Here is an 84,486-nt window from a genome sequence, read left to right as displayed (position 1 = left end):
GTGGTGCCAACCAGCAGGCGGGTAAAGGGGATAAGCGCGATCAGGAGCACGACAAATGGCAGCGCGCGTCCGGTATTCACCAGCGTGTTCAGCAGGAGAGAGATGGCGCGATTGGGCAGAATACCTCGTGGACGGGTCAGAAACAGCAGGACACCCACCGGCAATCCGATAGCGACGGTAAAAAGCGCTGCCAGCAGCACCATATAGAGCGTTTCGCCCGTGGCATTCAGCAGCAGTTCCTGAAAACGATCGCGGGTCATGCTACGCATCGGGTAAGAGCCTCCCGCTGATATTTTTCGATAAACGCCCTGTCCGTCTCGCCATCCTTCAGCAGCATCGTGCGGAGACGACCCTCTTCGCGTCCCATGATCTGGCTGAGGGTGCCGCTTTCCACCAGCTGCCCCTTCTCCAGCAGCGCGGCACCGTCACAGATACGCTTCACGACCGCCATCTCATGCGTGATCAGGACGATGGTGATATTCAGCTGCTGCTGAATATCTGCCAGCAGATCAAGAATGGAGAGGGTAGTTTCCGGGTCCAGTGCGCTGGTCGCCTCATCGCACAGCAGATAGCGGGGACGGGCCGCCAGCGCGCGGGCGATGCCGACGCGCTGTTTCTGTCCCCCGGAGAGCTGTGATGGCCATGCCGTTGCAAAGGCTGTCAGTCCCACCAGATCCAGCAGCGAAGTCACGCGGGCGTGGCGTTCGGCCCTGGGTATCCCGGCAATCTCCAGCGCCAGGTCAATATTGCCCCGCACGTTGCGGGAATGAAGCAGATTGAAGTGCTGAAAGATCATCCCCATCTGCTGCCGTTGCTGACGGAGCTGCGCCAGACTCAGTCGGGAGATATCTTCACCATCGATCTCAATCAGGCCGCTGGAGGGACTCTCCAGCCGGTTCAGGCAGCGCAGCAGTGTGCTTTTACCCGCCCCGCTTCGCCCCAGTATGCCGAAGATCGACCCTTCACTGATGGTGAGAGAGATATCGTCTAACGCTGGCGCGGATGCACCAGCATACTGTTTGCTGAGGTGACGGATATTAATCATGCTGATTATCCGCGACCGGAATCACGGAGCCCTGGTAGTTTTTCCGGATAAATGCGGCCACCTGCGGCGAACGCAGATCCTTTGCCAGCTGCACGACACGGGGATCTTTTTCCAGTGCCGGGGTGGTGACCAGCAGGTTGGCATACGGGTTATGCGCAGCGGACTCCAGACCCAGCGCATCTTTGGCCGGATTCAGCCCCGCTTCCAGCGCATAGTTGCCGTTGATGATCGCGGCATCAACATCATCCAGCGAGCGTGGCAACTGAGGCGATTCAATCTCGATGATTTTGATTTTCTTCGGGTTTTCGCTGATATCTTTCGGCGTCACCAGCGTGGAGCCCGCCTCACCCTGCGCCCGGAGTTTAATGACCCCTTTATCCTGTAACAGCCACAGCGCACGGCTCAGGTTGGTGGTGTTGTTGGGTACCGCAATGCTGGCACCCTCTGGCAACGCCGCCAGCGACTTCACTTTGCGCGAGTAGATCCCCAGTGGCTCAATGTGCACACTGGCGACGACGGCAAAGGTCTTACCCAGCGCCTTTTCCTGATCTTTCAGGTAGGGCAGATGCTGGAAGTAGTTCGCATCCACATCCCCGGAGGCGAGCAGTTCATTGGCGTTTACCCCACCGCTCAGCTCCACGATCCTGATGTCGAGTTTGGGATCCAGCGTTTTAACGTACTCCAGAATTTCGGCATGTGGCACCGGATCCGCAGCCACGCGCAGCGGCGCAGCCTGCAGACTTTGAGCAATCAGCAGTGAAAGACCGGCCAGAGCCAGAACGCGCTTTTTAATCATCATCATTTATCTCTTATGGTTTTAGTGGGAGGTGTGTTCAGGATAAAAACGCTCTGCAACTTCCGGATGCGAACGCAGCCGGCCTTTGAGGTAATTCCAGCCGACTTCACGCAGCAGCGGGTTGAGCGGATCGCTGGCCGGTCCCTGAGCCAGTTCGGCCAGCTGCGGGGGCAGCGGATAGATCGGCACAACGGCATCGAGCTGCGCACCGAGGAAAAAGGCGATGGAGAGGCGTTCGCGGCTTTGCGGGGGCGATACCACCCGATGAACGGTTGCGCGCAGATAGCCATTGGTCGCCAGCTCCAGCAGCTCGCCAATGTTCACCACAAACGCGCCCGGTTTGGGTAAGGCGTCGATCCAGTTGTCCGGCGTCACTTCCACCTGAAGACCCGGCTGATCGTCCTGCAGCAGCATCGTCAGGAAGCCGGAATCTTTGTGCGCGCCGACGCCCTGGCGGGATTCGCCCTCGCTACGGCCGGGGTAGCGGATAAGCTTGATATGTTCGTTGGGATAGTCGCCATAGAGATTGTCAAAGGCGTTGCGCGGCAGATGGAGCGCTTCGGCAAAGGCGCGCAGCAGCTCCAGCGCAACGGCGGTCATCTGCTGCTGCCAGCGGGTGACGACGGTCTGCAGTTCCGGCAGGGCTTCAGGCCACTGATTGGGGCCCTGCATCCGTTGCCAGGTGGGCGCGTCGGCGGTAAAGGGCAGCGCTTCGCGTTCAGCACCAATGTCAAACTGCTCGCGAAAATCGGGCTGGCTGCGGGTTATCTCCACGCCGGCCAGGTTATAACCGCGAAAATGAGGCGAATTGGCCATCCTGACGGCGCTTTTGTCTGCCTGTGGCAGAGCAAAAAACTGGCGTGCGACCTGCTGAACCTCATCGGATAACGCGCGGTCAATCCCGTGGTTGATCAGATAGAAGAAACCCACCTCACGCGCCGCCTGGCTGAGTTTCTCGCGTGACTGTTGCTGCTGCTGTTGATCTCCCGATAACAGTGCGAAATCAATAACCGGTAATTCTGCTGATGTTAACGCGCCCATGTTTAACACTCTGTTGGTCTGGAATAGCAGTACACTGCCACTGCATTTATGCGTTAACTACCAACTAATCCTGCTATGGATATGCGGCGAACGGAAATATCGCGCTACACCGCAGTCAAATGATCTGCAGATTACTCTGGTTGCCGGATGAGACATTCTGGCGGGCGTCAGGCTTGCCGACGCCTGTTGGCAGGAATCATCCTGCGCCGGATGTTACGAAATGTTTATGGCCGTAAGCAGAGATGAATAAGATTACTATGCTGACTTTGTCAGTAAAAGTAGTTATTTCCGCTGAAAACTTGCAATACCTTACAATTGTGGTCTAAGGTTTGCCCCTGCGGTTAATTGCCGCTTCACTTAAAACTTATTCGGCTTCTTATAGCTTTCATTTCCACGGTTTCTTCTGACCCTTATTTTCGGCTGCGAAAGCTATAAGACTCCTTCATTCAGCAGTTGAGGAGTTTATGGACACCAGAAACAGATCGTCTGACCATGCAAAGAAACATTTCTGGAACAGGAAGCAAAAAGAGCTGACTGTTGATGACATTACCGTGATCGATAACGACATGCTGAAGCGTGCCGTTGGCGCAGCCGCGTTAGGTAATGCGATGGAATGGTTCGACTTCGGCGTTTACAGCTACCTCGCCGTCATCATCGGCAAGGTCTTCTTCCCGGACGCCAACAACGCCGTGCAGCTGATCGCCACCTTTGGTACGTTCGCAGCGGCCTTCCTGGTCCGTCCGATTGGCGGCCTGGTGTTTGGCCCGCTGGGTGACCGCATCGGCCGACAGAAAGTGCTGGCGATGACGATGATCATGATGTCGATCGGCACATTCTGTATCGGCCTGATCCCGGCCTATTCCTCCATTGGCATCATGGCACCGATCCTGCTGCTGGTGGCGCGTCTGATCCAGGGCTTTTCGACCGGTGGTGAGTATGGCGGCGCAGCGACCTTTATTGCGGAGTACTCTACCGATAAACGCCGTGGCTTCATGGGCAGCTTCCTGGAGTTCGGCACCATTGGTGGTTACCTGCTGGGTGCCAGCCTGGTGACGGTGATGACCACCCTGATGTCAAACGAGGCGATGATGTCCTGGGGCTGGCGCGTGCCCTTCTTTATCGCCGCGCCGCTGGGTCTGTTTGGTCTCTATGTGCGACTGAAGCTGGAAGAGACTCCGGCCTTCCAGCAGCACATGGAAAAACAGGAGGCGCTGGAGCAGAGCAAACCGCGCCTGACCCTGATGCAGATGCTGAGCAAATACCGTGCGCCGATGCTGAAATGTATCGGTCTGGTGCTGCTGTTTAACGTCTCTAACTACATGCTGACCTCCTATATGCCTAGTTATCTGACCGGCGTACTGGGTCTGCCTGAACTGAGTGGCCTGCTGCTGGTGATGGTGGCAATGTTTGTGATGATGCCGCTGACGCTGCTGTGGGGCCGCTGGACGGACCGCATCGGGCGTCGGCCGGTGATTGGCTTTGGTGCGGTGGGTCTGATCCTGCTCGCGATTCCGAGCTTTATGCTGATCGGTTCCGGTAACATGTGGGCAGTATTCGGCGGCCTGCTGATTCTGGGCGTGCTGCACACCTGCTTCAGCGGCACCATGCCTTCAACGCTGCCTGCGCTGTTTACGACCGATATCCGTTACAGTGCGCTGGCCATTGGCTTTAACCTGTCGGTCTCCCTGTTTGGCGGAACCACCCCGCTGATTACGGCGTGGCTGGTCGATACCAGTAAAAACACCATGATGCCGGCCTACTACATGATGGGTGCGGGCATCATCGGTCTGCTGACTATTCTGACCGTCCGTGAAACCGCCCGGCAGCCGCTGACCGGTTCATCGCCAGCGGTGGCGACCAAAGCGGAAGCGCATCGCCTGATTGATAAGCTGCGTAAGCGCTCAAAACCTTCAGCGCCCGCCGCGCATTAAGCCTGAAAACACCCTGCTCTGCAGGGTGTTTTTTTATCTATCGTTCCTTTCTTCCTTCAGTCATTACTGAACCGGCCGACCGTACTGGCCGCGCCCAGCGCATGCCCCTTCAGCTGTGCAATCAGTTCCGCCTGGGTTAACCCCGCTTTTAACTGGCCCGGCGGTAAGTCGGTGGCGATCAGCACAAAGTTATAGTGGTGCAGACCGCTACCCGCTGGCGGACAGGGGCCATAATAGTGTGTGGTTCCCGGCGTATTCTTTCCGCCGGTATACCCATTCCCCTTCGTCAGAGCGCCCTGAGCAAACGATGAACGCGTGGGGGCAATGTTGTAAGCCACCATGTGGGTGACGCCAAGCCCCCTGGCCCCCACCGGATCGGTCATCAGCAGCGCCAGACTGCGGGTACCCGCCGGAATAGCCGACCAGTTGAGTTCAGGAGAGACATTCTCCCCGGTACAGGAAGGATTACTTTTATTGGCACCGGCAAACTTTTTGTCCAGCAGCGCATTGTCGCTGAAGTCCCGGGATTGCAACGTAAAAACGGATGCCGCCAGCGTGGTCATGGGTAGAACGGCCAGCGCCGCCGCGCAGAGTAATTTTTTCAACCGTCACTCCTTATCAGATAGCACCTGAGAAAATTGTCCCGCTACATTTTGTCATTGCCTGCTTACTCTGACGGCTGCGCGACAGAGGCCGCACAGCAGCGTCAGCATTTTCACTTCGCCTTTTTCAGGGCCGCAAAGACGCGTGCGACCGCGACGGCCCCCGGATCGGGCACGCCATTGAGGTTTGTGCTGTTCAGATAGGAGGAGCGACCCGCTTTTGCGGTTCCCATGGTGGCCGTCGCCTCACTGCCCTGCTGCGCCGCTTCTGCTGCCGCCTCCAGTGACTGACCCGCCACCAGCGCCTCAATGGCCGGTTGCAGTGCATCGATCAGTGTCCGGTCGCCCGGCTTTGCCCCGCCATACTCCTTCATCTTCTCCAGCCCCTGCTGCAGGGCGACAGGCAGGGTATCGCCCTCCGCCAGTTGCTGAGCGGCAGCGGTAAAAAAGATCGCCATCAGCACGCCGCTGGAGCCACCCATCACCGTCGCCAGCCGCTCTCCCGTTACCGCGAGCAGCTCGGGAAGAGCATTCAGTGGCAGCTGATTATCATCACATTCGCGCTGGATCTGACGCGCGCCCGCGGCAAAGGTCGAACCGGTATCACCGTCCCCGACCTGCGCATCCAGCCGGTTCAGCTCACTTTCGCAGGCCATCAGGGTTTCACAGATAGTGTTCACGTAGGCGGCAACCTGGGGGTTTGCAGAGGGCTGGACCGGGTGGGCTGAAGCCGGAGTGGCGGCACTTACCGGTTCCAGTGGGGCGATTCTCACCGGGGTTAACCAGCCGGTGACCTCAACCGGCGCGCAGAGGGCCTCTTCGAAGAGGGGAGTCAGCCTCATGCAGGTCACGGAAAACCCTTTCATGTCCAGTGCGGTCATCAGCGGCGCAGGCCCCATCAGATAGTTACTGCCCCGGCTGAGCGGTGACGCAATCAGGTCCCGCGTCACCAGACTCATCTCCAGCGCGGACATACCGCCCAGATTATTCACCAGCAGCGCGCAGGGTTCCTCATTCTCCGGCATCACCTTCTCCAGCAGCTGCTGAACAATCTGCTGACTGTTCTGGCTCTGCATCACCTCAACACCCGGTTCTCCGTGAATGCCCAGTCCCATTTCGACACTGCCTTCCGGCACCCGCTGGCTGACCGGCTCATCCGGCAGATGGCAGCCGGAGAGCGCCACGCCCATCGACGCGATGGCCTGGCTGGCCGCCTGCGCGGCCGCGGTGACCGCCGCCAGGTCATCACCCCGTGCGGCGACGAAGCCCGCCACCTTGTGCACCAGCAGGGTACCGGCCAACCCGCGCGGCTGAGGATTCTCCGGCAGGGCCACATCATCACCGACAATCACCATGTTGACGCGGTATCCCGCCTTACGCGCCTTCTCTGCCGCCAGGCCAAAGTTAAGCCGATCGCCGGTGTAATTTTTTACAATCAGCAGGCATCCGGCTTCCCCGGTAAGATTGACGATGGCGTGATACACCGCGTCTACGCTGGGTGAAGCAAAGAGATCGCCACAAACGGCGGCCGTCAGCATCCCTTTACCGATAAATCCGACATGCGCCGGTTCATGTCCGGCTCCCCCGCCGGAGATCAGCGCCACCTGCTGTTTCTGCCAGTCCCGACGCATGACAATGCGGATTCGCGGCGCGACCTGTAGCCGCACCAGATTGCGCCACGGGCTGGCGTAAATCATGCCATCTAACGCGCTGTCGACGAGGTCGTCCTTGTTATTCAGTACAAATCGGGTCATCTCTTCATTCCTCATGGGCGTACGAAGGGGGGATTAAACAAGTGTTGCACATAACCACCAGACGGGGAGAAATCCACTGCGAAACCCGGCGTATCAGCCCGTCTCGTTCAGCGCCCGGCGCGGCATCTGGCAAAGGCATCGCGCCATTACGGACTAATTTATTGATTTCTATCAAATATTTTTATCCGAAACTGAGAGGTTCTGCGCAGAACCCTGATAGGGAATGGCGGAAGTTAGAGCGCATTCACAAACAGAGGATGTTTTTATGACTCAACGTATGATTCTGAATGAAACGGCCTTGTTTGGTGCCGGCGCATTACGCCATCTGCCGGAAGAGGTAGAGCGTCGTGGAATGCGCAAAGCCCTGATTGTTACTGACCGTGCGCTGGTGGCAGCCGGTGCGCTGAAGCGGGTGACCGATCGGCTGGCCAGCCACCAGCTTGCCTGGGCGGTGTACGATGAGGTGGTGCCCAATCCCACCATTCGGGTGGTGCAGCAGGGCGTGGCGGCCTTCAGGGCATCGGGGGCAGACTATCTGATAGCGATCGGGGGCGGTTCACCTCAGGATACCAGCAAGGCGATCGGTATGATTATCAACAATCCCGAATTTGAAGATGTGCGCAGCCTGGAGGGCGTGGCCCCCACCCGCCATCCCTGCGTTCCGATTATCGCTATCCCGACCACCGCAGGCACCGCCGCTGAAGTCACCATCAACTACGTTATTACCGATGAAGAGAAACGCCGTAAGTTTGTCTGTGTCGATCCGCATGCCATTCCGAAAGTCGCGATTGTTGATGCGGAAATGATGGCGAGCATGCCCGCCTCACTGAAAGCCGCAACCGGCATTGATGCGCTGACCCATGCGATTGAGGGCTATATCACGCGTGGCGCCTGGACGCTGACCGATATGCTGCATCTCAAAGCCATTGAGATTATCAGCCGGTCACTGCGCAAGTCGGTGGCGGGGGATCCCGACGCGGTGGAGCAGATGGCGCTGGGACAGTATGTCGCCGGGATGGGTTTCTCCAGTGTCGGACTCGGGCTGGTTCATGGCATGGCCCATCCGCTGGGCGCCTTTTATGATGTGCCACACGGCATTGCTAACGCCATTCTGCTGCCGCAGGTGATGGCGTGGAATGCCGCCTGGACCGGCGAAAAGTATCGCGACATTGCGCGCGCAATGGGCGTGAAGCAGGTCGACACCCTCTCGCTGGAGCAGGCGCGGGAGGCCGCGGTTGATGCCGTTCGTCAGCTCTGTCGGGATGTGGGCATCCCGCGTTCCTTACGTGAAGTGGGTTTGCAGCAGGCCGATATCCCGGCCCTGGCGCAGGCCGCGCTGGATGATGTCTGTACCGGTGGCAATCCGCGCACGCCCGATCTTGAGGCGGTGATGGCGCTCTACCGTCAGAGTTAACGCGCGCCAGCTTATCCGCCGCTGACGTCAGGCCCGCTCACGCCAGCGGGCTTTTTTATCGCGCTGGATCTGTCGCGATTCGCCACGGCGGATAAAGCCAGTCAGCGCGGTGACGGCCGGGGTTTTCTCGATTTTCTGATGCCCGTTTCAGCCTGAAATCGCCCGCGAGTTTTCTGCAGGTTCCGGTGCATGAGCCACCTGACCGGATGATTTCTTTAGATGCTAAACCCTGAGTCACTTGATCTGGATCACAAAAATCCGCATCATGCGCAGCGAAAACCTTTACGATGCTGCGGAGATATTGATGACACTGTACCAGGGTATGCTGATTTTTTATGCCGTTGTTGCACTGTTCGCTACGCTGATCACCTTCTTCATCGCCAAAGATAAGCTCAGCATTAAACTGCTCAGCGCCTTTCTGGTGGGTGCCACCTGGCCGATGAGTTTTCCCGTCGCACTGATGTTCGCGCTGTTTTAATTGACATTTTCGCCTTACCGACCACACTCAGATTAGACGTCACTGACCCGCTCTGCGCCGATCGCTGATGTCGGCTTGCTCATCACTCATATAAGGAGCGGATATGCGCGTAATCAGTGTGGCGATTCTGATTTCCCTTCTCAGTGCCTGCAGCGGACCCTGGGGCGCCGAAAAACCGGTCCCGGCGGCAGAAACCCGTCAGCAGACCTGCCAGCCTGGCACCAATCCCAGCCAGAATGACTGCGGTCACTTTCCCGAACCGGAATTTCACTGACACACCCGCACACTGTGTTACGGGATCGCATTTGCGCTATTTCATCGCATAACAAGGCTTTACACGCCGATGGCCGGTCAGTAAAGTAGCGCCCAGACATCATTTCTGATGCGTAAGCGTTAACGTTAACCAACGCCCCCGCAGCGCTGCTGCCTGTGATGATCCCTGCCATGAAGCCTCTGCAACTCAGTGTTAAACCTTATGCTGCGCTCTCCGGCGCCTCATTTTTTTTATTTGTGCTGCTGCTGACCGCGGCCAACCTTCGCGCACCGGTGACTGTGGTCGGCCCGGTTCTGCAGGATATTCGTCAGACCTTTGGACTGAGCGCCGGTGAAGCGGGTCTGTTCAACTTTATTCCCCTGATGCTCTTTGCCCTGCTTGCGCCACCAGCCGCCTGGCTCGGCAATCGTATCGGGCTCGAACGCAGCCTGTGGGGCGCACTCTGCTTGATGACCGCGGGTTCCCTGTTGCGCTGGCTGCCTGTGGAGGCGGCGTTATGGGGCGGGACCCTGCTGCTCAGCGCCGGGATTGCTGCCGCCAACGTCCTGCTGCCTCCGCTGATCAAACGCGATTTCACCGCCCATACCGCCCGCTATATCGGGCTTTACGCCGCCACCATGTCGATTACTGCCAGCCTGGCCTCCGGGATTGCCGTTCCGCTGAGCCAGCTTTCCTCCGCAGGCTGGCGACTGTCGCTGGTGGTCTGGGCGATCCCAGGGCTGATTGCGCTGCTGGCCTGGCTGCCACTGCTACGCCAGCGTCCGTTAAAGCAGGCATCCGGCGAGACGACAGTTCTCCATCGCCATCCGTGGCGCTCGGCAGGCGGCTGGCAGATTGCCCTATTTATGGCGCTGCAGTCGCTGGCGTTTTATACCCTGATCGACTGGTTTACGCTGTTCGCCCAGGACCAGGGTTTCAGTCAGGCCGCGGCGGGCTGGCTGTTGTTCTGGTATCAGGCCATCGCGATTGTCGCCAATCTTGGCTGCATGATGGCGCTGAAGCGGGTGAAGGATGCCCGCCTCACCGCCTTCATCGCCTCGTCGGCTATCTTTCTGGGCATGCTGGGGCTACTGCTTAACCCGCTGTGGGCGGCGATCTGGCTGACACTTGCCGGTCTGGGCGCAGGCGCCTCACTGGTGCTCTGCCTCTCCCTCTTTAATCTGCGGGCCAGCAATCATCGTCAGGCTTCACAGCTCTCCGGTATGGCCCAGTGCGTCGGCTATGCGCTGGCCGCGCTCGGTCCTTTGTTGTTTGGCGTGCTCCATGAGCAGAGCGGAAACTGGACGATCCCCTTCAGCGTACTGGTGCTGCTGAGCCTGCTTCAGATGCTGCTGGCCCCCCTGGCCGCACAGTCAAAACCCATCAGCTGAACGTGCGGCCATGCCGCCATCGGCCCTTAACAATATGATCTGCCGGTCGCCGATGCACAGCATCAGCGTCCGGCGGGAAGCGACAGGAGAAGCGAGTGTGTCTGAACTGAATAATGCGCTGTTGCAGGCGATCCTGGATGAGGTGCGTCCGCTGGTTCATCAGGGAAAAGTGGCGGACTATATCCCCGCGCTGGCCGATGTGGCCGCAGACCGGCTGGCTATCGCTGTCTGCCTGCCTGACGGCACCCTCTTTCAGGCGGGCGATGCCCAAACGCGCTTTTCGATTCAGTCGATCTCTAAAGCGCTGTCGCTGACCGTGGCGCTGACCCGCTATGACGATAGCGAAATCTGGCAGCGGGTCGGAAAAGAGCCGTCGGGTCAGCCTTTTAATTCGCTGGTGCAGCTCGAACTGGAACAGGGTAAACCGCGTAATCCCTTTATTAATGCGGGTGCCCTGGTGATCTGCGACCTGCTGGAAACCCGGCTGACCGCGCCGCGTCAGCGTATGCTGGAGATTGTCCGGCAGCTGAGTCAGCAGCCCGACATCAACTATGACCGCCACGTTGCCCGCTCCGAGTTTGAACACTCGGCCCGCAACGCGGCGATTGCCTGGCTGATGAAGTCGTTCGGAAATTTCGATAACGACGTGACCAGCGTGATGCAGACCTATTTTCACTACTGCTCACTGTCAATGAGCTGCGTTGAACTGGCACGTACGTTTATCTATCTGGCGAATCAGGGCCGGACGCTGGATGGCAGCCAGATGATTACCGCGCGTCAGGCGCGCCAGATTAACGCGCTGATGATCACCAGCGGGATGTACGATGGCGCGGGCGAATTTGCCTGGCGGGTCGGCATGCCGGCAAAGTCAGGGGTAGGTGGCGGGATCATTGCCATTATTCCCGGTGAGATGAGCATCGCCGTCTGGTCACCCGGACTCGATGGCGCGGGCAATTCCCTGGCGGGCACGGCGGTGCTGGAGTTACTGACGGAAAAGCTGGGCCGCTCTATTTTCTGACCCTGGACCCGACGAAGTAGAATAGTCGTCTGTGCAAGGCGGTTTGATGATGAACAGGCACGACGACTCCGGACGCCGGGGAGTGGGATCATAGTCTGCATAACAGACTGAGAGCATGTCTCAGTCTGTTTGACGGATATCCGCCAGTTCCGCTTCGCTCAGCCCGGTCATTTGCAGAATGGTATGGCGGTCCATACCGCTTTGCAGCATTGCGCGGGCGATCTTAAATGTTGCTGCACGTTCACCTTTTACCATACCGAGCCGGATACCCTGCTCAATGCCTATTTGTTCCAGCTGTTGTGCAATCGTCATAAGTGAATCCCCATGCTGCGGCACGCGCCGTGCCAGTTCCTGTACAAAGGCTTTCGCGTCCGCCGTTTCGCCAGCCTGCAACAGATAGTTTACCAGTGATACTACTTGCGATGAAGAGTGATAACCTGCCAGCAAAACAGTAGCCAGCCTTTCCATGACCTCAGCCGCATCCCGTTGATGGATATGCTTCTGTAGCAGGGTCAGAGCAGCCATGCTGCGGTGCTGCATAATTTCGTCATCAGGTATAACTGTGACGTCAACCAATGGAAAGCCTGATGATAAAGCCTTCCCGCCAGTACCGGATCGTCAAACTCATCCAGCCACCGGTTAGAATAGGGATAGGGGCTACGTTTACCGGTATAAAACAGCACCGGTATCACCAGCGGTAACCGCTTATGTCCATTCTCCAGATGGCGCTGCATCGCTGCAACGGCATAACGAAGTAACCGAAACGCCATGTGTTTGTCGGGTGCAGACTGATGCTCAATCAGAACATGGACAAATCCCTCACCTGAAGTCGTTTTCAGACTGTAAAGCACGTCGCTGAAATATTGCCTGAGATCCTTTTCCACGAACGACCCTGATTCGAGCTTCAGCGTGTCGGGATCACAGATCTCCCGCAGGTCTGGCGGCAGGTGCAGCGCCATAAAATCTCTGGCAATTTCAGGCTGCGTCAGAAACTGCCGGAATGTTGCATCATGAGGCGCAGGCGTGCCGTTCTTCTTTTTCATCGTGCCATCTTGGCTCTGTTCATGATCCCCCTTAACCTGGTCCACCTGCTTTTTGTTTCGCGGTAATGAATCAGGCTATGACTGGAATATCACTCCAGACAAGGCAGGTAAAACGACACGCTTTAAATTTACGAGGTGGCCCGCTTTTCAGGGCAGAAAGCCTCATGCGCTGCCCATGCCGAAACTGCCGAAGATGCCCCCACTCAGACCGGGTTCAGCTCACCACGTAAATCGGCTCGCCCTGAAGAGAGGCGGCGATATTTTTCATCACGCCCTTCACCAGATTCTCTGCGCCGCTGCGGCTTGCCCAGGCAATGTGCGGCGTCAGCAGCAGACCCGGCAGATCCGCCAGCAGCGGATTATCGGCAGCAGGCGGTTCGCTACTCAGCACATCCAGCGCCGCTCCGCCGATAACGCCCTGCGCCAGGGCAGCCGCCAGATCGGCTTCATTGATTAATCCGCCACGCGCGGTGTTGATCAGCAGCGCCTGCGGTTTCATCTTAGCCAGCGCCTCACGGTCAATCATCTGTCGGGTCTGATCGCTTAACGGACAGTGCAGTGAAATCACATCGCTGGTGGCCAGCATCTGCTCAAAGCTGACATAGCCGTCACGCACTGTCTGACTCCCTTTGCGCTCGGCGAACTGGACCTGCATCCCCAGCGCCTGCGCCAGCCGCCCCACCGCCTGACCGATTTCGCCCCGGCCCGCGATACCCAGCATAGCCCCGCCGATATCCTGAATCGGCCGACGATGCAGACAGAAGTGTTGCGCCTGCGGCCAGTCCCGGCGGGTGGTGCTGGCATAGTCAAATAACTGCCGGCGCAGCGCGAAAAGGGCTGCAATCACCGCCTCGGAGACGCTCTGCGTGGAGTAGCCGGGCACATTGCTGACGGTGATCCCGCGCTCGCGACAGGCGTCGAGATCGATACAGTCATAGCCGGTTGCGGCAACACAGATAAAGCGCAGATCCGGCAGTTGCCTGAGTGTAGCGGCGCGTAACGGAACTTTATTGGTGATCGCGATAGTCGCCCCCTGCAGGGCAGACACGATCTCATCAACCGGCGTGTGTGTGCGGATCTCCCACTCACCCTGTAGCTGTTCGATCGGCAGTGGGATCGGCAGCGTATCGCCATCCAGCATAACTATTTTCATTATCTGTCCTTAATTGCTCAGAGTGTCATCCACAGGCTCAGCCGTGATGTTACCTGTATGTGTTCAGTGGGTAACAACTAAGTTAAATGAAGCTGAAATTAAAGTGAATATGTTCAAAGAGTGCGAATTTCTTTGTTTCAGCAGCCACTTTATTTAACCCTTTTATTCCCTTCGCGTTACACTGCCGCCCGGAAATTTGTCCCATTGTGCCTGTGTAAATGATGCCGAAATGCTTATTCAGACAACGACTCACAGCCGGTATTGCGATACTGGCCGTGCTGCTGTTGTTTGTTGCACCGATGGTCTCTAAAAACCTTGCGGCAGATCATGCCAGGATGCAGCACGTCAGCATGAGCGCAGAGATGCCGATGATGCATCATCACGGCGAGATGTCCATGATGGACCCTGTGATGATGTCCGATGCAGGCTTTGCCTGCGGATACTGTGATTTACTGGTGCATGTGCCCCTGATGCTCTGGAACTTTGTCCCGTTCATCTGGTGGATGTGCCTCATCAGTCGCGCCCCGCCGCCCCGTGCGGTCACGCCGCTCCGGCGGCGGCGAACGCTGCGCCTTCATCGCCCCCGGGCACCGCCCTGTTACGCATCACACTGACACCATAACATTTCGATTGCGTGACAACGTCACCCGATCGCCCCTGTCTTTTGAAAAGTGTGGAATGCTATGTCCTCTTATCAGGAAACATCCCCTGCACCACGCGGCACGCTGTTCAATCTGCTACGCCGCCTGCATTTTTATATTGGTCTGTTTATTGCGCCGTTCATTTTCATCGCGGCCCTCACCGGAACGCTCTACGTTCTGACTCCGCAGCTGGAACAGGCGATCTATCACAATGCCCTGACGACCCGTGCGCAGGGCGAGCCGCAGCCGCTCTCCGCGCAGGTTGCCGCTGCACGTGCCTGGGCAGGCCAGTCAGCGCACATCTACGCCGTGCGTCCCGCGCCGGGTCCCGCGGATACGACGCGGGTGCAGTTCACTGCCGCTGATGCGGGTCCCTCTGAGTCACGCTCGGTGTTTATCGATCCCTATACCCTGCAGGTCAGGGGAGATATGACCGTATATGGCACCAGCGGCGTGCTGCCGCTGCGCATGTGGCTGGATCAGCTGCATCGTGGCTTGTTACTGGGCGATTTCGGCCGTAACTACAGTGAACTGGCCGCGTCCTGGCTCTGGGTCGCCGCGCTGGGCGGGCTCATCCTGTGGGCCGGTACCCGCCCTCCCCGTACCCGAAAGCACGTCCGCAGCGGGTTTGCTGCCTTGCGTCACTGGCACGTCACGCTGGGACTGCTGCTGGCTCTGGGCCTGATCTTCTTTTCGGTGACCGGGCTGACCTGGTCGCAGTGGGCGGGCAGCAACATTGAAAAGATGCGCAGCGACCTGAACTGGAAAACGCCGCAGGTGAAAACCGCGCTGAACGGTGACGCCCCGGCTGAATCTGCCGATCCCCACGCAGAGCATCGCGGCGCAATGGAAGGGATGACCATGTCGGGCATGACGATGCCCGCTAAGACTCCCGCGCGGGTCATTCCTAATCAGCCGGATGCCCGCTGGGATCAGGCCCTGTCTGCCGCCCGTCAGGCAGGACTGAAGGCGGCAAAACTCGAACTGCGCCAGCCCAAAAACGCCGGACAGGCATGGACGGTTTCGGAGATTGACCGCAGCTGGCCAAGTCAGGTGGATGCCGTTTCACTTAATCCGGCCGACTTTACCGTGGTCGACAAAGTGGCGTTCGCCAGCTTCCCGCTGGTGGCAAAACTGACCCGCTGGGGCGTCGATGCGCACATGGGTGTGCTGTTCGGCCTGCCTAATCAGCTGATTCTGGCCCTCTTTGGCTTCGGACTCTGCACGATGATTGTGCTGGGCTACCGCATGTGGTGGATCCGTCGTCCGGCGGTTCCGCAGATTAACCCCTCACAGACGCTGTTAACCGCCTGGCTGGCGCTGCCACGCTATGCGCAGGGCACCAGCCTGATTGTGATGCTGGCGCTCGGTTATGCCCTGCCGGTCATGGGCATCAGCCTGCTGCTGTTTCTGCTGCTGGATATTCAGCGCTGGCGCAGCGCCCGGCGTCGCAGCCAGGCACGCACCGAGATTGCACCCGACAAGCAATCGCCGCTGGCGATCGTGCAGTCCCGCTTCGCCGTGAAGCGCAAAGAGATGCGCTATTTTCTGCGCAGCGTGACGGTTCTGGCGCTGATTGTGATTTCGGTGATGGCGAATGCGATGATAGGCGGCGTGATTGATCAGTATCAGATCCCCTTCAGCCACTGGTCGCTGACGATGTATATCACTCAGGCGATGATGATTCTGCTCTACTCGACGGTCTTTACCGGACTGCTGTCGATTCCACTCTGGTATTTCTTCCTGGGTGAAAGCGATGAGCAGGGCAAATAGGCTGCCGCCTCCGCTGGCAGTCTCTCCTTCAACATAACTGACGAAGCCGGGCAAATTTCCCGGCTTTTCATTCTCTCACTAAAGGCTATGATCGTTGTCACTGACCCTTCTGTTTAAAGGCAAATCATGAACATCCTGCGTGCTAATCCTGAACAGCTGTTTGAGTACGGCCCCTTTACCGTCCGCCGTCAGCGACCTGGCGAGGCGCTAAGCCCGCTGGTCAGCGTTGATCTGATGTCGCTGAAACTGGATGCCCGGATCCCGATGCAGCAGCACTGGAATGAAGAGGTTTTTACCTATCTGTGGCGGGGATCGATGCAGCATCAGGACAGTAACGGCGAGCGGACCCAGCTTTCGGCTAAGCGGGTGATGGTGGTCAATGCGGGTGACGGCGTTCAGTACGAAGAGTCGGTGCCTCTGTTTGAAGCGGAACTGTTACAGGCGGTTATCCGTCCCGCCCAGCCCGGGGGTGAAGCGATGACCCAGGTGCTGGAGCGCGATCAGGGCATTATGAGTAATGGCTGGACCGAACTGGCCGGGCCGGAGGAGTCAGACGCCCCGCTGGAACTGCGTCAGGCAGCTTATATCTATGACACCCTGCTGGAGCGCAACCATACGCTGGACGTGCCCGCCCTGCCGGGCTTTGTGGCTTATCTCGTCGTGCTGGAAGGCAGCATTCGTATCGGCGAGGCGCGACTGGTTCGGGGTGATGCGGTCAGCGGGCTGGCGGCCGGGAGTGAAATCACGGGTGACCGGGATGCCAATCTGGTCTGCTTCCTGATCAAGCCCGATAACGCTGTATAAAAAACGCGCTGCCTTTCCCGGTGAGGTCGCGGGCAGCGCCACGCTCCAATTAAAAGCGCCGCGCGGGACGATTCCCGTGCGGCGATCTTTGTCCTTACTCCCGGTTACGGGGCTGCTTCGCCTGAACCCGTTTATAAACGTGGTCAAACTGACGCACATCGTCGAGTAACCAGTGGCGCTGCGTCAGCGGCGCATCATCCAGTGCCTGCGGCAGCGGCACCCCATCCAGTGAACCCCGACAGCAAAAGGCGCGCGCCAGGGTCGGCGTGGCAATACCAATGTAACGGGCAAATTCGGGCAACGTCATCAGTGCAGCACTCATCTTCCACCTCCGGCAATTAACTTTCCTCTGCATTCTCAGGCTAAATCTTTACTGCTTTTATTGATCTGAAACATGGATGTGGTACTAATCTTCTGCCTGCTGATGAGAAAGCTCGCCTCGCCCACCGCAAACCGAGAAAGAAGTGAGGAACCTGTGCGCCATTATGGATTGATGATAGCCCTGCTGTTTTCCGGCGTTGCTTCCGCCCACACCCTGACACCCGGCAAGCCGGTTCCGCCGGTCTTTGTGGCCGATAAAGGCGAAATGGTGCTGAATCAGGGCGATGTCGGCTACCAGCGCTGGAACAGTCAGGCGCTGACCGGCAAAGTGCGGCTGGTGATCCATGTCGCGGGCCGTCTTTCAGCCAAAGAGCAGAGTGCTGCCCTGATTGAGGCCGTTCAGCAGGCCAGTCTGCCGCGCGACCGCTTTCAGACCACCACCATCGTGAATACCGACGACGCCCTGCCCGGCAGCGCCATTTTTGTGGTGCGCAGCATCGCCTCCAGCAAAAAAGCCGCTCCCTGGCAGCAGTTCATCATCGACAGCAGCGGCGTGACGGCGCATAGCTGGCATCTTCAGCCAGAAAGCGCAGCCGTCGTGGTCGTTGATCAGCAAGGTATTGTGCGCTTCGCTAAAGATGGCGCATTATCTGCTGACAACGTCGCCAGCGTGATGAAACAGCTACGGGCATTGCTGGGCTGATAACCGCTTAGTTTTCACCCGGCTGACGCCGCAAATCGCGGAATGCTCCTGAATTTCCCGACATTTTTTATTACCGTAAGCTACGCTTAGTTGTAATGGATTTACCCGCCGTTCTTTGAAAACCTGCCCACTATGCCGGGGCAGCCGGGGACGATGATTGAAGATGGCATCGAATCATTTCGACCTGCTGTGACTTCCTCTGTAGATAAGGACAGCCCTGATGACGGTCTGCGCAGAAAAACACGTCAATGTCATACACAGCGATGCAGCGATTCTGTTGAACGATATTGAGCAACGGCTCGATCAGCTTTTACCGGTTGACAGTGAACGTGACCTGGTCGGCGCGGCAATGCGCGACGGCGCGCTGGCGCCTGGAAAACGGATTCGTCCGCTGCTGCTGCTGCTGACCGCGCGCGATCTGGGGTGCAATGCCAGCGCTGCCGGTCTGCTTGACCTCGCCTGCGCGGTTGAGATGGTGCACGCCGCTTCGCTGATCCTGGACGATATGCCCTGCATGGATGATGCGCAGCTGCGGCGCGGACGCCCCACCATCCACTGTCAGTATGGTGAACATGTCGCCATCCTCGCTGCCGTGGCCCTGCTGAGTAAGGCCTTTGGTCTGGTCGCCGTGGCAGAGGGCTTAACCGCCAGCGCCAGAACGGACGCGGTTGCAGAGCTGTCTCAGGCGGTTGGGATGCAGGGGCTGGTGCAGGGGCAGTTCAAGGATCTCTCGGAGGGAGATAAACCCCGCAGCGCCGACGCCATTCTGATGACCAATCACTTCAAAACCAGCACCCTGTTCTGCGCCTCCATGCAGATGGCCTCTATCGTCGCGGAAGCCCCCAAAGAAGCCCGCGAACAGCTGCACCGCTTTTCGCTGAATCTCGGTCAGGCGTTTCAGCTGCTGGACGATCTCACTGACGGTATGAGTGACACCGGTAAAGATGCCCATCAGGATGAGGGAAAATCGACGCTGGTGAACCTTCTCGGCGCAAAAGCGGTCGAATCGCAACTGCGCGACCATCTGCGCTGCGCCGGAGAACACCTGCTCTCCGCCTGCCGCGATGGTTACGCCACCCATCATTTTGTTCAGGCCTGGTTTGAGAAAAAACTCGCTGCCGTCAGTTAAGGATGCTGCATGAGCCACTTTGCGGTTATTGCACCGCCCTTCTATAGCCATGTGCAGGCGCTTCAGCATCTCAGCCAGGCCCTGATAGCACGCGGACACCGTATCACCTTTATTCAGCAGACGGACGTCAGCGCACTGCTCACCGACCGCCGCATCGGCTTTTTTCCGCTAGGCTTAACCTCGCATCCTGCCGGAAGTCTGGCGCATACCCTGCAGCTGGCTGCACACCCCCTTGGCCCGTCGATGCTGAAACTGATCAGTGAGATGGCGCGCAGCAGTGATATGCTCTGTCGCGAACTGCCGGTGGTGCTGAATACGCTGGCAGTGGATGGCGTGATTGTCGATCAGATGGAGCCGGCCGGCGCGCTGGCCGCTGAAGCACTCGATCTGCCTTATGTTTCGGTGGCCTGTGCCCTGCCGCTTAACCGTGAAGCGGATTTCCCGCTGGCAGTGATGCCGTTTGACTATGGCACCAGCGACCAGGCGCGCGAACGTTATCGTGCCAGTGAAAAAATCTACGACTGGCTGATGCGCCGCCACGACAGGGTAATCGCCCGTAACGCCCATGCAATGGGGCTGTCACCGCGGGAAAAGCTGCACCACTGTTTTTCTCCGCTGGCACAGATCAGCCAGCTGATCCCGGCGCTGGATTTTCCCCGTCAGGCGCTGCCCGACCATTTTCATGCTGTTGGGCCGCTGCGCGCCCCGGACGCGCCCCAGGCCGCACAGCCGCGCTATTTTCCGCATGGCAACAGGCCGCGCATTTTTGCTTCCCTCGGCACCCTGCAGGGACACCGTTACGGCCTGTTTAAAACGATCGTCCGCGCCTGTCAGGAGATCGACGCGCAGTTACTGCTGGCCCATTGTGGCCGCCTGTCGCCGTTTCAGGCGGAGAAACTGGCGCAGGCCAGTCATGTTCAGGTTGTCGATTTTGCTGACCAGGCCGCCGCGCTGGCCCAGGCCGACCTGGCCATTACCCACGGCGGCATGAACACCGTGCTGGATGCGATTAACCATCTGACGCCACTGCTGACAATCCCGCTGGCCTTTGACCAGCCGGGCGTGGCCGCCAGGGTGGTCTGGCACGGTATCGGCCGCCGCGCCTCACGCTTTACTACCAGTCACGCCATGGCCCGCCAGCTTCAGACCTTACTGACGGATACGCACTATGCTGAGCAGATGAAGCCCCTGCGCGCCGCGCTTCGTCAGGCGGGTGGTGCCTCGCTGGCAGCGGATATCGTCGAGCAGGCGATGCTGACCCGCCAGCCTGTGCTGAACGGGAGTGCCTATGCCACGGTATGATCTGATCCTGGTGGGCGCGGGGCTGGCCAACGGGCTGATTGCGCTGCGCCTCCGCCAGCAGCGCCCGTCGCTGCGCATCCTGCTGATTGACGCGGAGAGTCAGCCTGGCGCCCATCACACCTGGTCTTTTCATGCAGACGACCTGACTGAAGCGCAGCACCGCTGGATCGCCCCGCTGGTGGTGCATCACTGGCCCGGTTATGAGGTGCGCTTTCCGCAGCGGCAGCGCCATCTGAACAGTGGCTATTTTTGTGTCACCGCAGAGCGCTTCGCTCAGGTCATGCGCGATCACTTTGCCGCTGACCTGCTGCTGAATACGCGTGTCGCAACGCTCGATTCACACTCGGTTACGCTGGACGATGGACGGGTAGTGGAAGCGGATGCCGTGATTGATGGCCGGGGCTACCAGCCCGATGGCGCGCTGCGCATGGGCTTCCAGTCGTTTGTCGGACAGGAGTGGCAGCTCGGTGCTCCACACGGGCTGACCGCGCCGATCATTATGGATGCCACGGTTGACCAGCAGGCCGGCTATCGCTTTGTCTACAGCCTGCCCTTTTCTACCGATACGCTGCTGATTGAAGACACCCATTATATCGACCGCGCCACGCTGGACGGTGAACGCGCCCGCCAGAATATTCGTGACTACGCGGCGCAGCAGGGCTGGCAGCTGGCCCGTTTGCTGCGCGAAGAGCAGGGTGCCCTGCCCATCACGCTGACAGGCGACGTTGACGCATTCTGGCAGAAGCGTGACCTGCCGTGCAGCGGCTTACGCGCCGGGCTGTTTCATCCCACCACCGGCTACTCACTGCCGCTGGCAGTGGCGCTGGCTGACCGGCTGGCGGAGATGCCCGTAATGACATCGGCCTCACTCAACGCCACTATCAGACAGGTGGCCTCCCAGGCCTGGCAGCAGCAGCGCTTCTTTCGCATGCTGAACCGGATGCTGTTTCTGGCGGGGCCGGCCGGACAGCGCTGGCTGGTGATGCAACGTTTTTATGGCCTTCCCGAAGGTCTGATCGCCCGTTTTTATGCGGGAAAACTTACTTTGCCTGATCGGCTGCGTATTTTAAGCGGCAAGCCCCCGGTCCCCGTACTGGCGGCGTTACAGGCTATCATGACTCCTCACCGTCAACAGGCGATGCAATGAACAGAACGACAGTAATTGGCGCAGGCTTTGGTGGTCTGGCGCTGGCGATTCGCCTTCAGGCGTCAGGCATTCCCACCCGACTGCTGGAGAAGCGCGATAAGCCAGGCGGCCGGGCGTATGTTTATCAGGACCAGGGCTACACCTTTGATGCCGGTCCGACGGTGATCACCGATCCCAGCGCGATTGAAGAGTTATTTACGCTGGCGGGCAAAAAGCTCGCTGACTATGTTGAGCTGCTGCCGGTCAGGCCCTTTTATCGTCTCTGCTGGGAGTCCGGCAGGGTCTTCAGTTATGACAACGATCAGCCCGAACTGGAAGCGCAGATCGCCGCCTTTAATCCGCGTGATGTCGAAGGCTATCGCCGTTTTCTGGCTTACTCCCGCGCCGTGTTCGCCGAAGGCTATCTGAAACTGGGCACCGTGCCGTTTCTCTCGTTCCGCGACATGCTGCGTGCCGCGCCGCAGCTGGCAAAACTGCAGGCCTGGCGCAGTGTTTACAGCAAGGTGGCAAGCTACATTGAGGATGAACACCTGCGTCAGGCGTTCTCCTTTCACTCGCTGCTGGTCGGCGGCAATCCCTTTGCCACCTCCTCCATCTACACGCTGATTCATGCGCTGGAACGTGAATGGGGGGTCTGGTTCCCGCGCGGCGGCACGGGCGCACTGGTGCAGGGCATGGTAAAACTGTTCGAGGATCTGGGCGGCGAAGTGGAACTGAATGCCAGCGTGGCCCGGCTGGAAACGCAGGAAAACCGGATTACGGCCGTCCATCTCGAAGATGGCCGGGTACTCCCGACCCGCGCCGTCGCCTCCAACGCAGACGTGGTTCACACCTACCATGATCTGCTGCGTCAGCATTCCCCTTCTGTGGCACAGGGAAAGACACTGCAGAACAAGCGCATGAGCAACTCCCTGTTTGTGCTCTATTTTGGCCTGAATCATCATCATGACCAGCTGGCTCACCACACCGTCTGCTTCGGCCCGCGCTATCGTGAACTGATCGATGAGATCTTCAATCGTGATGGCCTGGCCGAGGACTTCTCGCTCTACCTGCATGCCCCCTGTGTCACCGATCCCTCCCTGGCTCCGGAAGGCTGCGGCAGCTACTACGTGCTGGCCCCGGTGCCGCATCTCGGCACGGCTGATATCGACTGGGCGGTTGAAGGTCCGCGCCTGCGCGACCGTATTTTTGACTATCTGGAACAGCACTACATGCCGGGCCTGCGCAGTCAGCTGGTGACGCACCGCATCTTCACGCCGTTCGATTTCCGCGATGAGCTGAACGCCTATCAGGGCTCCGCCTTCTCGGTTGAACCCATCCTGACCCAGAGCGCCTGGTTCCGGCCACATAACCGCGACAAACACCTCAGTAACCTCTACCTGGTCGGCGCAGGCACGCATCCTGGCGCAGGCATTCCCGGCGTGGTGGGCTCGGCGAAAGCCACGGCAGGATTGATGCTGGAGGATCTGGCTTGAACAGTCCGTCACTGCTCGATCATGCTGTAGAAACCATGGAAGTGGGTTCAAAAAGTTTTGCCACGGCATCGAAACTGTTCGATACCAAAACCCGACGCAGTGTGCTGATGCTCTACGCCTGGTGCCGTCACTGTGATGATGTGATTGACGATCAGGTGCTGGGTTTCAGCAACGATACGCCGTCGCGGCTCTCCGCCGAACAGCGTCTGGCGCAGCTGGAGACAAAAACCCGCCAGGCTTATGCCGGGTTGCAGATGCATGAGCCCGCCTTTGCGGCCTTTCAGGAGGTGGCAATGGCGCACGATATTCTGCCTGACTACGCCTTTGCTCATCTGGCCGGTTTTGCGATGGATGTGCGTGAGACGCGCTATCAGACCCTGGACGACACGCTGCGCTACTGTTATCACGTGGCGGGCGTGGTCGGTCTGATGATGGCGCAGATCATGGGGGTGCGCGACAGGGCCACGCTGGATCGCGCCTGCGATCTCGGTCTGGCGTTTCAGCTGACCAACATTGCCCGCGACATCGTCGAAGATGCGACCGCTGACCGCTGCTATCTGCCTGAAGCGTGGCTGGCTGAAGAGGGGCTTACACGGGAAACTCTGGCCGCGCCACAGCATCGTCAGGCGCTGAGCCGCGTCGCCCTTCGCCTGGTTGAAACGGCGGAGCCCTACTATCACTCGGCCACGGCAGGTCTGCCAGGCCTGCCGCTGCGATCGGCATGGGCAATCGCAACCGCGAAGCAGGTCTATCGTAAAATCGGCATGAAGGTGATTCAGGCAGGGCCAGCGGCGTGGGATCAGCGCCTGTCCACCAGCACACCCGAGAAACTGGTCATGCTGATGGCGGCGTCAGGTCAGGCGGTTACTTCCCGGATGGCGCGTCCTGCTCCACGCCCCGCTCACCTCTGGCAGCGCCCCGTTTAACGCCGTGACGTTCACGCAGCGTCGCCTGCAGTTTTGACAGCGGTGGCGCATAGAGGAAGCCAAACGAGACACACCCCTCTTTTCCGCGCACCGCGTGATGCATCCGGTGCGCCATATAGAGCCGACGTAAGTAACCCCGACGCGGAACATAGCGGAAGGGCCAGCGCTGGTGAACCAGGCCGTCATGAACAATAAAGTAGAGCAGGCCATAGAGCGTCATCCCGGCACCGATCCACTGCAACGGCCAGACGCCCGTGCTGCCCAGCCAGATCAGTAAAATCGACAGGCCCGCGAACACCACCGCATAAAGATCGTTAACCTCGAACCAGCCCTTGTGCGGCTCATGATGCGACAGATGCCAGCCCCAGCCCCAGCCATGCATAATATATTTGTGCGCCAGCGCAGCCGTAATCTCCATGCCGATCACGGTGACCAGAACAATCAGGGCATTCCAAATCCACAACATAGCTTCTCCCGAACATGCATCCTGCAAAGTGGCGCAGAGGTTCAATTTTAACAGAGATTGGCCAAAACAGCCGGGCGGGTTTGGCGGGTTTTAACAATTACTGCAGATGATAAAGCGGATAACCCAGGTAGCCGGACCCGGAAGGGAAACCGGTCGCCATAACCGGTGAATCCGCGTCAGCGGCAACGGCTCAGTTATACACCAGATTAAAGGTGACGGTCCCGTCCGCTTTACCCGCCATCACCTGGCTGTCGGTCTGAATATATTGGGCGTTAAACGACATCGACTTCGCCTGATTGGGTGAAGAGACGGTAGTCAGCACCGGCAGCTGATCGGTCGGCACATTCAGCGGCACGCGCTGGCCTTCTGCGACCTGCAGACCCGGCCCATAGGTCAGGGCAATGCCCACCCCTGACGCGGCGTTACTCTGTGGTGTCAGGCTGATGGCATCCTTGTCGCCAGCGGTCGCCATGCCAAAAAAGCCCACTTTGACTGCGGCGCTGTGTTCGCACATCACCTGAATCCGGAAATTTTTTTCGCTTCCCGCCCGGCTGCCGATGCCGGTGAACTCCGCCTTACTCACTTTTCCCATCTCCACGTTAATCGCAGACTGGGATGTGACAACGGCACAGCTGCCATATTGCACCGTGAAGCTGGAGAGAAAGAGCTGCGGCCTGTCGTTGATCGGCTGGCTGCTGGCCGCACTGTTCCCCACCTTCAGGCTGGCATTACCGATGTTTACCTCACCGACATTCGCGGGTTGGTTGCCTGGATTCAGCGGTGAACGCTGCCCCGGAATTTTGTAAAACACCACATAGGACTGCAGTTTAATGTCGTGTGCCGCGTTGAACTGTGGACTGACCTGCGAGTTACAGATCGAACTGGTTTTGCCTTTGCCGGTGGTATCGAAAAAGCCGCTGTTGCAATATGAAGGCTCTTTAAATCCAATCGCGAATCCGATGCTCTCAACACCCGGTACGCGATAGATTGGCGTCGTGTGCCCTCCCGCAATTGAGGTCTGTAATCCCGACTCTTCAGCATTAATCTGAAACCCCATATCTTTCCAGGCATAGCCCTGCTCACCGCTGTTTTTATTGCAGGTAAAGGCATTAGTACTTTGCACGGGCATCTGCGCAGAGATGGGGGTGCCGTCAGCGGCGCCCGGCACATAATTGACGTTATGCACCTGCACGACCACCTGGCTCACCCCCTGACACGACTCCTGGGCCAGAGAGGGCCAGCAGACCAGTGCCGGGATGAGCAGCACGATCCCTTTAATGACACGCTGAACTGATTTCATCTGAAACTCCTGTGAATTACTGGCAAACCGCCGAGACCAGTCTGACCGGATTCGTGCCGCTGGCGTCAGACAGGCGGAACGGCGCGCGACAGCTTTTCTGTTTCCCCTCCTCCTGCCACTTCACTTCAACCGTCCCCTGAGCGGGCACACCACTCAGATAGAGTTCGCCCTTTTCTGCGACAATGCCGCTTGTGCGGCTCTGATTCCCCCCGGCATGGATTGCAATCTGCCCTGTGGCACCAAAAGGCGGGAAGGTATGCTGCCAGGTAAGCGTGAACAGCACCCGGTTCCCCACATGGGTCGCGTAGTCAGCCAGCACAATCGCCCCGCGGGTCGGGATAGTCGTTTGCCCATCCAGTTCCACGTCTACATTGTCGGGCAGCGTTTCAGTTTCCAGCTCGATGGCATTTTCATGATACGGCGAGAGTGAAGGCACAATTGCATAGCCGCGGCCGTCCGTGAACACATTGCTGCCGCTCTGGATGCCCACATTGGCGGTATCCGGGACCCGGACAATCGCGAAGGTATCCCCCAGCGGCTGGCTTAGCGTCACGCCGTGCGCATGGGCCACGATCCCGCCCGAGAGACCATAGCTGTACTGCGTACTGTGACGATCATGACCAACTCCGGCACTGACGCTGGCCTGACTGCCGCGATAGTCCAGCGAGCCGCTACTGTTCACGTTCTGCCCCTGACTGTCGAGGCCCTGCTGCAGGGTGTAGTGCAGGTTATTGTTCTGCAATGCACTGCCTGACAGGCCGACCTGCTGCGAGACATCCCCGCGATTGCTGGCATTCATGCTGTAACTGACCGAACTGTCCGGCAGTAAGGCACTCAGTGGAACCGAAATATTGAAGGAGATAGCGCGGTCAGCTTTCCGGGCCTGGGTCGAGTCGGTGTAAAACCAGGCCACGCCCCAGGAGATGGCTTTATAATTGCTGTAGAAACCCAGATGCAGGGTGCGATCGTTTCTGTTTGATCGCCAGTAGCGCTGCATATAGGCAGACGCACTGAGACTGCCAGCGTCACCGATACCCTGGGAGACGGCAATTTCTGAACGACTGCGCTTGTTATCGACAAAACTCGCCGGGCTGGTGAGCGCATTGGCTTCGCTGAATGCATAAAATCCGCTGGAGGAGTAGCGATAGCTGGCCATGCTGAAAGTGGTATTCGTGGAGGCAAAATTTTTCTGATACTGCGCGCGCACTGACTGGCCACTTCGGCTCAGCCCCTGCGGTAACCGGGTGCTGGCGAAGGTCACATCCATTCCCAGCGAGCCGAAATCATCCAGACTCTTGCCCAGCCCCGCCGCCACAGCATGATAGTTTTGCGCGAGCTGTACGCCACCAAAGGCGGTAAAGTCATGCGGCAGTCCGTAAAACAGCGTGGACTGGACAAATTCAGGTGAGCGCAGATTGTGACTGCCTGAATAGTGATAACGACCGCCGCTGACGCTATATTTCAGATGTCCCTGACGCAGCATATAAGGCACCGCAGAGTAAGGCTGGGTGAAGGTGCGCACCGAACCATCGCTTTCATGGATAGTGATATCAAGATCGCCGCTCTGAGCGGTGGGATAGAGATCTTTAATCTCGAAAGCACCCGGTGCGACCACGGTTTCATAAATCACATAACCCTGCTGACTCACCGTCACCCGCGCATTACTGTGGGCGATGCCATGGATCACCGGGGCAAAGCCGCGCTGACTTTCGGGAAGCATGGTGTCATCAGACATCATCTGCACCCCCCGGAACTGCACGCTGTCAAACACGTCACCCGAGGTGTAGGTATCACCGACCCGGAACTGGCTTTTCAGCGTCTTAAGATCCCTCTCCAGCCAGGTCGTCTGAGACTGCCAGTGACTGACCAGATCGTAACGCCAGCTGGACGTGTTACGCAGACGCCATGCGCCAAGATTAGCCCCGCTGCGCAGGCTCAGCAGCGTCGAGTTCCAGCGGTCATTCTGATTGCTGCCGCTGCTGCCAGAGAGGTTATAGTCCACGAAAGCCGCTGATACGCCCTCATCCCAGCTGGCGGGATCGACATAGTCACGATCTTTCATCTTCAGGGCAATCTGGGGAATGGAAAGGTTTAACTGCTGGTGCGCAAAATCAAAGTCACTTGAGGCATCGGGAATGTAATCGCCCAGCTCAGCAATCGCCTCATCTTTCTTCAGGTGGCTGAATGCAGAGAAACCCTCAACGTTTACCCCCATCGCGGAGAGATCGGCTACCGTCAGCTGTGGAATCAGCCCGTTTTTGCCCTCAACAAAAGAGACATTACGGCTATCGATCACTTTGTTGTTGAGCAACAGCGAGACATGATAGGTGCCGGGCTGCTGGCCGCCCTCACGGGCGAAATAGTGCAGATCGGCGGCCGTGTGTTGATCGGATGAAAACTCCAGCGCCGCCGGATTAAAGTAGTCGTCGGCGCGGGCAGCCCGCAACGGGCAGAACACCATCAGTATCACTCCCGGTACACCCGCCAGCCATGAAGAGGCATGCCACGTCTTTGCATATTTTCTCTTCTTTAACTGCGCGTGCTGCGTTACTTTCACGGTTAAGGCCCCGGCATCAGATCAGTAAAACCACAACAAAATCCATCAGCGTGTACGTTCTTCAGTAACGCCGCCATAGTCATTGATGGCAGACCAGCTCACCGGGCCGGCATGGCTGACCGTCCAGTGACGATCTTCACCCGGACCAATCATGCCGGGATCGTTGATCGCCTGATGATTCACGCTCAGCGTATAAAAGGAGACGAAATAGGGCGTCGGGTTATGCGCAATCAGCTGGTTGCCCTGCTGGCGAAACGCGATGTCCTGCCAGGCGTCAGCCGGATTTCCCGCCAGCCCTTTTGGCCGGAAAAAGAGTTTAAATTTCGATTTAATATTGACCTGCAGCTGATTGCTTTTATCGCGCGGTGTGGGTGAGATCGATTTGACATTCAGCCAGAAAACAGACTCCCGATCTTTCGGCATTGGCATGCCCAGATAATTAATCCTGAGCAGGTTCTCTTTATTGGCATCCAGCCGAAACAGCGGGGGCGTCACAATAAAAGGGACGCGGGTGTGATTATTTTTATCGGCATTCTCGATCCAGGATTCGATCAGATAGGGTGTCGTCTTATCCTGATTTGTTACCGACAGCGTGGCTTCCTTTTTTCCTTCAGCAAAAATAACCCGGGTCCCTCCCATCACCACACCTGCATGCGCCGCGAGATGAAGCAGACACGCCGAAATGAGCGAAATAATTCTTATTACCTTAATCATAGAGCGTTACGCCATTGAATTACGGAGGGAAAGCAGGGTTGCCCCTGCTATGAATCAGTTATAAACCATCACAAAATTTGATACGGCATTGGCCGCGCCCACATTAATAGCGGCACCGTCACTTTTATAATCAGCATAGAATTTTAAATCGGCGTGCCCCCCCGTGCTGGCTGCCACTACATCAACGTTTCTGGAGACGGCGCCGATAGCTACCTGAGTCTGACGGTCAGCTTCATAAAGTTTCACGCCGACACCGGACGCCCCGCCGCTGGCAACTTTAAGCAGGGTACTGTCGCCACTGTCTTTATCGCCATCGAAAAGCACCGCCACTTTTTTGACGGATGTCGGGCAGTCTGTGACTGAAATAGTGAACGGCGTTTCAGTGGTTTCCGTACGGCTTTCGAAATAGGATTTGGCCCATTTGCCTAAATCAATACTCTGCTTACTACTGGCGGTTGTCACGTTGCAGGATACATCGGTAATTTCACCGGTAAATTTAACTTCACCACCGGCTCCCTGCGTTCCCGCTGCCGTTCCCGGATTCGTATTAATAGGGGATGGGCCGTCAGTCGGGGTGGCGAATGCTGATCCGGAAATCATAAGGCCCGCCAGCGCCACTGGCAGAATACGTTTTCTGATATTCATCAACTGTTTCTCTTTTCAGAACATGCAAAGTGGCCGCAACCAACCACCTGATGGATAAATATGCACCAATAAGAATGCGCCAACATAATAACGCGCTGTTTATTATGTTGCGGGTATATTAATTAAACAAAGGTAGACGAAACTTAAACGAGCAGATTTATCCGGGGCTGAGATTTAATATTGAGGAGGTTAATTGAGCAGGATCAATTCCAGCAATCCCGACTTAAATAGTCGGAAAATAAACGACAGGATGTGATGAATAATATGATCACTTTAATTACCCATTATATTTTCAAAAAATATTTATGAATTCCAGAATGGGAATCTTTAAGCAGTCCATCGTTAAATCAGGTATGCGGTATGACCCGCAGCGACCTCTCTCCGGTTCAGGCGTCGCCCTTTCTGTTATGTTCACGGCTGACGCGCACCAGTCCGCTTCACTCAGGACAGGTCGTTATCCAGCGGCGCACGAAAAGCATGGCGGGCAGCCAGCATTAACTGGCTGGCAGTCACGGTGGCAGGCAAACGCCTCAGTATTTTGCAGGCCTGCCAGTAGCAGAGCACCATCACCTCATCCTCCTCTTTTTCCGCCCGTTCAAGCAGACGGGCGCGCAGTGACAGGACATCCAGGGTTTGCTGCTCATCCAGCATGTCCGCGATCGTCTGGTTAATAATGCGATAGAGTGTTTTCCAGGTGAGATCGGTATACAAATTTAGCCTCTTCTAACACGTATCCGCTTCCCGTGTATCCCCGACAGGGAAGTCACAGAAAGGATCTTCTCATTCAGGCGAATGAACGCTGCTGATTAACTATAGCGACTCGCCAGCGGCCGTCCAGAACCCGCGGCGAAGATTGCCAGAACGGATAATTCTAACGATTCAGAGCCCTGCCTGTCGCCTGTTACCTGCGGCTCCGCTTCTGATTGCCGATTTTTGTAACAATTGAGCCCCATTCTTAACTGGCTGCTGTGCCGCAGATTTGCCAGAGTAAAACGACTTCCCGTTACGTTTAAACTTAAGGAGTGGTTAATGAATCAGCACGCTGATGTTCTGGTCTGGGGTCAGGGTCCTGCGGTCTTCGAAGTCTTTCTGGAACCTACCTGTCCGTTTTCCGTTCGCGCTTTCAATAAATTCGACGCCTTACTGGCGCACGCAGGCGAAGAGAACATCACTCTGAAGATCCGTCTGCAATCCCAGCCGTGGCACCTCTATTCGGGTCTCATTGTGCGCTATATCCTCGCCGCGGCCTGCGAAAGTAAAACGGCCGCCAGACAGGTGATGCAGGCCGTTGCCGATCACCGCGAAGAGTTTGAATTTACCGACCACTGCACCGGTCCGAACCGCGATGCCACCCCGAATCAGATTCTGGAACGCCTGAAAACCTACAGTGGCGTCGACGCCATGGCGGCATTTGATCGGCCCGATTTGCAGAATGCCATCAAGTGGCACTGCAAATACGCCCGCCAGAATGGCATTCACGTCTCTCCTACCTTTATGGTTAACGGCCTGGTGCAGCCTGAGATTAGCAGCGGTGATGACATTGAGCAGTGGGCGAGCTTCCTGAAACGCTAGTTCGTCTCTCCTGAGTCACTGCTTTGCCTGACAGCGGCGCTTGTGCACAACATCGGCGGGCGAAACGGCTTATCCCGGAGATTCGCCTGTTTTCCTGCCGGAATGCCGGGTAAGCTGTTCGGCGACAAGCAGCCTGCTCCGCAAATAAACGCTGTTGCAGAGAGAACGGCTGCACACCTTTTCGGTGCCTCTGCAATGATGCAGGCACGCACCCACTTTCATAAGGATTTGCTGATGGCGATGACGCTGGAACAACTGCAGGAAAAATATCCGGATGCGATGGTCGATGCATTTGGTGATTCACCCGAGCTGGCGAACGCGTTAAGTACGCTGATTATTGCGGGTAAAAAAGTGGCCACCTGTGGGTCGGCAGCCAGCTGGCAGGATCAGGAAAAACTGCCCCAGCCGGGCGGTTACAGCATTGTTCTCAACGGTGAACAGCAGCCCGTCTGCGTGATCCGCACCACCGGGCTGTTCCTGACGCGCTTTGACCGTGTGACGCCGGAGATGGCGATGCTTGAAGGTGAAGGCGATCTCAGCCTCGACTACTGGCGTCAGGAACATCAGCGATACTTTCAGCGGGAAGGCTCTTTTCACCCTGAGATGGAGCTGATTTTCGAAACGTTCCAGCTGGTCGAGGTGATCTGAACCGGCAGTTACAGCGCCTTTGCCGCCATCAGCGCCAGACGCGTGACCCCGCGTGCGGCAAGATGTTCAGCCGCACGCGCGGCCCGCATTCCGCTGGCGCACACCAGGACCACGCGTCGATCGGCAGGCGGCTGCCAGCCGGCGATCTGCTCTGGCAGAATGCGCAACGCCCCTTCCGCCACGCTGACCGGCGCCTCTTCGGCGCTGCGCAACTCCACAATGCAGTCCTCACCAGTGAGCATGGCCAGGTCGATGAACGGCGTGCCCGGCGCCTCCGGTTCGGGGGCATCGTCAAAGCGGAACTGTCGCATATGCCACGAGGCCAGGTCGCAGTGGATCATACAACCCAGCGGTGAAGGCGTCAGTTTCAGCAATACCGTGAGCACCATCTGTGCCTGCATGGCCCCCAGCGTGGCCACCGCAGGCCCCATAACGCCCGCGGTGTTACAGTCAGCCGATGCAGTGGGCAAGTGCGGAAACAGCGCGCGATAGCCGGGCGCACCGCCGCAGAATCCGCCGACATAGCCTTTACGCCCCAGCACTGAGGCGCAGATCAGCGGCAGGCCGCGCGCATAACAGGCGTCCGAAAGCTGATAGGTAATGGCAAAGTTATCCGCCGCATCCACCACCACATCAATCTCCGCCAGCGCCTGCGGCAGCAGACTGGCGCTCAGTGACTGCGGATGCGCGTCGACTTCACACTCAGGGTTTCGCTGCGCCAGTGCCCGCTGCGCGCAGAGGGCTTTTGGCTGCCCGACATCGTCCACACCAAACAGCGTCTGCCGGTGAAGGTTGTGCAGTTCAACCCGATCGCCGTCGTAAAGACGAATGAACCCTACCCCGGCACCTGCCAGCAGGGGCAGCAGCGTGGCACTGAGACCGCCTGCGCCCACAATCAGCACCCGCGCCCTGCTCAGTCGCTGCTGCCCCGCCTCACCAATTTCCGGCAACATCGTCTGTCGCTGATAACGATCCATTGTCGCTCCTTAACTGAACTGTGCCAGACCAAACAGGGGCGTGGAGGCCGACGCCATATCGCGCTGCTCCATCAGCCCGGCCTGAAACGCCTCATGTCCCCCATGGATCGCGGCGGCAAAGGCACCGGCCATCCGGACCGGATCGCGAGCTTTTGCTACGGCCGTGTTGAGCAACACGCCATCAAAGCCCATCTCCATCGCCTGAGCCGCCTGGCCCGGCGCGCCGATCCCCGCATCAATAATCAGCGGAATATCCTTAAACCAGGCACGCATGGCGCGCAGCCCCTCGATATTGCGCAGTCCCTGGCCGGAGCCAATCGGTGCCCCCCAGGGCATCAGCACTTCACAGCCGGCTTCCAGCAGTTTTTCACCGACAATCAGATCTTCTGTGGTGTAGGGAAACACCTGAAATCCGTCAGCGCAGAGAATGCGGGCGGCTTCCACCAGGGCAAAGGGGTCGGGTTGCAGCGTGTCGGCATGACCAATCACCTCCAGCTTGATCCAGGGGGTATCAAACAGTTCACGCGCCATCTGCGCCGTGGTCACCGCCTCCTTTACCGAATGGCAGCCGGCCGTATTCGGCAGAATCCGTTTGTTGAGCTGTTGCAGCAGCGTGCGAAAGGCCGCGCCTTCCCGCCCCTCCCGTCGCAGGCTGACGGTAATGATCTCCGCGCCTGACGCGTCGATCGCCTGATGCAGAATCTCCGGCGAGGGGTAACCGGCGGTGCCGAGCAGAAAACGGGATGTTGGTGCAAACTGATAAAACATGATTAACCTCCCTGCATCGGGGATAGAATTTCCAGCTGATTCCCGGCCTCAAGTCGCTGGCTGGCGTAACGGGTGCGCGGCACAAACTCACCGTTCAGGGCGGTGGCGACGGTGCGCGGATCGATCTGCTGCTCCTGCATCAGCTCCGCCAGGGTCGTTGCGCCGGTTTCAATCGCGCGTCCGTTGAGTTCAATTCGCATGGGGTGTCTCCTGAGTCAGTCGCCGCATAAGGTTTTCAGCCATTATCGGGGCCAGTAAAAAGCCGTGTCGGTAGAGGCCGTTGAGCGAGAAGCGGCCATTTTCGTAGCGCACCTCCGGCAGATTCTGCCGGTAAGCAGGACGCAACCCGGTGCCGCTCTCGACGATACGCGCTTCAGCCAGCGCCGGATGCAGACTGTAAGCGGCGCTCAGCAGCTCCATCATCGCTTTCGCGCTAATCGGGCTGCTGTCATGGCTTTCGACCATGGTGGCACCCAGCATGAAGCGCCCATTGGCACGAGGCACCAGATAGCAGGGAAAGCGCGGATGGAGCAGCCGGACGGGACGGGAGAGGCAAATGTCGGGGGTATGGAGGATCACCATTTCGCCGCGCACGGCACGCAACGCGGGCTGCTGATCGGCGGCGTGGATGCCGCGACAGTCGATAATCTTTCCGCCGGGCTGACCGCTGTGAAACGGCACGCCCGCCTCTTTGAGCGTATCCTGCAGCTGCTGCAGCGCCCGACGCGGGTCGAGATGCGCTTCCCGGGCAAAAAAAAGGCCGCGAGCGAAGCGGTTTTCCAGCGCCGGCTCAACGTCGCCGGGGGCCACCCACTGATGCTGCTGCGTCATGCTGGCAAAGCGCGTCAGCTCACGGCTGTCACGCGGCGGTGCAACCACCAGCGTGCCCTGCTGCACCACGCCATCCACACGCTTTGCCCACCAGCCCGCGGCATGCTGGCCCCATTCGATCACCTCTGGCGGTGCACTTTCTGCCTCGCACCAGGGCGCGAGCATGCCGCCCGCCCAGTGCGAGGCTGCCCGGCAGTCAGGCTGAGTAATAATTTCGACAGCTTCTCCCCGTTCCGCCAGCAGGGTGGCGACACAGAGTCCGGCGACGCCGCTGCCCAGCACCGACCAGCGGCCCTGGCTGCCCGCCACAGAAGAAGAGAGATTCAGGATTGAGTGGGTCACATTCGCCTCGTTATCCGTTAACGAAGACCCGTGATACAGAGGGAATAGGCAGAAGCGACGCGAATGCGCTCCTGCGGCAAGTATCTGATGCGATACCCGTCTTCCTACGCCAGTATCAACTGGGTCAGGTTCTAAGGGTCGCTGAGCCGCGCGGGTGCGCTATCAGCCTCTCAGTCTCTCCGGCGAGACTCCCCTGACGGGTTTAGTTGTAAGTGAAGCGAACAGCTTCGTCAAGCAGTGTGCAGGGGCGCGACGCAGAAAGAGAGAGACAAGGAAAGATGTCGCTACCGGATCAGAGGCGCGCGGCGACGTCTATAGCAGCGCCTGCAGGGAGTGCGTCACCGCGTCGGTGACTTCCCGAATACGCGGTTCGGCGCGGCGATAGTAGGTCCATTTACCCACTTTGCTGGTTTCCACCAGTCCGGCACTCTGCAGGGCTTTCAGGCATAACGAAGTGGCGGGCTGCGATAAGCCCGCCTTGTCCTGGATGAGACTGGCACAGACGCCATACTGGTCGAAGGGATAGAGCTGGACATAGCCCGCAAACGCTTCGTCAGGGTTTTTGAGCCACATCAGCACGGCCATTCTGGTGGGATTGGCCAGTAACTTCAGGGCCTCTTCGGGTGACATGCCGCCTCACAAAACATCAGGATGGATAAACAGGGTAGTCAGTATACCCTTTCTCCGTTCCGCCATACAGGGAGGTGTGATCCACAGGATTCAGCGGATTGCCTGCTTTAATCCGCGCGGGCAGATCGGGGTTGGCGATAAAGGTGCGGCCAAAACCAAACAGGTCGCCCCACCCTTTATCCAGCATCCGCTGTGCTTTTTCGGCGGTGTAGCGACCTGAGTAGATAATGGGCGAGCGGAAGGTTTCCCGCAGCGCAATCCGGAAGCTCTCCGGCAGGTCAGGACTGTTATCCCAGTCCGCCTCGGCGATAGAGAGATAACCAATTTCCAGCTCATTGAGCAGCTGCGCAGCGCGGATATAAGTCGCATGCGGATCGCGTTCGACCAGGCCCAGATAGACGCGATCTTCGTCCGTGCTGCTGAAAAGCGGGGCAAACCGGACGCCGACACGATGACTGCCAAAGACCGAACTTACCGCTTCAACCACTTCACGCAGAAAACGCAGACGATTCTCAGGCGAGCCACCATATTCATCCGTACGGAAGTTGGTGTGCTCAGAAATAAACTGATTAATCAGATAGCCGTTGGCGGAGTGAAGCTCAACGCCATCGAACCCGGCCGCTTTGGCATTTTCCGCCGCCCGCCGGTAAAGCGCCACAATCTCTTTTACTTCCGCGTTCGTCAGTGCCCGCGGCTCGCTGGGCGCGGTTAACATTCCGGCACCCGGTCCGGTTTCAATAAAGACCCGGACGTTATCGGCGGCTATCGCTGACGGCGCAACCGGGGCCTCTTTTCCTGGCTGAAGTTCATTATGGGACACCCGCCCCACGTGCCAGAGCTGGCAGAAAAGAGTGGCACCTTCCTGATGCACTGCTTCGGTGACTTTTTTCCACCCCGCAATCTGCGCTTCACTGTGTATCCCTGGCGTCCATGCATAGCCCTGCCCGCGAGGCTCAATCTGGGTGCCTTCAGTGATCATCAGTCCGGCACCGGCGCGCTGGCGATAATATTCCACCATCATCGGACCGGGAACATTGCCCGGCTGCTCACTGCGGCAGCGGGTCAGCGGCGGCAGAACGATGCGGTTACGGAGCTGAAGGTCGCCCAGGCTCAGGGGGGTAAAAAGTGATGGCATGACAAAAAATCCTCTGGTGTTTGAAGAGGCGACATTATATTTACACATTTAAATTTGTAAATGTGTTTATGGGCTTTTTATTTTCCTGTCCCCGATTTCATCAGGTTATGAGAGGCTTATCGCCAGGCAATGAACCCGTGGGGTAAGATTGCTGTTCCGGATGCAGACGCAACCCCCCTCAGCGCGCATTTATCGGATTTAACAGGGAGCTATTTGTGAACAGGCTAATCTCGTCAGACGCGCTGGGACCACGCATTTGTATTCTCGGGCCTTCTAACAGCGGAAAATCCACGCTGGCTGAGGCCCTGTCACGCAAAACAGGTCTGCCTGTGGTGCACCTGGATCAGTTGCATCATATTCCAGGCAGTCAGTGGGTGCCCAGGGAGCCGGACGTGTTCCTTCGTTTACACGCTGAAGCAGTCAGTCAGGAGAGATGGATCATGGAAGGCAACTACACCAAGTGTATTGAAGCACGACTCGCCCGGGCCACCGGACTGATTCTTCTGGATGTCAGCGTGCCCTTAGCGCTGCTGCGCTATGTCCGGCGATGCTACTCCTCCACGCCGAGGATCGGAGGACTCAGGACTCGCAAAGAGCCGGTAAGCCTGGCGATGTTAAACTACATCATCCGCATCGCCCCTCAGAACCGGAAGCGGCACAGGCAGCTCTATGACTCGCTCACGCTGCCAAAACTGCTGCTCAGTTCTCCTCGCGCCATGAATCTCTGCGCGGAAGAGTGGGGACTTCAGCTAAAACACTCTGGAGCATAACCAGCCAACGGCCAGGAATGCGGACAGAAACCGTCAGAGAAACTATGGCGATTCATCAGCAAGTTTCAGATGGGTCAGCAGCGCCGTCAGCGACGGCACCGGTCCGGCATGGGTGGTTGCTGAGCGGGTCGTGTCCCAGGGCATCGCATCATCGGTGCAGAAGTCGCCGACACACTGCATATCCACCGCCTCATTGAGTAAACCCACCGGAATCCAGATATAAGGCCGGTCCCGCAGCGGGTTGGGCACGGTGGAGCCACAGCAGGTGCAGAAATCGTTGCGATAACCGCTGGCTTTTTGCCATGACGCCAGGTGATCTTCTCCGCCAGTCCAGCGGAACTCCCCCGCTTTCACCAGCGTCGCCAGGTTATAACCGGTTCCGCTCTGCTTTCTGCACAGCGAACAGTGACAACGGTAGTAAAGCGTGGGTGGCGCTGCCAGCTCAAAAACCACCGTTTCACACAAGCACGAGCCTTTCATTTCACCGCCTTGTTGATGTAATGAGAGAGGCCACCGCTGCGGATGCCCCCCTGATCGCAGTGACACCCTGGCGAAACCGTTGTTTGCATCAGCACAGGGTGTGCCATTTTCATGCAGAAGTCGCGAACGGCCATCCCCGACTTATTGGCGACTGAACACCAGTTTCAGCCCCGCCAGCGCAAAGCAGCAGGCTAACAGCGCCTCCAGTCCACGACGGATGCGGCGATAGAACGCGCTCATCACCGCCGTCGAGAAGAGCAGCGCATATCCACCGAACACCAGCAGACAGATCGTTGCACAGCCGGCGACGATCAGCGGTACCGTGGAGGCAGCCATATCGGGCTTCAGGGCAAAAGACATGATCGCCACCCAGGTGAGAATCGCCTTGGGATTGCCGACATGCATGAGTATTCCCTGGCGAAACAGTCTGCCCCAGGCGACCCGCTCAGTGCTGGCATCAATGCCTGTCGCTTCGGTGCGGCGCAGGGCCGATTTCCCTGCTTTATATGCCAGCCAGAGCAGATATAACCCGCCGCCAACCTTCAATACAATCAGCAACTTTGCGTAGGTGGCCAGCACCGTCAGCACGCCACAGGCGGCCAGTAGCGCCCAGATCATCGAGCCGCTCACCACACCTGCTGCCAGCGCCAGGGCGGCCCCCCTGCCCTTTTTCATCGCCGTTCCCATTATCGCCATATTGCTGGGACCCGGGCTGGCCGTGGCGACAAAGTAGGTGGTGAAAATCAGGAGTAATTCATGCGAAAGCGCCATAACTGCCTCTGAGATTGATTGTTATCAATCTGTTATATCGGTTGTGGCGAACATTTACCAGTGATGCTGTTGTCCGCCTGATGGGCGGAATCATTCAGCGGCGATAAAGATCAGGTCAGGATAGTCCGGGTGAAATCCGGCAGGTTGAGCGGTTTATATGCGCATTTGTCATCGCGCACGGGCGCAGTGCTGAAGAGGTTTAGCGGGAAATGAGACGGGTAAAAGCAGGATTAAGAGTCAGTCCGGCCGATCGCATTGTGAAAATGAAATCATTCGCCGGACTGAACGGGCTCAGGAAGCGCTTATTTGCCCAGAATTTCTCTGCGGACAATCTCTGCGCCTGCGCTTAATGCGTTGAGCTTGCCATTGGCAACATGACGCGGCAGCGGGATCATGCCGCAGTTGGTCGAAGGGTAGAGATTTCCGGCATCCACAAACTGCAACGCCTTGCGCAGCGTACTGGCGACCTCTTCCGGCGTCTCAATATTATGGGTTGCCACATCGATGGCGCCGACCATCACTTTTTTACCGCGAATCAACTCGATCAAATCCATCGGCACCCGCGAGTTCTGGCACTCCAGCGAGACGATATCGATCGATGAGCGCTGCAGTTTCGGGAAGACCTCTTCATACTGGCGCCACTCGGTTCCCAGCGTTTTCTTCCAGTCGGTGTTCGCTTTGATGCCATAGCCATAGCAGATATGCACGGCGGTTTCACACTTCAGCCCTTCGACAGCGCGCTCTAGTGCCGCAATGCCCCAGTCGTTGACTTCGTCGAAAAAGACGTTAAAAGCCGGCTCATCAAACTGAATAATATCCACGCCTGCGGCTTCCAGCTCTTTCGCTTCCTGGTTGAGGATTTTTGCAAATTCCCACGCCAGTTTTTCGCGACTTTTATAATGGTTGTCGAAGAGGGTATCGATCATGGTCATCGGCCCCGGCAGCGCCCATTTAATCGGACGATCGGTCAGCTTACGTAAAACCTTTGCATCTTCGACAAAGACCGGCTTCTGACGGGAGACTTCACCCACCACGGTCGGGACGCTGGCATCATAGCGATTGCGGATACGCACCACTTCGCGCTTTTCAAAATCCACGCCGCTGAGGTGTTCGATAAAGGTCGTGACGAAGTGCTGACGGGTTTGCTCACCATCACTGACGATATCGATCCCCGCCCGCACCTGATCGTCCAGGCAGAGACGCAGCGCATCTAATTTACCCGCCACTAACTCATCATCCTGCAGTTTCCAGGGTGACCAGAGCACCTCTGGCTGTGCAATCCAGGAGGGTTTTGGCAGGCTGCCAGCGGTGGATGTCGGTAATAAGGTTTTCATAGCAGGTGACCTTTTAATTTTAATTAAAGAACGGATTCAGCGGACCATTGCGCCAGCAGGGTCTGGTTAGGCTTAATGAAATGGGCCTCAGTAAATTTCCCCTGCTCAACAGCCAGCCGGCTGCGCTCTTCACGATCGTAAACAATCCGGGTTAAAGAGTAATCCTGATGCTGCAGCGTCGGCTGATAGCAGTGACCGGCAGCGGAATTCGCGTTATAGATTTCAGGGCGATAGATCTTCTGGAACGTTTCCATGGTGCTGATAGTGCCGATCAGCTCAAGGTCGGTGTAATCGCTGAGCAGATCCCCGTGGAAATAGAACGCCAGCGGCGCAACGCTGCCCTGCGGCATAAAGAAACGCACTTTCAGGCCCATTTTCCCGAAGTAGAAATCGGTCAGTGAGGGTGCATCCTGCTGATATTCAATGCCCAGAATGGGATGCTGATTGCCGGTGCGCACATAGGTGTTTTTGCTGGACACGCTCAGGCAGATAACCGGTGATTTGCTGAAATTCTCTTTATAGACCGCTGAGTTAACAAAGCTTTTAAAAATGTTGCCGTGCAGCTGGCCAAAATCCGCGGGCGTGCTGAATTCAGTCTGCCCTTTATTAAAATCTGCCAGCACCACGCTGAAATCATAATCGCGCACGTAGGATGAGAAATTATTTCCCACAATGCCTTCGCTGCGCTCACCGGTGTGATGATCCACGATATAGGTTTTTAAAATTTCGATAGCCGGAAACGCTTCGCCGTCAGCGCCACCCTGCAGATTCAGCTCCGCAGAAATGATCTCAAGTTCAACGGAATAGCGGTCAGCCTTTGGATTGTCCCAGTGCGCCAGCGAGTTAAAACGATTATCGATCATCACCAGGGCGTTGCGCAGATTTTCCTGACGCTTTTCGCCACGCGCTAAATTCGCAAAGTTCGTCGTCGCGCGCGTATTTTTTGAAGGGTTATAGTTTTCGTCGAAACGAATACGCTTGATGGTAAAGGCAAAATCGTTGTTCATCGCTATCGGGTATCCTGGTCGCTGATATGAATTGTTGCTGAGAGGGTTATGCAGCTTTGCTATCCCTTAACAAGCATTCATATTTCTCAAAGTTATTAACAATTCTTACTTTATGCCTCAACGGACGGGTGAAAAAAAGTGATTAAATTTCAACGAACATGAAGGAAATTCATGTTGAGACGGGAAAGCGGGGGATTTTTCACGATCGGGCGGGACATTCATTTACCCGCACCCGTGCGCGGGCCTGTCACCTTCGCACAGAACCCGGCGTTGCGGCAAATCTGCACGGGTGCCGGGCTTATCTCACCAGCGGTAACGTTACCGCTGGTGCGCTGCGCTAGATCTTATAAAAATCATCGCAGAAGGCTTTTCGTGCACCCGATTTCAGGGAAAGCCTGTGCGCCGCCTCTTTCATCAGTTTACCCAGACCGCCGTCGCGTTTCGCCTCTGTCAGGCGTGAAGCGGGCCCGGTCAGGGCCAGGGCCGCGAGCATATTGTCGCCCTCACCAAACACCGGAAGTGATAATGAGGCAATATGCGGATCGCGGATACCGGAGGTAAACAACGGAAGTTCCGGCTGAGTCTCAAACAGCGGTTCTCTGCGTCCCCAGCAGCGGAGCACCTTTCCGATGGCTGAATTGTCCAGCGGCAGAAACGTTCCGGGCAGACGCGTTTCCCGCAAGCCTTCTGACGGTTCCGCGCGGAACAGACAGAGTCGCTGATCCTTCTCGATGACATACCATGTGGCGCTTTCACCCGTGGCCGTCGCCAGGGCATGAAGCTCAGGCTGGACGATAGTGGCAAGATGAAAGGATTGTTCATAGAGCTTGCCCAGATAGAGCAGTCTCGGCCCCAGGGTATAAACCCCGTTGTCGCGCCGGATAACGTAATTCATGCGTTCCAGTGAGTTCATCAGGCGATAAACCGTCGTTTTGTGATACCCGGAAAGCTGGGCCAGCGCGGTCAGCGTGAGTGACTCCTCGCCAGGCCTGAAACAATCCAGTAGCGCCAGCGCTTTTTCTACGGCAATTACGCCTTCATTCCCCATTAGCAGGTTCTCCTGTTTGCGACGGCAGGCAGTTTACCCTGTAATTTGTGATTCACATCGTATTTACATCACAAATGAATGCTTAACACTGGTGTGATCCAAATTAACGTAGATATAGTAGTTTTATATTGTACAACAAAGTTGTACCTGGTAAAACGAAAGAGGATGATCTATGCCACATGCAGATAATACCTTCATCAATCGCGACATTACCCGTATCGCGCCAGAGCTCGTAAAACAGGCTGCTCAGTTTCAGGCCGCGATACTGGCAGATGTTGCCGGGCGACGCGGAACGCTGCACGGACGCGTAAAGCCGCTTTCCCATACCATGAAAGTTGCCGGTCCCGCTATCACCGTTGAAGTCAGACCGGGTGACAATCTCGCTATCCACGCCGCACTGGCTATTGCCCAGCCGGGCGATGTGATTGTGGTTGATGGCAAAGGCGACATCAGCTGCGCATTAATCGGCGAAATTATGTCTACTCAGGCGCAGGCTTCTGGCATTGCCGGGATTATTATCGATGGCGCGGTTCGTGATGCCGATGCACTGAGCACCAATGGCTTCCCGGTATTTGCAGCGGGCCTGAATCCCTGTGGCCCGACCAAATCGGTTGCGGGACGGGTTAACTTCCCTGTTTCAGTAGCAGGCGCAGCGATTCAGCCTGGCGATCTGGTGATTGGCGATATCGATGGCGTGGTTGTGCTGCCTCGTGAAGCCGTTCCGGCCCTGATCGAACTGGCGCAGAAAAAACTGGATTTCGAAACCAGCCGCATCGCCGCCATTCGCGATGGCGATCTCCGCGCGCCCTGGTTAGAGAAAGCGCTGCTTACGGCTGGCATGCTGGTTGACGGGGAGGTGCTGTAATGACGACCTCTTCTCCTGTCATTCTGGTCACCGCCAGCGATCTGGCACCGCAGGCAGTCAGCCTGCTCGACGATTTCACGATTGTGTATGCAGGCAAACAGCCGGGTGAAGAGACTCTGGTTCAACTCTGCCAGCAGCACAACCCGGTGGGGATCATCGTCCGCTATGGCAAGATTAACGCCCGCATCATGGACGCCGCGCCCGCTCTGCGCGTTATCTCCAAACACGGCAGTGGCATCGATGTCATCGATCAGAAAGCCGCCGCTGAGCGTCATATCAGTGTTCAGTCGGCCCCGGGTGCCAACGCGGCTGCCGTGTCAGAGCACGCCTGGGCGCTGATCCTGGCCTGCGCTAAATCGGTGATCCCCCTGGATCAACGCATGCGTCAGGGACACTGGGATAAATCGACCCACAAATCCGTGGAGCTGGAGGGCAGAACCCTCGGGCTGGTGGGTCTGGGGGCGATAGGGGGTCGCGTGGCCCGTATCGGCCGCGCTTTTGGCATGAACGTCCTGGCCTATGATCCCTATGCGCGCACTTTCCCGGATGAGTGTGTCTCCTCCTCGCTGGACGATCTGCTGCGTCAGTCAGATGTGGTTTCATTGCACTGCCCGCTGACAGAACAGACCCAAAAGATGATCAATGCAGAGTCGCTGGCGTTGTGTAAAAAAGGCGCCATTCTGGTGAATACGGCTCGCGGGGGACTGATCGATGATGAAGCCCTGATCGCGGCACTGAATGACGGCACGATCGCCTCGGCGGCGCTGGACAGCTTTGCCACAGAACCGCTGACCGCCCCGCATATCTGGCAGAATGTCGACAACGTGATTCTGTCGCCACACATTGGTGGCGTCAGTGATAGCTCCTACGTGAAGATGGGCACCGTGGCAGCCACAAACGTGCTGAACGTGCTGGCAGAACCGGTGAAAGACGAAAGTCCGGTTTCCTGATCGGCTTTTCCTGACCGGCTAAACAGGCGCCTGGGCCGTTTAGCCGGTTTTTTTATGCGTTCTCCCCTCTGCCTGCTGTCGGGCTATGCCCTTGCCGCTTTACCACCCTGTCCTCTGAAACTTTCCCTCTGCCCTCCCTGTGGCCTGCCACGCCCTGACAGGCGCGCTCAGCATTCAGATGCCACATCGCGCCATTCCAGCTTTAAACACCCGCAGATAGCGTCACCTGTCCCTGCAGGGCCAGAGTCATTGTCAGCACCTCCCATCTGGCTGAACCAGCGCTCCTTAAACCACTCTTCCTCCAGCCGAGGGTGAACCCCTGCATACAGCCGGCTTTCGTCAGATGGCATTCAGAGGGGATGACAGCCTGCCACAGGCTTACAGGAGCGCCGGGCGTGGCTCAGTGAGAAGATGGGCGAGTTAACATGGCTGTTGCGTGAGCGAGAGGGGTGTTGCACATAAAGAGATCGATCAGGTAAAAGAGGCGGCAGGAGGATGAGTGAAGGGAGAAGCCCGGAGACGCGGCGAGCAGCGTCTCCGGGCTGACAACGTTATTTACTGACGGGTGAAGCAGTATTCTCAACTTCAATGTTTAATTTTTTGGTACGTCCCATAACCAGCACGGCGATGCCGCCTACACTGCACAGCACAGCCAGTGGCAGCATTGCCAGGGTGTGACTGCCGGTGGCCTGATTGATGATGCCGTAAACGTTAACCATCAATCCTCCGCCAATCAGGTTTGCCATCGCCCCGATAGCAGCCAGACCCGCCGCAGCCGTCGTGGATGACATCCAGCCCGAAGCCAGCGCCCAGAAAGGCCCTTTCATTGAGTAAGCACCAATCAGCACCAGCGACAGAATCACGACGCTGCCGGTCAGCGTGTTGGTCAGGAATGCAGAGAGCAGACCACCTGCGATTAAAAACAGCGTCAGCGCGGTGTGCCAGCGACGTTCGCCGCTGCGGTCAGAGCTTCTGCCCCAGACAATCATCAGAACAGAAGCCAGACCGTAAGGGATCGCATTTACTAAACCGGTCGTGAAGTTGTCCAGACCGAAAGATTTCAGCAACTGCGGAGACCAGACGCTCAGCGTTGAACCTGCCGCCGAGGCACCTGCATAAATCAGCGCCATCACCCAGATATGTTTATGGCGCAGCAGCTTCCACAGGGAGATGTGACCAATCGCTTTTTTCTTCGCGTTTTCCGCTTCCAGCGTGGTATTCAGCCAGGCTTTCTGCTCCTGATTCAGCCAGCCGGCATCAGAGGGGCGGTTGCTCAGCATGAAGAAAGCGGCCACACCCAGCACCACGGCCGGAATGCCTTCCAGGATGAACAGCCAGTGCCAGCCGCGCATGCCCAGCCAGCCATCGAGTGACAGAATCAGCCCTGAGATAGGTGAGCCGATAAAGTTCGCGGCAGGGATAGCCACCATGAAGGTCGCGATGACGCGTGCACGGTATTTGCCGGGGATCCAGTAGGTCAGATAAAGAATGACGCCCGGGAAAAATCCTGCCTCAGCGGCACCCAGTAAGAAGCGCAGAACATAGAGCGTATTGGCGCTTTCGACGAAGGCCGTACAGACCGAGATGATGCCCCAGGAGACCATGATGCGCGAAATCCAGATCTTTGCACCAATCTTCTGCATCGCAAGGTTGCTGGGAACTTCAAACAGGAAGTAACCAACGAAAAACAGGCTGCTCGCCAGGCCAAACACCGCTTTCGACAACCCCAGATCTTCGTTCATCTGCAACGAAGCCATGCCTATGTTGCCGCGGTCAATAATGGCAATCAGATAACAGACAATCAGAAATGGCAAAATGCGCCAGACCACCTTTTTTACGGTCTGCTGCTCGATATCGGCAGAGAAAGTCGTGATGTGCTGTTTTTCAGACATGATGATCCTCACATTTTTGTCATCGTTTTGCGCATGATACGCAAAACGCATTGTTGTACTCTGTAAAACATTAATGTACTCAGTAAAACCATTATCACGATAAAAAAGCGTCTCCGCCGGAAGATGTAATCAGGTTGTGTTATTTGTCACAAAAAAGTATTCAGCACATCTGGTTTATGTGACGAGCAAGTCGTTACCAGGATAAAGAGCGGACAGATTTTTTGCGGGGCTTATGCGACGGGAGAGAGTAATGAGATCAAAGGCCGTCATCCAGGGATAATTTTTGCTTTTATACCGCTTATTCTGGATGGATCCGCCTGGTTTCATGACCCCTCATTCAGGACGGCTCTGCTGACTGGTCTGCTAACGCTATCCGCTTCCTTTATCGTGCTTCAGCCCGCGCTGGGTTTTGGCTTCGCGGCGTCGCGAACGCCCCGTCCCTGGCGAGCCCGACGGCTTAGCCTTCTTACGCATATAGCGTATGGATGCGGACTCTCAATCACAACCTTGCTGACTTATTAGCGTCGGATGGAGGCTCTGCCTAAAACGCGCTGCATTTGATGCCACTGCATTCTCCTGACCGAAAACGGCGAGTGACTTTTTAAGATTGCTGAAGAACAGAGCGCCCATTCATTCAATGATTCTCAGGGGAGCGGGTTGCGGATATATAACCGGAAGTTAAAGATTCTTTATTACCATTCCAGACGCAGCCAGAATCATAATGGATGCGGCCAGTCGAAAAAGGCGTCGTTGCGCTTTTTCACTGGCGAGCAGATGGCGTATTCTGAGCGCGGCAAGAATAAAAACTGCGCCAACGCTTAAAAGGACCAATACGGTCACGGGCACCAGCATTCCTCCCCATATTTTTAATGACACATTATCCAGAGAAATGACAAGAGGCAGTATCGCCAGATAGAAAGCGATAGTTTTGGGATTCCCAAGCGTTATGGTCAGCCCTGAAAACCAGGCTGTTGCCAGTTCTTTGTTTTTCGTTTTCTGTGCAATATTTATCGCCTCCGGCTCGCTGCACCAGAACTGCCATGCGAGCAGACATAAATAGAGTGAAGCAGCATAGTTAATCAGGGTGAAGATAGTGTCATTTGTCTGCCCAATCACCCCCAGACCGAATATCGCCAGTGTTAAATAGATCAAATCCCCCAGAATAAGTCCTGCCAGCATAGCAAAACCGGAAACCGCACCCCCACAGAAACTACGTGCAACCAACGCCGTCATTCCGGGGCCGGGGATGGCAGCAGCCAGACCGAGAGCTGCAACATAAGAAATTACCTGAGCGATTCCAGACATCGTCATTCCTGTTTTAATAAAAGAGAGAGGGACGGCGGATTAAAAGCGCCGCTAATTCATGTAGCAATAATCTTTAATGTTTTGGACACCACCAGAACGCTTCAGAGAAAAATAACGGAGCCAGGGAAATTAAAACTCTGACACCCGCTTTTAAATTGCATAACGTAAAGCAGACTCTTATGCAGGTCATAATGAGAAGAGTCAGGTTTAAAACCCTCTTTTTTTGCCTTGAGCCAGAAAATAAATTCAGGTGATTGAGAAAGAGAAGAGTATGCATGACCTCTGAACAGGATCTTATCCTGCCTTATCTCTCCTGAACGGTGAATCAATTATGCCGTAAACAAAGAGGAAAGAGTCACCTATCTCATTTACCCGGCGCAGGTTTTCAGGTAGAAATAACCACTTATTGATTACATTAAGAAAGGAATTTCCCTAAATGGCACTCAGCCCGACAGATGTGAAGATTCTGGAAGTTCTGCAGAACGATGCGCGCGTCACCAATCAGGAACTGGCGGAGAAGATCAACGTTTCAGCTTCTCCGTGCTGGCGCAAAGTGCGCAGGCTTGAAGAAGATGAAGTGATCAAGGGTTACCGCGCTGTTCTGGATCGCAAAAAGATTGGTCTGGGCGTGATGGTTTTCATTCGGGTAGTCATTGACAGCCACAGTGAAGCGCAGGCCAGAAAGTTTGAAGAGGAAGTCACGGCGCTTGAGGACGTTGTGGCCTGTTATAGCATCGGTGGGGATGCCGACTTCCTTCTGCAGGTTGTCGCATCGGATCTGGATTCCTATGCCGATTTTGCCATGTCAGTAGTGCGCAGATTGCCGGGAATCAAAGAGATGCAGAGTATGTTTGTCCTTAAAGAGATCAAACCACTCGTTACTTATCCTGTAAATAAAGCGTTTGTGCAAGGATGACTACGATAGCACCTTAGCAAAGCACACCGCCTCTTCCCGGTTTATGTAGGGCCCATAATTTGCGATGCGGTTATATCCGCTGTTCTGATAAAAACGGACAGCCTTATGGTTCACAGCACGGGTTTCGAGCCAGATTTCCGTGTATCCCCTTCCCAGCGCCGACTCTTCGAGGAAAGTCAGTAATGCCCTCCCGATCCCGGCGTCACTGCGGTCTGAATACATTCTCTTCAGTTCGGCAACCGTCTCTGTAAGCGGTCGGATAGCGCCGCAGCCTACAGCCACACCCTGATGATTTCTTGCCACCACCCAGAGCGCCCTATCCTCATCCATAGCAGCCATTGCAAAGTGTCGCCTGCCATCATCGCCGGTTATCGCCGCGAGCTCGGCTGAAAGCGCATTTATCAGCCGTTGCGACTCCGGGGCGCAGGGATCGGCTTTTTCTACCCTAATCATGCCAGCCTCCGTTTTTCTTTTAACCGTCAGAATAAAACGAAATCCGGTCAGCGACATCCCCCCTGGCACTCATGCACCGGATAAATAAGACTGGCCCCGTCTCACAATGCCCGGATGAGGGCTCGTCGCGCATTCACGGCTAAGCCTCTACTTCGCATCTATAATTCAGTGATTCATCACCCTGCGCCCTTTTTAATCGTGGCAGCGAGAGGTCGCGGTTCCGCCTCACGCAGAGTCTGGTGGCAAAAAAACAGCTGAGTGCCCCAGCCTCTTACGGCGCAGCTCCCGCTGAGTGACGCACAGAACAGAACGGCCGGTCACAACATAATTTGACTCTTTACTGAATAAGGAAGCCTCATGAATCTATCTCTCAAAAATCAGGTTGCGCTGGTGACCGGTGCCAGTTCAGGCCTCGGCTATGCCTGTGCAGAAGCCCTCGCAAAGGAAGAGGCCGCTGTGGTCATTAACTATCACAGTCAGGCCGAGCCTGCCGAAGAGCTGGCAGAAAAAATACGGGCCGGTGGCGGTCGTGCCATCGCAGTGAAAGGCGACGTGTCGAAAGAGGCGGATGTCGACAATCTCTTTGCGCAGACCCTTGCTGAGTTTGGCAGACTGGACATTCTGGTGGCTAACTCAGGCCTGCAGAAAGATGCCCCCTCAATCGATATGACACTGGAGGAGTGGAATACCGTTCTGGATGTAAACCTGACCGGGCAGTTTTTATGTGCGCGGGCTGCGCTGCGCCAGTTCCGCGATCAGGGACACAGTCCGGAGATCAGCAGAGCGGCAGGGAAGATTATTCATATGAGTTCGGTTCATCAGCTCATTCCCTGGGCCGGACACGTTAACTATGCCGCCTCCAAAGGCGGCGTAGACCTGCTGATGAAGACGCTGGCGCAGGAGGTGGGTGAGGCGCGTATCCGCGTTAACTCGGTTGCGCCTGGCGCTATCGCGACCGCCATTAATGAGGAGACCACCCAGGGTGAGGCGGGCAAAGCATTGTTAAAACTGATCCCCTATGGCCGCATCGGTGCGGCTGAAGATGTGGCGAATGCGGTAGTCTGGCTTGCCAGCGATCTTTCCGATTACGTTCATGGCACGACGCTCTTTATAGATGGTGGCATGAGTCTTTATCCCGGATTCCGCGACAACGGCTGATTCCTCTGCCTCGCGCAGAGGATCAGGGCGGCAGGTCTTATCCGCCCCCTGGCAGTGACCGGCGCCCGAAGCAGTGCATTCTCCGGGCGTTTGTCTCTGCTGTGGCTGCCGCTCAGCAGGTGATCCGCCCGCCGCGCCATGCGACAATCACGCCTTACACGGTTTTGTTCTGAGGTTTCCGACATGACGTCCTTTTATCAATTTACGGCCCCGCTTCTGAACGGTCAGACGGCCTCCATGGCAGACTACGCAGGCAGGACGGTACTGGTGGTCAACACCGCCAGCCGCTGTGGGTTCACACCGCAGTATGCTGGCCTGGAAACCCTTTATCGCAGATATGCCGATCAGGGACTGGTGATACTGGGTTTCCCCTGCAATCAGTTCGGCAGGCAGGAGCCCGGTAGTGCTGACGATATCGCACAGACCTGCCACATCAATTACGGCGTAAGTTTCCCGATGTTCGGCAAAGTGGAGGTCAACGGGGCCGCGGCACACCCGCTGTTTCGTTACCTGAAAGAGGCGTTACCCGGCATTCCGGGTGGCCGAATCAAGTGGAACTTCACGAAATTCCTGATTGGACCCGACGGCACACCGCTAAAGCGATTTGCCCCCATCACCGCCCCGGAGAAGATGGAGTCGGCCATTGTCGCTGCGTTGCCAGCGCGATGAGCGCGCCTTCTGAAAATTGAAGCCTGCCGACAGGCTTCTGCCCTGTTCTGAAGCGCAGCGATATCAAGCGCGCTACTGTCTGATAATGGTCTGAATAATCCACTCACGGAATATTTGCATCGACGGCGTCATTTTCCGGGCTCTTTGCCAGGTCAGCCAGTATCCGTCATTGCCGGAATAAATATCAAAAGGCCTGACGAGCAGCCCGCCTTTTATTTCCGGTTCAAACATAATTTCCGGTGCCAGCGCAACGCCCCCGGTAATCAATACGGCATCAATAATCAGACGCGATGAATCCAGAACAGGCCCGTTAATTCTGAAGGGGGGAATACCCGCCGCAGCAAACCAGTTCTCCCACTCTTCATGACGATAAGAGCGCAATAAATTTTCGCCCGTAATATCCTCAGGCCGGTTAAGTCTTTTCGCCGTATCTGGCCGGCATAATAGCGTCAGCGGAGCGTCAAAGAGCAGTTGATTATGTGATGCCGACCAGTTGCCAGAACCATATCTTATAGCAAAATCGACACCTTCTCCGGCGATGCTCACCACATTGTTATTGGTCTGAATACTCAGTTCGATAGCGGGATGGCGTTGCCGGAAATCGTCAATTTTCGGCAGAAGCCAGCCCAGCGCAAAGGTGCCGACACAGGAGAGCGTGAGCGCCTCCCTGACTTCTCCCCCTTCAAACTGACGATAGGCTTTCTCAATCCGATGAAAGGCATCAGAAATCTCAGAAAAGAGCAGTCGCGCCTCATCGGTCATTTCAAGACCACGCGAAAGCCTTCTGAATAATGTGGTTTCTAACCGCTCTTCAAGCAATCTGACCTGCTGGCTGACCGCCGCCTGCGAAACGAACAGTTCCATGCCTGCCCGGGTAAAGTTGAGATGGCGGGCAGAGGCTTCAAATGCACGCAGAGCGTTAAGCGGAATATCCCCTTTCACTATAGCCCCCAGAAAAAGTTATGACTGGCATCAATTTATACCGTTTTGACTCGCCGGAAAACTGATTTATTTTGGAGCCCGTAATTAAGGGGAACGATATTCAGTCACGGCCTTGTGACAATTCAGATTTAATTAATTTTTGTATAGGGAACGTTTAATAATGAATAAATTCAAAAATCGCCTGGCCGGAATAGTGTTATTCGCCGCAGCGGGATGTTCAGCGTCAGCACATGCGGCTTTCGATCAGCAATCCCTGAACAATCAGTTTGAGAAACTTGAACGTCAATCCGGAGGCCGGCTCGGCCTGGCCGTCATTGATACGTCTGATAGTGCGCAATATTCCTGGCGCGGCAACGAAAGATTTCCACTGTGCAGTACCAGTAAGGTGATGGCCGTTGCTGCGATATTAAAAAAGAGCGAAGGGTTAAAAAAAAATAAAAATGCTGATACTTTACTTAATAAGAAAATTCATATAAGTCAGCACGATATGGTGAATTACAATCCTGTCACCATGAAGCATATCGGTTCGGCAATGAGCCTCGCGGAGCTGAGCGCGGCGGCCCTGCAATACAGCGATAACGCGGCGATGAACAAGCTGCTGGCGTATCTGGGCGGCCCGCAGCATGCCACGCAGTTTGCGCGAACCCTTGGTGATACGACGTTCCGGCTGGACAGAAACGAGCCAGGCCTCAACACCGCGATTCCGGGTGATCCTCGCGATACCACTACCCCTTCAGCGATGGCAGCGAGTCTTAACAAACTTGTTTTAGGTTCTGCGCTTAAAGACGATCAGAAAGCCACACTGACAGCCTGGATGAAGGGCAATACCACGGGGGCAGCCAGTATTAAAGCGGGCCTTCCGGCAGACTGGATAGTGGCCGATAAAACCGGCAGTGGCGACTACGGCACCACCAATGACATCGCCGTTATCTGGCCGAAAAATCACGCCCCCCTCGTCCTGACCACCTACTTTACGCAGCACGATAAAAGCGCCGCCGCGCGTAAAGATGTGCTCACCAGCGCAGCCAGAGTGATTGCGGACGCTGTCCAGCAATAAAGACGGACAGGTTCAGAGCTGTTCTGTGAGCAAAACCGGCCCTGGCCGGCCGGTTTACCGGTTTCAGCACATGGCCGTCAGGCCGTCATGCCACCATCAATCACCAGTTCGCTGCCGCAGATGTAACGGCTTTCGTCCGAGACCAGGAACAGGGCCGCTGCAGCCACTTCATCCGGATCGCCCAGCCGCCCTGCCGGTATTCGCGCGCTCAGTGCCTGCCTTAGTTCATCGCTGGCCTGGTCGAACATCGGCGTATCCGTCGGGCCCGGACTGAGTGTGTTGACCCTGATACCGCGCGGTGCCAGTTCGCTGTTCCAGGTACGGGCATAAGCGCGAACAGCGGCCTTGCTGGCAGAATAGGTTCCATAACCCGGATTGGCGATTCCCCCCGCGATGGAACCGATCAGCAGAATGGCCCCTCCCTCCTCCATGAGCCTGACAGCATGCTGTACCGTCAGCACCATGGCACGAACGTTCAGACCAAAAATAAGGTCAATATGTTCTGCTGAGGTCTCATCCAGGTTTGCCGGTACAGCCACACCTGAAGCATTAACCAGGATATCGAGGCGACCGGCTCTGGCCTGAATCGTCCCGAACAAACGTGCGAGATCGCTGGCATCCGTCAGGTCACCCGCTATCGCTTCAGCCTGACCGCCGGTTAGCGTAACCGCCTCTGCCAGCTGAGCTTCGCGTCGGGCGGTTATAAAAACCCGTGCGCCTTCCTGCACAAAACGGCGAGCGATGGCAAGACCGATACCGCTGCTGCCACCGGTCACCAGAACCACTTTTCCACTCAGTTTCATCATTGCCACTCCGTAAAGAGGTTGAACGATGGATGATACATTTCGTATATTTAGTGTCAATTACGCACCTGATGTACACCAGATATCCTTGAGGAAACCGCATGGCCACCGATATCACCGCTCTGCTGGCAGAGATCAACAGTACCCGCCCGATCCTGGAACAGGTTGCCAACAAATGGTCGGTGTTAATCCTGACCGTGTTGTGCTCACAGCCGTCGCGATTTAATGCCATTAAGCGCAGGCTCGATCCCATTACCCACAAATCACTGACTGAGGCATTACGCCGTCTGGAGCGAAACGGACTCATAAGCCGGCACGTGATCGCCTCCTCACCTGTCGCGGTGGAGTATGCGATCACGCCTCTGGGCAGAACCCTGCAGGACCCGTTTGTCGCGCTGGTCAACTGGGCGAAGCAACATGGCGAAACCATGCAGCAGGCTCAGGAGGAGTATGATGAGCGTGAGCCGGGACAGCAGACGTGATCTTCAAGTGCGGGAGACAGGAGTGAGATGGCGCTAAGCGCAGCGGCCGACAGGATTTGTACAGCCAGTGATCACAGGGCTGCCTGCTCAAAAAACTGATAGGAGCTATCGCGGCGGGCTTTAGCCTGATACATCGCTTTGTCGGCGCGCTCGAACAGCATTTTCGCCGTTGCCGTTCCGAAGCGGGCCAGGCTGATGCCAATCGCTGCACCGATGCGCACGTCCATGTTATCGATGACGAAGGGGGCCTCAAGGCTGTCAATAATGCGCAGGGCGATGGCCGATGCCACCCCGCGATGACTGCACTTTGCGGCCACAATAAACTCATCGCCGCCCATCCGGGCCACCGAGTCGCCCGGGCGCATGCAGCGCTGCAGCCGTTCACCGACCTGCTGCAGTAAGGCATCCCCTGTCGCATGGCCCATGAGATCATTCACTGCCTTGAATCCATTGAGATCGATAAACATCACGGTGGTGAAAGCCGGATCCTCTGTCTCCGCCAGCATTCGGCCAATCTGCTCGTTAATCCAGGCGCGATTAGGCAGCCCGGTCAGCGGGTCGCGGGTCGCCAGCTCTTCGAGATTGCGCATCCTTTCCTTGTCACGCGTGATGTCACGCGAAACCAGCACGGCACCGATATTTTTGCCTGAAGAGGGATTGCTGACGCCACAGGCTTTAGTGCCCAGCGTGAGGTAGTGGCCGTCACGATGCCGTTTACGTACTTCAACCACATCCGGCAGCATTCCGCCGCTGAAGATATGTGCCAGCGCTGCCGAGGCAGATTCGCGATCGTCAGGATGCAGGAAATCGACCACCAACTGACCAACCACCTCTTCAGGTCTCCAGCCTATCATTTCGCTGTAGGAGGGCGAGATCGAGACGTATCTGCCATTCGCATCACAATGGGCAATCAGATCGGTACTGTTCTCGATCAGCAGGCGATATTCCGCCGCCGTGCGCACCGCATCCTCCAGCGCTTTACGCTGCGCAGTCACATCCAGTATGAAGCCGTTGTACTTCTGGTGGGAGGTGCCAGGCAGACTGTCCGGCAGGCCGGAAACCACGACGCGGCGTGTTTCACCGTCCAGACAGTGGATAGGCACTTCAAAGTAGAAAGGGGTCAGATATTCCAGCGCCGCGGTCAGCTGCAGCGCGATCTTTGCATCATCGTCAGCCTGCGCCAGTTCCAGCCAGGAACTCAGCGTCACCCCCTTCAGAGCAGGCATCAGGCCAGCCGGTGTTTCCTGACTGGCAACGCAGATACCCTGAGCGTCTGTAGACCAGACGGCAGTGAAAGAGGGTTTAATCATTAAGTTCATGGCGGCCGACTCCGATGTTGCTGACGATACTAAACAAGCTCAATACTCGTCGCTACAGACCTGATTATAACCGTAAATGTCCGTCTGACGCGGCAGGAGGCGACAGTCACTGGGTGAGCCTGAGGCGAAACCGGCCATCGCGCATGGCGGGCGCCCGGACCTGGCTGGCCGTTGTTTCTGAGGCCGCGATCCTTACAGGGATGTGCGCAGAACGTTTATGACAGGGTGCAGTCTCTGAGGTATCAGCTCCTGTTTATCGGCTCATCAGGCCGGAATCTTTAGCCCTGTCGCGTTAACTGCCCCACTTTCCGGCGCTTCATCTTTCCTTAAGAATACTCTTATAACATCCCTGCTCTGTTAGCTCATATTGGGCTTTTTCCGGAGCGTGACCCTATGCAAAATAACAACACAGCATCGCTTTCTCTGAGTAAAGTGCCTGCCGTAACCGCGGCATTCTGGTTAACCAAAATCGCGGCGACAACCCTGGGTGAAACCGGCGGCGATGCGGTAACCATGTCAATGAATCTGGGATATCTGACAGGAACGCTGATTTTCGCCATTATCTTTCTTGTCGCGGTGGTGGTGCAGATTAACCGTCCCGGTTTCAATAAATGGATTTACTGGTTTACCGTGGTGGCGACCACCACGGTGGGCACCACGCTGGCAGATTTTGCCGACCGCTCCCTGAATATTGGCTATCCGGGTGGCACTCTGCTGCTGATCACGCTGCTGACCCTCTCTCTGTTTCTCTGGAAAATAACCTGCGGCACGGTGGCGGTCAGTTCGGTGAACAATGGCGTCACTGAGACCTTCTACTGGGTGACCATCATGTTTTCCCAGACGCTGGGCACGGCATTAGGTGACTGGGCGGCAGACAGTGAAGGGCTGGGTTACGATGGCGGTATTCTGCTGTTTGCAGGTGCGCTGGCGCTTATCTGGGCGGCGAGTCGCTTTACCTCGCTTTCGCGCACTGCGCTATTCTGGGCGGCCTTTATCCTCACGCGGCCTCTGGGTGCAGTGGTGGGCGATTTTCTGGATAAACCGCTTGCCTCGGGCGGGCTCGCGTTGAGTCGCTACGGTGCCTCGCTGACGCTGGGCCTGATCATCATCGCGCTGCTGGTGCTGCTGCCCCAGCGCCCGGCCGCGAAAACCGCCACCGCGCATTAACCGCGCGAACGGGAAAACGGGCACACGCCAGCTTCAGTCCTTATCAGAGCCGCCTGCACCGGCGGCTTTTCTGGATTTGCCGTTAACAGGTGTACCTGCTCTGGCTACAGAATATGCCGGCTGGCTACTCAAGCCGGCTGGCGATGAGGCGCAGTTGTTCTGCTATCTGCTTTAAATCCCGCTGCTGCTGTCCGGCCATACCGGTCGAACTGCGCACCACCAGTTTAGCCGGCAGAATCGAGGAAGAACGCTGCTCATCCTGTTCGCTGGCCAGCAACAGCCTTGCAACCGCCTCTTTGCCCTGCAAATCGAGGTCCAGCGACACCGTAGTCAGCGCCGGATGAAAAAACGCACTTTCATAGGTGTCGTCATAACCAATCACAGAGATCTGGCCCGGCACCGCCACGCCGCGCTGATGCAGCGCGCTCAGCACACCCAGCGCCATCTGATCGTTGCCCACCAGCAGTGCGCTGAATCCGGGCGCTTCCCGCAGCAGCTGCAGTACACCGTTGTAACCACTCTGTGCGTCCCAGTTACCGTGGCTGATGCTGACGGGCTTCAGACGGTAACTCTCCAGCGTATCCAGCCAGCTTTTCAGACGCAGATTTGCTGAAACCGACTGCTCGGGTCCGGCCAGCAGGGCGAACTCGCGATGGCCCTGCTCATAGAGATATTTAACACTGGCACGGGTGCCGTCAGCCGGGTTAAACGAAACGTTAAACACCGCGCTGTAAGGATCGACATCCAGAAACAGACAAAGGATATCGTCATTCTCCTGCACGATTTGCTCAGCATCGTGGCTCTCCAGCGGGACGTTGATGATCACCTTGTCCACCCGCTGAGACTTCAGCTCATTGATGCAATCCTGGAGGCTTTGATTGACGTTCTCATCAATCATGGCAATCAGCACCTGGTAGTCAGCAGCATTAGCATAACGTTTAACCGCAGCGGCCACCTGCGAGGGGGCATGCAACGCCAGCGAGGTGGTCACCAGACCCAGCGTGGTGCTCTGCTTACCCACCAGTTGCTGTGCCAGCCTGTTAGGTACATAGCGCAGGGTTTCAATAGCGTGTTCCACCTTGCGCCGCGTTGATTCCGAAACGTTTGCCGACTTATTCAAAACCCGCGAAACCGTCTGATACGAGACGCCAGCGTGGCGGGCGACATCCTCTAAGGTGGCATTTTTTGATTTCATAATTCGCATCCCTGATGACCAATGGCGGAATGGTATCACAGCCGTGATGTCAGCCAGCCCACCGCTGTCACATTGCATGAATAAAAAGCAAAAGTAATACCTTCACATATTGAGATTTGGTGATCTGATTCACTAATCGTTACAAATAGCGCCGCTTTATTTGCAGTACCTCACACATTATCGCGATTTTATTTGTCACTCATCTGACAAAAAGCGTTTACTGCCGCTGTCATGTGAACGTATTACAAATAAAACTGAGGATAACATGGAAACAAGGTTACGTACTGCTGCCGTGGCGCTTGCTGCGGCCCTGACTTCCCCGACGCTCTATGCCGCTATCGATAACATTGATTTCCATGGCTATCTCCGTGGTGGGGTGGGCGTATCGCAGGATGGCGGTATTGAAGAGTATCAAAAGAACAAAGTCGGCCGTCTCGGCAACGAAGCGGATACTTACGGCGAGGTCGAACTGGGCAGTGAGGTTTACAAGAAGGATGATGTCAGTTTTTATGTCGACACCATGGTCAGTATGTTCTCCGACGGCTCAAATGATAACGAAACCACCTTCGGTGACGATGCTCAGTTTGGCCTGCGCCAGCTTAATCTGCAGATCAAAGGACTGGTGCCGGGTGACAAAGATGCCGTGATCTGGGGCGGTAAACGCTACTATCAGCGTCATGACCTGCACATTATTGATACAAAGTACTGGAATATCTCTGGTTCGGGTGCCGGTATCGAAAACTACACGCTGGGTCCGGGTGCTGTCTCTTTTGCCTGGATTCGCGGCGATGCCAATGATGTGGATTACCGCGTCGATGGCGACAACGACGTCAACATTAACTACCTGGATCTGCGCTATGCCGGCTGGAAACCCTGGAGTGGAGCCTGGACCGAGTTTGGTATTGATTACGCCATGCCAAACACCACCAACAAACAGAAGGAATATGGGGGTCTCTATGACGCGGATAATGGCGTCATGCTCACCAGTGAAATCAGCCAGGACATGTGGGGCGGCTACCAGAAACTGGTGTTCCAGTACGCCAATAAAGGTCTGGCGCAGAACATGATTTCGCAGGGCGGCGGCTGGTATGACATGTATAACGATACCCGCAACGCCAGCGGCTACCGCGTGATCAATACCGGTCTGCTGCCGGTCACCGACAAATTTTCCCTGAACCAGGTCTTTACCTGGGGATCAGCAGACGATATCACCGCCCAGACGAGTAAAACTACCCTGCTGTCGCTGGTGGGTCGCGGTCAGTATCAGTTTACGCAATATGTCCGCGGCATCGGCGAAGTGGGTAGCTTCTGGCAGAAAGATGAAAACAAAGTGGGCAGCGACTACAAAGCAGCAGGACAGAAATATACGCTGGCACTGGGTCTGGCAGCCGGTCCCGAATTTATGTCTCGTCCGGAACTGCGCCTGTTTGCCTCTTATCTGAATGACTTAGAAGATGGACACAGCTTTAAAGACAACACCAGTAATAACACCTGGAACTTCGGCGTACAGGTCGAAGCCTGGTGGTAACTGCGCCATCGTCTCCCTGGAGTCATTGTTAAGCTCTTATGCAGGGGCTTTATGGATAACCGGCGACGGTTATCCATTTTTTTGTTCCGGATTCAGACCAGTGCCTCATTCCGGCTGAAAGAAACGCTCTTCCAGCAACTGACGCAACGGGTCGGACTGCCTGCCAAAAATCGCATGGACTTCCTGTCCCAGAATGACCACACCAATTGCCCCTGCCTTCTGTAATCCAGCCGTATCCACCGCCTTCAGTGAGGTCACCTTCACCCGCAGCCGGGTTATACAGGCGTCCACCTGCTGAATATTGTCACGCCCGCCAAAGCACTCGACAAGCCGCTCGAGTAGCGCGTTGTCTATTTCAACCTCCTGTGCCGTAATCGGCTGCCGACTGAAATATTGCTTAAACGATTTCAGACTCACCATGTTGTTCTCCTTCAGAGGATAAAAAGGCGGGCTGCTGCCCGCCACTTACGACTGATACACGAAAACGAGCGGGCCATGCCGTGACTGCCCGCAGAAGATAGCCTTTTCCTGCCCTCGGCCTCTAAAAAACCAGCCCTGCATCAACAGCAAAAACCCCACTCTTCCTGCAGAGAATGCCATCTCTTAAAGTGATGGGGGCATAGGCCCCCTGAGCCTGTGCTCTCCCTACTCCAGCGGTCGGCTCAACACACGGCATCCCCACGCTGCCAGCATCAGCGATCCTGTCATGGGTGTGCCATCAATCAAATCGCTCAGCCCGGCAGGCAATAACACCTGCTGCGTCTGGCCAGTAAAGTTCTGCACAAACAGAAACGCCTGTTCACCATCGGTACGCCGCTGAACGACCACCCCAGGTGGCAGCTCAATCGGCAGTGCGCGCGGTAATTCCAGCTGCTTAATCAGCGCACCATAAAAATCCCGATGGAACGACAGATCATTACGCGACGCGATATACCATGCTTTACCCTGCCCCACCCGATTTACGGTCACCGCTGGCGTTCCGGCATAAAAATCACTCTCGTAACTGGCCAGCGCCGTCGCCCCTTCCAGATGAATATGTTCGCAAAGCTCGCGCGCCTGATAAGGTCCGCTCAGCCCCAGCTCATTGCCACGTATCCCGCGCACGCCGTTGAACTCCTCATCCGTCAGACTATCGATCTCTTCTGACCAGATGCCGAGTAATGGCCGCAGCGGACCCGGGAATCCTCCGAGGTAACAGAGATCGCTCTCATTCACGATGCCGCTCCAGTAACTGGCGACAAAATGGCCGCCGCGCTCCACATGCTGCCTGGCCCGTGCTGCAAAACCATCACGCACCATATAGAGCATCGGCGCAATTACCAGATCGTAGCCGCTGAGTTCGCTGTCGCCGTTAATCAAATCCACCGCCACCCCCTGCTCCCAGAAGGCACGATAGTGTTCGTTCACCGTGCGCTCATAATGCAGGCCCAGATTGCGTGGTCCCTGCGCGTTATCCATCGCCCAGCGACTCTCCCAGTCAAAAATGATCGCGACGCGCGCCTCAACCCGACTGCCCATGACCGGCGTCATCGCTGCCAGCATCCGGCCCAGCTCTCTGACTTCACGCCCGGTGCGGGTATCAAGATGACCGACATGATCGACCACCGCACCATGAAACTTCTCAACTGAACCCCGACTCTTGCGCCACTGGAAATACTGCACCGCGTCCGCACCATGCGCCACTGCCTGCAGGGAAGAGAGAATATGCATCCCCGGCTTCTTCAGCTTACTGGTCGGCTGCCAGTTCGTTGCGCCTGGCGTCGACTCCATTAATACAAAGGGCTTGCCCTGTTTCAGGGTGCGCATCAAGTCGTGGTACATCGCGGTATAACAGGCAAGCGTGGTCTCATCCCTGACGTTGTGCCACATCGGATAGCTATCCCAGGAGATAAAATCGAGTGCTGATGCCAGCTTCCAGTAATCGTAGTCGTAGAAATACTCCATGAAATTGGTGGTCGCGGGCAGGTCAGGATTCGCCTGTCTGAGCGGTTTAATCTCCTCACGACAGAAGTCCGTCACCTGATCGGTCATAAACCGACGCCAGTCCAGATTCAGACCGTGGATCGACATTTCACCCTGCGGCGCTGGCGACACAATCTGTGACCAGTCACTGTAGGTATGACTCCAGAAATCACTCCACCAGGCGAGATTCAGATTATCCAGCGTCTCATAGCGGCGCTGCAGCCAGCCGCGAAAGGCCTGCTGACAGCGGTCGCAGTGACACTCCCCGCCATACTCGTTAGAGACATGCCAGCCGATCACCGCAGGATGATGCGCATAGCGCGCCGCCAGTCTGCTGTTTATCGCCTGCACCTTCTGACGATACACCGGTGAGGTCATACAGTGGTTATGACGGCCGCCATGCAGGGCGGGTATGCGATCGCGCCCCACACGCAGTACCTCCGGATAAGCCTGCGACATCCAGGCCGGGCGCGCTCCGCTGGGCGTGGCAAGAAACACAGATATTCCCTCCAGCCAGAGCGAATCGATCACTTCATCCAGCCAGCCAAATTCATAGCGTCCCTCTTCCGGCTCCAGCTTAGCCCAGCTGAAGATACCCACCGACATGACGTTACAGTTCGCCTGCTTCATCATCGCGACATCGTCATCAATAATGCCCGGCTGGTGCATCCACTGCTCCGGATTGTAGTCAGCACCATGCAGCAGCCGGTTAACCCGGGCGCTGAGCGGGGGAAATTTATTCATACCTGTTCCTCAGAGGAAGAGATCAGCGTCAACGCTGATAGTTAATTGAAAACCTGTAGCGAAGGCAGGGCCTTGCCGTGACAGTCAAACAGCGCCTGGTTCTCGCGGGCGTTACCCTGTTTCCATTCGTCGTGGATATATTTCATGCCTGCGGGCGTGGCCCAGGTATTACCCGGCGCGGGGATCCACGCCGGTTCCCAGTACACCACGCCCTTACCGCGATGATCCGGCACCGCCAGTACCGCTGTGATCAGGTCATGCAGATAAGCCGCCTGCCCTGCGACCGTGCCCGGATAACCGCCTGCCTGTGCCTCTCTGGCCTGGAAACTGTTCTCAGCGCTATCGCAGTTTTCCAGTGTGTAGCCATAGGCGGCTTCCACCACCATCACGTCTTTGTCGTAGCGCCGGGAGATGTCATCCATGTTTGCTTTCAGTGCACTGATGGGGCCGTTCCAGTAGGTGTACATCGACAGTCCGATCACATCGAACGGCACATCGCGCTTAACAATTTCGTCAAACCACCAGCGGAACATATCGTTTTTGGTGCCCTCAGCCAGATGCAGCATGATCTTCACCTGATGCGGATCGCTGAGGTTTTCACGCAGCCCCCTGATGCCTGCCTTGAGCAGGCCCGCCAGCCGATCAAACTCACCGCCGTTCTGGCCCCAGCTTTTGCCTTCCGGCCAGAGCATGCCGCCATTAAGCTCATTGCCAATCTGCACAATATCCGGCATCACGCCTTCTGCTTTGAAGCGGGCGAGGGTGTCGCGCGTGTAGTCATGCACCTTTACTTCCAGCTGGGGAAAGGTCAGCGACTGCCAGGCTTTAGGCTTGAACTGCTTGCCGGGGTCGGTCCAGAAGTCGCTGTAATGTATGTCGAGTAACAGCTTCAGACCTGCCGCTTTGACACGCTTCGCCAGCGCCAGCGTGGTCGGCAGATCGTTACCGCCTCCGCCATAGGTGTGACCGTTGTCATCGGTAGGATCGACCCACAACCGCAGCCGGATAGTGTTGATACCGCTGGCTTTCAGAATGGCGATAGCATCCTGCTGTTGATTCGCAGCGTTATAGAATTTCGCGCCCTGCTTCTCCAGTTCTGCCAGCGAAGAGATGTCCGCCCCTCTGATAAAATCGGCAGGCCACGGTCCGGCAGAGGCGATGTCTGGCTGTCCGGCGGCGAGCAGCGGCGTCGCCCAGGCCAGCGCCAGGGCGAGAAATAATCGTTTTGGTGACATGATTTATCCTTTTGTACTGCCTGAGGCGAGGCCGGAGACAAAGTATTTCTGCAGGGCCAGATAGAACACCGCGACCGGCAAGGCGATCAGTACGGCACCGGCCGCATAGGTGGTGTAGCTGGCACCCATTTTTTGCGACACCAGGTTGTAGAGGCCAATCGGCAGCGTGTACTGCTCCGGCGTGCGCAGAATGGTACTGGAGAGGATGAAATCGCCCAGCGGTCCGGTAAAGGAGAACAGCGCGACCACCGCCAGAATCGGCTTCGACAGCGGCATGATGATCTCTGCAAAGATGCGGAGATTGCCAGCACCATCCATACGTGCCGACTCATCCAGATCTTTGGGAATCGAGTCGAGATAGCCCTTCATCAGCCAGGTGTTCATCGGGATCATCCCGCCGACATAGATCAGCACCAGCGCCAGATGGCTGTTGATTAATCCCAGCAGCTGCGACAGGACGAAAATCGCGATGAGCGCCGAAAACTGCGGGATCATCTGCAGCAGCAGAAACAGCATCAGGCCATTCTGCCGCCCTTTAAAACGAAAGCGGGAAAAGGCGTAGGCGGTACAGCTGACGCTGATTAACGTCAGTACCATGGTCAGGAAGCTGATTTTCATCGAGTTCCAGTACCAGGTCAGATAAGGGACCGTGCCGTTGAACAGGTCGCGGTAGTGCTGCAGCGACGCATTCTCCGGAATGATCGCGCTGCTGAGCAGACTGTTGCCCGCATTCAGTGATGCGCCTACCGTCCAGACCAGCGGATAGATAATGATGGTCGTGACGGCCAGCACCACCAGCCAGGTCAGCGACAGGCGTATCCACCTTTCGCGTTTAATACTGCCGGACTTCGCCATAACTGCTCCCTTACACCATCTCATCTTGTTTAAACGACCGGGTCGCGCGGAACTGCCAGAGCGCCAGACCTACCACGAAAATCGACAGCAGAATGGTGATCGTGGCGGCGATGGCATATTGCGACGACGACATGGTGAGCTTGTAGATCCAAGACACCAGGATATCGGTGCCGCCGGCATTCGATCCCGCCACCGCCGGACCACCATTGTTAAACAGGTAGATGATGTTGAAATTATTAAAGTTGAAGGTGTATTGCGTGATGATGATCGGCGCAATGGCGTAGAGCACCAGCGGCAGCGTGATGGTTTTCAGTCGTGTCCAGGCGCTGGCCCCATCCATGATTGCCGCCTCATAGAGATCTTCAGGGATCGCCTGCAGCACTCCGGTCGTCATCGCAAACACAAACGGGAAGCCGAGCCAGGTCTGCATCATGATCAGCGCGGTTTTAGTCCAGAACGGGTCGGTCATCCAGGCTTTAGGTGCGATGCCAAAGAAGTCGAGAATCGCATTGTTGATTACGCCAAAGCTGTCATTAAACATCCCGGCAAATACCAGAATGGTGACAAAGCCCGGCACCGCCCAGGGCAGGATAAAGAGAGTGCGGATCAGCGGCTTAAAGCGCAGGTCCTTCTGATTGACCAGAATCGCCAGCATCACGCCGACGGTGCACTGCAGCGTGGTCGCCAGCAGCGTCCAGACCACGGTCCATTGCAGCACATCGAAGAAGGTGGAGCGCCAGATTGACAGCGTAAAAATGTTGATGAAGTTTTTGAAACCCACCCAGTCCACCAGCTTCGCCGGTGGCGTGTGATAGAGGTTGTAGTTGGTGAAGGCGATGGCGAATCCAAACAGAATGGGAAACACCACCACAAACACCAGCAGAATAAAGCCCGGCGAGATCATCAGATAGGGGAAGCCGTCACGCAGCAGCAGCTGATACTGCTGACGCACACTGTTAAGTGGCTCTCCCCTGTCGCGCTTAGCGCCATTGATCCAGGCGTCACGCACCGACAATCCCCAGATCGCCACGCCGAAAGCGGCTATCAGCACACTGATAATTCCCTCCGCCAGCAGGAAAATGGAGTTATCACGCGGCACCGCTTCACCCAGCGTGTAGAGACCCCAGAATCCTTCTCGCAGAAAATCATGGAAGATGCCGGCAAAGCTGCTGAGCAGAATCAGAAAGCAGACGCCTTTCGCCCACTGGCGGTGGTAAAACTGGCCGAAGCCAGGCAGCAGTGCCAGCAGTGCACCGGTCGTCGCATGACGACGCGGACGCCTGGCCGTCACCAGATGTTCCTCGGAAGATATAGCCACTCTCTGATCCTTATCCTGTAGGGTAATCCCGTGAACCGGCCTTACTGATTACTGGCCTGCATCGCTTCAATCTGCATGGTGATCTGTTTCACCGCGTTATCCAGCGCGGCTTTTGGCGCCTGCTTGCCGGAAACGCTCAGTTCCAGCGCCGCATTAGCCGGCCCCCACACTTCCTGCATTTCCGGCACGCCTGGCATGGCTGACGCGCGCGCTGACTGCACCGCGACCGCGTTGGCTTTCTCATCATCTTTAATCATCGGATCGTTCATCAGCGCAGTCACCGGCGGGATCTCTTGGGTTTTCTGATAGCGCGCTTTCACGTACTGCGGCTGGTTGATAAAGGAGAGGAACTTCTGTGCCAGCGCCTGATCTTTGCTCCAGGTCGATACCACATAGCCTTTAACGCCCAGGAAGGAGCTCATCGGCTTGCCGTTTAGCAGTAGCGGCAGTGGTGCCACGCCATAGTTTATCCCGGCCGCCTGATAAGGCTGGAACGCCCACGGCCCGTTGATCACCGCCGCCGCTTTCTTCTCGGTAAACAGCGAGTCGATTGCGTTAAGGCCGTTGTCGCCCATGATGCCGCCAGGCAACAATCCTTCGCTGAAGAAGCGCCTGAGATAGGTCACGGCCTCCACACTGCCCGGCGTGTTCAGTCCGATATCCTGAGTGTTGATCGCACCCTGTGCATTTTTACCAAAGATGTAAGCGCCCATCGGAGCCATCACGCCCCAGCTGTAGTAAATCTGGTCGAACTTCGCCAGCAGGCCATACTGTTTTGCCTCGCGCTGCTTCTGCGAGAACGCGCGATACTCATCCACGGTTTTCAGCGGCGCGGGCAGCAGATCTTTGTTGTAAATCAGCACCAGCGTTTCTACGGCTTTAGGTATGCCATAGACCACCTTATTCTGCGTGAAGGCCGCCATCGCCGAAGGGGTGTAAGCGCCCTGCTCTGCTGCGTCAATCTTCAGTGGGGCCAGTAATCCCTGCACGACCGCGCTGCCAAGCTGATCGTTAGGAATGACCAGAACATCAGGGCCGATTCCGGCCGGCCCGTCCAGGCGCAGCTTTTCAATCTGCTGTGCAAAAGGCATCTCCTGTACTTTCACATCAACATTGAACTGCTTCTGGAAATCAGCGACCGCTGCTTTGATGCCATCCGCTTTCTTAATATCTTCCCAGACTGTGAGTTGCTGAGCGGCCCAGACGGATTGATTCAGCATCAATGCTGACAGAAGTAGCGTCACGCTGGTTTTGATTTTCATTACTGGCCTCATGTGAAGGTATTACATTTAAAGTTATTTCCGCTGATCTAAACCTGACAATTTTGCAGATGGCAGGGAGTTGTCAGGCAAATTCAACGTGATTAACGTATCGCAATTTCGCTTACGCTACGCGGAACATCAGAAACGCTCCAGCCCCTTCGTGCCAATGTGTGATCGCTATTACAGAAATCAAAAACAGCGGTAGGGTGCCTCCTGGCGTAACGTTATAGTCATGGCAGGTAGCATCACGGCTGACATGTAAATCGACCATCTGGTATACGTATTACATTTAAGCCACCAGAACCATACCATGAGGATCAGCATGTCCAGCATCAGATTGAGAAATGTGACCAAACGCTTTGGTAAAACAGAAACGCTGAAAAACATCGCGCTTGATATTGAAGCCGGAGAGTTTGCGGTCTTCGTGGGTCCCTCAGGCTGCGGTAAATCCACCCTGCTGCGGCTGATTGCCGGGCTTGAAGAGATCAGTGACGGGGAGATCCTGATCGGTGAGGAGGTGATGAATGATGTCGCCCCCTCACATCGCGGCGTGGCAATGGTGTTTCAGTCCTACGCGCTCTATCCCCATATGACGGTGGCAGAAAATATTGGCTACGGCCTGAAGGTGAATGGGCTGCCAAAGGCGCAGATTGAGCATCAGGTCGCAACCGTTGCAAAGACGCTTCAGCTTGCGCACCTGCTGGATCGCAAACCCCGGCAGCTTTCCGGCGGCCAGCGTCAGCGCGTGGCCATTGGTCGTGCCATTGTGCGTAATCCCGGGGTATTTATGTTTGATGAGCCTTTGTCGAATCTGGATGCGGAGCTGCGCATCGATATGCGGCTGCACATTGCAAAACTGCATCAGGAGCTGAAAACCACAATGGTCTATGTCACGCATGATCAGACCGAAGCGATGACGCTGGCCGACAGGATTGTGGTGTTGAACGATGGCAAGGTGGAACAGGTCGGCCCACCGATGGAACTCTATTACAATCCGATTAACCGTTTTGTGGCGGGTTTCATCGGCTCACCCAGGATGAACTTTCTGCCCGCCCGCGTGGAACAGTGTGGCCCGGCGGGGCTGATCGCGTTGATCAATGGTGGGGAACACCGGTTGCAGCTTCCTTTACCTCTGCGCCAGCTGCAGCCTGGCGATGAAATCACGCTGGGCATCCGACCGGAACAGCTTCAGATCAACGGTGATGCGCCACTCAGCATCCACTTTCACTGCGAGGTCGTGGAACGTCTGGGCAACAACACCTGTCTGTTTGGGCAGAGCCACGGTTATGATGGTTTCAAAATGCTGCTGCCCGGGGACGTGCACTTCCATCCCTACCAGACCCTGCGTCCCACTTTCCATCCGCAGCACTGCATGGTGTTTGATGCTGACGGAGCACGTATCAGCGCAGATATCGAGATGCCACAGGTGCGCGCAGCCTGAGATCGCTGACTGATATGTCCGGGAAAAAAGGCCGGAAACGGCCTTTACTGCCGGAGCGGCCTATCCGGTCAGTCTGATGCGCCTCCTTACCCGGCGGAACAGGTTTCCGGTTAAACCGATCCCTCTTTCTCGATGACCAGCACGCGGGCAACGCCCTGGGGACGCGCAATATGCTCTGTTCCTTCACTGGCATAGAAAATATCGCCTGTATTCAGAACCCTGCTTTTAATCTCACCCTGTTCTTTATATTGCATTTCAACACACCCATCCATCACCGCAAAAACCTCCTGCCCATCGTTGATGTGCCACTTATAGGGCCGATCGGTCCAGTGAAGTTTCACGCTGGTATTGCCGAAGCTCGCGATGTGCTGAGCGTCCCAGGCCTTCGAACCGGTAAATTCTGTGCTGCGGTAAAAATTCATTTTATCTCCGGTAACAGACATACGTTTTCGTCATCGGCCTCATGAATAGCAGAGCAACAACATGGATTCCAGACTCATGCCCGCGCTTGTCCCGATCTGTCCCGATGTTGTCCGGTTAAGGCGGTATCAGGAGATCCGGTAGCCCCGATAAAGCCCGGTAAGTAGTGAGGTTTACCGCTTCCGGAATGATCACTGAATGAATCGCCTGGCCCGGATGCGATGGCAGGGATAATATTGACGTTGCGTCTCTGTTTCCCCCGACTGTCAGAAGGAGTGTCATGAATTCAGCAACCCTGCAAAACCTCTATCACGCTGCCAGTGAGAAAACGCTCGCGATGTGGGCGAAAAACGCGGGGATTGGGGAGATTAAGAAAGAGAGCTATTACGACCCGGTGAAGCTGGCCCTGGCAACCGGCATTCAGCCCGCCGTTCCCCCCGCGGTTTCACGTTTGCTGGATGAACTGAAACAGCTTACCCGGGATGACCCTCTGGCCGATACCTTGCCGGAGCGGGGTCTGCACTTTACCTTTTTACCTCTGACCCTGCCGCTCTATATTGAGCACGCACCTTTGCCGGAAAAAATAGCTGAACTCAGGGCGCTCTGGTCCGGTTTTCACGCGCAAAACATTGTTATCAGAGATCTTCGTTTAGTCGCGTTGCCGGGACAGCTGTTGCTGGCGGGCATCCCCGACGCGCCGGCAACAGACCTGCGTCACGCCTTCTGTGAAGAGGTTCTCAACTCCCGCTGGAAAGAAGAGTTGCTGATGCGTCACACCGGCAGCGCCCTGCCGGCCCCCTTCTGGCACTCGACCCTGCTGCGCTACGGCGCGGCTTATTTACCCGCGCCGCTGCGGCAGTTCTTTCTGGCCCGCCAGACCCTCGATTACGGAAAGGTGGAAGGCGAACTCATGCTGGCAGAGGTCAACTACAACTGGACAACCTGTTATCCTTTGCAGGATTAATTGCGCGATCAGAATCAGCTCATTCATTCAGGAAAGAAGATGTCTCTGGCAAAGAAAGATTTCACCCACATCCCCTCTCATCCGTCAGTCAGACCATGAATCGTCAGCTGTTTGTTTCTCTGGATGGCCCCAAAGGTGCCGGTAAAACGACCCTGCTGGAAGCGATCACGGCACGGTTAAGGGCAGACAACCGAAAGGTGGTCCGGCTTTGCGAGAAAAAAAGCGATCCTGACAGAGCGCAGACCATGGCGCTGGTTAACCGGCTCGCCAGAGATCCCTCTGTGGATCTGGAACGGGAAGTTTGTGAGCGCTTAGCGGCCAGCCGTGCGTGGATTTCCCGCAACGTGCTGACCCGCCAGCCGCCCGGCAGCATTATCCTGATGGATCGCTGGTATCCCTCCGACGCGGCCTTTCGCCGGCGGATCCCGTTTGCAGAGATTTTGCAGATGAACCACGCGCAGGACGTGCGCATACCGGACCTGCATGTCGGCGTGGTCACCGCGCCTGAGATTTCATGGTCACGGGCCGCAGCACGCTCCCGGGGGCTGGGAAGCACGGTCCTTCACAGGCTGGAAGAGCATGCCGAATGCACGCGGGCGTTCGAGCGTGAAATTGCCCGCACCGGCTGGGTTTTATGCCGTAATGAAGGCACGCTGGATGAAGCCGCCATGCAGGTCACGGCTGAGATAATCCGGGTGATTTAATCTGAAATCCTTATCGCCTGCTGGCAAGGCGGTAAAGAGAATAGCGACCTCTGCCCGCGAAATTTGTCTGAAATCAATCTTCGTCAGGTTACCGCTGGCACTGCGATCCTGCTTTCCCTTATAAAATTCCTTTATTTTTCTATAGGGCACAGGGAATTGCGCTACGCATCACTACCTTTTAATCATAATGAACCGGGCTGGCCTGCGGGCGGGCACGCTTATGCACCGCAACCGGCTCTGCGAGGCGATATCACGGCAGACTGGGTTATCGTCGGCGCGGGGTTCGCCGGTGTCGCTTTTGCGCGCCGCCTGGCAGAAATTAAACCTGAGCTGAAAATCGTTATTGTCGATGCCTGTACCACAAGGGAGAGCGCATCGGCGCGCAATTCAGGGTTTGTTATCGGACTGCCCCACAATATTGGCAGCTCCACGGCGGAGTTAAAAAAGGCGAATGCTTACCGGAATCTGCTCCAGGAAGGCATCCGGCAGCTCGAGCAGGAGATTTCGCAGCATAACCTTCAGTGCGACTGGGAGAAGGTGGGGAAATATCACTGTCAGGCGGAACGGGGCAACGATCGTATTTTAAATGAATACAGCCGCCATCTCGATCTCATGGATGAACCCTGGACGCTGGCTTACAGCGATGAGCTGTACCATAAACTCGGTACGCGCTTTTACAGCAAAGGGATCTTTACGCCGGGCTGTGTGCTGGTTAATCCGGCGCAGCTGATTGCCGGCCTGCACCATCATTTACCGGAAAATGTTCAGCGCTTCGAAAATACACCCGTACTGGGAATTCGTACCGGCAGTCTGGCGGAGGTGGTGACCCCTTTTGGCACAATCAGAACAGCTCAGCTCATGCTGGCGACCAACGCGTTATCGCCAGAACTGCGCCCTGGCCTGGCCCGTCAGGCCGCTATGGCCACCTTCGCCAGCATCACCGAACCGCTGACAGACGCGCAACTGGCGACGCTGCCCCCGATGCAGAGCTGGGGCATCACGCCGGTGAATGCCATTGCCGGGGCCACCTTTCGTTTCACCTCCGACCGCCGTTTTCTGATTCGCCAGCACGTTATTCCCGCGCTTCGGGGACAGGTCACTGCGGCACAAACCCATCAGGCGACGCAACACCATCAGCGCCTGTTCAGCAAACTCTATCCCACCCTGAACAGCGTGAAGATCACACACACCTGGTCCGGCACCCTGAGCGTGACACGCAACGGCGCACCGCAATGGGGTGCGTTGAACCGATTTATCTGCACGGCAGGCGGCTGTAACGGCGCGGGCGTATCGAAACAGACCGTGGCGGGTTCGCTGCTGGCTGACTTCATGCTGAAGCAGGATAACCCGCACCTTGCGGATATGCTGTCGCTGGGCCAGGCCATTTTCATGCCGCCCTCGCCCGTGCTGGATATCGGCATTGCTCTTTCGCTGATGAAAGAGCGTTTCCTGGGACGTAAAGAGAACTGATCACAGTGCCGCTGGCAGGATCGTGTGACGAGAACTTTCCGCTATCCGGGAATGCGGGCAATGACCTTGATCTCAAAATCGAACCCCGCCAGCCAGGTCACGCCGACAGCGGTCCAGTTGGGATAAGGCGGTTGCGGAAAGATGGATGCTTTGACCTGCATGATCGTCGCAAACTGATTTTCAGGATCGGTGTGAAATGTGGTGACGTCGATCAAATCATCAAAGGTGCATCCTGCCGCCGCCAGCGTCGCCGCCAGATTGTCAAATGCGAGGGCGACCTGGGCCGCGAAATCAGGTTCCGGCGTGCCGTCAGCCCGGCTGCCGACCTGACCGGAGACAAACAACAGATCGCCTGAGCGGATTGCCGCTGAATAGCCATGCTGCTGATAAAGTGCGTGTCGGTGAGCGGGAAAAATGGGTTCGCGCGTGATCATCGTGTTTCCTCGGGTTACGGAATGAATGCAGGATGCGGCACAAACCGGAATGATTTAATATACGCCGCGTATGTCACATTAATAATACATACGCTCCGTATGTCAAATAATATACGCGGCGTATGTGATCTGGAGGAGTTTATGGCAGCCAGTCGCGCTGAAACGATGGAAGCAAACCGTGCAAAACTGATCGCAGCAGCACGGAAAGCCTTTGCTGAAAAGGGCTTTGCCGGGGCCTCAATGGATGAACTGACGGCGAGCGTCGGGCTGACGCGCGGCGCGCTCTATCACAATTTTGGCGACAAAACAGGGCTGCTGGCAGCGGTGGTGGCGCAGGTCGATGGGGAAATGGCGCAGCGGGCTCAGGCGGCGGCCGCTTCGGTAACGGATGAGTGGGAAAGGCTGATCGCCGAAGGGATCGCCTACATTCGTCTGGCGATGGATGCCGAAGTCCAGCGCATCGTGTTGCGGGATGGCCCGGCTTTCCTGGGCGATCCTGCACAGTGGCCCAGCCAGAACAGCTGCCTGGCGGCCACACGGGAACGTCTCGTCAGGCTGATTGAAAGCGGTGCGGTTAAGCCGGTCGATGCCGACGCCGCCGCACATCTGCTTAACAGCAGCGCCCTCAATGCTGCACTCTGGGTTGCAGCCAGCAGCAACCCGGAAAAGGCGCTCCCAGAGATGCTTGAAGCCTTCACGCTACTGGCAGGCGGCCTGCGCCATCAGGCGGTTAAGACCTGAGGCGTTATCCGTCGTGACGCGAATCCTGCTGAGCGGCTGCCGCCCGTCGCTGAACAACGCGTTCCGGCGGGGATATTCAGGCTTGCGTCGGCAGCGGAATCAGGCCGCTCTCCTCATAGGTCGCCATCAGATGATCGAACAGGGTAATATCCTGCCGCGTGCGGGCAATTAACTGCGCACCGGCAACCGCGGTATAGATGGCCAGCGCACGCTGCGCGTTTTTTTGTGCGTCATCGGGCGTCATTTCATTCAGCACCTGATGCAACCATGCCACATTCGCGTCGACGAAACACTGCACCTCACGCTTCACTTCTTCAGGCAAATCATCATATTCAGCCGCCATGAAGCTGGATAAACAGAGCCTGTTGGCGTCAGCCAGAGAACGCCGGAAAATTTGCGGATAGTGCTTCAGGGCTTCAGCGGGAGAGGCACTTTGCTCCCGGATGGTCTGTAAAGCCTGTGCAGTATCCTGCCAGTAGCGATTTGCCACAGCCGCGCCAAGGTCTGCCTTACTGGCGAAGTGATAATAGATACTGGCATTTTTGATGCCGACTTCGTCAGCAATGGTGCGGAAATTTATCCCGTTGTAACCATGATTCTGCGCAGCACGCTTTGCGGCTGCCAGGATGGCCTCACGCGCATTCAAGCTCATAACGCTGTTTTCCTCTGAAACGTGAGGAGGAAGTATAGGGAAAAAATTTTTACCTGCCAACTGGTAGACAGATGTTGACAGGCCGCATTTCCCTGGCCACAATTCACCTACCATTTGACAGGTAGGTAAATAAATCATGACTTCTTCAGACGCTGCATCACACGTTTCAACTCAACCTTCGATGAAAATTTACGACTGGTATGACGGCCCCTATCCTGCCCGGGTCAGAATAGCCCTGGCGGAAAAAGGGCTGCTTTCTCAGGTCGAATTTATTCCGGTCAATCTCTGGAAAGGGGAACATAAAAAGGCGGATTTTTTAGCCATCAACTACTCAGGCACACTGCCGGTGTTAGAACTGAGTGATGGGACGCTGATCGCGGAATGTACGGCAATCACGCAATATCTGGATCGGCAGGATCAACATCCCCTTCTGACGGGTGTGACCCCGCTGGAACAGGGGGTGATTCATATGATGACTAAACGGGCCGAGATTGAATTTCTGGATGCGGTAAGCGTCTATTTCCATCATGCCACCGCAGGTCTGGGACCCGAGGTTGAGCTTTATCAGAATCCGGAATGGGGTGCGAAGATGGGCGAAAAAGCGCTCAGGGGCATGCACTACTTTGACCGCGTTTTACGCTCACAGCCCTATGTGGCGGGCAACACCTTCTCAATGGCCGATATTGCCGTCACCGGTGGAATGATATTCGCCGCCCTGGTGAATCTGGCTATTCCGGAGGAGTGTGAGGCGCTGAAAGCGTGGTACCTGAAGATCCAGCAGCGTCCCAGCTATCAGCAGTGGCAGGCCATGGTAGACGCAGGCCGTCCCGGCGCAGAAGCCTAGTCCCGGGTCAGATCGAGGCGGGAGCGGTTTGTCTGAATGAAACCTTCCCGTTCGCTGCTGTAACAATCCCCGGCGTTCGCCCGGGGATTGCTGACATTCTTAAGGTGTCGTTCGCGCTGCGCGGCCCTGCCTGCCTCAGCCTGCCTGACCGGTGTTACGCTCAAAGTGACTGTTCACAAAGGCGCGGCAGCGTGGCGAAATGGGATCGAGGAACACCTGTTCCGGCGAACCTGACTCCTCGATGATCCCCTGATGCAGAAACACCGCCTTGTTCGACACGTCACGCGCAAAGCCCATCTCATGCGTGACGATAATCATGGTGCGCCCCTCTTCCGCCAGGCCGCGGATCACCCGCAGGACTTCGCCCACCAGCTCCGGATCCAGCGCCGAGGTCGGCTCATCGAACAGAATCGCTTTCGGCTGCTGCGCCAGCGCCCGCGCAATGGCCACACGCTGCTGCTGTCCGCCGGAGAGCTGAGAGGGCCAGGCGTCGCGCTTTGCATACAGCCCGACCTTGTGCAGCAGCGCTTCCGCCTCTTCGACAGCCTCGCGGTGGCTGCGCTTCTGCACATGAACCGGGGCTTCAATAATGTTCTGCATCACGGTTTTATGCGGCCACAGATTAAAGCTCTGAAACACAAAGCCGAGCTGCATGCGCATCAGCTTAATACGCCGACGCTGCTCCCGGTTCAGTTTTTCATCGGCGTTATCCAGCGTGACGCTGACTTCGCCTACCGCTATCTCACCGGCCTGAGGCACTTCAAGAAACGGGATGCAGCGCAACAGCGTACTTTTGCCCGATCCGCTGGCACCAATCAGCGAAATCACGTCGCCATCCTGGGCAGTCAGACTGATGTCGTGCAGCACTTCGTGTCCCGCATAACTCTTTCTGAGATGGCTCAGCATAATCGTGGGGGCCGTCATGAGCGTGCTCCAAAGTAGTAAGGTGACAGGCGTCGTTCCAGCATTGATACGCCTTTGCTGACCAGCATGGTCAGTATCAGGTAGATCACCGCCGCGCTCAGGAATACCTCCAGCGCCCGGAACGTGGAAGAGACGATGGAATCCGCAATGCCGGTCATCTCCATCAGGCTGATGGTGCTGACCAGCGAGGTCGCCTTGATCATAGAGATGATTTCATTGCTGTAAGCCGGAAGCGCCTGACGGATCGCAATCGGCAGGGTGATGCGGGTAAAGATTTTGTACGACGACATGCCCGACACCCTGGCGGCTTCCAGTGACTGCGAGCTGACAGCCCGCAACCCGCCGCGCAGGATCTCCGAGGTATAGGCGGCATCATTGAGGATCAGCGCCAGCAAGCCGCACCAGTAAGGATCGCGCAGCAGCGGCCAGAACAGGCTCTCCCGCACCGCCGGTAAACTGCCGAGTCCGTAGTAGACCATAAAGATCTGGATCAGCAACGGCGTGCCGCGAAACAGCCAGACATAAAAGCGGCAGAACAGGCTGCCGACTCGCGTCATACGCAGCAGATTAAGCAGCAGGGCCAGCACGCCCCCTCCCAGCAGCGACAGCAGCGCCAGGTTGATGGTCAGCGGCAATCCCTTCAGCAGCGCCAGCAGCGTCTGCTGTAAAAAGTTGATATCCACGTGGACTCCCTAGCTTTTCACGCGCTGTTGACCGCGCATCGCAAATTTCTCCACGTAGCGGAACACCATATCGGAGCAGGTGGTGATAATCAGATAGATCACGGCACCCACGCTGTAAAAGAAAAAGGACATCTGGGTCGAGTTGGCCGCCGTTGAGACCTGATTCATGGTTTCAACCAGTCCGGTCACCGACACCAGCGCCGACTCTTTGATCACCGATTGCCACTGGTTGCCCATACCGGGTAACGCCGTGCGCAGCGCCTGCGGGACGATGATGCGACGGAACATCATCAGTCGCTCCATCCCGGTGACGGTTGCCGCTTCCAGCGTTCCACCCGGAATAGCGTAGAAGGCCCCCCGGAATACGCCGCTCTGATAGGCACCGGAGATCAGCCCGATGGCAATCGCCCCCGCCACGAAACCGTTCACATCGAACGGTCCCTGCAACCCCAGCGCGGTGCCGACGGCGGAAACCACCTGGCGTCCGCCAAAGTAGAACAGATAGATCACCAGCAATTCCGGCACGCCACGAAACAGCGTGATGTAACCGGCTGCCAGCCGCCGCTGCCAGCGCGCGCCGGCGATCTGCATCCAGCAGAGGACGCTGCCGAGCAGCGCACCCAGCAGCCAGGCGCAAAGTGAAACGCTGACGGTGACGGCGGCGGCGTTAAGCAGCACGCCGCCCCAGCCCTCGTCCCCAAAACCCAGCATCTGCCAGTCTATGTTCATCAGCATCCGCGGTTACGCTTTTGGCGCGACGTCTTCGCCAAACCATTTGATTGAGAGTTTGCTCAACGTGCCATCTTTGATCATCGACTCCAGCGCCTGATTCAGCACCTGCTGCAGCTCGCTGTTGCCTTTGCGCAGGCCAATCGCCGAGCCCGCGCCCAGTACGCCACCCGAGAAGCCGTAGCCGCTGCTGCTGATCGCATCCGCATGCTTTTTCACAAAGGCGTTGAGGTTGGTGCGGGACGCCATTACCGCGTCAACGCGCCCGTTCATCAGGTCAGCAAAGGTTTCAGGGCCGGCCTGATAGGTCCGGATGGTGGCCACATCGCCGAGGTATTTTTGCAGGAAATCGGCCTGAATGGTGGCGACCTGTACCGCGATGGTTTTGCCTTTGAAGGTGGTTTTCAGATCGTCGATCGCTTTTTTCATGCCCGCGTCATCATCGGCCGTGACCACCGTGCCACTGCCTGGCAGCGTAGCCAGCGGGCTGTTTTTGGCGGTAACAAAGCTGGAGACGCTGACGGTGTACTGATGGGTGAAGTCAATCGCCTCAGCCCGTTTCGGCGTCACGGTCACCGCATCGACCACCGCATCATATTTGCCGTCGATCAGGCCCGGGATCATGCCTGACCATTTCTGCGCAATGATTTCATATTTGAAACCTGCCCGCTTAGCCAGCTCCGCCACCATATCGGGCTCATAGCCGACGATTTTTCCGCTCGGGGTGGTCTGATTGAACGGCGGATAAGCCGCTTCGGTAGCAAACTTCAGGGTGCCAAAATCTTTTGCCTGGCTGAATGCAGACGTGGCAAGCAGGGCCACGGTCAGAGAAGCCGTGAACAGACGGTTACGCATCATCATAAAACCTCATTTATTATTCGGAGAGTAAATCAATGGCAAGGCGGGTCAGCGCCTGCGTCCCGGCGGCAATACTGCGTTCATCCGGCTGATAGTCGGAGTTATGCAGGTGATCGTCACGGCCCGGGGTTGCCGAACCGATATGGATCTGACATCCCGGTACCCGTTCCGTAAACAGTGAAAAATCTTCGGCGCCAAAGCTGGCGCTCGGCTGAGCGATGATGGCTTTACCGAACTGATGAGACAAAATCTCTTCCAGGGCGTCAATCAGGCGATCGTCATTCATCAGGGGCGGAACACCCCGCTGGAAATTCACCTCAACCCGCACATTCTGCGCCAGCGCCACGCCTTCACACATCCGTTTAAAGGAGGCTTCCATCGCAGCACGCACCTCGGGAGATTTGGTCCGGATGGTGCCCTGGAACAGGCAGCTGTCAGGAATGATGTTGTGGGTGGTGCCGCCCTCAATGTGTCCGATGGTTAACACGGCAGAGTGCGCCGGATCGCGTTCACGCGAAATGATGCTCTGTAACTGGCTGATGAGATGCACGGTGGCGATGATCGGATCGGTGCCCATGTGCGGACGCGCCGCGTGGGTCGAAACGCCCTGCACCGTGACATCAAACTCGTCACTGGAGGCGGTGCTGGCGCCGCGGGTCAGCGCAATCTCACCCGCGGTCAGTTCAGGCTTGTTATGCAGGGTTATCGCCCAGTCGACGCCGTCTGCCGCGCCATCGGCGATCATCGCTGCGGCACCGCTCTCAGGCGTCTCTTCTGCGGGCTGGAAGATCAGCCGGACGCGGCCTTTCAGTTGCTGTCGATAGTGCGGCAGGAGTGTGGCCACACCCAGCATCGTCGCGGTGTGAATATCGTGACCACAGGCGTGCATCCTGCCGGGATAGCGGCTGGCAAACGGCAGACCCGTCTGCTCATGGATGGGCAGCGCATCCATGTCGGCGCGCAACAGCAGCGTCTTTCCAGGCTCTGCGCCCACAATATCCACAACAACGCCGCTGCGGCCGACGCCGGTTTGCGGGTCCAGCCCCTGAGCCCGCAGGTAGTCGGTCACCACCTGGGCAGTGCGCAGCGTATCAAAGCCTAATTCCGGATGCGCATGGATATCACGGCGAATCGCAACCAACTGCGATTCAAGTTCATTGACTCTGGCTTTTATTTCCCCGGCCAGTCGTGCTTTTTCCTGATTCATAGCCGCCCCGGCAATAGCAGACCGGCATGCCTATGCCGGTCCTTATTTTTATTTCATCCTGATACAGGATGGTGATGACCGTTTATTTATTCACAGCACGTGACAGAAAGCAACGCGTAATGCGCCTTCAGGAATTAATATAAATCAATAAGATAGAACTATTTATTGGAAAGCCGTATGAGAGAGTCGTGGATAAGTAATAATATTAATAATCCACTTCGCAACATTACTTTCCCTGATATTAATTTATCCGTTCCGGCTTATCCGGATGCCGCATAAAAAAGAGTGAGAGTATTTCCGCTAATTTCTCCGGCTGTTCGTCGGGAATAAAGTGGCCACAGTCGAGAATATTTTCACTGTAAACCGGCTGCGCCACCGCGCGTAACGGTGTGGCCATATCCGGTATCGACCCCTGATCGGCACTGACTGCCAGCAGCGGTATCTCCAGTTTCCCTTTTTGCGCGCGCTGGCGATTCTGCTCTGCAGAGCGCTCAAACGATCGGTAGAAAGCCAGTCCGGCGCGCAGCGCGCCGGACTGCTGGAAGATGCGCAGATATTCACGACGCGCCGCCGCATTAATATGATGCGGATTCGCGGCCTTACGGTTAAAAAACCACTCCAGGTAGATGGCCTCTCTGCCCGCAATCAGCGCTTCCGGCAGATCATTCAGGCCATGAAAGGCGAAGTGCCAGATTTTAGCGGCGTTTTCACCCGTGACAGGCAATGAATCCGGCAGGGTAACACCGGGTATGCCGCCATCCAGCAGCGCAAGAGAGCTGACCCTTTCCCTGAAGCCCGCCGCCAGCGCCCACGCGACCCAGGCACCAATATCATGCCCGACCAGATGAAAGCGCTGGATACCCAGCTGATCCAGCAGCGCCACGATATGCTGCGCCACGCTGTCGGTATCATAGCCATCGGGCGGAAAGTCTGAATCCCCCTGGCCAGGCAGGTCAGGTGCAATCACCTGAAAACGGCTCGCCAGACGGGGGATCACCTCCCGCCAGGCGAAGCTGCTCTGCGGAAATCCGGCGAGCAGCACCACGGTTTCTGCCTGCGCATGGCCTGCGCTAAGGTAGTGCAGCCGCTGTGAATCTGTTCGGACAAAATGGTGCTGATAGGGAGCAAAAGCGTGCATAAAACCTCCTGATAATAAGGAAACGATCATTTCCTTAATGAGCAAAAAAATTCAGTCGACAATTTTCAGCGCCAGCGGAATGATGCTGGCATCGGGCCGGGTGGCCGCCACTTTGCCCGCCACCCGTATGCCCAGCACCAGGCAGAGCAGCAGTGAGGCAGTGGCGTCACACTCCAGTGACGGGTTGACTGAGCCATCCTGCTGACCCAGTCGGATAAGCTGCTGCAGATTTTGCTGATTACGCAGCAGGGCGGCGCTGACCGCGTCAGCCAGTTCCTCATCCAGGGTGTGCAGCTCAACGGCACTGACCGCGACCAGACAGCCGCGTTCACCTTCAACATCGCGCACGGAATCGACATAAAAACGCAGCAGCGCCGCCAGCTTCTCCCGGCCCGTTTCACATTCGGCCAGCCGCGCGGCCAGACTGCTGTTGCGCAGTGAGAGATAGCGGGCAAAGACGGTTGCAAACAGCGTGCGCTTGTCGGTAAAGGCCTTATAGATGCTGCCGGTGGTCAGCTGCATCGCCTGCCCGAGATCGCCGACTGACGTCGCGTGATACCCCTTCTGCCGGAACAGCAGCATCGCCCTGTCCAGTGCGGCATCTGTATCGAACGCCCGGGGTCGTCCCCGCTCGTGATGAGGGTTGTTATTCATCGTCGATTCCATTAGGAAATGATCATTTCCTTTAAGATAGCCGTTTTAACTTTGCGGGCAAAGCTTTTTTAACACCCTTTCTCATCCGCCTGTGGAGGGCCTCTCACCCCTGACCTGACGCAAAGCAGTCAGGCTGACGCCTCATCTATACTGCTGCTTCTGTTAGCTGAAGGAGCCCCATCATGGGACTACGCTGGTTCACTCCCGGGTCACCGCTGGCACGCGTGCTGTTTATGCTCGCCTGCCTGACCCTTATTCTGACAGGCCTCTATCTGGCCGCTCCGCTCATCAACCAGGTTCTGCTGGCGATGCTGCTGGCTATCATGCTTGACCCTTTGATTACCCGGCTGGATAAAAAGCATATCCCCCGCATCGTCTCGTCACTGCTGGTGATCAGCCTGATGCTGTTTATCATGGTCATCACTACCCTGAAACTCTCGGTGCTGACACCGGATTTGATGCAGCTCAGTCGTCAGGCGCCGGTGCTGCTGGCCGCCCGACTGGATCAGCTGACGCTGGCCTTTGCCCGGCTGGATATTGCCGTCACCCCCGACAGATTACTGGCCTTTGTGGATGCGGGAGCGATAGTACGTATCGTCACCGCCTTTCTGACGCAGATCCCGGGCGTGATCTCCTGGTGGATAATGGTATTCCTGATGCTGCTGTTTATGCTCTATGAGATGCCGCTGCTGAAAAATGCGCTGCAACGGCGTATGCAGGGAGAACAGCGGGCCTTTTATCTGGCGTTACATGAGGGAATTCAGAGCGTCATTGTTTATGCCCGGGTGAAAACCCTGACCAGCATTCTGGGTGGGGTGATCGTGGGCGCCGGCGCACATCTGATCGGGCTGAAGTTTGCCTTTTTCTGGGGCGTGCTGATGTTCATTTTTAACTACGTGCCGGTGCTGGGTTCGTTTCTGGCGGCCATTCCGCCCGTGATCCAGAGCTATCTCCTGTTCGATCTGCAGGTCGCGCTGGCGGTAGCCCTCTTCTTTGTGGTGCTGAATCTCTGTCTGAGTTCGGTGATTGAACCGCTGCTGATTGGCAAGCGACTGAACCTGGCGCTGACCACGCAGCTGCTGGCCTTTCTGTTCTGGCAGTCTCTGCTGGGGATTACCGGCGGGATACTGGCCATTCCGTTGACCTTTCTGATCAAAAAAGTCCTGCTGGCGAGTTATCCCCGGCAGGACCCGATTTCTGAGTTAACGCAGTGACGGCGTTTTCACCCGCCAGCCGCGGGTGAGACGTTTTTCAATCTCTACCACGGCAAAGATGGCGATGCCGACCAGCAGCGAAATCAGCCAGTAGTTGATCGGCAGCGGGCGGGTACCAAACAGCGTGTTCATCAGGGGCACATAAATGATGATCGCCTGCAGGATAATCAGCATCAGCGTGACGAGCCAGAGGCCCCGGTTTTTCAGCAGACCGCGATCCAGCGAGAAGCCATCGGTGTTACGGCAGTTCAGCATATACACCCACTGCGCCGTTACCAGCATCTGCAGCAGCACGGTGCGGATAAACTCCGGGGTATAGCCGCGCGGCTGCAGCCAGGCTTCCAGCACAAAAGCACTGACCGCGATCAGCAGGCTGACAAAGACCACGCGCCAGATGGCGTAGACATCCATAACGTGGGCCTTAACATTGCGCGGTGGCCGGCGCATCACGTTAGCTTCGGCAGGCTCAAACGCCAGACCAAACGACAGCGTGGCCGAGGTCGCCATGTTCATCCACAGAATCTGAACCGGGGTTAACGGCAGCAGATTGCCCATCAGAATCGCAATGATAATCAGCAGCCCCTGTGCCATACAGGTTGGCATGACAAACAGAATGGTCTTTTTCAGGTTGTCATAAACCCGACGCCCTTCTTTGATCGCCGCCGCGATGGTGGCGAAGTTATCGTCAGCCAGAATCATATCGGCCGCCTCTTTGGTGACCTCCGTGCCTTTGATGCCCATCGCAATGCCCACGTTAGCCTGTTTCAGGGCGGGGGCATCGTTCACGCCGTCACCGGTCATCCCGACGATCTCCCCGCTCGCCTCCAGCGCTTTTACCAGGCGCAGCTTATGTTCCGGGCTGGTGCGGGCAAAAATGTCATAGTTTTTCGCGGCCGTGGCCAGTTCGGCGTCGTTCATATGCTCCAGCTCATAACCGGTGATGGCGGCCTGGCTGTTACCGATCCCCAGCATCTGACCAATCGCCATCGCCGTTTCCTGATGGTCGCCGGTGATCATTTTGACGCGGATGCCTGCTTTCTGGCACTCATCAATGGCCGTAATGGCTTCCGGACGTGGCGGGTCCATCATGCAGGCCAGCCCCAGCAGAACCATCTCACTTTTCAGATCGGCGTGATCCAGCGACGTCACGGGAGCGGCGGTTTTCTTCCAGGCGGCAGCGACGGTGCGCAGCCCTTCACTGGCGTAGGTGGTAATGGCCGCATCCCAGTATGCGCGATCAATTGGTTCCGGGCCGTCAGGGGTCTGCTGCTGCTGGCACAGCGTCAGCAGGACATCTGGTGCACCGGTCAGCAGCACCCAGGATTCGCCATTAACCGCACAGCTGACGGACATATATTTGTAGAGGGAATCAAACGGCAGTTTGCTGACCACTTCCACCGGCTGCGGGGCTGTCAGGCCTTTGGCCGCCAGCACCTTGAGCGCCCCTTCGGTCGGGCCACCGACGATGGTCCAGTGTCCCTGACTGTCCTGACGCAGCTGGCTCTCGTTACAGATATCGACCGCCTGCAGGAAGTGCTGGAACAGGGGGTCCTGCGCCGCATTCACACTGCCCTGCTCCGCCACGATCTCCCCTTTGGGTTCGTAGCTGTTACCGCTGACGCGCCAGCGGCTCTTCGCCAGCACCACCGCTTTCACGGTCATCTCATTCATGGTCAGCGTGCCGGTTTTATCGGAGCAGATAACGGACATGGCGCCCAGCGTTTCCACGGTCGGCAATTTCCGGATAATCGCATTGGATCGCGCCATCGACTGGACGCCCAGCGACAGGATGATCGAGATAATGGCGGGCAGACCTTCCGGCACGGTAGCGACGGCCAGGCTGATCACGGAGAGCAGCAGTTCGCCCAGCGGGATATCGCGCAGCAGATAGCCAAAGATAAACAGCACCACCATCATCGCCAGGATGATGAGAAAAATAGCCTTACCAAGTTTATCGATCTGCACCAGCAGCGGGGTTTTCGCTTCTCTGATGCCGCTGATCATCGCGTTGATATGGCCCAGTTCGGTGTCGCCGCCGCTGGCAATGACCACGCCTGATGCGGTACCGGAACTGACGGTGGTGCCGGAGAAGGCCAGATTCAGTCGGTCGCCCAGCGATTTTTCGCCGCTGAGCGTATCGCTGTTTTTTGAGACCACGGTCGATTCGCCGGTGAGAATGGCTTCTTCAACCCGCAGATTATTCACTTCATACAGTCTCAGGTCGGCCGGAATTTTATCGCCGGGCCGCAGCATGACCACGTCACCCACCACGATATCGCGCGTCGGCACCGTAACCTGTTTGCCATCCCGAATCAGCATCGCTTCGCTGGCGAGCATATTCTGGATGCTTTTCAGTGATTTCTCGGCATTGTTCTCCTGAACAAAGCCGATGAGGGCGTTAATCACGGCCACGCCAATAATGACAAAGGTATCCACCCAGTGCCCCATCATCGCGGTGATCACCGCCGCCGCCAGCAGGATATAGATCAGCACATCTTTAAAATGGGCGATGAATTTGAGCAGCGCAGACTGGTCAGCCTTTTGCGGCAGCGCGTTCGGGCCCTGCTTCCGCAGACGTTCCTGGGCTTCGGCAGTCGATAATCCGGCGGGCGAGCTTTTCAGATCAGAAAATATCTCTGTCACACTGCGCTGATACCAGGGGCGCTCAGATAAAGCTGATGCTTTATCCTGCTTATCATTATTTAGCATATATAAACCTCGTGCCATTTAGCGATGAATTAAAGGCGCAATTAAAGGCACGCATTTTGCGGGAAGTCTTGCACGTCGGTTATGACCGATATCATATTTAGGTAAGAAACGTCCGATGGATAACATAAACGGGAAAAATTAAATCTGACTTATATTATGAGAATGACAAGATGCTTTTCGTTTAACTACGGTTTAAGTCATCTGAGGCAGTGTGCTTCGGCTTATATTCAGCCTTGAAAAAGGAAACGCTGATGAAAAAACAGAGCATTATCATGCTTTGCGGTTTCGTTATTTTCGCGGTCACCGCCACGACGCTGACAGGCCTCCTGACCTGGCTTGTGGTGAGGCAGCTGGCGGCATAAAACGGATTCACAAACCTGTTGCCGTTGCGGTAAACGCAGACAGTGAATATCAAATTTTATTTTATCCCGGTTGCGAAAAGCATCAGGGCGAATTACGCCTTCGTGTTTATCGTGCCGCCGTGAAAT

General features: G+C 56.7%; 84 protein-coding genes, 2 pseudogenes and 1 riboswitch (1 of these 87 only partly in view). Of the genes and pseudogenes, 35 read left to right on the top strand and 51 right to left on the bottom strand.

All coding sequences use genetic code 11. From position 1 onward, the window contains the following. The 4 genes and pseudogenes from F3I47_RS14810 to F3I47_RS14795 all read right to left on the bottom strand — a co-directional run. A pseudogene (locus F3I47_RS14810) lies at positions 1-269 on the bottom strand (metal ABC transporter permease); the annotation flags it as partial. Continuing rightward, on the bottom strand, positions 257-1,045 hold the full coding sequence (locus F3I47_RS14805; protein ID WP_150029006.1) for a methionine ABC transporter ATP-binding protein: 789 nt from the start codon (positions 1,043-1,045) through the stop codon (positions 257-259). The gene F3I47_RS14805 and the pseudogene F3I47_RS14810, both read right to left, overlap by 13 nt. Continuing rightward, complete coding sequence (locus F3I47_RS14800; RefSeq protein WP_033736835.1) at positions 1,038-1,841, bottom strand: MetQ/NlpA family ABC transporter substrate-binding protein; 804 nt, start codon at positions 1,839-1,841, stop codon at positions 1,038-1,040. Before F3I47_RS14800 ends, F3I47_RS14805 begins: the two co-directional genes overlap by 8 nt. A gap of 21 nt (positions 1,842-1,862) precedes the next feature. Continuing rightward, positions 1,863-2,882 carry an isopenicillin N synthase family oxygenase gene (locus F3I47_RS14795; protein ID WP_150029005.1) on the bottom strand — a complete coding sequence of 340 codons (1,020 nt, stop codon included), beginning with the start codon at positions 2,880-2,882 and terminating at the stop codon, positions 1,863-1,865. Between the two features lie 464 nt (positions 2,883-3,346). Between F3I47_RS14795 and proP the strand changes: the two genes are divergently transcribed. Then, positions 3,347-4,813, top strand: a complete 1,467-nt coding sequence (proP, locus tag F3I47_RS14790; RefSeq protein ID WP_009093065.1) for a glycine betaine/L-proline transporter ProP — start codon at positions 3,347-3,349, stop codon at positions 4,811-4,813. Positions 4,814-4,869: 56 nt separating this feature from the next. On the opposite strand, the gene F3I47_RS14785 is transcribed toward proP, so the two are convergent. Continuing rightward, on the bottom strand, positions 4,870-5,418 hold the full coding sequence (locus F3I47_RS14785; RefSeq protein WP_150029004.1) for a YbhB/YbcL family Raf kinase inhibitor-like protein: 549 nt from the start codon (positions 5,416-5,418) through the stop codon (positions 4,870-4,872). A gap of 110 nt (positions 5,419-5,528) precedes the next feature. Next, entirely contained in the window at positions 5,529-7,169 is a 1,641-nt protein-coding gene (locus F3I47_RS14780; RefSeq protein WP_150029003.1) for a dihydroxyacetone kinase subunit DhaK, read from the bottom strand. A 265-nt stretch (positions 7,170-7,434) separates the two neighbouring features. Here F3I47_RS14780 and fucO point away from each other — a divergent pair, with 265 nt between their 5' ends. The 5 genes from fucO (at position 7,435) to glsB (ending at position 11,723) form a co-directional block, all read left to right on the top strand. Next, positions 7,435-8,583 carry a lactaldehyde reductase gene (fucO, locus tag F3I47_RS14775; protein WP_150029002.1) on the top strand — a complete coding sequence of 383 codons (1,149 nt, stop codon included), beginning with the start codon at positions 7,435-7,437 and terminating at the stop codon, positions 8,581-8,583. Between the two features lie 304 nt (positions 8,584-8,887). Then, on the top strand, positions 8,888-9,061 hold the full coding sequence (locus F3I47_RS14770; protein WP_009093071.1) for a GhoT/OrtT family toxin: 174 nt from the start codon (positions 8,888-8,890) through the stop codon (positions 9,059-9,061). 103 nt (positions 9,062-9,164) lie between these two features. Beyond that, complete coding sequence (locus tag F3I47_RS22365) at positions 9,165-9,335, top strand: hypothetical protein (protein WP_167428668.1); 171 nt, start codon at positions 9,165-9,167, stop codon at positions 9,333-9,335. Positions 9,336-9,505: 170 nt separating this feature from the next. Beyond that, complete coding sequence (locus F3I47_RS14765) at positions 9,506-10,705, top strand: MFS transporter (protein WP_150029001.1); 1,200 nt, start codon at positions 9,506-9,508, stop codon at positions 10,703-10,705. 97 nt (positions 10,706-10,802) lie between these two features. Next, positions 10,803-11,723: a glutaminase B gene (glsB, locus tag F3I47_RS14760; protein WP_009093074.1), complete on the top strand. Its 921-nt coding sequence runs from the start codon at positions 10,803-10,805 to the stop codon at positions 11,721-11,723. A gap of 120 nt (positions 11,724-11,843) precedes the next feature. Here the strand turns inward: glsB and F3I47_RS14755 are convergent. Both F3I47_RS14755 and F3I47_RS14750 read right to left on the bottom strand, forming a co-directional pair. Continuing rightward, positions 11,844-12,766: pseudogene (locus tag F3I47_RS14755) on the bottom strand (Rpn family recombination-promoting nuclease/putative transposase). 214 nt (positions 12,767-12,980) lie between these two features. Further along, positions 12,981-13,919: a D-2-hydroxyacid dehydrogenase gene (locus F3I47_RS14750; protein WP_150029000.1), complete on the bottom strand. Its 939-nt coding sequence runs from the start codon at positions 13,917-13,919 to the stop codon at positions 12,981-12,983. A 221-nt stretch (positions 13,920-14,140) separates the two neighbouring features. On the opposite strand from F3I47_RS14750, the gene F3I47_RS14745 reads away from it, so the two are divergent. From F3I47_RS14745 to F3I47_RS14735, 3 genes are all read left to right on the top strand, one after another. Next, complete coding sequence (locus tag F3I47_RS14745; RefSeq protein WP_033736836.1) at positions 14,141-14,533, top strand: DUF2946 domain-containing protein; 393 nt, start codon at positions 14,141-14,143, stop codon at positions 14,531-14,533. Between the two features lie 69 nt (positions 14,534-14,602). Beyond that, positions 14,603-16,333: a DUF2534 family protein gene (locus F3I47_RS14740; protein ID WP_150028999.1), complete on the top strand. Its 1,731-nt coding sequence runs from the start codon at positions 14,603-14,605 to the stop codon at positions 16,331-16,333. Between the two features lie 126 nt (positions 16,334-16,459). Next, the gene (locus tag F3I47_RS14735) at positions 16,460-17,137 is read left to right on the top strand and encodes a pirin family protein (protein ID WP_140923529.1); all 678 of its coding nucleotides are present in this window, start codon (positions 16,460-16,462) and stop codon (positions 17,135-17,137) included. A 94-nt stretch (positions 17,138-17,231) separates the two neighbouring features. On the opposite strand, the gene F3I47_RS14730 is transcribed toward F3I47_RS14735, so the two are convergent. Next, entirely contained in the window at positions 17,232-17,459 is a 228-nt protein-coding gene (locus tag F3I47_RS14730; RefSeq protein ID WP_009093079.1) for a hypothetical protein, read from the bottom strand. A 171-nt stretch (positions 17,460-17,630) separates the two neighbouring features. Here F3I47_RS14730 and F3I47_RS14725 point away from each other — a divergent pair, with 171 nt between their 5' ends. From F3I47_RS14725 to crtB, 6 genes are all read left to right on the top strand, one after another. Next, entirely contained in the window at positions 17,631-18,161 is a 531-nt protein-coding gene (locus F3I47_RS14725; protein ID WP_150028998.1) for a YtfJ family protein, read from the top strand. 220 nt (positions 18,162-18,381) lie between these two features. Beyond that, the gene (locus F3I47_RS14720) at positions 18,382-19,290 is read left to right on the top strand and encodes a polyprenyl synthetase family protein (RefSeq protein ID WP_009093081.1); all 909 of its coding nucleotides are present in this window, start codon (positions 18,382-18,384) and stop codon (positions 19,288-19,290) included. Positions 19,291-19,299: 9 nt separating this feature from the next. Further along, positions 19,300-20,592: a glycosyltransferase gene (locus F3I47_RS14715; RefSeq protein WP_150028997.1), complete on the top strand. Its 1,293-nt coding sequence runs from the start codon at positions 19,300-19,302 to the stop codon at positions 20,590-20,592. Beyond that, positions 20,579-21,739, top strand: a complete 1,161-nt coding sequence (gene crtY, locus F3I47_RS14710) for a lycopene beta-cyclase CrtY (RefSeq protein ID WP_150028996.1) — start codon at positions 20,579-20,581, stop codon at positions 21,737-21,739. Before F3I47_RS14715 ends, crtY begins: the two co-directional genes overlap by 14 nt. Beyond that, positions 21,736-23,214, top strand: coding sequence for a phytoene desaturase (locus F3I47_RS14705; RefSeq protein WP_058957209.1), 1,479 nt, complete (start codon positions 21,736-21,738; stop codon positions 23,212-23,214). The genes crtY and F3I47_RS14705 overlap by 4 nt, the downstream gene beginning before the upstream one ends. Beyond that, on the top strand, positions 23,211-24,140 hold the full coding sequence (gene crtB, locus F3I47_RS14700; RefSeq protein WP_150028995.1) for a 15-cis-phytoene synthase CrtB: 930 nt from the start codon (positions 23,211-23,213) through the stop codon (positions 24,138-24,140). The genes F3I47_RS14705 and crtB overlap by 4 nt, the downstream gene beginning before the upstream one ends. On the opposite strand, the gene F3I47_RS14695 is transcribed toward crtB, so the two are convergent. The 6 genes from F3I47_RS14695 to F3I47_RS14670 form a co-directional block, all read right to left on the bottom strand. Continuing rightward, the gene (locus F3I47_RS14695) at positions 24,079-24,606 is read right to left on the bottom strand and encodes a sterol desaturase family protein (RefSeq protein WP_009093087.1); all 528 of its coding nucleotides are present in this window, start codon (positions 24,604-24,606) and stop codon (positions 24,079-24,081) included. The genes crtB and F3I47_RS14695 overlap by 62 nt on opposite strands. A gap of 190 nt (positions 24,607-24,796) precedes the next feature. After that, positions 24,797-25,906, bottom strand: a complete 1,110-nt coding sequence (locus F3I47_RS14690; RefSeq protein WP_150028994.1) for a fimbrial protein — start codon at positions 25,904-25,906, stop codon at positions 24,797-24,799. A 16-nt stretch (positions 25,907-25,922) separates the two neighbouring features. Next, complete coding sequence (locus F3I47_RS14685) at positions 25,923-28,367, bottom strand: fimbria/pilus outer membrane usher protein (protein ID WP_150029291.1); 2,445 nt, start codon at positions 28,365-28,367, stop codon at positions 25,923-25,925. Positions 28,368-28,508: 141 nt separating this feature from the next. Further along, the gene (locus tag F3I47_RS14680) at positions 28,509-29,177 is read right to left on the bottom strand and encodes a molecular chaperone (protein WP_150028993.1); all 669 of its coding nucleotides are present in this window, start codon (positions 29,175-29,177) and stop codon (positions 28,509-28,511) included. A 54-nt stretch (positions 29,178-29,231) separates the two neighbouring features. Further along, complete coding sequence (locus F3I47_RS14675; RefSeq protein WP_140029249.1) at positions 29,232-29,822, bottom strand: fimbrial protein; 591 nt, start codon at positions 29,820-29,822, stop codon at positions 29,232-29,234. A 441-nt stretch (positions 29,823-30,263) separates the two neighbouring features. Then, the gene (locus tag F3I47_RS14670) at positions 30,264-30,533 is read right to left on the bottom strand and encodes a hypothetical protein (protein WP_150028992.1); all 270 of its coding nucleotides are present in this window, start codon (positions 30,531-30,533) and stop codon (positions 30,264-30,266) included. Positions 30,534-30,851: 318 nt separating this feature from the next. Between F3I47_RS14670 and F3I47_RS14665 the strand changes: the two genes are divergently transcribed. After that, positions 30,852-31,394, top strand: coding sequence for a thioredoxin domain-containing protein (locus F3I47_RS14665; RefSeq protein ID WP_009093093.1), 543 nt, complete (start codon positions 30,852-30,854; stop codon positions 31,392-31,394). Positions 31,395-31,628: 234 nt separating this feature from the next. Beyond that, complete coding sequence (locus F3I47_RS14660; protein ID WP_046102990.1) at positions 31,629-32,042, top strand: ASCH domain-containing protein; 414 nt, start codon at positions 31,629-31,631, stop codon at positions 32,040-32,042. 8 nt (positions 32,043-32,050) lie between these two features. Here F3I47_RS14660 and F3I47_RS14655 read toward each other — a convergent pair whose 3' ends face one another. From F3I47_RS14655 to F3I47_RS14630, 6 genes are all read right to left on the bottom strand, one after another. Continuing rightward, positions 32,051-33,019 carry a HesA/MoeB/ThiF family protein gene (locus tag F3I47_RS14655; RefSeq protein ID WP_150029290.1) on the bottom strand — a complete coding sequence of 323 codons (969 nt, stop codon included), beginning with the start codon at positions 33,017-33,019 and terminating at the stop codon, positions 32,051-32,053. Positions 33,020-33,028: 9 nt separating this feature from the next. Further along, positions 33,029-33,787 (bottom strand): thiazole synthase, encoded by a 759-nt coding sequence (locus tag F3I47_RS14650; RefSeq protein WP_009093096.1) that lies wholly within the window; start codon positions 33,785-33,787, stop codon positions 33,029-33,031. A gap of 2 nt (positions 33,788-33,789) precedes the next feature. Beyond that, a complete protein-coding gene (gene thiS / locus F3I47_RS14645) occupies positions 33,790-33,987 on the bottom strand; it encodes a sulfur carrier protein ThiS (RefSeq protein ID WP_009093097.1) in 198 nt (65 codons plus the stop codon). After that, entirely contained in the window at positions 33,977-34,960 is a 984-nt protein-coding gene (locus tag F3I47_RS14640; protein ID WP_190311332.1) for an FAD-dependent oxidoreductase, read from the bottom strand. Before F3I47_RS14640 ends, thiS begins: the two co-directional genes overlap by 11 nt. Before the next feature lie 84 nt (positions 34,961-35,044). After that, positions 35,045-35,165: riboswitch (TPP riboswitch) on the bottom strand. Between the two features lie 107 nt (positions 35,166-35,272). After that, complete coding sequence (locus F3I47_RS14635) at positions 35,273-35,590, bottom strand: helix-turn-helix transcriptional regulator (protein WP_150029289.1); 318 nt, start codon at positions 35,588-35,590, stop codon at positions 35,273-35,275. A gap of 16 nt (positions 35,591-35,606) precedes the next feature. After that, a complete protein-coding gene (locus F3I47_RS14630; RefSeq protein WP_150029288.1) occupies positions 35,607-36,725 on the bottom strand; it encodes an alkene reductase in 1,119 nt (372 codons plus the stop codon). 440 nt (positions 36,726-37,165) lie between these two features. Here F3I47_RS14630 and F3I47_RS22750 point away from each other — a divergent pair, with 440 nt between their 5' ends. After that, positions 37,166-37,495 carry a DNA topology modulation protein FlaR gene (locus F3I47_RS22750; RefSeq protein ID WP_370462007.1) on the top strand — a complete coding sequence of 110 codons (330 nt, stop codon included), beginning with the start codon at positions 37,166-37,168 and terminating at the stop codon, positions 37,493-37,495. Between the two features lie 42 nt (positions 37,496-37,537). Here F3I47_RS22750 and F3I47_RS14620 read toward each other — a convergent pair whose 3' ends face one another. The 5 genes from F3I47_RS14620 to F3I47_RS14600 all read right to left on the bottom strand — a co-directional run bounded on the left by F3I47_RS14620 (position 37,538) and on the right by F3I47_RS14600 (position 42,135). After that, complete coding sequence (locus tag F3I47_RS14620; protein ID WP_150029286.1) at positions 37,538-37,975, bottom strand: GFA family protein; 438 nt, start codon at positions 37,973-37,975, stop codon at positions 37,538-37,540. Between the two features lie 141 nt (positions 37,976-38,116). Further along, positions 38,117-38,746 (bottom strand): LysE family translocator, encoded by a 630-nt coding sequence (locus tag F3I47_RS14615; protein ID WP_150029285.1) that lies wholly within the window; start codon positions 38,744-38,746, stop codon positions 38,117-38,119. A 302-nt stretch (positions 38,747-39,048) separates the two neighbouring features. After that, positions 39,049-40,080, bottom strand: coding sequence for a methionine synthase (locus F3I47_RS14610; protein WP_150029284.1), 1,032 nt, complete (start codon positions 40,078-40,080; stop codon positions 39,049-39,051). Positions 40,081-40,103: 23 nt separating this feature from the next. Continuing rightward, the gene (locus tag F3I47_RS14605; RefSeq protein WP_046102876.1) at positions 40,104-41,087 is read right to left on the bottom strand and encodes a DUF1852 domain-containing protein; all 984 of its coding nucleotides are present in this window, start codon (positions 41,085-41,087) and stop codon (positions 40,104-40,106) included. Between the two features lie 337 nt (positions 41,088-41,424). Next, positions 41,425-42,135: an IclR family transcriptional regulator gene (locus F3I47_RS14600; RefSeq protein WP_009093107.1), complete on the bottom strand. Its 711-nt coding sequence runs from the start codon at positions 42,133-42,135 to the stop codon at positions 41,425-41,427. Positions 42,136-42,307: 172 nt separating this feature from the next. On the opposite strand from F3I47_RS14600, the gene F3I47_RS14595 reads away from it, so the two are divergent. Together F3I47_RS14595 and F3I47_RS14590 are read left to right on the top strand one after the other, a co-directional pair. Then, a complete protein-coding gene (locus F3I47_RS14595) occupies positions 42,308-43,000 on the top strand; it encodes an RraA family protein (protein ID WP_046102875.1) in 693 nt (230 codons plus the stop codon). After that, positions 43,000-43,950 carry a hydroxyacid dehydrogenase gene (locus tag F3I47_RS14590; protein ID WP_150029283.1) on the top strand — a complete coding sequence of 317 codons (951 nt, stop codon included), beginning with the start codon at positions 43,000-43,002 and terminating at the stop codon, positions 43,948-43,950. Before F3I47_RS14595 ends, F3I47_RS14590 begins: the two co-directional genes overlap by 1 nt. Positions 43,951-44,501: 551 nt before the next feature. Here the strand turns inward: F3I47_RS14590 and F3I47_RS14585 are convergent. After that, complete coding sequence (locus F3I47_RS14585; RefSeq protein WP_150029282.1) at positions 44,502-45,842, bottom strand: MFS transporter; 1,341 nt, start codon at positions 45,840-45,842, stop codon at positions 44,502-44,504. Positions 45,843-45,983: 141 nt separating this feature from the next. Here F3I47_RS14585 and F3I47_RS22745 point away from each other — a divergent pair, with 141 nt between their 5' ends. Beyond that, positions 45,984-46,364 (top strand): DUF2938 family protein, encoded by a 381-nt coding sequence (locus tag F3I47_RS22745; protein WP_150029309.1) that lies wholly within the window; start codon positions 45,984-45,986, stop codon positions 46,362-46,364. A gap of 156 nt (positions 46,365-46,520) precedes the next feature. On the opposite strand, the gene F3I47_RS14575 is transcribed toward F3I47_RS22745, so the two are convergent. Next, on the bottom strand, positions 46,521-47,147 hold the full coding sequence (locus F3I47_RS14575; protein WP_150029281.1) for a LysE family translocator: 627 nt from the start codon (positions 47,145-47,147) through the stop codon (positions 46,521-46,523). Between the two features lie 436 nt (positions 47,148-47,583). Here F3I47_RS14575 and F3I47_RS14570 point away from each other — a divergent pair, with 436 nt between their 5' ends. Continuing rightward, positions 47,584-48,063 carry an Lrp/AsnC family transcriptional regulator gene (locus F3I47_RS14570; protein WP_150029280.1) on the top strand — a complete coding sequence of 160 codons (480 nt, stop codon included), beginning with the start codon at positions 47,584-47,586 and terminating at the stop codon, positions 48,061-48,063. Here the strand turns inward: F3I47_RS14570 and F3I47_RS14565 are convergent, their stop codons facing one another. After that, entirely contained in the window at positions 48,064-48,516 is a 453-nt protein-coding gene (locus tag F3I47_RS14565; protein WP_190311331.1) for a GNAT family N-acetyltransferase, read from the bottom strand. 357 nt (positions 48,517-48,873) lie between these two features. On the opposite strand from F3I47_RS14565, the gene F3I47_RS14560 reads away from it, so the two are divergent. Together F3I47_RS14560 and F3I47_RS14555 are read left to right on the top strand one after the other, a co-directional pair. Further along, positions 48,874-49,674 carry an SDR family oxidoreductase gene (locus F3I47_RS14560; RefSeq protein WP_058957222.1) on the top strand — a complete coding sequence of 267 codons (801 nt, stop codon included), beginning with the start codon at positions 48,874-48,876 and terminating at the stop codon, positions 49,672-49,674. Between the two features lie 183 nt (positions 49,675-49,857). Then, complete coding sequence (locus F3I47_RS14555; protein WP_150029278.1) at positions 49,858-50,343, top strand: glutathione peroxidase; 486 nt, start codon at positions 49,858-49,860, stop codon at positions 50,341-50,343. 72 nt (positions 50,344-50,415) lie between these two features. Here F3I47_RS14555 and F3I47_RS14550 read toward each other — a convergent pair whose 3' ends face one another. Next, positions 50,416-51,285, bottom strand: coding sequence for a LysR substrate-binding domain-containing protein (locus F3I47_RS14550; RefSeq protein ID WP_150029277.1), 870 nt, complete (start codon positions 51,283-51,285; stop codon positions 50,416-50,418). A gap of 160 nt (positions 51,286-51,445) precedes the next feature. Between F3I47_RS14550 and bla the strand changes: the two genes are divergently transcribed. Then, positions 51,446-52,342, top strand: a complete 897-nt coding sequence (gene bla, locus F3I47_RS14545) for a class A beta-lactamase (protein ID WP_150041109.1) — start codon at positions 51,446-51,448, stop codon at positions 52,340-52,342. A 77-nt stretch (positions 52,343-52,419) separates the two neighbouring features. On the opposite strand, the gene F3I47_RS14540 is transcribed toward bla, so the two are convergent. Further along, positions 52,420-53,148: an SDR family NAD(P)-dependent oxidoreductase gene (locus tag F3I47_RS14540; RefSeq protein ID WP_150029274.1), complete on the bottom strand. Its 729-nt coding sequence runs from the start codon at positions 53,146-53,148 to the stop codon at positions 52,420-52,422. A gap of 98 nt (positions 53,149-53,246) precedes the next feature. On the opposite strand from F3I47_RS14540, the gene F3I47_RS14535 reads away from it, so the two are divergent. Then, the gene (locus F3I47_RS14535) at positions 53,247-53,627 is read left to right on the top strand and encodes a helix-turn-helix domain-containing protein (RefSeq protein ID WP_140029264.1); all 381 of its coding nucleotides are present in this window, start codon (positions 53,247-53,249) and stop codon (positions 53,625-53,627) included. Between the two features lie 71 nt (positions 53,628-53,698). On the opposite strand, the gene F3I47_RS14530 is transcribed toward F3I47_RS14535, so the two are convergent. Beyond that, positions 53,699-54,946: a sensor domain-containing diguanylate cyclase gene (locus F3I47_RS14530; RefSeq protein WP_150029273.1), complete on the bottom strand. Its 1,248-nt coding sequence runs from the start codon at positions 54,944-54,946 to the stop codon at positions 53,699-53,701. A 393-nt stretch (positions 54,947-55,339) separates the two neighbouring features. On the opposite strand from F3I47_RS14530, the gene F3I47_RS14525 reads away from it, so the two are divergent. After that, on the top strand, positions 55,340-56,113 hold the full coding sequence (locus tag F3I47_RS14525) for a hypothetical protein (protein WP_140029265.1): 774 nt from the start codon (positions 55,340-55,342) through the stop codon (positions 56,111-56,113). A gap of 124 nt (positions 56,114-56,237) precedes the next feature. Here the strand turns inward: F3I47_RS14525 and F3I47_RS14520 are convergent, their stop codons facing one another. Further along, the gene (locus F3I47_RS14520; RefSeq protein ID WP_046102866.1) at positions 56,238-57,308 is read right to left on the bottom strand and encodes a LacI family DNA-binding transcriptional regulator; all 1,071 of its coding nucleotides are present in this window, start codon (positions 57,306-57,308) and stop codon (positions 56,238-56,240) included. Between the two features lie 265 nt (positions 57,309-57,573). Here F3I47_RS14520 and F3I47_RS14515 point away from each other — a divergent pair, with 265 nt between their 5' ends. Beyond that, complete coding sequence (locus F3I47_RS14515; protein ID WP_150029271.1) at positions 57,574-58,836, top strand: maltoporin; 1,263 nt, start codon at positions 57,574-57,576, stop codon at positions 58,834-58,836. Positions 58,837-58,941: 105 nt separating this feature from the next. Here the strand turns inward: F3I47_RS14515 and F3I47_RS14510 are convergent, their stop codons facing one another. From F3I47_RS14510 to F3I47_RS14485, 6 genes are all read right to left on the bottom strand, one after another. Next, positions 58,942-59,256, bottom strand: a complete 315-nt coding sequence (locus tag F3I47_RS14510; protein WP_046102864.1) for a glucose PTS transporter subunit EIIB — start codon at positions 59,254-59,256, stop codon at positions 58,942-58,944. A 225-nt stretch (positions 59,257-59,481) separates the two neighbouring features. Beyond that, the gene (locus tag F3I47_RS14505; protein ID WP_150029270.1) at positions 59,482-61,542 is read right to left on the bottom strand and encodes a beta-galactosidase; all 2,061 of its coding nucleotides are present in this window, start codon (positions 61,540-61,542) and stop codon (positions 59,482-59,484) included. A 41-nt stretch (positions 61,543-61,583) separates the two neighbouring features. After that, entirely contained in the window at positions 61,584-62,777 is a 1,194-nt protein-coding gene (locus F3I47_RS14500; RefSeq protein ID WP_150029269.1) for an arabinogalactan endo-beta-1,4-galactanase, read from the bottom strand. A 3-nt stretch (positions 62,778-62,780) separates the two neighbouring features. Next, positions 62,781-63,632, bottom strand: a complete 852-nt coding sequence (locus F3I47_RS14495; RefSeq protein WP_150029268.1) for a sugar ABC transporter permease — start codon at positions 63,630-63,632, stop codon at positions 62,781-62,783. Positions 63,633-63,642: 10 nt separating this feature from the next. Further along, entirely contained in the window at positions 63,643-64,950 is a 1,308-nt protein-coding gene (locus F3I47_RS14490; RefSeq protein ID WP_111207194.1) for a carbohydrate ABC transporter permease, read from the bottom strand. 41 nt (positions 64,951-64,991) lie between these two features. Then, a complete protein-coding gene (locus tag F3I47_RS14485; protein WP_150029267.1) occupies positions 64,992-66,212 on the bottom strand; it encodes an extracellular solute-binding protein in 1,221 nt (406 codons plus the stop codon). A 322-nt stretch (positions 66,213-66,534) separates the two neighbouring features. Here F3I47_RS14485 and F3I47_RS14480 point away from each other — a divergent pair, with 322 nt between their 5' ends. Beyond that, the gene (locus tag F3I47_RS14480; protein WP_150029266.1) at positions 66,535-67,653 is read left to right on the top strand and encodes an ABC transporter ATP-binding protein; all 1,119 of its coding nucleotides are present in this window, start codon (positions 66,535-66,537) and stop codon (positions 67,651-67,653) included. A gap of 110 nt (positions 67,654-67,763) precedes the next feature. Here F3I47_RS14480 and F3I47_RS14475 read toward each other — a convergent pair whose 3' ends face one another. Continuing rightward, positions 67,764-68,075: a cupin gene (locus F3I47_RS14475; protein ID WP_046102857.1), complete on the bottom strand. Its 312-nt coding sequence runs from the start codon at positions 68,073-68,075 to the stop codon at positions 67,764-67,766. A 278-nt stretch (positions 68,076-68,353) separates the two neighbouring features. Between F3I47_RS14475 and F3I47_RS14470 the strand changes: the two genes are divergently transcribed. The 3 genes from F3I47_RS14470 to F3I47_RS14460 all read left to right on the top strand — a co-directional run bounded on the left by F3I47_RS14470 (position 68,354) and on the right by F3I47_RS14460 (position 71,211). Further along, positions 68,354-69,037 carry a hypothetical protein gene (locus F3I47_RS14470; protein WP_150029265.1) on the top strand — a complete coding sequence of 228 codons (684 nt, stop codon included), beginning with the start codon at positions 68,354-68,356 and terminating at the stop codon, positions 69,035-69,037. 95 nt (positions 69,038-69,132) lie between these two features. Continuing rightward, a complete protein-coding gene (locus F3I47_RS14465; protein ID WP_150029264.1) occupies positions 69,133-69,741 on the top strand; it encodes a dTMP kinase in 609 nt (202 codons plus the stop codon). A 156-nt stretch (positions 69,742-69,897) separates the two neighbouring features. Next, a complete protein-coding gene (locus F3I47_RS14460; protein WP_150029263.1) occupies positions 69,898-71,211 on the top strand; it encodes an FAD-binding oxidoreductase in 1,314 nt (437 codons plus the stop codon). A gap of 41 nt (positions 71,212-71,252) precedes the next feature. On the opposite strand, the gene F3I47_RS14455 is transcribed toward F3I47_RS14460, so the two are convergent. Further along, on the bottom strand, positions 71,253-71,645 hold the full coding sequence (locus F3I47_RS14455; protein WP_046102853.1) for a RidA family protein: 393 nt from the start codon (positions 71,643-71,645) through the stop codon (positions 71,253-71,255). 141 nt (positions 71,646-71,786) lie between these two features. On the opposite strand from F3I47_RS14455, the gene F3I47_RS14450 reads away from it, so the two are divergent. Beyond that, positions 71,787-72,386, top strand: coding sequence for a TetR/AcrR family transcriptional regulator (locus F3I47_RS14450; protein WP_046102852.1), 600 nt, complete (start codon positions 71,787-71,789; stop codon positions 72,384-72,386). 76 nt (positions 72,387-72,462) lie between these two features. On the opposite strand, the gene F3I47_RS14445 is transcribed toward F3I47_RS14450, so the two are convergent. After that, entirely contained in the window at positions 72,463-73,038 is a 576-nt protein-coding gene (locus F3I47_RS14445; protein WP_140029268.1) for a TetR/AcrR family transcriptional regulator, read from the bottom strand. A gap of 181 nt (positions 73,039-73,219) precedes the next feature. Between F3I47_RS14445 and F3I47_RS14440 the strand changes: the two genes are divergently transcribed. Further along, a complete protein-coding gene (locus F3I47_RS14440) occupies positions 73,220-73,882 on the top strand; it encodes a glutathione S-transferase (protein ID WP_111207201.1) in 663 nt (220 codons plus the stop codon). A gap of 135 nt (positions 73,883-74,017) precedes the next feature. Here the strand turns inward: F3I47_RS14440 and F3I47_RS14435 are convergent, their stop codons facing one another. The 7 genes from F3I47_RS14435 to F3I47_RS14405 form a co-directional block, all read right to left on the bottom strand. Beyond that, the gene (locus F3I47_RS14435; RefSeq protein ID WP_058957239.1) at positions 74,018-74,806 is read right to left on the bottom strand and encodes an ABC transporter ATP-binding protein; all 789 of its coding nucleotides are present in this window, start codon (positions 74,804-74,806) and stop codon (positions 74,018-74,020) included. Then, on the bottom strand, positions 74,803-75,489 hold the full coding sequence (locus F3I47_RS14430; protein ID WP_046102848.1) for an ABC transporter permease: 687 nt from the start codon (positions 75,487-75,489) through the stop codon (positions 74,803-74,805). Before F3I47_RS14430 ends, F3I47_RS14435 begins: the two co-directional genes overlap by 4 nt. A 9-nt stretch (positions 75,490-75,498) precedes the next feature. Further along, entirely contained in the window at positions 75,499-76,224 is a 726-nt protein-coding gene (locus tag F3I47_RS14425) for an ABC transporter permease (RefSeq protein WP_190311330.1), read from the bottom strand. 6 nt (positions 76,225-76,230) lie between these two features. Further along, a complete protein-coding gene (locus F3I47_RS14420; RefSeq protein WP_009092726.1) occupies positions 76,231-77,079 on the bottom strand; it encodes a transporter substrate-binding domain-containing protein in 849 nt (282 codons plus the stop codon). A gap of 13 nt (positions 77,080-77,092) precedes the next feature. After that, positions 77,093-78,283: a M20 family metallopeptidase gene (locus F3I47_RS14415; protein WP_046102847.1), complete on the bottom strand. Its 1,191-nt coding sequence runs from the start codon at positions 78,281-78,283 to the stop codon at positions 77,093-77,095. 241 nt (positions 78,284-78,524) lie between these two features. Beyond that, a complete protein-coding gene (locus tag F3I47_RS14410; protein ID WP_150029261.1) occupies positions 78,525-79,421 on the bottom strand; it encodes an alpha/beta fold hydrolase in 897 nt (298 codons plus the stop codon). Between the two features lie 51 nt (positions 79,422-79,472). Further along, on the bottom strand, positions 79,473-80,087 hold the full coding sequence (locus F3I47_RS14405; RefSeq protein ID WP_150029260.1) for a TetR/AcrR family transcriptional regulator: 615 nt from the start codon (positions 80,085-80,087) through the stop codon (positions 79,473-79,475). A 170-nt stretch (positions 80,088-80,257) separates the two neighbouring features. Between F3I47_RS14405 and F3I47_RS14400 the strand changes: the two genes are divergently transcribed. Beyond that, a complete protein-coding gene (locus tag F3I47_RS14400; RefSeq protein ID WP_150029259.1) occupies positions 80,258-81,289 on the top strand; it encodes an AI-2E family transporter in 1,032 nt (343 codons plus the stop codon). Here F3I47_RS14400 and F3I47_RS14395 read toward each other — a convergent pair. Both F3I47_RS14395 and F3I47_RS22360 read right to left on the bottom strand, forming a co-directional pair. Further along, on the bottom strand, positions 81,278-83,998 hold the full coding sequence (locus tag F3I47_RS14395) for a cation-transporting P-type ATPase (RefSeq protein WP_150029258.1): 2,721 nt from the start codon (positions 83,996-83,998) through the stop codon (positions 81,278-81,280). The genes F3I47_RS14400 and F3I47_RS14395 overlap by 12 nt on opposite strands. A gap of 227 nt (positions 83,999-84,225) precedes the next feature. After that, a protein-coding gene (locus F3I47_RS22360; RefSeq protein WP_223812734.1) for a hypothetical protein crosses the window boundary here: on the bottom strand, positions 84,226-84,486 show its 3' portion. 147 nt of this gene lie beyond the right edge of the window; only the last 261 of its 408 coding nucleotides appear in the window; its start codon lies beyond the right edge, outside the window; it ends in the stop codon at positions 84,226-84,228.

This window comes from Pantoea sp. M_10 (assembly GCF_008631515.1).
Lineage (GTDB): Bacteria > Pseudomonadota > Gammaproteobacteria > Enterobacterales > Enterobacteriaceae > Pantoea > Pantoea anthophila.
The sequence above is the reverse complement of the archived record's forward strand: the minus strand, read 5'-3'. Positions and strand labels throughout refer to the sequence as shown.

Excerpts from the sequence above, each read along its gene's own strand:
- F3I47_RS14600 (WP_009093107.1), bottom strand. The coding sequence starts at position 42,135 with ATGGGGAATGAAGGCGTAATTGCCGTAGAAAAAGCGCTGGCGCTACTG.
- F3I47_RS14725 (WP_150028998.1), top strand. The coding sequence starts at position 17,631 with ATGATAGCCCTGCTGTTTTCCGGCGTTGCTTCCGCCCACACCCTGACA.
- F3I47_RS14495 (WP_150029268.1), bottom strand. The coding sequence starts at position 63,632 with ATGGCGAAGTCCGGCAGTATTAAACGCGAAAGGTGGATACGCCTGTCG.
- F3I47_RS14660 (WP_046102990.1), top strand. The coding sequence starts at position 31,629 with ATGGCGATGACGCTGGAACAACTGCAGGAAAAATATCCGGATGCGATG.
- F3I47_RS14740 (WP_150028999.1), top strand. The coding sequence starts at position 14,603 with ATGTCCTCTTATCAGGAAACATCCCCTGCACCACGCGGCACGCTGTTC.
- F3I47_RS14620 (WP_150029286.1), bottom strand. The coding sequence starts at position 37,975 with ATGAAAGGCTCGTGCTTGTGTGAAACGGTGGTTTTTGAGCTGGCAGCG.
- F3I47_RS14540 (WP_150029274.1), bottom strand. The coding sequence starts at position 53,148 with ATGATGAAACTGAGTGGAAAAGTGGTTCTGGTGACCGGTGGCAGCAGC.
- F3I47_RS14765 (WP_150029001.1), top strand. The coding sequence starts at position 9,506 with ATGAAGCCTCTGCAACTCAGTGTTAAACCTTATGCTGCGCTCTCCGGC.
- F3I47_RS14770 (WP_009093071.1), top strand. The coding sequence starts at position 8,888 with ATGACACTGTACCAGGGTATGCTGATTTTTTATGCCGTTGTTGCACTG.
- F3I47_RS14480 (WP_150029266.1), top strand. The coding sequence starts at position 66,535 with ATGTCCAGCATCAGATTGAGAAATGTGACCAAACGCTTTGGTAAAACA.
- crtY (WP_150028996.1), top strand. The coding sequence starts at position 20,579 with ATGCCACGGTATGATCTGATCCTGGTGGGCGCGGGGCTGGCCAACGGG.
- F3I47_RS14425 (WP_190311330.1), bottom strand. The coding sequence starts at position 76,224 with ATGCTGATGAACATAGACTGGCAGATGCTGGGTTTTGGGGACGAGGGC.
- F3I47_RS14610 (WP_150029284.1), bottom strand. The coding sequence starts at position 40,080 with ATGAAAACCTTATTACCGACATCCACCGCTGGCAGCCTGCCAAAACCC.
- F3I47_RS14720 (WP_009093081.1), top strand. The coding sequence starts at position 18,382 with ATGACGGTCTGCGCAGAAAAACACGTCAATGTCATACACAGCGATGCA.
- F3I47_RS14450 (WP_046102852.1), top strand. The coding sequence starts at position 71,787 with ATGGCAGCCAGTCGCGCTGAAACGATGGAAGCAAACCGTGCAAAACTG.
- F3I47_RS14560 (WP_058957222.1), top strand. The coding sequence starts at position 48,874 with ATGAATCTATCTCTCAAAAATCAGGTTGCGCTGGTGACCGGTGCCAGT.
- F3I47_RS14520 (WP_046102866.1), bottom strand. The coding sequence starts at position 57,308 with ATGAAATCAAAAAATGCCACCTTAGAGGATGTCGCCCGCCACGCTGGC.
- proP (WP_009093065.1), top strand. The coding sequence starts at position 3,347 with ATGGACACCAGAAACAGATCGTCTGACCATGCAAAGAAACATTTCTGG.
- F3I47_RS14705 (WP_058957209.1), top strand. The coding sequence starts at position 21,736 with ATGAACAGAACGACAGTAATTGGCGCAGGCTTTGGTGGTCTGGCGCTG.
- F3I47_RS14510 (WP_046102864.1), bottom strand. The coding sequence starts at position 59,256 with ATGGTGAGTCTGAAATCGTTTAAGCAATATTTCAGTCGGCAGCCGATT.
- F3I47_RS14555 (WP_150029278.1), top strand. The coding sequence starts at position 49,858 with ATGACGTCCTTTTATCAATTTACGGCCCCGCTTCTGAACGGTCAGACG.
- F3I47_RS14515 (WP_150029271.1), top strand. The coding sequence starts at position 57,574 with ATGGAAACAAGGTTACGTACTGCTGCCGTGGCGCTTGCTGCGGCCCTG.
- F3I47_RS14605 (WP_046102876.1), bottom strand. The coding sequence starts at position 41,087 with ATGAACAACGATTTTGCCTTTACCATCAAGCGTATTCGTTTCGACGAA.
- F3I47_RS14690 (WP_150028994.1), bottom strand. The coding sequence starts at position 25,906 with ATGAAATCAGTTCAGCGTGTCATTAAAGGGATCGTGCTGCTCATCCCG.
- F3I47_RS14535 (WP_140029264.1), top strand. The coding sequence starts at position 53,247 with ATGGCCACCGATATCACCGCTCTGCTGGCAGAGATCAACAGTACCCGC.
- F3I47_RS22750 (WP_370462007.1), top strand. The coding sequence starts at position 37,166 with ATGGAAGGCAACTACACCAAGTGTATTGAAGCACGACTCGCCCGGGCC.
- F3I47_RS14695 (WP_009093087.1), bottom strand. The coding sequence starts at position 24,606 with ATGTTGTGGATTTGGAATGCCCTGATTGTTCTGGTCACCGTGATCGGC.
- F3I47_RS14795 (WP_150029005.1), bottom strand. The coding sequence starts at position 2,882 with ATGGGCGCGTTAACATCAGCAGAATTACCGGTTATTGATTTCGCACTG.
- F3I47_RS14415 (WP_046102847.1), bottom strand. The coding sequence starts at position 78,283 with ATGAATCAGGAAAAAGCACGACTGGCCGGGGAAATAAAAGCCAGAGTC.
- F3I47_RS14530 (WP_150029273.1), bottom strand. The coding sequence starts at position 54,946 with ATGAACTTAATGATTAAACCCTCTTTCACTGCCGTCTGGTCTACAGAC.
- fucO (WP_150029002.1), top strand. The coding sequence starts at position 7,435 with ATGACTCAACGTATGATTCTGAATGAAACGGCCTTGTTTGGTGCCGGC.
- F3I47_RS14525 (WP_140029265.1), top strand. The coding sequence starts at position 55,340 with ATGCAAAATAACAACACAGCATCGCTTTCTCTGAGTAAAGTGCCTGCC.
- F3I47_RS14595 (WP_046102875.1), top strand. The coding sequence starts at position 42,308 with ATGCCACATGCAGATAATACCTTCATCAATCGCGACATTACCCGTATC.
- F3I47_RS14665 (WP_009093093.1), top strand. The coding sequence starts at position 30,852 with ATGAATCAGCACGCTGATGTTCTGGTCTGGGGTCAGGGTCCTGCGGTC.
- F3I47_RS22365 (WP_167428668.1), top strand. The coding sequence starts at position 9,165 with ATGCGCGTAATCAGTGTGGCGATTCTGATTTCCCTTCTCAGTGCCTGC.
- F3I47_RS14395 (WP_150029258.1), bottom strand. The coding sequence starts at position 83,998 with ATGCTAAATAATGATAAGCAGGATAAAGCATCAGCTTTATCTGAGCGC.
- F3I47_RS14585 (WP_150029282.1), bottom strand. The coding sequence starts at position 45,842 with ATGTCTGAAAAACAGCACATCACGACTTTCTCTGCCGATATCGAGCAG.
- F3I47_RS14675 (WP_140029249.1), bottom strand. The coding sequence starts at position 29,822 with ATGAATATCAGAAAACGTATTCTGCCAGTGGCGCTGGCGGGCCTTATG.
- F3I47_RS14685 (WP_150029291.1), bottom strand. The coding sequence starts at position 28,367 with ATGGTGTTCTGCCCGTTGCGGGCTGCCCGCGCCGACGACTACTTTAAT.
- F3I47_RS14615 (WP_150029285.1), bottom strand. The coding sequence starts at position 38,746 with ATGGCGCTTTCGCATGAATTACTCCTGATTTTCACCACCTACTTTGTC.
- F3I47_RS14410 (WP_150029261.1), bottom strand. The coding sequence starts at position 79,421 with ATGCACGCTTTTGCTCCCTATCAGCACCATTTTGTCCGAACAGATTCA.
- F3I47_RS14635 (WP_150029289.1), bottom strand. The coding sequence starts at position 35,590 with ATGTCACCCGAAGAGGCCCTGAAGTTACTGGCCAATCCCACCAGAATG.
- F3I47_RS14750 (WP_150029000.1), bottom strand. The coding sequence starts at position 13,919 with ATGAAAATAGTTATGCTGGATGGCGATACGCTGCCGATCCCACTGCCG.
- F3I47_RS14650 (WP_009093096.1), bottom strand. The coding sequence starts at position 33,787 with ATGTTTTATCAGTTTGCACCAACATCCCGTTTTCTGCTCGGCACCGCC.
- F3I47_RS14440 (WP_111207201.1), top strand. The coding sequence starts at position 73,220 with ATGAAAATTTACGACTGGTATGACGGCCCCTATCCTGCCCGGGTCAGA.
- F3I47_RS14565 (WP_190311331.1), bottom strand. The coding sequence starts at position 48,516 with ATGATTAGGGTAGAAAAAGCCGATCCCTGCGCCCCGGAGTCGCAACGG.
- F3I47_RS14590 (WP_150029283.1), top strand. The coding sequence starts at position 43,000 with ATGACGACCTCTTCTCCTGTCATTCTGGTCACCGCCAGCGATCTGGCA.
- F3I47_RS14485 (WP_150029267.1), bottom strand. The coding sequence starts at position 66,212 with ATGAAAATCAAAACCAGCGTGACGCTACTTCTGTCAGCATTGATGCTG.
- F3I47_RS14465 (WP_150029264.1), top strand. The coding sequence starts at position 69,133 with ATGAATCGTCAGCTGTTTGTTTCTCTGGATGGCCCCAAAGGTGCCGGT.
- F3I47_RS14735 (WP_140923529.1), top strand. The coding sequence starts at position 16,460 with ATGAACATCCTGCGTGCTAATCCTGAACAGCTGTTTGAGTACGGCCCC.
- F3I47_RS14505 (WP_150029270.1), bottom strand. The coding sequence starts at position 61,542 with ATGAATAAATTTCCCCCGCTCAGCGCCCGGGTTAACCGGCTGCTGCAT.
- F3I47_RS14715 (WP_150028997.1), top strand. The coding sequence starts at position 19,300 with ATGAGCCACTTTGCGGTTATTGCACCGCCCTTCTATAGCCATGTGCAG.
- thiS (WP_009093097.1), bottom strand. The coding sequence starts at position 33,987 with ATGCGAATTGAACTCAACGGACGCGCGATTGAAACCGGCGCAACGACC.
- F3I47_RS14445 (WP_140029268.1), bottom strand. The coding sequence starts at position 73,038 with ATGAGCTTGAATGCGCGTGAGGCCATCCTGGCAGCCGCAAAGCGTGCT.
- F3I47_RS14680 (WP_150028993.1), bottom strand. The coding sequence starts at position 29,177 with ATGATTAAGGTAATAAGAATTATTTCGCTCATTTCGGCGTGTCTGCTT.
- bla (WP_150041109.1), top strand. The coding sequence starts at position 51,446 with ATGAATAAATTCAAAAATCGCCTGGCCGGAATAGTGTTATTCGCCGCA.
- F3I47_RS14575 (WP_150029281.1), bottom strand. The coding sequence starts at position 47,147 with ATGTCTGGAATCGCTCAGGTAATTTCTTATGTTGCAGCTCTCGGTCTG.
- F3I47_RS14500 (WP_150029269.1), bottom strand. The coding sequence starts at position 62,777 with ATGTCACCAAAACGATTATTTCTCGCCCTGGCGCTGGCCTGGGCGACG.
- F3I47_RS14745 (WP_033736836.1), top strand. The coding sequence starts at position 14,141 with ATGCCGAAATGCTTATTCAGACAACGACTCACAGCCGGTATTGCGATA.
- F3I47_RS14730 (WP_009093079.1), bottom strand. The coding sequence starts at position 17,459 with ATGAGTGCTGCACTGATGACGTTGCCCGAATTTGCCCGTTACATTGGT.
- F3I47_RS14420 (WP_009092726.1), bottom strand. The coding sequence starts at position 77,079 with ATGATGATGCGTAACCGTCTGTTCACGGCTTCTCTGACCGTGGCCCTG.
- F3I47_RS14405 (WP_150029260.1), bottom strand. The coding sequence starts at position 80,087 with ATGGAATCGACGATGAATAACAACCCTCATCACGAGCGGGGACGACCC.
- F3I47_RS14455 (WP_046102853.1), bottom strand. The coding sequence starts at position 71,645 with ATGATCACGCGCGAACCCATTTTTCCCGCTCACCGACACGCACTTTAT.
- F3I47_RS14630 (WP_150029288.1), bottom strand. The coding sequence starts at position 36,725 with ATGCCATCACTTTTTACCCCCCTGAGCCTGGGCGACCTTCAGCTCCGT.
- F3I47_RS14470 (WP_150029265.1), top strand. The coding sequence starts at position 68,354 with ATGAATTCAGCAACCCTGCAAAACCTCTATCACGCTGCCAGTGAGAAA.
- F3I47_RS14570 (WP_150029280.1), top strand. The coding sequence starts at position 47,584 with ATGGCACTCAGCCCGACAGATGTGAAGATTCTGGAAGTTCTGCAGAAC.
- F3I47_RS14655 (WP_150029290.1), bottom strand. The coding sequence starts at position 33,019 with ATGGATCGTTATCAGCGACAGACGATGTTGCCGGAAATTGGTGAGGCG.
- F3I47_RS14400 (WP_150029259.1), top strand. The coding sequence starts at position 80,258 with ATGGGACTACGCTGGTTCACTCCCGGGTCACCGCTGGCACGCGTGCTG.
- F3I47_RS14800 (WP_033736835.1), bottom strand. The coding sequence starts at position 1,841 with ATGATTAAAAAGCGCGTTCTGGCTCTGGCCGGTCTTTCACTGCTGATT.
- F3I47_RS14780 (WP_150029003.1), bottom strand. The coding sequence starts at position 7,169 with ATGACCCGATTTGTACTGAATAACAAGGACGACCTCGTCGACAGCGCG.
- F3I47_RS14435 (WP_058957239.1), bottom strand. The coding sequence starts at position 74,806 with ATGACGGCCCCCACGATTATGCTGAGCCATCTCAGAAAGAGTTATGCG.
- F3I47_RS14475 (WP_046102857.1), bottom strand. The coding sequence starts at position 68,075 with ATGAATTTTTACCGCAGCACAGAATTTACCGGTTCGAAGGCCTGGGAC.
- F3I47_RS14805 (WP_150029006.1), bottom strand. The coding sequence starts at position 1,045 with ATGATTAATATCCGTCACCTCAGCAAACAGTATGCTGGTGCATCCGCG.